Below are 112,494 nucleotides of genomic sequence, written 5' to 3'. Positions count from 1 at the left end.
CAGGCGGTGTTCCGCCATGAGCACCGTGGTGCCCAGGTCGTGCACCAGCCGCTGGAGCACCGCCAGGACCTCCTCGGCCGCCGCCGGGTCCAGCGCCGAGGTGGGTTCGTCCAGGACCAGCACGCGCGGGTGCGGGGTCAGCACGGAGCCGATCGCGACCCGCTGTCGCTGCCCGCCCGAGAGGGTGGCGATGGGGCGGTCGCGGAGTTCGTTGAGGCCCAGCAGGTCGAGGGTCTCCTCGACCCGGCGGCGCATCACCGCGGGCGGGAGCCCCAGCGACTCCATGCCGTAGGCCAGCTCGTCCTCCACCACGTCCGTCACGAAGTGGGCCATCGGATCCTGGCCGACCGTGCCCACCACGTCGGCGAGCTCGCGCGGCTTGTGCGTACGGGTGTCGCGTCCCGCGACCGTGACCCGGCCGCTCAGCCGGCCGCCCGTGAAGTGCGGGACCAGCCCGCAGACCGCCCCCAGGAGAGTCGACTTGCCGACACCGGACGGGCCGACCAGCAGGGTCAGCTCCCCTTCCGGCACGAGGAAGTCCGCGCCGCGCAGCGCCGGTCCGGCGGCTCCCTCGTAGGTCACCGACACCTGCTCGAAACGGATCACTGCGACGCCTCCTTCGGCGGAACGGGTGCCACGAAGGCGGGAAGCAGGCCGATGAGGATCGCGGCCGCCGGCCACAGCGGGAGCGTGGGCGCGACCAGGGGCACGACCCCCGGGCGCAACGCCTCCGGGTCCCGGGTGCCCGCGTAGATCAACAGGCCCGCGACCGCCGCCCCCGACCCGGCGACCAGCCAGGCCCGAAGGCCCCAGAGGTCGGGCCGGTACCGGGTGCGGACGCTGCGCCGGCCGCCCAGGCGCAGGCCCGCCAGGGCCAGTACCAGCCCGACGAGGAGCAGCGGCAGGCCGAACGCGGCGCCTTCCGCCGCGAGCAGCCCGTACGTGCCCGCGCACATGCCGAGGAGCCCGCCGAGGGTGAGCGCGTTGGTGGTGTGCCGGACGGCGGGCGGAACCTGCGCCGTGCGCCCGTACCCGCGCGCGTCCATCGAGGCTGCCACCGCCACCGAGCGTTCCAGCGCGCCCTCCAGGACCGGCAGACCGATCTGGAGGACGGCCTTGACCCCGCCGGTGGGGCGTCCGCGCAGCCGGCGGGCGGTCCGCAGCCGCACCACGTCCGCGACCATGTTCGGCGCGAACGTCATGGCGACGACCACGGCGACGCCCGCCTCGTACAGGGCGGCCGGCAGGGACTTCAGCAGCCGGGCCGGATTGGCGAGGGCGTTGGCGGCGCCCACGCAGATGAGGAGGGTGGCCAGCTTCGCGCCGTCGTAGAAGGCGAACACCAACTGCTCGGCGGTCACCCTGCCGCCGAAGCGGATGCCCTGCGCCCAGGCCGGCAGGGGAACCTCCGGCAGGGTGAAGAGGGTGTGCGAGCCGGGCAGCGGGGAGCCGAGCAGCATGGAGAAGACCAGGCGCAGGCCGATGACGAACAGGCCGAGCTTGACGAACGCCCCGTACGAACGCGCCCACGGGGCCGAGGTCCGGCGGGCGGCGACCACGTAGCCGGCGACGCCGACGATCAGGCCGAGGAGGAGGGGGTTGGTCGTCCGGGAGGCGGCCGTGGCCAGCCCGAGCGCCCACAGCCACCAGGCCCCCGCGTGCAGGGCGTTCCCGCGCCGCGCCTCGGGGGCCAGGTGCGGCCTCTTCTCGTACGAGGGCCCGTGCGGGTCGGTCTTCGCCGCCGCGAGCCGGCTTCGCCGGGGCGGTGTCACGCCGCCGACCGCCGCGCCGTGGGTGGTCTCGGACACGGCGGACCCCGCCCCGGTCACGGCGGCGGCAGCGGTGCCGGACGCGGACCCCGCCCCGGACGCGGACGCGGACGTGGCGCCGGATCCGGTGCCCGACGCCGTACCGGACAAGCGCGCCGGATCCGTCATCGGGCGCGGCGGCGGGACTGCCAGACGCCGGCCGCGGCCAGCGCGGCCACCGCCACGACGCCCACGACGAGCCCCGCCGAGGGCCCACCGGAACCGCCCGAGGACGACGCCGAGGACGGGGCGGACGCGGAGGAAGAGGACGTGGACGACGGCGCGGACGCCGACGGCTGCTGCCCGGCGTCGTCGGCGATCGGCTCGCCGCAGCCCTGGCGCGGGTAACCCGAGATCCCGCACAGCAGCGCGGCGCTGTTGTAGCGCAGCGGCTTCGCGACCGCCGCCAGCGCCTCCGCCGTGGTGGCGTCGGGGGCCACCCGTGCGCAGGCCGTGCGCGGCGCGTCCCCGGGCGGGGTCTCACCCGAAGGGGCCTCCGCGGGGAGGCCGAAGTCGATGACCAGGGCCACCCGCTTGCGGCCCTGCTCCGCGGGGGTCGCGGAGCAGACGGCGTCGAAGTCGGCGTCGGCGCGCGGCCGCCCGGACTGGTCCCCGGCGTCCTTGCTCACGCCGAAGCGGAACCCCTGTACCGAGCCGTCCGCCGGGCGCGCCGACGAGGGGCCCTGGGTGGCGTACGACCAGGAACCGTTCGCACCGCCGTCCCAGAACGACCAGTAGCGGTAGCTCGACGCCGTCGCGGGGGCGGAGGCGAGCAGCACGAGGAGGACGCCGAAGGCGAGGGCGAGGGCCGGGAACCGGCGAGCGGGCCGCCCGCGCATCAGAGTTGGTTCTTCTTCCGGCGGCCGCTCAGCAGGATGCCGATGCCGATGCCGGCCGCGGCGCCCGTGCCGATGATCCACCAGAGGCTCTGATCGCCGGATCCCTCGTCGTCCTTCTTCTTGTCGGCGTCCTCGGAGGCCCGCGCCTTCGGGGTCGCCGACAACGGCGCCGGGCCCGTCGCGTTCAGCGCGGCGACCAGGTCGGTGGACCCGAAGGCCTTCGGGTCGGTGCCCATGGCGTGCGCGGTGAGGATCAGGGTGCCCAGGGCCGCCGGGTTGCCCTTGGACCACTCGGCCGAGTTGGCCTTCAGCCACTCCAGCGCGCCGGCCGCCGACTGCTTGTGGCCGGCCGCGGCCAGGGCGATCACCGCGTCGGCGGTGTTGCCGGTGTCCGGGGTGGGCTGGTCGGAGCCGGGGGTGACGGCGGTGAGGTGGCCGTCCTTCTTCAGGGCCTCGGCGAGGTTCCCGGCGGCGCCCTGGGCGGCGGCCGTCGGGTCGCCGGCGGTCGCCGGGCAGGCGAGCGCGGTGGCCGGGGTGTCCGTACCGGCCGGGGTGACGACCGCGCCCTTGCCGAGCGCGGCCGGCGTCGCGGCGGCGGTCGCGTCGGCGTTCGCCGCGAGCTTGCCGTCGGCCGGCTGGTACCCGAAGGCGCCCCGGTCGGCGGCCGGCTCGGCGGAGCAGCCCAACTGGAAGGAGAGCAGACCGTCGTACGCGGACTTGCCCGCCTTCGACTTCACGTCGGCGGGCTTCTCGCCCGCCACGGCCAGCGCGCTGATGACGACCGAGGTGGAGCTGCCCTCGCTGGGGGAGCCGGGGGCGTAGGCCCAGCCGCCGTCCTCGTTCTGGACGGACTTCAGCCAGTCCACGCCCTTCTTGACCGCCGCGTCGTGGCCGCCGAGGGCCTTGAGGGCCTGCACGGCCACCGCGGTGGCGTTGGTGTCGAGCACGGTCTTCGCGTCACACGCCTTCGAGGCGTCGGCGCGGAAGGACGCGAACCCGCCGTCGGCGCACTGCTGGCCGACGAGCCAGTCCACGGCCTGCGCGGCGGGCTGTACGCCGACGGTCCGCTGGGCGAGCAGGGCGAACGACTGGCGCCACACGCCGTCGTACGTCGGGTCGGCCTTGCCGAACAGTCCCGAGGGGACGACCGGCGCCGGGGAGGGGGAGGGCGCGGCGAGGGCCGCGGGGGCGGCACCCGCGCAGAGCACGGCGGAGGCGGCGAGCGCGGCGGCGCTGCGTCGTACGTTCATGTGGGGCGGGTGCCTCTCGTGCTGGGGAACGGAGGCAGGCACGCGCGGGTACCGGGCTCCGGCTCCGTTTACCTCGACGGTGCCGGCCGCCGGAAGACCCGGCGGCACGAGCCGCGCACCTCCGGTACAGGGCATTCCGGCTCCCCGCCCCGATGTCGCGGGGGTGGGTCACGGTTGCGGGTCAGCGCCGGATTCGCACCGGCTTCCCCCCGTACGGAAGTGTGGACGACGGGCCCACTCTACCGGCCCGTAGGTTTCGGTGACCGGGGCGTGGGGCCCTGCGCCCCTTACCGCGCCCGGTCCACGGCGCCCGGCCCGCTGTCCGCGGCCCTCGGCGCACCGCCCCCGGAGTACCGCCCCCGGGGCCCCGTTCACGGCACCCGGTTCACAGGGCCCGGTACGTCACCGGGTCGCTGCCCGGTACCGGCTCCGCCCGGCCCTGCTTCACCAGCCGCCGCAGATGTGCCTCCGCTTCGGAGACGGCGATGTTCCGGGAGCCGTACGGGATCTGCTCCCAGGGGCGGTTCCACTCCATCCGCTCCGCCAGCTCCCACGGGGTCAGGGGGGTGGCGAGGAGCCCCCACAGCCCGGTCAGCCGTTCCTCGTGGTGGTCCAGGAGTTCGCGCACGCGGGCCGGGGCGTCGGTGAAGGGGTGCTGGTGGGCCGGGAGCACCTCGGCGGGCTCCAGCCGGCCGACGCGTTCGAGGGAGTCGAGGTAGTCGCCGAGGGGGTCGGTGACCCGGTGCTCGGAGGGGTCCTCGTACAGGCCGATGTGCGGGGAGATGCCGGGCAGCAGGTGGTCGCCCGAGAACAGTCGGCCGTTGCCGGGCAGGCCCGCGGGATGGGCCTCTTCCAGGTGGAGGCAGACGTGGCCGGGGGTGTGGCCCGGGGTCCAGACGGCGCGCAGTCGCCGGCCGGCGAGGGGCAGCAGTTCGCCGGGGACGATCTCCCGGTCGGGGACGGCAGCGTGCAGGCCGGGCAGGGTCCGCAGCCGGCCGCTCGCGCGGGCCGCCCGCAGGGGGGCGATGTGCTCCTCGGGGGCCCCGGCGACGGCCAGTTTCCCGCTCATGTAGTCGAACCAGACGCCCGGTTCGGCGGAGCGGGTCCGCACGACGACCTCGGTGTCGGCGGCGTGCATGGCGATCCAGGCGCCCGATGCCTCCCGGACCCGGCCGGACAGGCCGTGGTGGTCGGGGTGGTGGTGGGTGATGACCACGCCGTGGACGTCGGTGATCGCGATGCCCAGCGCGTCGAGGCCGGCGACGAGGGTGTCCCAGGACTCCGGGTCGTCCCAGCCGGTGTCGACGAGGACCGGGCCGCGGTCGGTGTCGAGGACGTGGACGAGGGTGTGTCCGAGGGGGTTGTCGGGGATGGGGACCTTGATGCCCCACACGCCTCCGCCGTGGTCGGTGACCTGAGGTGTCACGAGGGCTCCCTGTCTGCCGGCTGTCCGGGCGGTCGTGCGTCCACCCGGACACGATAAAGAGAACTTGTTCCAGTAGTCGCCCAAGTCGACCATCTCTTCGGGTTTCTGGCTACCCGTCGGATGTCCGTTGGATCTTCTCCGCCGTTCCGTCCAGACCGTGGACTCCTGGAACTAGAACTGGTATCAGTTCTGGAACGTCGCGCCGCAGGTAGCCGCAGGAGGCCTCAGCCATGACCGAGCTCGTGGAACACGGACAACTGTTCATCGGCGGGGAGTGGACGGACCCGCTGGGCACCGACACCATCAAGGTCGTCTCCCCGCATACCGGGCGGGTCATCGGCAGCGTCCCGCACGCCACCGCGGCGGACGTCGACCGCGCCGTCGCCGTCGCGCGCAAGGCGTTCGACGAGGGCCCCTGGCCCCGGATGTCCCTCGACGAGCGGATCGCGGTCGTCGCGCGCGTCAAGGACGCCATCGCGGTGCGGCACGAGGAGATCGCCCGGTCCATCAGCTCCCAGAACGGATCCCCGTACTCGTGGTCCGTCCTCGCCCAGGCGCTGGGCCCGATGATGGTCTACGACGCCGCGATCACGGTGGCGCGCGACTACGCGTACGAGGAGCACCGCCAGGGCGTGCTCGGTCCGATCCTGGTCCGCCGGGAGCCGGTCGGCGTGGTCGCCGCCGTCATCCCCTGGAACGTCCCGCAGTTCGTCGCCGCCGCCAAACTGGCACCCGCCCTGCTGACCGGTTCCGCGGTGATCCTCAAGCCCTCGCCGGAGTCCCCGCTGGACTCCTACATCCTGGCCGACATCGTGCGCGAGGCCGGGCTGCCCGAGGGCGTGCTGTCGATCCTGCCGGCGGACCGCGAGGTCAGCGAGTACCTCGTCGGGCACCCCGGCATCGACAAGGTCGCCTTCACCGGATCGGTGGCCGCGGGGCGGCGCGTCATGGAGGTCGCCTCCCGCAACCTCACCCGGGTCACCCTCGAACTCGGCGGCAAGTCGGCGGCCGTGATCCTGCCGGACGCCGACCTGGAGACCACCATCGCCGGCATCGTCCCGGCGGCCTGGATGAACAACGGTCAGGCCTGCGTCGCCCAGACCCGCGTCCTCGCCCCGCGCGCCCGGTACGCGGAGGTCGCCGAGGCCCTCGCCGCCGCCGCCGGCGCGCTGGTGGTCGGCGACCCGCTGGACCCGGCGACCCAGCTCGGACCGCTCGTGGCCCGCCGCCAGCAACAACGCTCGCTGGACTACATCCGGATCGGACAGGAGGAGGGCGCGAAGATCCTCGTCGGCGGTGGCCGTCCCGCCGGTCTGGATCAGGGCTGGTACGTCGAACCCACCCTGTTCGGCGACGTCGACAACTCCATGCGCATCGCCCGCGAGGAGATCTTCGGGCCCGTGGTCTGCCTGATCCCCTACGGCGACGAGGCCGAGGCTGCGCGGATCGCCAACGACTCCGAGTTCGGACTCAGCGGCAGCGTCTGGACGGGCGACGTGGAACACGGCATCGACTTCGCGCGCGCAGTGCGCACCGGCACCTTCAACGTCAACACCTTCAGCCTGGACATGCTCGGACCGTTCGGCGGCTACAAGAACAGCGGCGTCGGAAGGGAGTTCGGCCCCGAGGGACTGGGCGAGTACCTGGAACACAAGATGATCCACCTGCCCGCCGGGTACCGGCCGCCGGCCGCCCCCGAGACGGACGCGTGATGGGGGACCGCTGGCAGGTGGAGGTGGACCGGGGCGTCTGCATCGGCTCCGGCATGTGCGTGAACCACGCCCCGGCCGGCTTCTCCCTCGACTCGGCGCGCCAGTCCCACCCGGCGGCCCCCGAGACGGACGCGAACGAACCGGTCCTGACGGCGGCCGAGGGCTGCCCCGTCGAGGCGATCACGATCACCCTGCTGGGCAGCGGGGAGGCGGTGTTCCCGCCGGAGGAGTAGGGGAACCGGCCCCGCCCAAGGCACGGTTCGACGCCCCGGCAAGCCCTACGGCGGGATCAGGACTTTCCCGGGGCGCCGGACCGCGCCTTGGCCGGGGTCGGGGCCGGCGTCGTCAGGTCGATCAGGCGGCAGACCGTCTCTATGTCGATCTTCACCTGGGCGATCGAGGCACGGCCCGACAACCAGGTGATCAGCGCCGAGTGCCAGGTGTGCTCGATCACGCGCACCGCCGAGAGCTGTTCCGCCGTCGGCGGGGCGTCCAGGCCCATCGCGTCCAGGATGATCGCCGTGGTCAGCCGGGACACCGTGTCCACCTCGGGGCTCACGCTCCGGTCGGCGAACGTGAGGGCGCGCACCATCGCGTCGGCGAGGTGCGGTTCGCGCTGGAGGGCCCGGAAGGCGCCCATCAGGGTCTCCGAGACCCGGGCCGCCGGATCGTCGCCCGCCGGGGGGCGCTTGCGGAGCGTGGTGTGCATGTGCTGGAGCTGGTCCTGCATGGTGGCGACCAACAGGTGCACCTTGGACGGGAAGTACCGGTACAGGGTCCCCAGCGCCACGCCGGCCGCCTCGGCGACCTCCCGCATCTGGACCGCGTCGAAACCGCCCCGGCCGGCGAGTTGGGCGCTGGCGTGCAGGATGCGGCGCCGGCGCGCCTCCTGGCGTTCCGTCAGGGGCGGGGACGCCGGGGTGGTCACGGCCTTCACTTCCGCTGTCATCTGTCCCGTTCCAAGGCGTTCAGTGTCGTTGCGCCGGCCGTTCCGGGGCTGATCCGGGGCCGGTCCGGGGCCGGCGTGTCAGGCGTCGGGGTCGTGGCGTGAATCACCTGCTCCGCCTCTTACGGTGGGGTTTCCGGCCGGTAGATTCAATGCTCTCAGACGGATCAAGTCTGAAACTTGTTCTACATTATCCGAGCGGTTACGCTCCGGCGAAAGTGCAGGGAGAAGGGGGCCGAGAGTGACCGCAGAGGCCGTGGTGACGAGCCCTTTCGCGAGTTCCGCCACCGAAGGTGACCGCCCGTTGCGCATCGCACTCCTCACCTACAAGGGGAACCCGTTCTGCGGCGGCCAGGGCGTCTACGTCCGCCACCTTTCGCGGGAGCTCGTCCGGCTCGGCCACAGTGTCGAGGTCATCGGCGCCCAGCCCTACCCGGTGCTCGACACCGGGGCCACGCTGACCGAGCTGCCGAGCCTGGACCTCTACCGAAGCCCCGACCCGTTCCGTACGCCCAAACGGGCGGAATACCGGGACTGGATCGACGCCCTCGAAGTCGCCACGATGTGGACCGGCGGCTTCCCCGAACCGCTGACCTTCTCGCTGCGCGCGCGCCGGCACCTGGCCGCGCGCGCCGGTGAGTTCGACGTCATCCACGACAACCAGACGCTCGGGTACGGGCTGCTCGGGGACCTCGGCGCGCCGCTGGTGACGACGATCCACCACCCCATCACCGTGGACCGCGCGTTGGACCTGGCCGCCGCCAAGGACCGCAAGAAGCGGCTCTCGGTGCGCCGTTGGTACGGGTTCACGCGCATGCAGGGCCGGGTCGCCCGCCGGCTGCCGTCCGTACTGACCGTGTCGGGTTCCTCGCAGGTCGAGATCGCCGAGCACCTGGGCGTCCGCGGCGAGCGCATCCACGTGGTGCACATCGGCGCCGACACCGACCTGTGGTCGCCCGACGCGTCCGTGGCCGAGGTGCCCGGGCGGATCGTGACGACCTCCAGCGCCGACGTGCCGCTGAAGGGCCTCGTCCACCTGGTCGAGGCGCTCGCGAAGCTCCGCACGGAACAGCCCGACGCGCACCTCGTCGTCGTGGGCCGGCGCGCCGAGGAGGGGCCGGTCGCCCGCGCGATCGCCACGTACGGACTCCAGGACGCGGTCCGCTTCGTCAAGGGCATCACGGACGCCGAACTCGTCGACCTGGTGCGCAGCGCGCAGGTCGCCTGCGTGCCCTCGCTGTACGAGGGCTTCTCGCTCCCGGCGGCCGAGGCCATGGCCACCGGCACCCCGCTGGTCGCGACCACCGGCGGGGCGATCCCCGAGGTGACGGGGCCCGACGGGGAGAGCTGCCTGGCGGTGCCGCCCGGTGACGCGGGCGCGCTCGCCGCCGCGCTGGGCCGGCTGTTGGGTGACGCCCCGCTGCGCGAGCGGCTCGGCGCCGCCGGACGCGACAGAGTCCTGACCCGGTTCACCTGGGCCAAGGCCGCCGAGGGGACCGTGGTGCACTACCGGGCCGCCATCGAGCAGGCCGCCCGTGCGCGTCGTGCGCGCTGACCTCTCGCCGATGAGTCACCCCCGTTCCGAGTTCCACCCCGTAGACCCCCGCGACCGCGAAGGCAGGACCCCGTGCTGACCGTCGATTTCTCCCGGTTCCCGCTCGCCGCAGGCGACCGCGTGCTCGATCTGGGCTGCGGCGCAGGCCGGCACGCCTTCGAGTGCTACCGGCGCGGCGCGCAGGTGGTCGCCGTGGACCGCAACGGCGAGGAGATCCGCGAGGTCGCCAAGTGGTTCGCCGCGATGAAGGAGGCCGGCGAGGCGCCGGTCGGCGCCACCGCCACCGCCATGGAGGGCGACGCGCTGGCCCTGCCGTTCCCCGACGAGTCCTTCGACGTCGTGATCATCTCCGAGGTGATGGAGCACATCCCCGACGACAAGGGCGTGCTCGCCGAGATGGTGCGGGTGCTCAAGCCGGGCGGCCGGATCGCGATCACGGTGCCGCGGTACGGCCCGGAGAAGATCTGTTGGGCGCTCAGCGACGCCTACCACGAGGTCGAGGGCGGCCACATCCGCATCTACAAGGCGGACGAGCTGATCGGCAAGATGGAGGCCGCGGGCCTCAAGCCGTACGGCACGCACCACGCGCACGGGCTGCACTCCCCGTACTGGTGGCTGAAGTGCGCGTTCGGCGTCGACAACGACAAGGCGCTGCCGGTGAAGGCGTACCACAAGCTGCTGGTCTGGGACATCATGAAGAAGCCGCTGGCCACGCGCCTCGCGGAGCAGGCCCTGAACCCGGTGATCGGCAAGAGCTTCGTGGCGTACGCGACGAAGCCGCACCTGCCCGTGGACGCGGCGAAGTGACGTTCCCCGGTCGTACCGAACATCTGGTCCTGGACGGCGTGCTGACCGCCGAGGAGGCGGCCGGGACCGTCGCGGGCATCCTCGCGGCGCAGCGGGCGGACGGGGCGATCCCGTGGTTCCGCGGCCATCACCTCGATCCGTGGGACCACACCGAAGCCGCGATGGCGTTGGACGTGGCGGGCGAGCACGAGGCGGCGGAGCGGGCGTACGCGTGGCTGGCGCGGCACCAGAACGAGGACGGTTCCTGGTTCGCGGCCTACGCGGACCGGCCGGAGGGCGTGGACACGTCCGCCCCGCAGGACGCGAGCCGTGAGTCGAACTTCGTCGCGTACATCGCGGTGGGGGTGTGGCACCACTACCTGGCGACCGGCGACGATCCCTTCCTGGACCGGATGTGGCCGGCCGTGTACGCGGCGGTGGAGTTCGTGCTGGGACTCCAGCAGCCGGGCGGCGAGATCGGTTGGAAGCGGGAGGCGGACGGCGCGGCCGTCACCGACGCGCTGCTGACCGGGTCCTCGTCGATCCATCAGGCGCTGCGGTGCGCGCTCGCCATCGCGGAGCACCGCGAGGACCCGCAGCCGGACTGGGAGTTGGCGGCGGGCGCGCTGGGGCACGCGATCCGACGGCACCCGGAGCGGTTCCTGGACAAGTCCCGCTACTCGATGGACTGGTACTACCCGGTGCTGGGCGGTGCGTTGACCGGGCCGGAGGCCACGGCGCGCATCGAGGAGCGGTGGGCGGAGTTCGTCGTCCCGGACCTCGGGGTGCGGTGCGTGCTGCCGAACCCGTGGGTCACGGGCGGGGAGTCCTGTGAACTGGCCCTCGCGCTGTGGGCGTTGGGGGAGTCCGACCGGGCGTTGGAGATCCTGCGGTCGATCGGGCACCTGCGGGCCGACAACGGCATGTACTGGACGGGGTACGAGTTCGTGGACCGGGCGGTGTGGCCGGTCGAGCAGACCACGTGGACGGCCGGATCGTTGTTGTTGGCCGTCGCCGCGTTGGGCGGGGACGAGGCGACGGGCGAGATCTTCGGCGGGCTGAACCTGCCGCGGGGGCTTGAGCCGGACTGCTGCGGTTGAGCGTGTGGGGCCCGCGGGCCCCACACGCCCCGTGCGTCAGCGGCGGGAGAGTCGGCTCGCCAGGGCGTGGCCGATGAAGAGGTAGACGACGGCCGCGAGGCCGTAGCCGACGACGACCTGGACCCAGGCGCGGTCGAAGGTGAACAGGTCGTAGGACCAGCCGGCCAGCCAGGTCGCCGCGTCGTGGACGAGGTCGACGAAGGAGTTGCCCTGGTTGGCGTCGAGCAGGAACAGCAGGATCCACAGGCCGATCACGAAGGCTGCGACGTCCGCCACCAGGGCGACGGCCCGGCCCGCTGAACTGCTTCCTCGGGTGTGTACTCGGGTGTGTGTGGGCATGCACCCCGTGTTGCCGCGCAGGCGCGCCGCAAACCCCCGAACGGGTCCCCCAAGTGGCGGAGCCGCACGGCCCGGGTGAGGGTGCGGAGGACACCTCAGTCCCCGGAGGCAACTGTGTCCGTACCCAGAACCGTTCGATTCCGTCGTGCCGTCACGTCGGTGCTCCTGTCCTGTGCGCTGCTGGCCGGCGCCACCGCCTGTGGCTCCGACGGGGGCGGGAAATCCAAGAGCGAGGACGTCTCGCTGTCCGCGGCCACGGCGGCCGACCAGGCGGCCGCGGAGGCCTCGGCCGTCGAGGTGCTGGCCGCCGAGGAGGCCGCCGCCGCGACTCCCGCGCCGAGCACGTCCGCCGAGAAGCAGAAGTTCGCGAAGACCCGCTTCGTCGCGAACGCCGGTCTCGCGGCCGGCGCGACGTACCAGTGGATCGTCAAGCCGTACCAGGCGGGCAAGTTCAAGAAGGGCGCGAAGGGCCGTACCTTCGCGCTGATCAAGGCGGGTCTGGCGGGTGCCTTCGCCTACAACCGGTTGAAGGCGGCGACCGACAACGCCAAGGGCGATCCCCTGCTGTCCAAGGCGGTGGCCCCGCTGACGGCGAGCATCGCGTCCCTCAAGGGTCTCGCCACCAAGCTCCGCAAGGGGCAGGCGGGTGACGCCGACATCGGCGCCTTCGAGAGCGTCATCAACGGGGTCAAGGACGCCGGCAAGAGCGCGGGGGCCGTGGTGACCGACAAGGTTCCCAGCACCTCCCAGCTCGGCGGCTGACCGGCCGCGTCCCCGGGCGGGCCCGGGGTCGGGAGGCGTCGCGGCCCCTCGACCCCGGGCCCGCCGGCACGCGACGGCCGGCCGCGGCTGTTTCAATGGGGCGCGTGATCGAGTTCGTGGTGGCTGCCGCAGCGGTGGCCGGGGTCGGGTGGCTGGTGCGACGCAAGCACCGCGAGCGGCAGGCCGCCGAGGTGGTGCCCGGGCTGCCGGGCATGGCACGGCTGCCCGCCGGCGAGGGGCGCTGGCGCATGGGCCGGCTGTACGTGGACGGGGGCGCGCCCCGTTGGGAGCCGCAGCGGGGCCCCGTGGTGGAGCTGGCCGGCGCGCGGGCCACGGGGGTGCGGGCGCCGTCGGTGAAGGAGGGCATGAGCATCAACCCGGGCTCGCGGATCGTCACGTGCGCCCGCCCGGGGGGCGCCGACGTCGAGATCGCGGTGATGGCGCTGGACCTGAGGGAGTTCCTCGACGCGGTGCCGCGGGCGGAGCAGGTCTGAGCCGTCAGGCGTTCAGTTCCGCGAGGACCCGCAGGGTGTGCGGGTCGGGGGCGGTGAGGAGCAGGTCGGTGACGGGGCCCTTGCGCCACAGGTCGAGGCGTTCGGCGATCCGCTCCCGGGGTCCGATCAGGGAGATCTCGTCGGCGAACGCGTCGGGGACGGCCAGGACGGCCTCCTCCTTGCGGCCGGCGAGGAACAGTTCCTGGATCCGGCGCGCCTCGTCCTCGTAGCCCATCCTGGCCATCAGGTCGGCGTGGAAGTTGTGGGCCGCGTGGCCCATGCCGCCGATGTAGAAGCCGAGCATCGCCTTGACGGGCAGGAGCCCCTCGGCGACGTCCTCGCAGACGTGGGCCCGGGCCATCGGGGCGATCATGAAGCCTTCGGGGAGGTCGGCGAGGGAGGCCCGGTACACGTCGGTGCGGGACGGCGACCAGTACAGGGGGAGCCAGCCGTCGGCGATCCGGGTGGTCTGGGCGATGTTCCGGGGGCCCTCCGCGCCGAGCAGGATCGGGAGGTCCGCGCGCAGCGGGTGGGTGATCGGCTTGAGTGGTTTGCCGAGGCCGGTGCCGTCCTCGCCGCGGTACGGGTGGTGGTGGAAGCGGCCGTCCAGGGCGACGGGGGCCTCGCGGCGCAGGACCTGGCGGACGACGTCCACGTACTCGCGGGTCGCGGTGAGCGGGGAGGCGGGGAAGGGGCGCCCGTACCAGCCCTCGACGACCTGCGGCCCGGACAGGCCCAGGCCCAGTGTCATCCGGCCGCCGGAGAGGTGGTCCAGGGTGAGGGCGTGCATGGCGGTGGCGGTGGGGGTGCGGGCGGACATCTGGGCGATGGCGGTGCCCAGGCGGATCCGCGAGGTGTGCGCGGCGATCCAGGTCAGCGGGGTGAAGGCGTCGGAGCCCCAGGCCTCGGCGGTCCACACCGAGTGGTAGCCGAGGTTCTCGGCCTCGGTGGCGAGGTCGAGGTGGTTCGGGTTGGGGCCGCGCCCCCAGTAGCCGAGTGCCAGTCCGAGGCGCATGGGGGTTCCCTCCGCGAAGCCGCCGACAGCCACCGCCGTTCCTGACGATGCGTCAGGTGACTGTAGGGCACGACCACCGTCCCCGGAAGACCGACGACCCCCGCCCGGGAGGGCGGGGGTCGTCGGCCGTGCGGGCGAGGGGGCCTCAGCCGCGCTGGATGTCCGAGGTCTCGTTCAGCACGCCGCGTCGACCGTCCTGGGTCTGGGCGATCAGCGTGGACGGGCCGCGCTGGTCGACGGCCAGGTACCAGGTGCCCGGCGCGAGTTCCGCGATCGGGTTGTGCGAGCCGTCCTCGGCGAACAGGGACCGGGTCACCGGCACTGCGAACCAGAACGGGGTGAAGTCCGCCGCCGGGGCGGGCGTCGCGTCCTGCGGGGCCGGGGCGGGCGTGGGGTTCGGCTGCGGGGCGCCGCCGTAGGGCGGTACGGGCTGCGGGGTCTGCCCGTACGGCTGGGGCTGCTGGCCGCCGGGGTAGCCGTAGCCGGCGCCGGGCGGCTGCTGCTGGCCGAGCGGCTGGCCGCCGTACGGCGGGACGGCGGCGGGCCGGGCCTCGGGCACGAGCTTGCCGGCCAGCGCGGGGAGCTTGTCGCCGAACAGGGTCACGCCGGCCAGGGCCAGGGTGGCGAGGAAGGCGATGATGCTGCCGGCGCCCAGGTCGGCGCCGCTCGGGCAGGTGATCAGGGACCACAGGGCGGCCCAGGCCGCCGCCACGGCCAGTACGGTGCCCCACGCCTGCATGGGCAGCCCGGCGAGCTGGCGGCCCTGCGGCAGGAACCGGGCCGCGAGGACCAGACCCGCCGCGATGAACCCGAGCAGGAAGACCGTCGGGAGCACCAGGCGGTACACGTCGGTGTCCCAGGCGCTCGGCGTGTCGATGCCGGTCGCGGAGTAGAAATCGAGGAACGAGGCGATGAACAGCAGCACCGCTGCTCCGATCACCACGCCGTCGCCTCGAGTGAGGGAGCGGATGTTCACGTCTCAGGTGTCCTTCTCGGTCTCGGTCGTCTCGTGGTGCCGCGGTCGCAGATCAGGACTGGAGCGGGGCGGGCGGCACCATGGTACGGAGGTTTTCCGTGACCGAGCGGACCGGGGCGGCGGGCTGTCCCGGTGGGACTACCCGCCGAGGAACCCGACGATGCCGTCCGCGATGCCCTGCGCGGCCTTCTGGCGCCACTGCGGACTCGTCAGTTGAGCCGCGTCCTTGGCGTCACGCATGTTGCCGCATTCGATGAACACCTTGGGGCGAGTTGAGAGGTTCAGTCCGCCCAGATCGTCGCGGACCACCAAACCCGTGCCGGAACCCAGGTAGTTGGCGGGGCCGGAACCGGTCGTGCGGGCGAAGTTGGTCGCGATGCGTTCGCCCAGCAGTCGCGAGGGCTCGATGATCTTCGCGGTGTCCGCGCCACCGCCCTTGACCTTGGCGGGAAGGATGACGTGGTAGCCGCGGCTGCCCTCGGAGACCCCGTCGGCGTGGACCGAGACGACGGCGTCGGCCGTGGCCTCGTTGCCGATCCGGGCCCGCTCGTCGATGCAGGGACCCCAGGGGCGCTCGGTTCCGGCCTCGTGGGTGAGGAGCACCTTCAGGCCCTTGGACTCCAGGGCGGTGCGCAGCCGGCGGGACACGTCCATGGTGAACTCGGCCTCCATGTAGCCGGAGTTCGTGGTGGTGCCGGTGGTGTCGCACTCCTTGTGGTGGGTGCCGATGTCCACCTGGCGGTCGATCTCCTTGGTGTGCTTGAAGTTGCCCGTGTTGTGGCCGGGGTCGATGACCACCGTCCGGCCGGTGAGCGGGGCCTTGTCGGCGGTGGGGGCGCCGGACGTGCTGCCGTTCGGGGTGGGGCGCGCGGGCGTGGGCTCGGCGGCCGTGCTCGGTTTGGCGTCCGCGGCGGGCGTGTGGGACGCGGGCGGCGACGCCTGCGGTCGGTGGTCGTCCTGCCCGTTCCCGGTCAGGACCTGGGTCAGGACCCAGCCCGCCAGACAGGTCGGGGCGAGGGCGGCGGCCGCGACCGCGAGGGTGGAGCGGCGCGTGAACCAGTGCCGGTCCGGGGTGACCGAGGAGCCGGACTCGGGGGGCGGGGGGTTGTCGTCGTAGCGCACCCGGCGATGCTAGACCGGCCGCCCGCCGCCCGGACGGACCGTGCTCCATCCGGGGGCGTGGTGTGTTTGTATGCCTGGCGGTGTCCCGGTTATATGCCCTGGTCGGTGCGGCGCAGGACCCGCAGCGAGTCCGTGACAGAGATCTCCTCGAAGGCCCCGGAGGCCAGCGCGCGCAGGTAGATCCGGTACGGGGCCTGCCCGCCGTCGGCCGGGTCCGGGAACACGTCGTGGATCACCAGCGTGCCGCCCACCGCGAGGTGCGGGGCCCACCCCTCGTAGTCGCCGCTCGCGTGCTCGTCGGTGTGCCCGCCGTCGATGAAGACCAGGCCCAGCGGGCCGCCCCAGGCCGCGGCGACCTGCGGGGAGCGCCCCACGATCGCGATCACGTGGTCCTCCAGACCCGCCCGGTGCAGGGTGCGGCGGAAGGTCGGCAAGGTGTCCATCAGGCCGATCTCCGGGTCCACCACCGTCGGGTCGTGGTACTCCCAGCCCGGCTGCTGCTCCTCGCTGCCCCGGTGGTGATCGACGGTGATCGCGGACACCCCCGCCTCGCGGGCGGCGTCGGCGAGCAGGATCGTGGAACGCCCGCAGTACGTGCCGACCTCCAGCAGCGGCAGCCCGAGCGCCGCCGCGGACGTCGCGGCCGCGTGGAGGGCGAGGCCCTCGCCCACGGGCATGAAGCCCTTGGCCGCCTCGAAAGCGGCGAGGGTCTCCGGCTTGGGGCTGGCCATGTCATTCCTCCTGAGCTGCGGGTGAGTGGCCGCCCATGCTGCCCTACCGTCCGGTAGGACGCCACGGCCGGGGGCCCGTGACCCGCGGTCGCGCGCGATCAGCGGCCGAAGAGCCGGGACAGGCCACCGCCGAGGTCCGCGCGCCGGTCCTCCCACAGCATCCGCCGGAAGTCCGCGCGGACGTCGGTCACCTCGCGGGTCAGCCAGTGGGTGTTGCCGGCGGTGAGGTGCAGCCGGTGCAGCAGGGGCTTCAGGAGGGTCAGCGCACGGGCGGGATCACCGGCTTCGCCGATGCTTCGGGCCACCCGGTACGCCACCTCCGCGTGGCCGCGCTCGGCCGGCTCCTCGGGATCGGGGTACAGCCACAGGTACAGCCGGGCGGCGGTCGGGTGGTCGCCGAGCAGCCAGGCGGCGTGCGCCAGTCGGCGCCGTACGTCCAGCAGGACGGGGCTGTCGGCCGGCAGCCGGCGTTCGAGGTCGGGCAGCAGCGGGCCCAGCCACTCGCGCTCGCTCCGCGCCTGCTCCGGTGTGCGCGAACCCCACTCCCCGTCCGGGCCGCCGTCACCCCGCCGGCGGGCTCCGGCCAGGTGGTAGCGGGCGGTCAGCGTGACGGGATCGTCGGCGCCGAGGACCCGGGCCGCCTGTTCGATGATCTCGCGCAGTTCGTCCTCGTGGCGGCGGCCGTCGCCGGGCCCGTGGGCCGCGGCCTCACCGACGTACGCGGCGCGTGCGGCGATGGTGTCGGGGTGCTCCAGACCGAGCACCCGCATCATCCTCGGCAGGATGCGCTCCAGCTCCGTGGCCGACTGCCCCCGTACGGCCATGGCCCGGTGGTACGCGGCCCGCACGGTCAGCGCGTCGTGCGCCCCCAGCTCCTCCGTCAGGTCGGCGACCAGCATGCCCAGCCGCTCGGGGAGGTCGGTCGGCGCGTCCTCCAACAGCAGGTTCAGCCGCCGCCCGAACATCGCCCGGACCGGATCCCCGGCAGCGGTGTGCACGGTGGGGGAGTAGGCGGGCGGGGGCGGCCACGCGACGGCCGGGGCCGCCGGAGCGGCCGGTACGGGGGCGGGAGCGGGGGTGTGGGCGGGGTCGGCCGCCGCGCCCCGGGCGATCTCCGCGAGGCGCAGGCTCACCTCCCGCGCGGTCGCCGGACGCTGCCGGGGGTCCTTCGCGAGCAGGTCGAGCACGAGGGGGTCCAGCGCGGCCGGCAGCCCCTCGCGGAGCGAACCGGGCGCGGGCGGCTCCGTCGTGAGGTGCTGGGCGAGTAGCTCGTGCATCTCACGGGCGGGGAACGGGCGGCTGCCGGTGAGCAGCTCCATGAGCACGCAGCCGAGGGCGTACAGGTCGCAACGCCCGTCGACGGGAACCCCGTTCGCGCCACCGGTCCAGCGCTCCGGCGCCATGTACGGGAAGGACCCGATGATCATGCCGGTGGCCGTGAGTTCCGTACCGGGGCCGCCCTGGGCCTTGGCGATGCCGAAGTCGAGGACCCCCGTCACACCCTGCTCCGCCCGCTCGGCAGGAGCATTATCGCCGAGTGCGGGCGGGTCCCGAGTGGGGGCCGGGGACGGGTCGGAGCCTCACCCGTCGCACTCGAACCACACTGTCTTGCCGGTGGCATTCGGTTCGGCGCCCCACCGATCGGTGACGGCGTCGATCAGCAGCAGCCCCCGCCCGCCCTCGGCGAGTTCGCAGCCGGGCGGCTCCGCCACTCGGGGGAGCGCGGGGCAGTCGTCCGACACCTCGACCCGCAGACCGCCGGGCCGGCACAGGATGAGCACGGAGCAACCCCGGCCCGGCACGTGACGCACGACGTTCGCGATCAGCTCGGTGAGCGCCAGCTCGGCGGCATGGGTCAGCGAGGCCAGGCCCCAACTGGCGAGGTACATGCGCAGGATGCGCCGCAAGTGACGGGCGGAGTGCTCACCGACGGTGAACCCCATGCGATAGCTCTCATCAACTTCGCTATCTGAATACTCAGTTGTGCGGTTCATGAGACCAGCGTGGAGCGATCTGGTTACGCTCGGCTACGGACCGAACCGAACGCCGAACGGCGTGTACTTGGAGGTGACCGCTCCATGGTCAACATCCGTGATCTCGACCCCAGTGCCTCGGCCCTGGACTACTACGGTTCCGAACTGCGCCGCCTGCGGGAGGGGGCAGGACTCAAGCAGGGGCAGTTGGGAGGCATCCTCTACTGCGCGGGCTCACTGGTCGGGCAGATCGAGACGGCCCGGAAGGTCCCGACCAGGGGCTTCTCGGAACGGCTGGACGCGGCGCTCGACACGGGCGGGCTGTTCTCACGACTGGTGGGGCTGGTGCTGCGGAGCCAACTCCCGACGTGGTTCCAGCCGTACGCGGAGATGGAGGCGAAGGCGGCGTACATCTCCACCTTCCAGGCGCAGTTGGTGGATGGGTTGTTGCAGACCCCCGACTACGCGCGGGCGGTGCTGGGGGTGCGGACGGAAGGGGACCTCGACGCGAAGGTGGCCGCCCGCATGGAACGGCAGCGGATACTCGACCGCGAGAACCCGCCATTGATGTGGGTCGTGCTGAGCGAGGCCACGCTCCACCAGGAGATCGGCGGCCGGGAGGTCATGCGAAATCAACTGGCGCACCTGTTGGAGCTGCGGAGGCGCGAGTGGGTGAGGGTGCAGATCCTGCCGTTCGAGGCGGGTGCCCATGCGGGGTTGATGGGTTCCTTCAACCTGTTGCGGTTCGAGGGGGACCCGGACCTCGTGTACACCGAGGACTTCGTCCAGGGTCATATGACGGCCAATCCACAGGCACTCAGGGAAGGGTCGCTCCGTTACGATCACCTCCAGGCCGCCGCCCTCTCCCTGGAGGACTCGACGGCGCTGATCGCCCGCGTAATGGAGGAGCGTTATGGACAGCATCCAGAACCTGACGGGCGCGCGGTGGCGTAAGTCCTCGTACAGCGGCGACACCGGCGGTGACTGCGTCGAATGCGCCCCGATCGGTGGCGACTGGGTCAAGTCCAGCTACAGCGGCGACACCGGCGGTCAGTGCGTCGAGATCGCCGCCCGCCCGCACCTGGTCGCCGTCCGGGACTCCAAGGTCCCGGACGGCCCCGTCTTCACCGTCGCCCCCGAGGCCTTCGCAGAGTTCGTGCGCAGCGTCTGATCCGCTGTCCTCGGCTAGCCGGGGAGAGCGCAGGGGTCGACGCCCGTCAGGTCGCGGCTCGCCTCCCACAGGCGGGCCGCGACGACGGTGTCGGTGAGGTGGTCCCACAGCGGTTCGCGTCGGGGCTCGCCGCGCAGGCCGAAGTGGCGCGGCCCCCACACCTGCCCTCCGCGCACGGCCGGGTCGAGCACCGCCCGGACCGCCGGCCACGCGCCGGCGTGCTTGCCTTGGAGGAGGAGGGCCGCGGGCGCCGCGCCCAGCCGTGCGGCCGTGGTGCGCACGTGGACCGGTGGCCGTGACGGGGTGAGGGAGTCCAGCGCGCCGCCGGGATGGACGACCACGCTCGCCACCGTGCTGCCGGCGGCGCGCAGGCGGCGGTCGAGTTCGAGGCCGAAGTACATCTGCGCCAACTTGGAGCGCCCGTAGGTCCGCTTGGGCCGGTAGTCCCTCCGGGACTGGAGATCGTCCAGGTCGAGCCGCTCGGACTTCGCCGCGAAACTGCCCGTGCTGACCACGCGGGCCGCAGGGGCGGCCGACAGCAGCGGCATGAGCCGGGCGGTCAGGGCGAAGTGCCCGAGGTGGTTCGTGCCGAACATCAGCTCGTGACCGTCGCCGGTCTCCTCGCGCGGCGGGTCGTCCAGGGCGACGCCGGCGTTGTGGACCACCGCGTCGAGGCGTTCCACTCCCAGGGACTCCACCGACGCTTCGAGCGACGCGAGGTCCGCGAGATCCAGTCGTACGGCCCGCACCCGCGCACCGGGAACCCGCGCGCGGATCGAGGCCGCGGCGGCCTCGGCCCTGGCGTGATCGCGGCTGCCGAGCACGACGCCGGCCCCGGTCGTCGACAACTGTTCCGCGACGAAGTACCCGATGCCGGCGTTGCCGCCGGTCACCAGGACGGTACGGCCGGCGGCGCCGGGGAGCCGTCGGACGTTCCAGGGCGGGGTGGAGGACGGGGAGGATGCGGACGGCATGAGGGCGGGGCTCCCTTGGTGGTGAGGTCGGCTGCGGCTGCCCCTCGGGCAACCCGACCTCCACCCTCGCGCCGGCCACCGACACCTCGCGTGTGCGCCACCGACGGACCCGCCGGCCGCCCGACATCCCACCGACAGGCCGGGGCGGGTTCCGGCGCGAGACCGAGGCCGCGCGCCGGATCGTTCCTTCCCCGACGGTCACACGGAGCCGGTCACGCGGAACCGGTCACACGGAACCGGTCACACGGAGCCGGGTCACACGGAGGTGGCCACCGGAGCGGGCGGCGCCGGCCGGAGGGACATGCCGGCCGCGTGGTCCACGAGGTGCCGCAGGATCGCCAGGTGCCGCTCGTCGCCGCCCAGCGCGTCGAGGAGGCGGTGGGAGGCGTCGCGGAACCCGTCGAGGTCCGCGCGGTACCGGTCGAGCACGTCCGGCGCGAGGAGGAGACGTGTCAGCTCCGCGCGCCCCTCCTCGGAGTGCCGCGCGGCGGCGCACGCGTCCAGGAGGTGTTCCCGGGCCGGGAGGGCGGAAGCCCCGTCAAGGGCGCAGGTGAGCAGGTAGGTGACCGTCCCGTTGAGGAGATCCTCATTGCGACCGGACAGGATGTCCTCCTGGTCGTTGAATATCTGCCACAGAATGCCGAACACGTAGCCGAACTCCCGCCACAGTTCGACCTTCTCCTCACTCGCGTCGGCCAATATCGCCGCCATGGCCGTGATCATCGAGAAGGGCCCGCCGGATTTCCCGCGGTAGGCCTCGACCACCGAGGCCCGGGTGGCGTGCTGGACGTCCCCGTCGATGTCGACGAGCTGGCCCTCCGTGCCCACCACCCAGCCGGTGGCGACCTCGGCCGTCAGGGCGACCTGGGTCTCCGCCGACACCGGGAGCGCCCGGACGATCTGGAACGGGAGCACGGTTCCGCTGATCACCGAGGCCAGCAGCGCCTCGTTCTGGCTCAGGGTCTCGGAGGCGGTCGTGCCGCCGCCGTCGGCGAGGTCGTCGAGATAACAGGCCGAGGTCCACCACAGCACGTGCACGGCGGACAACGGTGCGGCCGGCCCGGGTTTCCCCGTCTCGATGGCGTGCACCAACATCGGCAGCACCGAGAGCGGATGCCTCAATTTCTGATGCCGGAGCAGTCTGACGACCGCACTCTTGGCGGCGCTCGTGCCCGAGGCGGGGGCGAGCCGTGCGAGGGCGGCCTCGATTTCGATGTCGATGTCCGAGGCGACTTGTTGGTGGAGGTCCACGTACGTCACGGAATTCACTGGTCATTTCCTTTCGGAAGTGAATTGAAGTCGGCGTTAACGTCCCAGATTCGATCATTTGGGATGGACCCGAGCTAGAGCGATTTCGGGCCATGGCCGATTCTCGTTGATCTTGGCGCCATCCGACACCTGACCTTCCGTCAGAATGGAACGTGTTCTACTCTGACCCGCGTTCAGGGGGACGACCGGCGCCGGCCGGAAGCGTCGGAGAGGCGGCAGGGAACCGTATGGGCATCGGAATCACGCGGGAACACCAGGAGTTGGCCGAGGCCGTGCGCGGCTGGGCGGCGCGCACCGTGCCCCCCGAGGAGGTGCGCAAACTGCTCGACGGCCCGCCCGGGACCGGGGCGCGGCCCGCGTACTGGGACGCGCTCGCCGACGCCGGACTGCTCGCACCCCACCTGGAGGGCGGCAACCTGCTCGACCTCGCCGTCGCCGTGGAGGAGGCCGCCCGGGCCGCCCTCCCCGGCCCTTACCTCGCCGGCGCCCTCGCCTCCGTCCTGTTGGACCGGGCGGGGGCCGGCGAACTGGCCGCGACCCTGGCCGACGGCACCCGCGTCGGGGCCGTCGCGCTGGGCCCCGGCAGCCTGACCGCCGTCGCCGTCGAGGGCGGCGGCCACCTCCTGGACGGCCTCGCGCCGCCCGTGCTCGGCGCCGGGGAAGCCGACCTCGTCCTGCTCGCCGCCGAGGCGGCCCACGGCACCCACTGGTTCGCCGTGGACGCCGCCGGCCTGGACATCCGCACCCACGACAGCGCCGACCCGACCCGGCCCACGGCCGAGGTGCGCGCACGCGCGATCACCGTGCCGCCCGGCCGCCTCCTCGCCCTCGACGCCGCCCTGGTCCGGGACCTGGCCTGCGCCCTGTTCGCCGCCGACGCCTGCGGCACCGCCGCCTGGGCGGTCCACACCGCCGCCGAGTACGCCAGGACGCGCGAGCAGTTCGGCCGGCCCATCGGTCGGTTCCAGGGCGTCAAACACCTGTGCGCCGACATGCTGGTACGCCTCGAACAGGCCCGCGCCCTGGTCTGGGACGCCGCCCGGGCGACGGACGAACCGGCCGAGGTGCGCTCCCTGGTGGCCGCGCTGACCGCCGCCACCGCCCTCGACGCCGCCTACTCCTGCGCCAAGGACTGCGTCCAGGTCCTCGGCGGCATCGGCTTCACCTGGGAACACGACGCGCACATCCACCTGCGCCGGGCCATCGTCGCCCGGCAACTGCTCGGCGCCGGCGACGGCCACCGGTTACGGGCCGTGCGCCTCGCGGCCGGCGGGGCACGCCGCGAACTGCGCCTCGAACTCCCCGCGCGGGCCGAGGGCCACCGCGCGAAGGCCCGCGCCGCCATCGAGGACGCGCACGGGCTCGACCCGGCCGCCGCCCGCCGGATCCTGGCACCCACCGGATACGCGGCCCCCCACCTCCCGCCCCCCTACGGACTCGGCGCCGGCCCCGTCGAACAGCTCGTCGTCCAACAGGAGATGGAGGCGGCCGGCGTCAAGGTCGCCGACCTCGGCATCGCCACCTGGGTCGTGCCCTCGCTGCTCGCCCACGGAACGCCGGCGCAGCAGGACGCCTACGTGCCGGCGACCCTGCGCGGGGACCTCACCTGGTGCCAGCTCTTCTCCGAACCGGGCGCCGGCTCCGACCTGGCCTCGCTGCGCACCAGGGCCGAACGGACCGCCGACGGCTCGTGGAGGGTCAACGGACAGAAGGTGTGGACGAGTTCCGCGCACACCGCGGACTTCGGCATCCTGCTCGCCCGCACCGACCCGACCGCGCCCAAGCACAAGGGGCTCGGCTACTTCGTCATCGACATGACCACCCCCGGCATCGACGTCCGGCCGCTCAGGGAGATCACCGGCGAGGCCCTCTTCAACGAGGTCTTCCTCGACGACGTGCTGCTGCCCGCCGACGCACTGGTCGGGGCGGTCGACGGAGGCTGGAAGGTGGCCCGCGACACCCTCGGCAACGAACGCGTCCACATGGCCGACCAGATGACCTTCGACACCGGCCTGGAGGCGCTGATCACGCACTCCGCCGCACTTGACGACTCCTACCGCGCCAGGATCGGCGCCCTCGCCGCCGAGGCCCACGCGCTCGCCTGCATCGGCCTGCGGACCACCCTCCAACAGGTCTCGGGAGCGCAACCGGGCGCGGGCGCGTCCGTACGCAAACTCGTACAGACCCCGCACCAGCAGAAGACCGCCGAACTCGCCCTGGAACTCATGGGCCCGGCGGGCGCGGTGTGCGAGGGGGCCGGCGAGCGGGCGGTGCACGGGATGCTCATGTCCCGCTGCCTGACCATCGCCGGAGGCACCACACAGGTCCAGCTCAACGTCGTCGCCGAGCGGATTCTCGGCCTTCCCAGGGACTGACCGAAGGGGCGGTAGGGCACATGAAGTCGTACATCGTGGGCGTCGGCATGACGAAGTTCGAGAAGCCGGAGTCGAGGGACTGGCAGTACTGGGACATGGTGCGCGAGGCCGGAACCGCGGCACTGGCCGACGCCGGCATCGGATACGACCTGGTGGAACAGGTGCCGGTCGGCTACTGCTTCCAGGCCTCCACCGCCGGCCAGCGCGCCGCGTACGAACTGGGGCTGAGTGGGGTCCCCGTCTACAACGTCAACAACAACTGCGCCACGGGCGCCACCGCACTCATGATGGCCCGGCAGTTCGTCGAGGGCGGCATCAACGACTGCGTGCTCGCGCTCGGCTTCGAGAAGATGAAGCGGGGCGCGCTCGGCGGCGGAGCCGACGGCGGCGACTTCAAGACCTCGCCCGTCGCCCGGCACTACGGGATCATGGCCGCCGGACACGGCTTCGAGATGTCCCCGCCCACCGCGCAGATCTTCGGGAACGCGGCCCGCGAACACATGGAGCGGTACGGCACCACGGCCGCGCAACTCGCGGCGGTCGGCGAGAAGAACCACCGGCACTCGGCGAACAACCCCCACGCCCAGTTCCAGGACGTGTACACGATCGAGGAGATCCTCGCGGCCAAGACCATCCACGAACCGCTGACGAAACTCCAGTGCTCGCCGACCTCCGACGGGGCCGCGGCCGCCCTGGTGGTGTCGGAACGCTTCGTCGTCGCCCACGGCCTCCACGACAAGGCGGTGGAGATCGTCGGCCAGTCGATGACCACGGACACCGCCGAATCCTTCGCCTCGGGATCCTGCATCGACGTCGTCGGCAAGCCGATGTCGGAGGCGGCCGGCCGGGCCGCCTTCGAGACCTCGGGACTCGGCATCGAGGACGTGGACGTCATCGAACTGCACGACTGCTTCTCGATCAACGAACTGCTGACCTACGAGGCGCTCGGCATGTGCGCGGAAGGCGCCTCGGGCAAGCTCGTGGAGAGCGGGGCCACCACCCACGGCGGCCGGTGGGTGGTCAACCCGTCCGGCGGCCTGATCTCCAAGGGGCACCCGCTCGGGGCGACGGGCCTCGCCCAGGCCGCGGAACTGGTGTGGCAACTGCGCGGCGAGGCGGGACCCCGGCAGGTCGCCGGAGCCCGCGTCGGCCTCGCCCACAACATCGGGCTGGGCGGCGCGGCGGTGGTGACCCTGCTGCGCCGCGACACCCCGCCGTCGAAGTAGCCCCGGGCGGGTCGGTGCACGGGCGGGCGGAGACCCGCGAGCTCTCGAGGGTCTACGGGCCCGCCAGGGCCGGGTCGACGACCGTCTCCCCCCGCGACGCGCGGCGGACGGACTCCGCCAGGTCGTCGATCGGGCCGTCCCGCAGGATCAGCCCCGCGGCCCCCGCGGCCAGGGCGGCGTCGCGCAGCCCCGGATGCGCCGACCCCGTCATCAGCAGGACGGCGCACTCCGGGTCTTCGGCCAGCAGGGTCGACACCGCGTCCAGTTCCTCGACCAGGGCCACCGCGGGGCGGCTCATCGTCGAGGCCACCACGTCGATGTCCGGTTCCAGGCCGAGCCGCAGCGCCAGGGCCGGGTTCGGCGGGTCCAGCAGCACCCGCAGGGATCGGGCGGGTCGGGAGGCAACGGGCATTTCGTCCACCCTGTCAGAGTAGGCCCCCCGCGCCGACGGGGCAGGACTTCCGTCCCGACGGGGCAGGACTTCCGGCCCGTCGAAGCGGATCTGACGTGAAGTCAGGAGTCTTCCCAAGTGCTGGGGCGTGCGTTATACATTCCTTCACCGACCCTAGAACGCGTTCTAGAACGAGTCGCGGAGTCGGTCCCGCATACGGCCTCGGTGCGACCGACGGTGCGGACGGCCGCACCGAGGTCTTCCACTCGGTGGAAGCACGAACGACACACAAGGAGCAGCGTCCTCAATGCCGATCGATGCCGCGAAGGCCCTCGCCGCCGCCCCCCGCCGGGGGGACATCGCCTGGGACCACAAGGACATCCAGCTCTACCACCTCGGCCTCGGCGCCGGCCGCCCGGCCACCGACCCCGACGAGCTGCGCTACACCCTCGAATCCAAACTCCACGTCCTCCCCAGCTTCGCGACCGTCGCCGGCGCCGGCATGGCGATGCTCGGCGGCCTCGCCGCCCCCGGGATCGACGTGAACCTCGCCGCCGTCCTGCACGGCGGACACTCCATCGAGCTGCACCGGCCGATCCCCGTCAAGGGGCAGGCCACTTCCGGCTCCCACGTCGCCGCCGTCTACGACAAGGGCAAGGCGGCCGTGATCGTCCTGCGCTCCGAGGTCGCCGACGCCGACGGCCCGTTGTGGACCAGCGACGCCCAGATCTTCGTCCGAGGCGAAGGCGGCTTCGGCGGGGAACGCGGACCCTCCGTCAAGGAGGAGGCACCCGACCGGGAGCCCGACCGGACCGTCGAACGACACATCCGCGAGGAGCAGGCCCTGCTCTACCGGCTGTCGGGCGACTGGAACCCGCTGCACGCGGACCCGGAGTTCGCGAAACCGGCCGGCTTCGACCGGCCGATCCTGCACGGCCTGTGCTCGTACGGGATGACCCTCAAGGCCGTCGTCGACACCGCGCTGGGCGGCGACGTCACCCGGGTCCGCGCCTATCGCACCCGCTTCGCCGGGATCGTCTTCCCCGGCGAGACCCTGCGCATCCGGATGTGGGAGGAGCCCGGCCGGGTGCGGGTGTCGGTGACCGCCGTCGAACGGGACGACGCGCCGGTCCTCGCCGACACCGTCGTCGAACACGCGTAAGCGCCGAGCACGCGCAAACCACACGACCCAAGGAGCCGCACCGTGCGCGCAGCACTGCAGAGCCAGATCGGTCAGGACAAACTCGAAGTCGTCGACGACATGGAAGCCGTGGGCTTCGGCCCCGGCAAGGTCAGGATCCGGATCAAGGCCACCGGCCTGTGCCACTCCGACCTCTCCGCGATGAGCGGCGTGCTGCCGCAGCCGGCCCCCTTCATCCCCGGCCACGAGGGCTCGGGCGTGATCACGGACGTCGGCGACGGGGTCGCCGACCACAAGATCGGCGACCGGGTCCTGGTCTGCTGGCTGCCGCCCTGCGGGCACTGTCCCTCCTGCAAGCGGGGCCAGGGCCACCTGTGCCTGGAGGCGTTCGGGAACGTCGCCACCCCCAACTTCCGGCGCGGGAGCGACGACATCTTCGGCTTCGCCGGCACCGGCACCTTCGCCGAGGAGATGGTCGTCCCCGCCGGGTGCGCCGTACCGATCCCCGACGACGTCCCCTTCGACATCGCCGCCCTGATCGGCTGCGGCGTCACCACCGGACTCGGCGCCGCCATCAACACGGCCAAGGTCGAGGCCGGCTCCTCGGTCGCCGTCATCGGCTGCGGAGGCGTCGGCATCTCCGTCATCCAAGGTGCGAAGGTGCAGGGCGCCGCCCAGATCGTCGCCGTCGACCCGGTCGCCTCACGGCGCGAGGCGGCGCTGCGCTTCGGGGCGACCGAGGCCGTCTCCCCGGAGGCCTTCGGCGACGCCAAGAACCGGATCACCGCGGGCGAGGGCTTCGACTACGTCTTCGAGGTCGTCGGCAAGTCCGCGACCACGCAGACCGCCTACGAGATGACCCGGCGCGGCGGCTCCGTCGTCGTGGTCGGCGCGGGTGCCCTCGACGACAACTACTCGATCAACATGTTCTCGCTGTTCTTCGACGAGAAGAAGATCCTGCCGTCGATGTACGGCGGCGGAGACGTCCTGCGTTCGTACGAGCGCACCATCGCCCTGTGGCGGGCCGGTCGGGTGGACCTCGCGGGCCTGATCACCCACCGGGTGCGGCTCGGCGAGATCAACGACGCCCTCGACCAGATGCGCACCGGCGTCGCCCTGCGCACCTGCATCGAACTCTGAGAGAGGAACCGTACGGATGTCACTGCCACTTGAGGGACTCTCCGCGATCGTCACGGGGGCGGGCCGGGGCCTGGGCCGGGCGGAGGCGATCGAACTCGCCCGGCTCGGCGCGAGCGTGGTCGTCAACGACTTCGGCCAACCCGGCCGCGACGGCTCCGGGGAGGCCTCGGCCGCCCCGGCGGAGGAGGTGGCCGCGGAGATCCGCGCGGCGGGCGGAGCGGCCGTCGCCCACCTCGGCGACGTCGCCGACTTCGAGCAGGCCCGGGACCTGGTCGACCTGGCCGTCGGCAGCTTCGGCAAGCTCGACGTCCTCGTCAACAACGCGGGCATCCTGCGGGACCGGATGGTCTTCTCGATGTCGGAGGCCGAATGGGACTCGGTGATCCGGGTCCACCTCAAGGGCCACTTCAACACCACGCACTTCGCCTCGGTGCACTGGCGGGAACGCTCCAAGGCGGCCGGCGGCCCGGTCTACGGCCGGATCGTCAACACCTCCTCCGAGGCCTTCCTCGGCGGCTCGGCGGGTCAGCCGAACTACGCGGCGGCCAAGGGCGGCATCGTGGGCCTCACCACCTCGACGGCCCTAGCCCTCGCCAAGTACGGGGTCACGGCCAACGCGATCTGCCCGCGCGCCCGCACCCGCATGACCGAGGACGTCTTCGCCGGCTTCCAGGTCCCGGAGGACGGAAAGCTCGACGCCCTCGCCCCCGAGCACGTCTCCCCGCTGGTCGGCTACCTGGCCTCGCCGGCCTCGGCGAAGGCCAACGGGCAACTGTTCGTGGTGCACGGCGGGATCGTCGTCGTGATGGAACGCCCCAGGGTGGCCGCGAAGTTCGACACCACCAAGGAGGCCTTCTCCTACGAGGAACTCGACGAGGTCCTCACCCCGCACTACGACGCCCGCCCCGCGAACGAGACCTTCGCGGCCACGGAGGTGCTCGGCCTCAAGCACGACTGACCCGAGCGGGGACCGGAGCCCGCAGGCTCGGGTCCCGCCCGGGCCCCGGTCCCGCCCGGGCCCCGGTCCCGCCCGGGTCACACCCGGGCGCCGGGCCCGGCGGGGCACGCGGGTCGGCGGGCTCCCGGTAGTGGACGCCCGTCCTGCCGCCGAGCCCCGTCGACGCCCGACGTACGGGCCTCAGCTCAGCGGTGCCTGTTGGAGCGGGACCGGGCGGGGCACCGCCGGCGGGGCGGGGTCCACGTGCACCGGCGTCACGTCGACCGGCGTCACGCCCACCGGCTCGGCGTCGACCGGCTCCGCCTCGACCGGGGCCACCTCCGCCGGGGCCACCCGCACCGGGGGCGGCGGGGCGATCGGCCGGCGCAGGGTGGCCACGCCGCACGGGACCTCCGACGTCGCGTACGGAAGGCGCAACCGGCCCTCCGCGTTCCACAGACCGCCGCCGAGCCAGCCCACCGGGGCCGCCAGGCGGAAGACGTGCCGGTCGGCGGGCCGCCACAACACGATCCCCTCGGGCACCCGCAGCGCCACCCCACAGGTCTCCGGCATCAGTGCCTGCCCCGGCTGCACCGCGAACGGCACCGCGTCCGCCGGCCGCAGGCACTCCGGGAAGCGGACCGGGCGGGAACTGCCCAGGACCCCCCAGCCGAGCCGGGGCTCGCCCGGCGCGTCCGAGCGGATCAGCAGCAGGCCGCTGTCCGGGGCCGCCGACAGCAACCGGTCGTCGCTGTCCTCCGAGATCTGCAGGAGCGGGGTGACGTCCCCGCCCCGGCACAGGTCCACGGCCACGGTCTTGGTACGGCCGTCGAGTTCACGGTCCAGCGCCAGCAGGCGGCCCGTCCGGTCCAGCCAGACGCCGCCCGAACAGCGGCCGGGCACCCGGGCCACGCGCTCCGGGCCGAACGCGCTCCCGGCCACCTGCCAGACGGTGGTCCCGTCCGCCCCCACCTCCAGGGCGAAGGCGGCGCCGCCGTCCGGACACGGCGGCAGCAGGCTCACCCGTACGTCCTCGGTCGCGGGCTGTACGGCGCCCAGCGGGCGCTCCCCGGTCCGGGGCCCCCCGGCGGCGCCGCCCGCCGCCCCGACGGGCCCCGTCGGGTACAGCAGCGCGAACGCGTGCCGCTCCGCGACGCGACGGTGGATCAGCACCCGCCCGTCGGCGAGCGGCGACACCTCGGTGTCCGCCTCCTCCGGCTGCGAGAGCGGCAGCGGGACCGCGTACGGCTCCGGTCCGGAGAGGGTCCAACGCTCGGGGTAGCGGGCCTCGCCGTCCCCGGCCAGGCGGGTCGCGTACGACCCGTCCGCGGCGATCGTGAACGGGGCCGTCGTCGTCATTTCGATGGCACAGACAGTCATCCGGGCCGTCACCTCCGGTGAGGAAGCTAGTTTTCGCGCCTCACGCCGAACAACACCAGCAACCGCGCTTCACACGTACGGGTGGCCCGATGCTCGTTCCTCCCTGACGGGAGCCGGCAGTGTGCTGTGCCATTTCGGGGGGTTTGGGATGAGGAGGGCGGGTCCCGCGTCACCCCCCGGGAGTTCCCGAAGGCGCCCCGGGACACCCGGCGACCGCCCGCGGGGACGGCCCGACGTCGAGCACGGGGCCGGTCCGGGCGGACGGTAGCCTTGGCCCGTGCCCCGTCTCTCTGAAGTCATCGCCGCGCTGGACGCTCTCTGGCCCCCCTCGCGGGCCGAGCAGTGGGACGCGGTCGGAACCGTCTGCGGCGACCCCGACGCCGAGATCTCCCGCGTCCTGTTCGCCGTCGACCCCGTCCAGGAGATCATCGACGAGGCCGTGAAGCTGGGCGCCGACCTGGTCGTCACCCACCACCCCCTCTACCTGCGGGGCACCACCACCGTCGAGGCGGGCACCTTCAAGGGCCGCGTCGTGCACACGCTGATCAAGAACGACATCGCCCTGCACGTCGCGCACACCAACGCCGACACCGCCGACCCCGGGGTCTCCGACGCCCTGGCCGGCGCCCTCGACCTGCGCATCACCGGCCCCCTGGTCCCGGACCCCACCGACCCCGAGGGCCGCCGCGGCCTCGGCCGGATCTGCGAACTGGACCACCCCGAGACCCTCCGCGAGTTCGCCGCCCGCGCCGCCGCCTGGCTGCCCCAGACCGCACAGGGCATCCGCGTGGCCGGCGACCCGGACACGCCGATCCGCACCGTCGCCGTCAGCGGCGGCTCCGGCGACAGCCTCTTCGAGCAGGTCCGCGCCGCCGGCGTGGACGTCTTCCTCACCTCGGACCTGCGCCACCACCCGGTGTCCGAGGCCCGCGGGCAGAGCCCGCTCGCCCTCGTCGACGCCGCCCACTGGGCCACCGAGTGGCCCTGGTGCGAGCAGGCCGCCGCGCAGCTCGACGCGATCTCCGAGCGCCACGGCTGGGGTCTGCGGACCCACGTCTCGCGCACGGTCACCGACCCGTGGACGGCGCACGCGCCGTCCGTGACCTCCCCTTCTAACCCTGGAGCCCCCAACTGAACGCCGAGCCCGCCGACCAGATCCGACTTCTCGACGTCCAGGCCCTGGACGTCCGGCTGTCTCAGCTCGCCCACAAGCGCAAGTCGCTCCCCGAGCACGCCGAGGTCGACTCCCTGACCAAGGACCTCACCCAGCAGCGCGACCTGCTCGTCGCCGCCCAGACCCAGGCCAAGGACGCCGCCCGCGAGCAGACCAAGGCGGAGCAGGACGTCGACCAGGTCCGTCAGCGCGCGGCCCGCGACCAGCAGCGGCTCGACTCGGGCGTCGGCGTCTCGGCCCGCGACCTGGAGAACCTCCAGCGCGAGGTCGTCCTGCTCGCCAAGCGCCAGGGCGACCTGGAGGACGTGGTCCTGGAGGTCATGGAGCGTCTGGAGGGCGCACAGGAGCGCGTCACCGAACTGACCGAGCGGGTCGCCTCGCTGGAGGTCAAGCTCGCGGACGCCACCGCGCGCCGTGACGCCGCCACCGGCGAGATCGACGCCGAGGTCGCCGGCATCGACAAGGACCGCGAGGTCATCGTCGGCTCCATGCCGGGGGCCCTGATGGCGCTGTACGAGAAGATCCGCGTCAAGCAGGGCGGCGTCGGCGCCGCGCGCCTCTACCAGCGCCGCTGCGAGGGCTGCCGCCTGGAGCTCGACATGGCCGAGGTCAACGAGATCAAGGCCGCGGCCCGCGACCAGGTCGTCCGCCACGACAACTGCGGCCGCATCCTCGTCCGTACGGCCGACTCGGGCATCTGATGCCGCGGTTTGTCGTGGAAGCGGACGGCGGCTCCCGGGGCAACCCGGGGCCCGCCGGCTACGGCGCGGTCGTCCTCGACCCGGCGACGGGGGAGACCCTCGCCGAGCGCGCCGAGTACATCGGCGTCGCGACGAACAACGTGGCGGAGTACAAGGGCCTGATCGCCGGACTGCGCGCCGCGCACGAACTGGCGCCGGACGCGGTGGTCCTCGTCCGCATGGACTCCAAGCTCGTCGTCGAGCAGATGTCGGGGCGCTGGAAGATCAAGCACCCGGACATGAAGCCGCTCGCGGCGGAGGCGGCGAAGATCCTGCCCCGCTCGCAGGTGACGTACGAGTGGATCCCGCGCGAGAAGAACAAGCACGCGGACCGGCTCGCCAACGAGGCCATGGACGCCGGCAAGCGCGGCAGGCAGTGGGAGCCGTCGGGCTCCACGGCCGTCTTCGACCGGAGCGCCGCGCGCGCCCTGGCGGCCCCGCCGGCCTCCGGGCCGCCCGGGGACGCGGCGGCAGGCGCCGCCGCCGTCCGGGCGGCGCTCGCCGCCTCCGCGGCCCCGACCGCCGACACCCTGTTCGCGGAGCCCACCGCCTCCGGTGAGCCCGCCGCCTTCGGTGAGCCCGCCGCCGAGGAGGCACCCGCCGGCGCGCCCGCGGCGGGCACCGGCTGGGGTCCCGACCTCGGCGCGCCCGCGACCCTCGTACTGCTGCGGCACGGCGAGACGGCCCTGACCCCGCAGAAGCGCTTCTCCGGCAGCGGCGGCACCGACCCGGAACTCTCCCCGGCCGGCCGTCGCCAGGCCGCCGCGGTCGCCGAGGCGCTGGCCGCGCGGGGCACCGTACAGGCCGTCGTCAGCTCCCCGCTGCGACGCTGCCGGGAGACCGCCCAGGCGGTCGCCGACCGGCTCGGCCTGCCGGTCGCGATCGAAGAGGGCCTGCGCGAGACGGACTTCGGCGCGTGGGAGGGCCTGACCTTCGCCGAGGTGCGCGCACGCTTCCCCGACGACCTCCAGGCATGGCTGGACTCCCCGAAGGCCGCCCCCACGGGCGGCGGCGAGAGCTTCGCGACCGTCACCCGCCGGGTCTCGGCCGCGCGCGACCGGTTGGTGTCCGCGCACGCGGGCCGGACGGTGCTGGTCGTCACGCACGTGACCCCGGTCAAGACGCTGGTGCGCCTCGCCCTGGGCGCCCCGCCCGAGTCCCTGTTCAAGATGGAGCTGTCCGCGGCCTCCCTCTCGGCCGTGGCCTACTACGCCGACGGCAACGCCTCGGTGCGGCTGCTGAACGACACCGGCCACCTGCGCTGACACCATCGCGCGCCCCACGCGGGGACGCCCGGACGCACAAAACCGCCCTGACCGGAGGAAACCCCTGGTCAGGGCGGTGGCGCAGAACGACACAAGCTGTACGCCGGGTTCTGTCGCCCGGTGACCTCGCGGTCGCCGGGGAGACGGCCATCCATCTAGGGCCGACGTTGCCGCCGGCCTCGTGCGGTCTACCCGCGGACTCGGGCGGGCAGCCCTCGATCGTCCGCGCAGAGCCGTCCGGAGACGACTCCTCTTGACCTTGCTCCGGGTGGGGTTTACCTAGCCGCCTGAGTCACCTCAGGCGCTGGTGGTCTCTTACACCACCGTTTCACCCTTACCGAGGACCGAGGTCCCCGGCGGTCTGTTTTCTGTGGCACTGTCCCGCGGGTCACCCCGGGTGGCCGTTAGCCACCACCCTGCCCTGTGGAGCCCGGACGTTCCTCGGCGGGATCCGAGGATCCCGACGCGGCCGCCCGCTTGTGTCGTTCTGCGTGACGACCATGCTACCGGCACCCCCGCGGCCGCTTGACCTTGACGTGACAGCAGGGTTTTCACTGGTCCCATGCGGATCGGAGAGATCGCCGCGCTCGTCGGGCTCACCACCCGGGCGATCCGGCACTACCACCATGTCGGGCTGCTCCCGGAACCGGAGCGGCGCCCCAACGGATACCGGGCCTACACCGTGCGCGACGCGATCGCGTTGGCCCGCGTACGCCGGCTCACCGAGCCGGTGCTGTGACCGGAAAGGTTCACCGTGTCGCGGCGCCCGGCACGGCACCTCGCCGCGTTGTCGGACCGCCCGAGTACGTCCAGTACACGAGGCGGTCCTCCGCCTTGCGATGCACCGCACCGGACACCGCGACCCGGCAACCCTTTCCGGCCACAGCACCGGGGCTGAGCCTCGACGAGGTCCGCGACGTCCTCGCCGACGACGCGGGCCGCGAACTGGCCGAGGTGCCGGCGGAACTGGACGCGGACCTGGCCCGGCAGCAGGCCGAACTGGCCGCCCGCCGGCAGCGGCTCGCCCTGCTCCTCGCCGCCCCGCCCGGGGAGGTCGAACCGCTGTCGCCGGCGCTCGCCGCCCTGCTCGCCAAGGCGCCGGCAACGGACTCGCCCAGCGCCACCCTGGACCGCGAACACCTCACACTGCTCGACGGCACGGGCGCCATCGGCGACGAGGTCTACGCCGTGCTCGGGACACTGGCCGCCGACCCGGCCGTCCTCGGCCTGTACGAGCGGCTCGACGAGCTGGTCGACGCACCCGTCGACGACCCGCGGATCGTCCCCCTCGGCGGGCCCGGGCGGGCCCGCACGATTCGCTTCCACGCCGACGAGCCGCGCGCGCTGGTCACCGCACTGCGCCGGCTCACACCCCCGTGACGAGCCGACGCGGTGCGGGGTCCCGCGCCGAGCGTGGCAAACCCGAGCGGCCCCTGTCTTGTCAAAAACGGCACGCGCGGCCGATTCACAGCAGCACGCTCGTGATCCGGCCCGGTGTCCGGTCCAGCGCCGAACCCGGGGGCAGCCCCCCGCGCAGCAGCGCGAAACGGGACGGCGGCAGCCCGGTCATCGCCTTCACCTCGCGGCTCAAGTGGGCCTGGTCGTGGTAGCCGCAGGCCGCCGCGACCCGGGCGGGCGGCTCCCCGGCCGCGAGCCGGCGCAGTGCGTGCTGGAGGCGGAACACCCGGGCGACGGCCTTCGGCGACAGCCCGACCTGCTCACGGAACCGGGCGCGCAGCGTACGGGCGCTCCAGCCGGATCCGGCCGTCGCCCGGGCCAGGGAGGTCCCGCTGTCGGCCCACAGCCGGGCCAGCGCCCCGCGCACCTCGGGCGCGACGGCGGGCCCCCGCTCCAGACGGGCGACGAACACCGAGTCGAGCAGGTCGAACCGCTCCCGCCAGCCGCCCAACGACGCGAGCCGGTCCGCCAGGTGCCGCCCGTCGGGGCCCAGGACCTCCGCCAGGTCCACCCGGGCCTCCTCGAAGTGCACCATCGGGATGCCGAACAGCCGGTAGGCGCCCAGCGGGCTCATGTTCACCTCCAGCCCGTGGACCCGGCCCGCGTGCACCCCTATCGCCGGACCGCTGCGGGGGCCGCTGATCAGGGCGTGGGAGGCGGGCATCTGCCGGGCCGTGTCGAGGCCGACGCCCGTGAGGACGGTGCCCCCGCCGTCGGCTCCCTCGATGTCGGCGCCCGCGCCGGTGCGGGCCACCCACAGACCCTCGGTGAAGGTGAAGACGAGCGTGACCAGGCCGGTGGGCAGCTCCAGCCGGCGCCTGGGGACCGCGAACCCGGTGCGGAAGCCGGTGTAGTTGACGATGTGGGGACGCAGTGGGGGAGCCGGTGGCCGGGTCAGGGGCCGGATCGGGGGAGGGCGGTGTGCCGGTGGGCGCGCGGGAAGGTCGACGGCACCCATCCGCTGTCCCTCCCCCGAGGCATCGCACGGCCCCGGTCCTGCGGCGCCGTGCGCAGATGATGACAGGAGCCGGGGCCGGTGGCCATGGCCGACGAGGGGCGGACGGGATCAGGCCGGGGCGAACAGGATCCGCGCGGCGCCCAGATCGGCTTCCGTGAGCCGGACCCGGATCCGTTCGCCGAGCGGCAACGCGCCGGCCGGGGACTCGACGCGGCCGACCACCGCGGGGTCCCGCAGGTGGACCGTTCCCACCGACGGCTCCCGCTCCTTGACGTCGATGACCACCGCGTCGAAGGTGTCGCCGACGTGGCCCGTCAGCAGGGCGGCCTCGACCAGGTTCACGGACTCCCGTTCCACGGTGTTGGCCAGCCGGTTGCCCGCCTCCATCTCGCGGGGGAGCCCGGCCAGCGCGTCGACCGCCCACGCGGGAGGTTCGACCCCGGCCGCCGCCGCGACGCACAGCTCGCCGGTGTACCGGTCGACGAGCCGGCGCAGGGGAGCGGTGCAGTGCGTGTACGGGGCGGCCACCGCCGCGTGCAGCAGCGGGTCCGGGGTCCGCCCGTCGGTGAAGACGGTGTACCCGGCGCCGCGGAGCAGCGTCGTGCACTCCTGGAGGAACGCCGCGTGGTTCGGGAGCCGCGGGTCGAGGGAGCGCACGAGTTCGGCGTACGGGACGTGGTGGGGCCACTCGATCCGCAGGGCCTTCGCCACCCGGTGCAGCCGGCCGACCGCGCCGTCGGGGGCGTTCGGGAGGGTGCGCAGGATGCCGGCGCCCGCGGCGAGCATCAGTTCGGCGGCGGCCATGCCGGTCATCAGCGACATCTGGGCGTTCCAGCCGTCCGCCGGCAGCGGGATCCGGTAGGCCGGGGTGTACGCGCCGTCGTGTTCGACGATCTCCTGGTCGGGCACGTCGAGGGAGATCCCGCCGCGTTCGGTCTCCAGGGCCTCGCGGCGCACGCCGATGTCCTTGAGCAGGGCCACGGTCTCCTCGGCCGTACCGGAGTCGATCGCCCGCTGTACGCCGGCGTAGTCGAGCCTGGCGCGGCTGCGCACCAGGGCGCGGCGCACCTCGGTGGTCTCGACGCGGCCGTCGGCGTCCAGGTCGAACCGCCACAGCAGCGCGGGGGCGTCCTGGTCGGGCAGCAGGCTCGCCGCGCCCTCCGAGAGCACCGCCGGGTGCAGGGGGACCTTCCCGTCGGGGAAGTACAGGGTGGTGACCCGGTGGTGGGCCTCGGTGTCGAGGGCGCCGCCGGGCGTGACGAAGGCGGCGACGTCCGCGATGGCGTAGTGCACGCGGTAGCCGCCGGCGGGCCGCCTCGCCAGGTGCATGGCCTGGTCGAGGTCGAGGGAGGTCGGCGGGTCGAGGGTGAAGAGGGGGAGGTCGGTGGCGTCGTACGCGGGAAGGCGCGGGTCCCGCGCGACCCGCTCCGCCTCGGCGAGCACCTCGGCGGGGAACTCGCGCGGCACGTCGAGCTTCGTCCGCAGGTCACGCAGTGCGGCCCGCAGGGCAGCCCCGTCTGCGCCGGTCATGTGCAGGTGACGGCGTGGCATGGACCGAGCCTATGGCCGGGCGGCCTCGCCGTCGCGTCGAGCCGTCTACCCTGGCTCGGGGGCCGCACCCCCTGCGCCGTGTCGTACCGAAGGAGAACCACCGTGCTCGTGCTGCTGCCGCCCTCCGAGGGAAAGGCCGCCGGCGGCTCCGGCGCACCGCTGAAGCCGGAGACGCTGTCGCTGCCGGGGCTGGCCGGGGCGCGGTCGGCGGTCCTGGAGGAACTGGTCGAGCTGTGCGTCGGCGACGAGTTCAAGGCGCGCGAGGTCCTGGGCCTCAGCGAGGGGCTGCGGGGCGAGGTCGCGAAGAACGCCGAGCTGCGGACGGCCGTCGCGCGACCGGCCGGCGAGATCTACACCGGGGTCCTGTACGACGCGCTCGGCCTGGCCACCCTGCCCGAGCCGGCCGTCGCGTCCGCCGAGCGGTCGCTGCTGGTCTTCTCCGGGCTGTGGGGCGCGGTACGGGTCACCGACCGCATCCCTTCGTACCGGTGCTCCATGGGCGTCAAGCTGCCGGGGCTGGGGGCGCTGGGCGCGTACTGGCGGGAGCCGATGGCGTCGGTGCTGCCGGAGGCCGCCGGGGAGGGGCTGGTGCTGGACCTGCGGTCCTCCGCATACGCCTCCGCGTGGAAGCCCAAGGGCGAGGTCGCGGGCCGGACCGCCACCGTGCGGGTGCTGCACTCGCAGAGGGTGGACGGCGTGGAGAAGCGGTCGGTGGTGAGCCACTTCAACAAGGCCACGAAGGGGCGGCTGGTCCGGGACCTGCTGCTCGCCGGGGCGGCCCCGGGATCGCCGGCGGAGCTGGTGACGGCCCTGCGGGACCTCGGCTACGCGGTGGAGGCCGAGGCTCCCGCGAAGCCGGCGAAGGCGTGGTCCCTCGACGTGGTCGTGACGCAGGTCCACTGAGGGGCCGGCGGTCCGTCGAGGGCTCCGGCTCCGGGGCGGGCGGGGCCGAGGGGCTTCAGCGGCCCAGGGGCTCAGCGGCCCAGGGGCCAGGCCACGGCCTCCGGGGTCCGGGCGGCGGAGCCCGCGTAGAGGGCGCAGGCGTCCGTGAGGGTCTCCAGCAGCGTCAGCGGGTCCGGGAGCGGGTGCTCCATGCCGCGCAGCCAGCCGACCGATAGATCACCGGGGAGGGTGGCCGGCGGGACCAGGACATAGCTGCCCCGGCAGTGCCAGCGCAGGCCCGGGTGCTCGTCCATGGTCTCGGGGTGGCAGTCCAGTTCGCACGGCCACCACTCGTCCTCGTCCTCCGGGGTGCCCCGGGTGGCGGTGAAGAAGAGCATCCGTGCCTGTTCGCCCGTACCGCCGGACTCGGCGACCGGGCCCACCTCGACGCCGGCGGCCAGCAGGCGGGTCAGCGCGTCGCGGCCGGCCTCCAGCGGTACGTCCAGGACGTCGTGGACCATGCCGGTCGCGGTGATGAAGTTGGCCTGGGGCTGGTTGCGCGCCCACCGTTCGATCTGCGCGCGGTCGGTGGTCGACTGGGTCTGCCAGGCGAAGGAGACGGGGTGCCGCGCGGGCGTGGGACAGCCGATGCGGTCGCACGAACACCGGTAGCCGGCGGGATGGGCGGCCGGGGCGATCGGGAGGCCCGCGGCGGCGACGGCCAACAGCAGGGCTTCGCGTTCCTCGCCGGGGTCCTCCGGAGTGGGTTTCGGCCGGCGGCGCAGCCACTGGGAAATCCTGCTCTGCTCGCCGCGTTGGACGCGGCCGGACTCAGACCCCATCAATCCCCTCACCTCACCGTTGCCCCCGGCGGACCCTCCCATGGTCCCACCATCCCGGGCCCCGGGTGACCGCACCCCCGAACTCGGGTGGCCCACATAACCACAGAAACCGGCCATATGTTCTCGGCCCCCGGTACGGCCCCGGTCGGCCGAGTGTCAGGCGGTGACTTTTCCCACCCCGCCGACGCCGCGCAGCACCGCGTCCACGAGGGCGTCCGCGTAGGCGTGCGTGAGCGGCGCCGTCCGCATCAGCCAGCGGTGCGTCAGCGGCCCCACCAGCAGTTCCACGGTCAGCCGCAGATCGGCGTCCGGCGCCAGTTGGCCCGCCGCCCGTGCCGTGCGCAACCGCGCCTCGTACAGGGCGAACTGGGGCTCCAGCAGTTGCTCGGTCATCCGTGCGCCCAGCTCCGCGTCGGTGGCGCCGGCGGCGGTCAGTGCGCGCGCGGCCGCCTCGTACTTCTCGTCGTTGAACTGGTCCACCGTCGCCCGCAGGACGTACTTCAGGTCGGCGGCCAGGTCCCCGGTGTCCGGGAAGCCGGTCCACTCGACGTCCTCCTCCGCCTCGCCGGCCAGCGCGAGGGAGGCCTCCAGCAGCACCGCCGCCTTGGACGGCCACCAGCGGTAGATGGTCTGCTTGCCGACCCCCGCGCGGGCGGCGATGGCCTCGATGGTGAGCCGGTTGTAGCCGACCTCCCCGACCAGGTCCAGGGCGGCGCCCAGGATGGCCCGCCGGGAGCGGTCGCTGCGGCGGGCGGTGTCCGGGGCCTTGGGGGTGCGGGCCTCGGTGTCTCGCGACCGCGCGGCAGGGGTGTCGTTCATCCGGCCAACGTATCAATGCGAGACGTTTCGTCTTGTGTTTCGGTCATTGAGCTGAACGACCCGGTCAGTTCACTGCGCGGTCGCCCCGGAGGAGAGACGATTCACTTCTCATCACCGTGAGGAGCCTTCATTGCGCAGAGACGCCACACCCCGGCGATACCTGATGTGCCCGCCCGCGCACTTCAAGGTCACGTACTCCATCAACCCGTGGATGGACCCCACGAAACCGGTGGACCTGCCCCTCGCACTGGCCCAGTGGGAGGACCTGAGGGACCGCTACCGCGCCCTCGGCCACACCGTCGAGACCCTCGTGCCCGACCCCGACCTGCCCGACATGGTGTTCGCCGCGAACGGCGCCCTGGTCGTCGACGGCCGGGTCCTCGGAGCCCGGTTCGCCTACCCGGAACGCACCGCCGAGGCGGAACTCCACCTCGACTGGTTCCGCACCCACGGCTTCACGGACATCCGCGAGCCGTCCCACGTCAACGAGGGCGAGGGCGACTTCGCCGTCACCGCCACCTACATCCTCGCCGGCCGGGGCTTCCGCTCCAGCCCGCTGTCCCACGACGAGGCCCAGGAGTTCTTCGGCCGCCCGGTCATCGGCCTCGACCTGGTGGACCCCCGCTACTACCACCTCGACACGGCCCTGTCCGTACTCGACGGGGACGAGGTCATGTACTACCCGCAGGCCTTCTCGCCGGGCAGCCGGGCCGTGCTCCGGCGCCTCTTCCCGGACGCCCTCCTCGTGGAGGACCGGGACGCGGCGGCCTTCGGGCTGAACTCCGTCTCCGACGGGCTGCACGTGCTGCTCCCGCAGGCCGCGACGGGCCTGCTGGCACCCCTGCGGGACCGGGGCTTCGAGCCGGTCCCGATGGACCTGGGCGAACTGCTCAAGGGCGGCGGCAGCGTGAAGTGCTGCACCCAGGAGCTGCGGATGTAACCGGCGCGGCCATGGCCGGGGCGGATGTGGCCGGGGCGGACGTCACCGGGCGGACGTCACCGGGCGGGCGGCGGCCACTCCTGTCCCCAGTCGGCGTCCCGCGCCGCCTTGTAGAGGTCACCGTGGCGCTTGGTCACGGTGGCCCGGGTCAGGCCCTCGCCCTCGCCCGTCCCCTGCGGACCGCACAGGTCCAGCAGGACGAGCCCCTTCCGGATCTGCGGCCTCCGCGTGATCCGGGAGGCGGCCGGCTCGACCGGGAAGCGGGTCGCGGCCACGTAGGCGAACTTCTCGTCCTCGTACGGCAGCGAGCCGCCCTTGACCTGACGGTGCAGGGAGGACCGGCTGACCCGGGTCGAGAAGTGGCACCAGTCCTTCCCGACCTCGATCGGGCAGGTGCCGTCGTGCGGGCAGGGCGCGGCCACCGTCAGGCCGGCCTCGATCAGTTGCTCGCGGGCCTCGCGCAGGCGCAGGTACCCGTCCGGGGTGCCCGGCTCGATCAGCACCACCGCCCGACCGGCGCGCCCGGCCTCCGCGACGACGGCCCGGCGGGCCTCCGGCGTCAACTCGCCCAGGACGTACGACACGGTCACCAGGTCCGCGTCGGGCAGGGCGATCCCGGACCCGATGACGGCCCGCCGCCACTCGGCCGCGCGGAGCACCGGGGAGGCGGAGGCGGCGGCCAGTTCCCGGCCCAGGACCAGCGCGGGTTCCGCCCAGTCCAGCACGGTGGTCTCGCGCGGCCCGTCCCAGGTGGCGTCCACGGCCCAGGTCGCGGCCCCGGTGCCGCCGCCCACGTCGACGTGCGAGGCCGGGACCCACTCCGGGGCCGCCTCGGCCAGCCCGTCCAGCGCGGACCGGACCGCCTCGAAGGTGGCCGGCATCCGGTACGCCGCGTACGCCGCCACGTCGGAGCGGTCGCGCAGTACGGGCGCGTCGGTCGGGGTGCTGCCCCGGTAGTTGGCGATGAGCCGCTCCACGGCGGCGGAGGCCTGCTTCGGGGGGAGCCCTTCGAGGAGCCCGCCCAGCGCGGACCTGAGGGTTTCGGCGGTGGTGGGTGCGGGGGCGGAGGCGGCGTTCACCCGCGAAGTTTACGGCGCCGAGCGGGGCCCGGTGACGCGACGGACGCGCCGCCCCGAGCCCCGGGGCTGAAGCGCCTCCCCGGGCCCCGGGAGGTAAGCGGGCCCCGGGGAGGCGCCCGCGTCCCGGACAGGACCTATGCGCGGGCCCGGGTGCCCGCCATCGGCTCCCGGCCGCGCCACGGCCGGCACAGGCCCAGGAAGCAGGCCACCGCGAGCAGTGAGCAGGACAACTGCACCACCGCCATCGGCACCGCCGTGTCCTCGCCCGCGATCCCGACCAGCGGGGAGGCGATCGCCCCGACGAGGAACGAGGAGGTGCCCAGCAGCGCGGAGGCCGACCCGGCGGCGTGCGGGGTGCGCATCAGCGCCTGCGCGTTGGTGTTCGGCAGCAGCAGGCCCATGGCCGACATCAGCACGAACAGCGCGGCGGCCATCGGGACCAGCCCGACCTTCCCGAAGACGCCGCCGGCCATCAGCAGCAGGGCCACCGAGGCGGTGGTGATGATCGCGAGGCCGACGCCGAGGGCCTTGTCGAGGCTGACCCGGCCCACCAGCAGCTTGCCGTTGATCTGCCCGACGACGATCAGGCCGACGGAGTTCAGGCCGAACAGCAGGCTGAACGCCTGCGGCGAGGCACCGTAGATCTCCTGCACCACGAAGGGCGAGGCGGAGATGTAGGAGAAGAGCACCGCGAACGAGAACCCGCCGGTGAGGGTGTACCCGGTGAACACCCGGTCGCCGAGCAGCCCGCGCATGGTGCGCAGCGCCGCGCCGACGCCACCGGTGTGGCGGCGCTCGGGCGGCAGGGTCTCGCCGAGTCCCCGCCAGACCACGAGGGTCAGCGCGGTGCCGACGGCGGTCAGGACGACGAAGACCCCGCGCCAGTCGGCGACGCGCAGGATCTGCCCGCCGATGAGCGGGGCGATGATCGGGGCGACTCCGGATATCAGCATCAGGGTGGAGAAGAACCGGGCCATCTCGACGCCGTCGTACAGGTCGCGGACGACGGCGCGCGCGATGACGATGGCGGCGGCGCCGGCCAGGCCCTGGAGGAGCCGGAAGGCGATCAGCAGCTCGGTGGTCGGGGCGAGGGCGCAGATCGCGGTGGCGAGCACGTAGACGATCATGCCGATGAGCAGCGGGCGCCTGCGGCCCCACTTGTCGCTCATCGGGCCGATGACCAGTTGGCCCAGCGCCATGCCGGCCAGGCAGGCGGTCAGGGTGAGCTGGACGGTGGCGGCCGGGCTGTGCAGGGCGTCGGTGACCTGCGGCAGCGCCGGCAGGTACATGTCCATGGACAGCGGGGGCAGGGCCGTCAGCCCGCCCAGGATGAAGGTGACGAGCAGGCCGGTGCGGCGCGCGGCCTTCAGCGGTGCGGCGTCGGCGGTCGCCGCCGCGCCGGCGACGGGGGCCGAGTCGTGCGGCGACTCTTCCGAGGGGGCCGTCGAGGGGCCTCTCTCCGACATGCGGAACTCCAGTCTTTTGTCTTCTTTTCGCACCCCTGAGCGATCCATGCTCTCAGTAGTCGGAACGCCCGTGGACCCGTGTCCCGTGTGACGTACCCTGCGGCCCCATGAACGCACGTGGAAACAAGATCGCCGTGGTGACCGGGGCGGGCTCGGGCATCGGCCGCTCCGTCGCCCTCGCCCTGGCCGGCGCCGGCTGGTCGGTGACCGTGGCCGGTCGCCGCCCGGAACCCCTGGAGGACACCGCGACGGCGGCCGGTGCCGACGCCGACGTGCTGTGCGTACCGGCGGACGTCAGCGACCCGGACGAGGTCGGGGCCCTGTTCGAGACGGTACGGGAGCGCCACGGGCGGCTCGACCTGCTCTTCAACAACGCCGGCACCTTCGGGCCGGCCGGCGTCGCGCTGGAGGACCTCACGTACGAGGCCTGGCGGTCCGTCGTCGACGTCAACCTCACCGGATCCTTCCTCTGCGCCCAGGCCGCCTTCCGGGTGATGAAGGCCCAGGACCCGCAGGGCGGCCGGATCATCAACAACGGCTCCATCTCCGCGCACGTCCCGCGCCCGAACTCGATCGCCTACACCGCGACCAAGCACGCCATGACCGGCCTGACGAAGTCGCTGTCGCTGGACGGCCGGCCGTACCGCATCGCGTGCGGCCAGATCGACATCGGCAACGCGGCCACCGAGATGACCGAACGGATGCGGACCGGCATCCTCCAGGCCAACGGGCGACTGGAGGTGGAACCCGTGATGGACGCCGCCGACGTGGCCCGCACGGTCCTGCACATGGCCGAACTGCCCCTGGAGGCGAACGTGCAGTTCGCGACCGTCATGGCGAGCGCCATGCCCTACATCGGACGCGGCTGACCCGCCGCCACGACCACCCCGGGGGGCGGACCCGCGACCACCCCGGGGCGGACCCGGGACAAGGCCGGGGGCGGACCCGCGACCGGGCCGGGGCGAACCCACGACCACCCCGGGCGCGGACCCGGGACAAGGCCGGCGCGGACCCGGGAATGCGCTCCCGGCCCCGGAAGTTGAGCCGATCATGACGACCGAAGTGCTGCGCTACACGGCTTTCTCCGGCGACCCGGCGGGCGGCAACCCCGCCGGGGTCGTCCTCGACGCGGCCGGCCTGGACGCACCCGCGATGCTGGCCATCGCCGCCGGGCTCGGCTACAGCGAGACGGCCTTCCTCACCGACCCGCCGCAGGATCTCGGCGGCGAACCCGGCCGCGCCTTCACCGTGCGGTACTTCAGCCCCAAGGCGGAAGTGCCGTTCTGCGGGCACGCCACCGTGGCCACCGCCGTCGCCCTGGCCGAGCGGATCGGACCCGGCGAGCTGCTGTTCGCGACCCCGGCCGGAACCGTCCCCGTCTCGGTCACCGCCGAGCCGGGCGAGGGCCTGCGCGCCACCCTGACCAGCGTCGAACCGCACGTCGAGGAGATCGCCGACGCCGACCTCGCCGAGGCCCTGGCCGCGCTCGACTGGCCGGCGACCGACCTGGACCCCGCACTCCTGCCCCGGATCGCCTACGCCGGCGCCCGCCACCTGGTGATCGGCGCCGGCACCCGCGCCCGACTCGCCGACCTCTCCTACGACTTCGCCCGCCTGGAAGCCCTGATGCGGCGCCTGGACCTCACCACGGTCCAGCTCGTTTATCGCGAGAGCCCGACCGTCTTCCACGTACGCGACCCCTTCCCGGTCGGCGGCGTCGTCGAGGACCCCGCCACCGGGGCCGCCGCGGCCGCCTTCGGCGCGTACGCCCGCGAGGCCGGCCTCGTCCCGGAGCAGGCGCTCCTGACCCTCCACCAGGGCGAGGACATGGGCCGCCCCGGGATCCTCACCGTCGAACTGCGCCCCGGCGACCCCCGGGTGCGGGTGGGCGGGGCCGGGGTGCGGATCGCGTAGGGCGTCGTGCTGCGCGTCGAGACGTACGAGACACCGCCCGACCCGCTCGCCGAGCAGGTCCGGGCCCTGGAGGAGCGGGCCTGGCCGGGCGCCGGCGCCGGCCACGACCCGGCCCTCGCGCCCCGCACGGTGCTGCTGCTCGACGGGAGCGGCACGGTGGCCGCCTCGCTGGCTCTGCTGCGCAAGGAGATCCACCTGCCCGGCCGGACCTGGCGGGCCGCCGGACTCAGCGGGGTGGTGACCCGGCCGGAGCTGCGCGGGCGGGGCATCGGCGGGCGCCTGGTCGCGGCGGCCCGGGCCGAACTGGCCGCCGACCCGACGGTGGACCTCGCCCTGTTCAGTTGCGACCGACCGCTCGGCGCGTTCTACGAGGCGGCCGGCTTCGAACGGCTCCCGGGCACTGTCCTGGTCGGCGGAACCCCCGCCGACCCCCTGGCCACCGACGCCCCCGGCTTCGACAAGATCGTCCTGGCGGCCTTCCTCGGACCCGACCCGGAGCCGGCCCGTACGGCCTTCACCGGGATCCGGGTCCCGCTGTACCCGGGGACGATCGACCGGCTCTGGTAGGCCGTTCGGCGTCAGTCCCGGGCCTGCCGGCCCGCGTCGTCGCCGTCCCGCCCCTTCGCCGCCGTCGCGGCGGCCGTCGTCGTTGCCGACGTCGTCGCGGGCGACCGACCGGACCCCACCGGGACCAGGAACAGGGTCAGGACGACCAGCAGGTACAGCGCCCACACGACGAGCTGGAACACCGTCGGGTCCGGCTGGAAGTTGAACGTCCCCTTCAGCAGGGTGCCGTACCAGCTGTCCGGCGGGATCGTCTCGCTGATGTCGAAGGCCTTGTTCGACAGTCCGGGCAGGAAGTCCGCCTCCTGGAGGTCGTGGACCCCGTACGCGAGCACGCCCGCCGCGACCACGACCAACAGACCGCCGGTCCACTTGAAGAACTTCGCGAGGTCGATGCGCAGCGCGCCCCGGTAGAACAGCCAGCCCAGCACGATCGACGTGGCGATGCCGAGCAGCACCCCGGTCAGCGGGCCCGCGCCGTCACCGGCGGCCTTCACCGAACGCCACACGAACAGCGAGGTCTCCAGCCCCTCCCGGCCGACGGCCAGGAACGCGGTGGCCACCAGCGCGCCCGTGCCCATCGCGAGGGCGGCGTCCAACTTCCCGTGCAGCTCGGTCTTCAGGTGCCGCGCGGTGCGCTTCATCCAGAAGACCATCCACGTCACCAGGCCCACGGCGACGATCGACAGGGAGCCGCCGATCGCCTCCTGCGCCTCGAACGTCAACTGGCGGGTGCCGAACTCCAGGCCCGCGCCGAAGGCCAGGCTCAGCCCGGCGGCCAGCCCCACGCCGAGCCACAGCGGCCCGAGCCTGTCCTTGTTCCCGGTCTTCACCAGGTAGGCGATGAGAATGCAGACGACGAGGCTGGCTTCCAGCCCCTCGCGCAGACCGATCAGATAATTGCTGAACACGCGGATCCTCCTACGCGCTACGGGAACTACGCGAACAGCGTCCGGCCCCACCAGTCGTCCTTGTCACGGACGCCCGGCGGGACGGCGAAGACGGCCGAACCCACGTGCTGGATGTATTCGTTGAGCGAGTCGTTCCGGGCCAGCTCCCGCTGGATCGGCACGAACCCCTTGCGGACGTCCCGCTGGTACGCCAGGAAGAACAGTCCGGCGTCGAGCCGGCCCAGCCCGTCCGTGCCGTCGGTGAAGGAGTAGCCGCGGCGCAGGATCGTCGCGCCGCCGTTGGTGTCCGGGTGCGCGAGACGGACGTGCGCGTCCGGCTTCATCGCCTTCAGGAACGGCTCGTCGCGCTCCTTGGACTTGCCGACGGGGGCGCCCTCGCCCTTGTCGCGGCCGATGATGTCCTCCTGCTCCCGCAGGGAGGTGCGGTCCCAGGTCTCGATGTGCATCCGGATGCGCCGGGCCACCAGGTACGAGCCGCCGGCCATCCAGTCGGAGCCGTCGGAGGCGCTCGCCCAGACGAACTTCTCCAGCGCCTCCCGGTCCGTGCCCGAGACGTTCCGGGTGCCGTCCTTGAAGCCCATCATGTTGCGCGGGGTCTGCGCGTCCGGGGTCGTCGAGGAGGTCTTGCCGAAGCCGAGCTGGGACCAGCGCATCGCGATCCTGCCGAAGCCGATCCGGGCGAGCTGGCGAATCGCGTGCACCGCCACCTGCGGATCGTCGGCGCACGCCTGGACGCACAGGTCGCCGCCGGAGCGGGCCGCGTCCAGGTTGTCGCCCGGGAACAGCTCCAGGTCCACCAGGGCGGCCGGGCGCCTGCCCTCCAGACCGAAGCGGTCCTTCGCGAAGAGACCCGGTCCGAAGCCGACGGTCAGGGTGAGCCGCGAGGCCTTCAGCCCCAGCGCCTCGCCCGTGTCGTCCGGCGGGGCCTCCGGCAGACCGCCGAAACCGCCCTCGCCGACCGGCAGCCCGGCCGTCATCAACCGGGCCGCCTGCGTCCACTCCTTGAGGAGCGCGACGAGTTCGGCCCGGTCCTTCGTCGTCACGTCGAAGGCGGCGAAGTGCAGACGGTCCTGGACCGCGGTCGCGATCCCGGCCTGGTGCTCGCCGTGGAAGGGCACGGCCGCCCCCGACGAGGCGGCCGGCACCACGTCCGTGCCACCGCCGAACACCGCGACCGCACCGCCGGTCGCGGCGGCGCCGAGCGCCAGCCCGGCGCCGCCCCAGCCGAGCACGGCGCGCCGCGACGGCGCGGCGGGGCCGCCACCGGTCGGGGCGCCGGCCTCCGGGCCGTCGCCGGGCTGCGGCTCCGGCATTTCCGCCGGCTGCGACGTGGACTCCGCCATCCTCGTACTCCCGTCCGCTCCGCTCTTCTTCCTGGCTACTTCGCGACCGAGGCGGCGAGCTTCGAGAGCGGCTCGGCCAGCGCGTTGACCGCGTCCGAGAGCTCCTTGCGCTCGGCCTCGCCGACCTTGTCGTACGAGACGAAGTCGTAGCCCGTCTTGTCGGCGCGGTACTTGTCCAGCAGCGTGTTCAGCGCGGCGAACCGGGTGTCCAGGGTCTTCGCGAGTTCCGGGTCGTTCTTCGCGGCGACCGGCTTCAGCAGCTGGTAGGCCTTCTCCGCGCCCTCGACGTTGGCCTTGAAGTCGACCAGGTCGGTGTGGCTGAAGAACTCCTCCTCGCCCGTCACCTTGCCGGTGGCGACCTCGTCGAGCAGCTCCTTGGCGCCGTTCGCCATCGAGGTCGGGGTGATCTCGGCCGTGCCGACCTTCTTCTGCCACACGGTGAGGTCGGCCATCAGGGTGTCCGCGAGCTTCTTCTCCGGCTCGCCGAGCTTGCCGTCCTTGAACACGGCCTTCTCCAGCGTGTGCCAGCCGGTCCACGCCTGGTTGGCCTCCAGGTCGGCCTCGCGGAGGTCCACCTTCGGGTCCAGGTCGCCGAAGGACTCGGCGACGGGCTCGGTGCGCTCCCAGCCGATGCGCGAGACGGCGTACGCCTTCTTCGCGGCCTCGACGTCGCCGGCCTTGACCGCGTCCGCGAAGGCCTGCGCCTTGGGGAGGGTCTCGTCGGCCTGCCCCTGTACGTACTTGCGGTACTCGGCGACCGCGGCGTCCATCTCCGGGCTGCGCTTGGCGACGGCGCCGCCGCCGGTGGCCTTGACCGCCTGGCGGATGCCGTCGCCCTTCATGCCGGGCTTGCAGGCGATCTCGTAGTCGCCCGCCTTGATCTCGGCGGTGATGGAGGCCTTGGTGCCGGGACCGATGTTCTCGCGCTCGGCGACGATCCGGTCGTCGGGGAAGAGGACGTAGACCTCGGTGACCTTGGAGCCCTTGTTCTCGACGTCGACCGTGATCTTGCCGGCGGGGAACTCCTTCTTGGAGACCTCACAGGCGCTGTCCGAGGCGGCGACCTTGATCGCGCCGTCGCCGCCGGCGTCACCCTTCTCCGCACAGCCCGTGACTGCGGTGAGCGTGGCCACGACGGCGGCCGCGGCGAGAACGGTGAGGCGAGCGGGTCGCATGGAGGCTCCTGGCGAGGTAAGGGCTGGTGAGGCGGACCTAACTTAACCGAGGCTTACCTGACTCATACCCGACAGTCCAGTGATACAGCTCTCACCTTTCACCGCCGGACACGAGGCCGTCACGACCCCTCCATGACGACCCCATGGCCGGGTCAAGCCGGGGTCAAGCGGGGAGCCTCGCGTCCCGCGTGACGGAGGGAGCCGGTCCGGTCGCCGCACGGCCCGTGATCATCACCGTCCGGCCGGGCCGGCCGGCTCAGCCGCGGATCGGAACCACGAGCGGCGCCCCGCCGCGCGGGTGCGGGAGCACCTCCACCGGCTGCCGGTAGACCCGGCTCAGCAGGCCGTCCTCGAACACCTCGGACGGCGGTCCTGCCACCGCGATCCGCCCGTCGTGCAGGACCGCCACCCGGTCGGCGTACGCCGCCGCCAGGCCCAGGTCGTGCAGGACGACGACCACGGCGTCCCCGGCCGCGGCCCGCTCCCGGCAGATCCGCAGCACCAGCTCCTGGTGGCGCAGGTCCAGGGCGGCGGTCGGCTCGTCGAGCAGCAGCAGCGGGGCCCGTTGGGCCAGCACGCGGGCGAGTGCGACCCGGGCGCGTTCGCCGCCGGACAGCGCGGAGAACGGGCGCGCCGCGAAGTCGGTCACCTCGGTCGCCGCCATGGCCCGGGCCACCGCCTCCTCGTCGTCCTCCTCCAGTGGGGTGCCGGCCCACGGAGCGCGGCCCATCCGTACGACGTCCTCCACCGGGAAGGGGAAGGACAGCGCGGCCGACTGGGGGAGCATCGAGCGGCGCAGTGCCAGGTCGGGGGCCGACCAGTCGCCCACCGGGCGCCCGTCGATCCGTACGGTCCCCGAGGCGGCCGGCAGGTCGGCGCAGAGCGCGGCCAGCAGGGTGGACTTGCCCGCGCCGTTCGGTCCGACCAGGGCCAGCACCTCGCCGGCCAGGGCGGTCAGGTCGATGCCGGCGAGCACCTCGCGCTGTCCGAGGCGCACGTGCAGGTCCACGGCCTCCGCGCACGGCGTGCCGGGTTCGGGCGGGACGGGGATGCTCCGGCGGGTCCGGCGGAAGAGGGTGATCACGCCCAGCCTCCCTGCTTGCGTCGGGTCCGGCGCAACAGCCAGAAGAAGAACGGGCTGCCGATGAGCGCGGTCAGCACGCCCAACGGCAGTTCGGCGGGCTGCGCGAGCGTCCGCGCGGCCAGGTCGCCGGCGACCAGGACCACGGCGCCGGCGAGGGCGCTGCCCGGGACCAGGAAGCGGTGACCGGGGCCGTTCGCCATCCGCAGCAGGTGCGGGACGAGCAGGCCGACGAAGGTGATGATGCCCGCCACCGCGACGGCCGCCGCGGTCAGCAGCGCGACGACCAGGATCAGGGCCAACCGCAGCCGTTCCACGTCCACGCCGAGATGCCGGGCCGGTCGCTCGCCCAGGGAGAGCAGGTCGAGCTTGCGGGCGTAGAGGGGGGCGACGAGCAGGCCGACGAGGGCGCAGGGCAGAACGGCGAGCACCTTGGGCCAGGTGGCCTGGGCGAGGGAGCCGAGCTGCCAGAAGGTGATCTGGTTGACCTGGCCGCTGTCCGCGAAGAAGACGAACAGGCCGATCAGGGCGCCCGCGAAGGCGTTGACGGCGATGCCGGTCAGGATCAGCGTGACGACCTCGGTCCTGCCGCCGTTGCGGGACAGCAGGTAGACGGAGCCGACCGTGACCAGACCCGCCACGAAGGCGCAGGCGGTGACGGTCCAGTTCCCGAAGAAGCTGAGCCCCAGTCCGATCGCGGCGACCGCACCGACGGCGGCGCCCGCCGAGATGCCGATGACGCCCGGCTCGGCGAGCGGGTTGCCGAACACCCCCTGCATCAGGGCGCCGGCGCAGCCGAGACTGGAGCCGACCAGCAGGGCGAGCACGACGCGGGGCAGCCGTACGTTCCACAGCACGCTCTCCCCGACCCGGTCGAGGGCGGCCCCGCCGAGGCCCACGCGGTGCTGCACGGAGGCGAGTACGTCCCCGACGGGGATCCGGTACGCGCCCACGCCCGCGGAGACCAGCGCCAGCACGGCCAGCGTCACGACCAGGGCGACGGTCAGGATCAGGGCGGTGGGCCGCCCGCGGGCAGGACCCTTCACGGAGGGCGCGGCGGGCGCGGCGGGCGTCGCGGACACGGCGGGCGTCGGGGGCGGGGGCGGGGTCGGAGCAGAGGAGCCGCCCGCGCGCGGGGGCTCGTGGGAGACGGTCACATCAGACCTTGCCGTAGAGCTGGGAGATCAGGGAGGTGAGGACCTGGTCGGTGCGGGGGCCGTAGTTGAGGAGCACCCCGTCGTCGACGGAGACCACGCGGCGGTCCATGCCGGCCGGCGTCTGGGCCACCCCGGGGATCTTCACCAGGCCGTCCACGCCGCCCACGGACTCCAGACCCTTGCGCATCACCAGGATCGCGTCGGGCGCCGCCGCCGCCAGCGCCTCGCTGGTGATCGGGGTGAAGTCCTTGCCGAGCCCGGACTCCTTGCCGGTGTCCACGGCGCCGGCCGCCTCCAGCAGCGAGGCCGCACCGGAGTCGGAGCCGCCCAGCAGGTAGACGGAGGCGGTGCCGCGCAGGTAAAGGAAGGCCACCCGGGGCCTCTTGCCGGCCGCGGAGGCGGGAATGCCCTCGCGGGCGGCGGCGATCCGGTCGGCGGTGCGCCCGTTGAGCCGGGTCCCGGCGTCCTTGACGCCGAGCGCGCCGGCGACGGTGTCGATCCGTTTCCGTACGTCGTCCAGCGTCTTGGCGGGGGCGACGACCAGCAGCGGGATGCCCGCGTCGCGGATCTGCCCGATCGCCTCGGCGGGGCCGGTGGTGGTCTCGGCGATCACCAGCGTGGGGCGCAGCGACAACACGCTCTCGGCCGACACGTCGTGTGCCCGTGTCACCACCGGCAGCTTGGCGGCCTGTTCGAAGGTGGCGGTGATGTCCCGGGCGACGACCCGGTCGCCGAGCCCCAGGGTGTGGACGATCTCGTTGAGGCTGCCGGTGAGCGGGACCACGCGGTCCGCCGAGGCGATGGTCACCGAGGTGCCGTCCGCCGAGGGCACGGTCACCGGGAGGGCGGGCGTCGGTGACGGGGTGAGGGGTTCCACCCGGTCGGGGGCGGCCGCCGCGGCGCCGGTGTGGGCGGGGGAGCCCGCGGGGGTGGCCGTACCTCCGCAGCCCGTCAGCGCGGTGAGTGCCAGGGCCAACGAGGCCGCGACGGACGCGAGACGGGGGATGCGGGATGACGCGGCGGGCGTAGGCACGAAGGCACCGTCCTGATCGTCCGACTGGAGTTCTTGAATGTCCTTCAAAGTTCTGGTGACCGGGGGGTTCCACCCCGGCAGCAGGTAGCTTAGGTTAGCCTAACCTTATTGACCAGACCCTGGAGGGGCCCGTCATGCCCGCGAGACCTGTCCGTGCGTTCGCAGTCGCCGTGTTGGCGGCCCTGCTGGGGGCCCTGCTCCCGGCCACCGTCGCCCAGGCGGCCGACCGCACCGTGCAGGGAGGGCGACTCGACTGGGGCATCAAATCGTCCTTCCAGAGTTATGTCACGGGCCCCGTCTCGAAAGGCGGATTCAAGCTGAAGAGCGGAGCCGCCACCGTCGGCGGCAGCCTGTTCCGCTTCCACTCCGCGACCGGCTCCTACGACCCCGACTCCGGCTCCTTCGGGGCCGCGTTCACCGGCGGGGTCACCTTCCAGGGCCACCAGAAGTCCGACGGGTCGTACGAACTCGACCTCACCGTCAGCCGCCCCACCGTCAAGATCTCCGGCGGCCGCGGCACCCTCTACGTGGACGTCGTCGGCAAGGCCAAGGACACCGGGGCCGTCAGCACGGCCTCCCAGGTCCCCTTCGCCACCCTCGGCCTCGCCGGCATCGACATGAAGGGCGGCGCAAGCCCGATCGCCCTCACGAACGTCCCGACCACCCTGACCGCGGAAGGCGCCACGTCCTTCGCCGGCTACTACACCGCCGGCACCCGACTCGACCCGATCTCGCTGTCCGTCGACGTCAAGGCCCCCGCCGAGCAGAGCGCGACGCCCGGTACGCAGCCCGGTGCCCCGGCCCAGAGCCCGCAGGCCCCGCAGGCCGCGGGCGCCTTCACCGACGCCGCCGTCGACTGGGGCGTCCGGCGCACCTTCCGCGAGTACGTCACCGGCTCCGTCGGGCAGGGCAAGTGGACCCTGGCCGAAGGCGCCCAGGACGGCGGCGCGTTGTTCCGCTTCCCGCAGGGCAAGGGCACGTACGACGGCGGAAAGGGCACCCTTGACGCGGCGTTCGCCGGCACCGTCCGGTTCACCGGCGCCCACCTCGACCTCACCCTCGGCAAGGTGAACGTCAAGGTCGACGGCGGCAAGGGCGTCCTCACCGCCGACGTCGTCACCCCCACCGGTACCAGGAACGCCGTCGCGCTCGTCGAGTTCGACGCCAAGGCACTCAAGACCGAGGGCGGCCTCGCCACCCTCACCGAAGCCCCGGCCACCCTCACCGAGGGCGGCTCCCAGGCCTTCAACGCCATGTACAAGGCCGGCACCGAGATGGACCCCGTCTCGCTCTCCGTGGCCCTCGACGCCAACGCCAGGCTTCCCGCCCTGCCCGACCTGGGCTCCACGGCCTCTCCGTCGCCCTCCCGGGCGCCCGAGGCCGCCGCCTCCCAGGCGCCCCCGAAGGCCGAGGCCGAGAAGGGCTCGTCCGTCGGACCGTACATCGCCCTCGCCGCGGCCCTGCTGGGCCTGGCCGCCGGCGCGATCCTCCTCGTCCTGCGCAAGCGCCGTACGGCCGCGTCCGGTTCGGAGCCCTCGGGCCCCGCCGACGCGCAGCCGTGACACCCCGCCCGCACCCCGCCACACCCCCCGCCACACACCCCCCCCGTCGCCCCCGTCGCCCTTTCAGGAGTACTCAGTCATGTCGTCCCACCGCCGACCGATCGCCATCGCGGCCGCCATCGCCACCGCCGCCGCCCTCGGCGCCACCGCCCTCGTCCTGCCCGCGACGGCGGCGGTCTCCGCCCCGGCCGCGGTCGCCGCGGCCCCCACGAAGCCGATGCCGATCGTCAGCGGCACGCTCGACTGGGGCGTGAAGGCGAGCTGGCGGAAGTACGTCACCACCATCGCCCAGGGTCAGATCACCGTCGCCGACGGCGCGACCACGAACGCGGACGGCACCTTCCGCTTCGGCTCGCCCACCGGCGAGTACGTCCCGAGCGGCAGCCACCCCGTGACCGCCGCCTTCAAGGGCAGCGTCAACTTCAAGTCGGCCGCGCACCACTTCGACATCACCCTGGGCAACCCGCGCTTCGACAGCGGCACGAAGAAGCTGCTCGTCGACGTCACGAAGAACGGCAAGGTCACCCCGGGCGTCCACTTCGCCGACGTGGCCTTCGCCGGTCCCCAGATGGAGAACCTGGGCACCACCCTCACCAAGGACGCCGCCACCCAGCTCGACTACCCGGACTACGCGAACCAGCCGGGCGACCCGCTGACCGCGCTCCTGAAGTTCGGTCCTCCCGTCGACCCGAGCCCCTCGACGTCCACGAGCCCCAAGCCCACGACATCGACGGGCCCCAAGCCCACCACGTCCACGGGTCCGAAGCCCACGACCTCGACGGGTCCGAAGCCGACCACGTCCACGGGTCCGAAGCCCACGACGTCGACGGGCCCCAAGCCCTCGACCTCCTCCGGTGCGCCGGCCGACGGCTCCCAGCGGATCCAGAGCGGCAGGCTCAAGTGGGGCGTCAAGGCGTCCTTCCGCAAGTACGTCCAGTCCGCGGGCTCCATCACCCCGGCGGGCGGCGCCGTCGCGAGCGACGGCACCTTCTCCTTCGCCGGCGGCAAGGGCACCCTCGACACGAAGAAGGGCAGGCTCAACGCCTCCTTCGAGGGCAACCTGCGCTTCCAGTACGCGGCCCACGGCATCGACATGACCTTCGGCAACGTCCGCATCGACACCCAGGGAGCCAAGGGCACCCTGGTCCTGGACGTGAAGACCGCCGCCGGCACGAAGACGAACGTCCCCTTCGCCACGCTCGACCTGGCCAAGGCCGACTACAAGACCAGCAAGGGCCTGCTCGCCCTGAACGGCGTCCGCACGGCACTGACCGAACAGGGCGCCGCGGCGTTCCTGCGGGAGCCGTCCACCACCCCGGTCTACCAGGACGGCTACGCGCCCGGTGACCGGATCGACGACGTCAACCTCACCGTGTCCGTGGACAAGGACGTCACCGCCCCCGACGCCACCGGCGGTTCCACCACCGGCGGTTCGACCGCGGGCGGCGCCGGCACCACCGGCGGTACGGGCACGGTCGGCGGCGGCACGGTCGGCGGCGGCAGCGTCGGCGGGAGCGTGGGCGGCAACCTCGCCTCCACCGGCGCCGAGGTCCCGGCCGGAGCCCTGCTCGGAGCCTCCGGCGCGGTCATCGCGGCCGGCGCAGGCGCCGTCCTCATCGCCCGCAGGCGGCGCGTGACCCAGGGCTGAGCCGTGCTTGAATGCCCGCGTGAATGATCTCGACGTGCTCAGGGTCTTCTGCGCGGGCGACGGCCGGTACGGCAACCTGCTCGGAGTCGTCCGCGACGGCCGCACCTGCCCCGACGACGCGTCCCGGCAGGCGCTGGCCGCCGAACTCGGCTACGGCGAGACGGTGTTCGTCGACGACCCCGAACGCGGGGTCGTCGACATCCGTACCCCCGGCGCGCGGCTCGCCTTCGCCGGGCACCCCCTGGTCGGCGTCGCCTGGCTGCTCGACATCGAGGAACTCCAGCCCCCGGCCGGCTCCGTCTGGGCCCGCGACGACGGCGAGTTCACCTGGATCACCGCCCGCCCCGAATGGGTCGAGGGCAAGCGCACCGAGCAGTACGCCTCCGCCGCCGAGGTCGAGGAGCTGCCCGCCCCGCCGTCGGGCGAGGGCTGGGTGTACGCCTGGGCGTGGGAGGACGAGAGCGCGGGCCGGGTCCGGGCCCGCGGCTTTCCGCGCCGCCCCGACGGCGCCGTCGTCGAGGACGAGGCCACCGGCTCGGCGGCGATCCTGCTCACGGCCCAACTGAACCGCGCCCTGAACATCACCCAGGGCGCCGGCTCCCAACTCCTCACCGCACCCGGCCCGGACGGCACGGTCGAGATCGGCGGACGCGTGCGCTTCGCCCCCGCCGGGAACCGGCCCCCCGGCCGGAACTGAGTATCCCGACCGGCCCGGTTGAGTACGCGCACCCTGCGGCGCACCCCCCGTCGGGCGGTGTGATGGGGGCATGCAGACGCCCCCGCTCGCCCACCGCCCCGCCGCCGTCGCCCCCTGGCTCCTGGTGCCCGCCCTGTTCTCGGCGCTGACACTGCTCGCCGCGGGCTTCGGGTACCGGTCCTCGTACCTGCCGGACGCCCCGCTGTGGCTCTCGTTGCCCTACCTGCTCCCGCTGGGCCTCGCGGCGTCGCTCTGGCGCCGCCCCCACACCCCGGAACAGCGCCGCGACCGCGTCGTGCTGGGCACCGCCGCCTGCGCGGCCGCCCTGCTCTACGCCCGGGCCGCCGAGGGCGTGCTCTTCTGCGTCGCCATCGTCGTCTGGCTCGTCCAGGGCGACTGAGGCGCGACCGACGGGCGGCGGCGACGCGACCCCCGGGCAAGGGGAAGGGGCGGACCCGGCGGGCCCGCCCCTGCTTCGTACGCCGATCAGCCCGGCACGCCGGTCACGCGCTGAGCGGGAACTCCCGGCCCAGCTCGCGGAAGACGGCCCCGTTGAAGTCGAAGGCGCGCTTGCACTCGTCGATGATCCGCTGCTTCTCCAGGTCGTCCGCGGAGATCGCGTCCAGCAGCTCGCGGTAGGTGCGCTTGAAGGCGGCCGGGTTGGAGATGTCCGCGAACACGTAGAAGCGCACGCCGTCGCCCTTGCGCTCGAAGCCCCAGGTGCGCTCGGCCTTGTCCCGGATGATCTGCCCGCCGGACAGGTCGCCCAGGTAGCGGGTGTAGTGGTGGGCCACGTAACCGCCCGGCCATCCGGCCGCGCACTCGGCCACCCGGGCCGCGTACGCCTCGGTCGCCGGCAGCGCCACCAGCGACTCGCGCCACTCGGGGCCGCGCAGGTGCGCGAGGTCCCGTTCGATCTCCGCCAGGCGCATCAGCTCGGGCCGGATGAACGGCCCGGCGACCGCGTCGTCCTTGAGGGACTCGGCCGCGTCCTCCAGCGCCCGGTACACGAACCACAGCTGCTCGGTGTAGCGGGCGTAGGCGTCGACGCCCAGCCGGCCGCCGAGCAGATCGCTCATGAACGTCGAGGTCTCGGCCTCTGTGTGCTGCTCGTGCGAGGCGACACGGATGACCGTGGAGAAGGCGTCCAAGGCGGACCTCCGAGTGATCGGGGGATGAGAAAGGCGTGGCGGCATCGCCGCCACACCTCGATCCTCGTACTTAGGCTTGCCTAAGTCAATGTGTTCCCGACGTCCTGTCGGTAAAAAATCGCCCGGCCCGCAGGCCCGCACGGCCTAGGGCAGCGTGAGGATCTCCGCTCCCGTGTCGGTCACGACCAGCGTGTGCTCGAACTGCGCCGTTCGCTTGCGGTCCTTCGTGACGACCGTCCAGCCGTCGTCCCACATGTCGTACTCGTGGGTGCCCAGCGTGAGCATCGGCTCGATCGTGAAGGTCATGCCGGGCTCGATGATCGTGGTGGCGTGCGGGCTGTCGTAGTGCGGGACGATCAGGCCGGAGTGGAAGGACGTGCTGATGCCGTGCCCGGTGAAGTCCCGGACCACCCCGTAGCCGAAACGCTTCGCGTACGACTCGATGACCCGACCGATGATGTTGATCTGCCGGCCGGGCTTGACCGCCTTGATGGCACGGTTCAAGGACTCGCGGGTCCGCTCCACCAGCAGGCGCGACTCCTCGTCCACCTCCCCGCACAGGTAGGTGGCGTTGTTGTCGCCGTGGACCCCGCCGATGTACGCGGTCACGTCGAGGTTCACGATGTCGCCGTCGCGCAGGACGGTCGAGTCGGGGATGCCGTGACAGATGACCTCGTTGACGGAGGAGCACAGGGACTTGGGGAAGCCCCGGTAGCCGAGCGTCGAGGGATAGGCCCCGTGGTCGCACATGTACGCGTGGGCGACCTCGTCGAGCAGGTCGGTGGTCACCCCCGGCGCGATGTGCTTGGCGGCCTCCTCCATCGCCTGGGCGGCGATCCGGCCGGCGATGCGCATGGCCTCGATGGTCTCGGCGGTCTGCACCTCCGGTCCGGTGTACGGAGTGGGCGCGGGCTTGCCCACGTACTCGGGCCGGCGGATGTTTCCGGGAACGGAACGGACGGGAGAGAGCTCGCCTGGTACGAGCAGCGACTGGCCAGACATGCAGGCGAGTGTATCCAGCGGTGATGGGGCAAGCTGGCGACAGAGAGCGGTACGAGAGGAGCCCGAGGACGATGGCCCTGTTCAAGAAGCGCCAGGTCGGCAAGCCCGGCGAGTGGTACTACTGCCTGGTCCACAAGAAGGTCGAAGAGGGCCCCGACTGCCCGGCGAAGGACCGTTTCGGCCCCTACGCCACGCCCGAGGAGGCGAACCACGCCATGGAGACGGCGCAGGAACGCAACCTCGAATGGCAGAACGACCCGAAATGGAACGACAAGACCCGCGAGGCGGGCGAGGAAGCCCCCTGAGAAAGGGCCCTGAGGCAGGACCCCTGAGGCAGGACCCCTGAGGCAGGACCCCTGAGACGGGGCCCCTGAGACGGGGCCCCTGAGGCAGGACCTCTGAGGCAGGACCCCTGAGGCAGGGGGCGAGGCGGGCCGGCGGGGCGGCACCCCCTCGGGCGGTGCCCCTCACCAGCGGCCGGCCGGCGGCGCGGTGAGCTGATCGGCCAGCCGCGCCAGCCGGTCCCGGAACCGCCGCGAGCCACGCCGGTCCGGCGGACCGTTCTCCCCGGCCGCCGCGCTGACCAGATGCTGCACCGTGTCCAGGTCCAGCTCGGCCGCGGCGCCCGGCACCGACAGCGTCTCGTGCGCCAACGTACCCAGATCGCGATCGCCGCCGTCCAGCGCCAGCACGGTCGCCCCGGCCCGCCGCGCGTCGTGCACCCGCTCCAGCAGCCCCGCGCCCGGCTCCTGCGGGGCCACCACCAGCACCGTGTGCCCGCGCCGAGCCGCCTCCAGCCGACTCAGCCCCACCGACAGGTGCGGCGGCTCGCCCGGCAGGACACGGTGCCGCACGAGCGTCGGCGCCAGCTCCGGAAGCCCCGACCACGCCGCCTCGTCCACCAGGTGCGCGGCCATGTGCCACGGCTCGTACTGCTCCGTCCCCACCAGCAGCAGGCCCCCGCCGGACGGAACCACCGCGCGCCGCAACGAGCCGGCGAAACCCCGGGCGGCACCCGGCCACCGCGTCCCGGCGAGAACCTCGCGCAGCAACGCCACCCTCACGGCATCCATGGCGGGCATCCTGTACCAAGGAAAGTGCGCGCGGGTGCGATACCGGCGGTTCCCGCCCGTTCGACTGACACGTACTCGGCAGTACTCTCGCCCCCATGACTTCCTCAGACAGCACGCAGAAGCCGCCGGCCAAGGACCCCCGGGACCTGCCCGACGTCTCCGGCCTCGTGGTCGGCGTCCTCGGCGGCACCGGCGACCAGGGCCGCGGCCTCGCCTACCGGTTCGCCCGCGCCGGCCAGAAGGTGATCATCGGCTCGCGCGCCGCGGACCGCGCGCAGGCCGCGGCCGAGGAGCTCGGCCTGGGCGTCGAGGGCGCCGACAACGCCGACTGTGCCCGGCGCAGCGACATCGTGATCATCGCGGTGCCGTGGGAGGGCCACGCCAAGACCCTCGAAGCACTGCGCGAGGACCTCGCCGGCAAGCTCGTCGTGGACTGCGTCAACCCGCTCGGCTTCGACAAGCAGGGCGCCTACGCCCTGCCGGTCGAGGAGGGGAGCGCGGCCCAGCAGGCCGCGGCCCTGCTCCCCGACTCCCGGGTCACGGCCGCCTTCCACCACCTCTCGGCGGTGCTGCTCCAGGACGAGACGGTCGAGGAGATCGACACCGATGTGATGGTCCTCGGCGAGTCCCGCGCCGACACCGACCTCGTCCAGGCCCTCGCCGCCCGCATCCCGGGCATGCGAGGCGTCTTCGCCGGCCGCCTGCGCAACGCCCACCAGGTCGAAGCCCTGGTCGCGAACCTCATCTCCACCAACCGCCGCTACAAGGCCCACGCGGGCCTGCGCGTCACGGACGTCTGAGACGACCGCGCCCCGTCCGGGCGCCGACCGGCACGGCCGACCCACAGCACCAGCGACACCGCTCGTACGGTCAGCCGCGCCGGCCGGCCCGCACCTCCAGCGGGCCCAGCCGCGCCACGACGCCCTGGTGGAACCGCGCCACGGCGTCGTCGACGCTGCGGATGAAACCCGACTCCGTGTTGCCCCGGGTATTGCCCATTCCCTTGATGAGCGTCAGTCGGAATCCGGACAGCGGCGCCCCGTCCCTGGGCAGCAGGTTCCCCGGCTCAGGCCGCAACCGCTCCAGGGTGCCGCGCGCCCCGCTCCCGCCCTCGACCAGGCTCTCCACATGGAGATCCGCCGGTGCCTCGGCCAGGATCCGGACCAGCTTCTTCACCGACACCAGTGCGGAGGCCCCCTCCGGGGCGGGGACGTCCGTCGAGGTCCGCACCTTGCCCGTCCGCAGATCGGCGGTCACCGCGATGACACCGTTCGTGCCGTCGATCCGCAACTCGGCCGAGAGCCGGCCGTCCGCGCACAGGGTCTCGGCCGCGGCGAGCCGCCGCTCCCGAGGGTCGCTGCCCCGCCGGGCCCGCTGCACCGGGAGGGCCTTTTGGCCCAGCTCACCGCCCAGGCGCAGGCAGACCTGGCGGATCAGCCGTTCCCAGCTCTCCACCACGTCCACGGCCCGCTCGTCGCCCATGTTGAGGGTCTCGTCCTCGATGCCCTTGCGGACGGGTACCCAGGAAGGCCCCATGTTCTGGAATCCGTGGCAGCCGGAGTTCTCGTGCCGGAGGTACTCCAGCAGTTCCTGGAGCAGCCAGGCGTGTGCGGGGTTGCCCACGCCCTCGTGCCGGATCAGGAGCTGGGCCTGGTGGGCCACCTCCGCCCACGACAGGTGCCAGAGGTCGACCTTGTGCTTGCGGCGCCCGTCGATCTTGACGTCGACCACGGGAGCGCCGTCGAGGGCCACGTCGTTGGAGAGCGTGATGACGGCCTCGTAGCCGCGCCGCGCGGCGATGTCCGTGTACGCCTGCACCTGCTCGGCCCGGAGCGGGTTCCCGTTGGTCTTCGTCTCCACGAGCGCGGTCCAGAGCTTGCCGGCGCGCTCGATCCGGATGACACCGTCCGGCCGGCGGGGCGCGTCGCCGTGGGGCAACGACACCTCCGTGAAGGTCTGCGTCCGTCCGGCGGGAGCACCGAAGGCGGCCGTGAGCCGGCGACCCAGCTCGGGCACCTGCGTCATGACGGAGAGCAGCACCGAGGTCGCGCGCACCTCCCGCTCCCGGTCGCTCTTGAGGGTCGGTACGGGAAAGAGCCGGGCCGGCTGCCAGGAGTCGTTCTCGGCCAGGGACCTCCTGGCCACCCTGGGCAACGTGACCTTCTTCCTGGTCGTCGGGGCGCCCCTGGTGACGGACCCGTCCCGGCCGCGGGACTGCGCGGGGACGCCGGCGACCGCGGGGCCGCCGTCGCCCCGAGTGCCTTCGGCCGGTCCGGCGTGCGCGGCGCGCTCGATCGGGGCGGGAGCAGCGCCGGGCGTCGTGGTCACGGGGCCGGCGGGGACCGGGCCCGGCGCGGGCGTCTTCGTCCCCCGCGCCGTTTCCCCCGCAGTGCTCGGGGCCGGGGTCGTGTCCGGGTTCGTGTCCGGGGTCGTGGGGGACTCCTCGCCGTCCTCGCCCTCGTCGACGGAGATGCCGAATTCCGTGGCGAGGCCGGCCAGGCCGGTCTCGTAGCCCTGCCCCACGGCCCGGAACTTCCACTCCCCGCCCCGCCGGTACAGCTCGCCGAAGACGAAGGCGCTCTCCACGCTCGCGTCGTCGATGGAGAACCCGACCAGTGGCTCACCGGAGCGGTCCGCGACGGTCATCCGCAGGTCGTCGAGGTCCCCGAAGCGGGCGTCACCGTACTGGCTCGCCGCCACCACGATCCGCGCGACGTCCGCCGGGACGGCCGTCAGGTCCAGTCCGATGCGGTCCTCGTCGCCGCTGCCGGTCGGCGTCTTCCCGAGCAACTGGACGCTGCCGTCCTCGGCCGCGGGACGGTTGTAGAAGTAGAAGTCGTCGTCCGAGCGGACCTTGCCGTTCGCGCCGAGCAGCAACACGGACACGTCGGCGTCGCCGGCGCCCGACGCGCTCGTCCAACCCAGACTCACGACCACGGCCCCGGCGTCCTGGCCGAGGGCGGTCAGACTGACGTTCGCACCCTTTGTCATCTCCCGCATGGCTTCCCCCCGGTCGTCCGGCTTCGTCCGCTCGGACGGAGCTTCGCGCACCGTATCCAGCCGGCGGACCGGCGCTCAGGCGAAGGGGGAAATGGGCGGGATGTCCCGAGGGGGTGGCGGCGACCGGCGGCGCGGCGCGATGGGGGACACTGGAGGAGCCTGACCCCGTTCCGTGTCGCCGAGGAGCCGTGCCGCATGCCCCGCCTTGCCGTGTTCGCCGTTGTCGTCTGTGCCCTGTCCGTGGCCGCGGCCGTGGTCGCCTTCGTGGAGGGCAGCTTCCTCGGCATCATCTGGGTGCTGCTGGCCGGGCTGACGTCCAACATGGCCTGGTACTACGTGCGCAAGGCCAAGGCCGACAAGGCCGCCCGCGCGAACGGCTGACGGCCTAGGCCGGGGCGCAGTAGCCGTCGGCGTCCTGCCAGAAGCGGTAGAGGTCGCGGCCGCAGTACGTCTCGAACTCCGACACGCCGAGCGCGTCGAGGATGCCGCTGACCGCGCCGAAGAAGAACGCGTTGACCTCCGGGATCCACAGCAGCGCGAACACGCCGAGCAGGGCGAACGGCGCCAGCGGGGCCACCTGGCGGCGCACCCCGTGCGACAGCCACGGCTCGATGACCCCGTACCCGTCCAGGCCCGGCACCGGCAGGAAGTTCAGGATCGCCGCCGAGACCTGGAGCAGCGCCAGGAACGCCAGCGCGAAGCGGAACGGCATCGGCACCCCGTCGAGGGCGTTCAGCCAGAACGGGGCGGTGCACACGATCGCGAAGGCCACGTTCGTGAGCGGGCCCGCGGCCGAGATCAGACTGTGCTTCCAGCGGCCGCTGATCCGGTCGCGTTCGATGTACACGGCGCCACCGGGCAGACCCAGACCACCCAGGATCACGAAGATCACCGGCAGCACGATGCTGAGCATCGCGTGCGTGTACTTCAGCGGGTTCAGCGTCAGGTAGCCCTTGGCGCCGACCGTGATGTCGCCGCCGTGCAGGGCGGTCCGGGCGTGCGCGTACTCGTGCAGGCACAGCGAGACCACCCACGCCGCCGTGACGAACAGGAACACCGCGAGGCCGGTGCTCGTCGAGTACCCCGTCCACACGGCCCACCCGGTCACCGCCATGACGGCGACGATCCCGAGGAAGACGGAACTGATCTGCCGCTCGCCGCGGCTGCCCTGGTGACCCATGCGGCGAAACCTATCCCGGGTGCGGCGTCGGCCGTCCCCCGGGTCCGGCGACAATGGGCCGGTGCGTTACGTGATTCTCGGCACCGCCCAGGCCCTCACCGACGACGGCGACCCCGTCGCCGTGGGCGGGGCGCGCCTGCGCGCCCTCCTGACCGCCCTCGCCCTGCGGCCGGGCCGCACCGTGCCGGTCGAGCTGTTGGTCGCCGAGGTGTGGGACGGGGACCGGCCGGCCGACGCGCCGGCCGCGCTCCAGGCCCTGGTGGCGCGGCTGCGCCGGACGATCGGGCACACCGCCGTGCGCTCCGGGGAGGGCGGCTACCGCCTGGCCGCCGCCCGCGAGGACGTGGACCTGTACCGCTTCGAACGGCTGGCGCGGGCCGCCGCCACCGAGCGGGACCCGGCCGCCGCCGCGGCCCTGTACGACGAGGCCCTCGCCCTGTGGCGCGGCCCCGCGCTGGCCTCGCTGCCGGACCCGGCCGGGGAGTCCGCGCGCTGGGAGGCCGTACGGGCCGACGCGCGCCGCGGGCGGATCGCCGCGGCCCTCGCCCTGGGCGAGGCGCGGCGGATCCTGCCCGAGCTGACCGCCCTGTGCGCGGAACACCCGCTGGACGAGCCGCTGCAGGCCCTGCGGATCCGCGCCCTCGACGCGACGGGCCGCCCGGCGGAGGCGCTGGCCGCCTACGAGGAACTCCGCCGGGTCCTCGCCGACCGCCTCGGCGCCGACCCGGGCCCGGAACTGCGCGGCCTCCATGCCGCCCTGCTGGCCCCGCCGGAACCCCCGTACGCACCGCGGCCGCCACACCCGACAGCAGCCACCCCGACCACCGCCCCCGCCGCGACCCCCGCCCCCGAGGCGCGGCCCGACACCGCGTCCGCCCGGAACCCCGCCGCCCCCGGCCAGGGCACCGGTACGCCCGTCCCGCCGCCCGGCCGGGGCACCGGCCCCGACACCGGGGGCAACCTGCGGGCCCGCCTCACCACCTTCGTGGGCCGCGAGGACGACATCCGCGCCATCGGCGCCGACCTGGCCCGCTCCCGACTCGTCACCCTGCTCGGGCCCGGCGGCGCCGGCAAGACCCGGCTGTCGCAGGAGGCCGCCGAGGCCCACGCCGCCGCCGGCCGCCCCGACGGAATGTGGCCCGACGGGGTGTGGCTCGCCGAACTGGCCCCCGTGGACGATCCCGAGGACGTCCCCGAAGCGGTCCTGGCCGCCCTCGGGGCCCGCCAGACCAAGCTGCGCGGCGCCGCCGAGGAACTGCGCGCGCTGACCGAGCGGGGCGGGGACGACCCGCTCGCCCGACTCGTCGAACACTGCGGCCGGCGCGACCTCCTGCTGCTCCTCGACAACTGCGAGCACGTCGTCGAGGCCGCCGCCGTCCTCGCCGAACGGCTCCTCACGCACTGCCCCGGCGTACAGATCCTCGCCACCAGCCGGGAGCCCCTCGGCGTGCCCGGGGAATCGCTTCGCCCGGTGGAACCGCTGCCCGACCCCGTCGCGCTGCGGCTGCTCGCCGACCGCGGCGCCGCCGCCCGACCCGGCTTCCGCGTCGAGGACGACCCGGCCGCCGCCGCGGAGATCTGCCGCCGCCTCGACGGCCTGCCCCTCGCCATCGAGCTGGCCGCCGCCCGACTGCGCCTGCTCACCCCCCGCCGGATCGCCGACCGGCTCGACGACCGGTTCCGCCTCCTCACCAGCGGCTCCCGTACCGTCCTGCCCCGCCAACAGACCCTGAGGGCCGTCGTCGACTGGTCCTGGGACCTCCTCGACACGCCCGAACGGGCCGTCCTGCGACGGCTCTCCGTCTTCGCCGGCGGCTGCGACCTCGCCGCCGCCGAGGCCGTCTGCGCCGGCCCCGACGCGGACGCGGTCGTCGACGCGCTCGGCTCCCTCGTCGACAAGTCCCTCGTCGTCGCGGCCCCCGGCCCCGACGGCGACATGCGCTACCGGCTGCTGGAGACCGTCGCCGAGTACGCCGCCGAACGCCTGGCCGAGGCGGCCCAGGACCGCGCCGACACCGAGCGGCGCCACCTCACCCACTACCGCGAACTCGCCCGCACCACCGAGCCCCTGCTGCGCGGCCACGGCCAGCGCGCGGCCGCCGAGCGGCTCGCCACCGAATACGAGAACCTCCGTACCGCGCTGCGCCGCGCCGTCTCCGCCAAAGACGTCGGCGAGGTGCTCTGCCTGCTGCACTCCCTCGTCTGGTACTGGCACATGCACGACCTGCGCACCGAGTCCCGCCACTGGTCCGAAGCCGCCATCGCCCTCGGTCCGGACCCTTTCGCCCCGCCGATCGTCCCCGCCGAACCGGTGTACGAGCGGGTCGTCGACTCGCCCCCGCCCTACACCGGCGAACTGCTCACCGAGGCCTGGCGCGGCGCCCGGATGATCCAGCTCACCGCCCGCGACCAGGCGAGCGGCTCCTGGAACTCCCCGGAGACCCGCGTCCAGGTCGAGGGCATGATCGCGGCCTACCGGCCGGGCCTGCCCCAGACCTGCCGGTTCCCCACCGCCCTGTGGATCTACGCCGTGATGATCGCCGGCGATCCGGAACTGCTGCGGCGCATCATCGACGAGACCGTCGAGACCACCCGCGCCCTCGGCTACCGCTGGGAGCTGGGCTCCGCGCTCCAACTGCGCGCCAACATCCGGGCGAACCGAGCCGCGTGGTTCGGCGACGCCGCCCGCGACGCCGAGGAGAGCCTCGCGCTCTTCCGCGAGCTCGGCGACGACTGGGGCTGCGCCGAGGCGCTGTCCGCCCGCGCCGAAGCCCTGGAGAAACGCGGCGAGTACGCGTTGGCCGCCGCCGACTTCCGGGCCGCGATCGAGCACGCCCAGCGGCTCGGCGCCACGGCCCAGATCACGGTCCTGCGGGTGCGGATGGCCGGCACCCTCGTCGAGGAGGGCCGGCTGGAAGAGGCGGAGGAGCTCCTGACCGGCCTCCTCGCCGTCAACCGGCAGTACCGCGACGAGGCCATGCCGGCCGCCCGGATGTTCCTCGCCAACCTCTACGGCCGCACCGGCCGCCTCGTCGAGGCCCGCGCCGAACTCAACTCCCTGCGCGAGGAGTTCAAGCTCGGCGCGTACGCGATCTTCGACGGTTTCCTGCTCGGGATCCTGGCCTGGCTCGACAACAAGGACGGCAGGCACGAGGAGGCGCTGGCGCTGATCCGGGAGGCCACGACGACCATCCAGGACCCGATGGCGCTGATGGTGGCCCCGCACCAGCCGGCCGTGCACCTGCTGATCGCGGCCGTGTCCCTCATGGGGCTCGGCGGTCCGCGTCGGGAGCGCGACGCCGCCCGGCTCCTCGGCGCCTACCGGTCCTTGGTGCCGCCCGACCACTTCCCCGTCACCACCGAACGCGAGGACGCCGCCCTCGTCGAGGAGTCGGCGAGGGCGGCGCTGGGGGACACCGCGTACGAGGCGGCGTACGCCGAAGGCGGCGGCCTCACCCTGGAGCAGGCCACCGCCCTCGTCTGAACCACCCGCCTCCGCGAGAGCCTGCCGGGGAACCGTCCCGGCGCCCGGCTCCGAAGGTCAGGTCTTGCTGCGGAACTTGCGGACCGCGAGCGGCATGGTGATCGCGGTGATGGCGACCGACCAGATCAAGGTCATCATCGCCGAGTGGCCGACCGGGCCGCCGTTGATCAGCCCACGCGCCGCGTCGGCCAGGTTGGACAGCGGGTTGTAGTCGGTGAAGGCCTGCAACCAACCCGGCATGGTCGTCGGGCTGGCGAAGATCGAGCTGCCGAACTGCAGCGGCATCAGCACCATCATGGCCACGCCCTGCACGGCCTGGGCCGTCTTCATGGTCAGACCCAGCAGGATGAAGATCCACATCAGCGAGGCGCCGAAGACGGTCGACAGGCCGATGGCGAGGAACAGGTCCAGCACCGAGGTCTTGATCGACAGCCCCAGGATGAATCCCATGGCGAGCAGGATCGTGATGGCGACCAGCATCCGGCCGATTTCCACCACGATCTTCGCGATGAGCACCGACGAGCGGGCGATCGGCATGGACCGGAACCGGTCCATCACGCCCTTCTTGAAGTCGTCGTTGACCCCGGTGCCGACCGCCATGGCGATGTTCATGCCCATCATCGCCATCAGGCCGGGCACCAGGTAGTTCACGTACTCGCCCTGGTTCCCCTTGCCGGAGATCGCGCCGCCGAAGACGAACACGAACAGCAGCACGAAGATGATCGGCATGAACAGGACGTCGAACATCGACTCGGGGTCCTGCTTGATCTGCAGGGCGTTGCGGCGCACCAGGGCGCCGATGTGCCGCAGGTTGGCCCGCAGGCCGATCCGGCCCTCGTCGGGCAGGTCGCGCGGCGCGGCGTCCGGGGCGGTCGCGGTGCTGCCGGGCTTGGACGTGGTGACGCTGCTCATGCCGCGACCTCCTCGGTCTGCTGGGCGGGAACGGGCGCCTCGGCGGAGGGCTTCTGGCCGGTGATGGACAGGAAGACCTCGTCGAGGCTGGGCAGGTGGGTGCCGAGGTCGGCGATCGCGTAGCCCCGGCCGGACAGCAGCCCGATCGCCGCCGTCAACTGCTCGTCGCTCAGGATCGGGACCAGCAGGACGCCCTCGTCGGGTACGGCCTGGGAACCGGCCACGCCGTCGAGACCGGCCTCCGCCAGCGCACGGGCCATGCCCGGCAGATCGGAGGAGGCGACGGGACGGATCCTCAGGGTGCGGCCGCCGACCCGGGCCTTCAGCTCGTCGACCTTGCCGTTGGCGATGACCTTGCCCTTGTCGATGACCGTCAGCTCGCTCGCGAGCTGCTCGGCCTCCTCCATGTACTGCGTCGTCAGCAGGACGGTGGCGCCCTCGGCGACCATCCGCTGCACCTCGTCCCACACCTCGTTGCGGGTGCGGGGGTCCAGACCAGTGGTCGGCTCGTCCAGGTACAGCACGGCCGGCCGGCCGATCATGGAGGCGGCCAGGTCGAGCCGGCGGCGCATGCCGCCGGAGTAGTTCATGACCGCCTTCTTGGCGGCCTCCGTCAGCGAGAACCGCTCCAGCAGCTCGTCGGCGCGGGACCGGGCCTCCTTGCGGGGCAGGTCCAGCAGCCGGCCGATCATGTAGAGGTTCTCCCAGCCGGAGAGCTTCTCGTCGACCGAGGCGTACTGACCGGTGAGGCCGATGGTGCGGCGCAGTTGCCGGGGCTGGCGGACCACGTCGAAGCCCGCCACCGTCGCCGTCCCGGCGTCCGGGGTGATCAGGGTGGAGAGGACGCGGACCAAAGTGGTCTTTCCCGCGCCGTTGGGCCCGAGCACCCCGAGCACGGTGCCCTCACGAACATCGAGGTCCACGCCGTCGAGGGCCTTGGTCTCGCCGTAGTGCTTGACCAAACCCCGGACCTGTACGGCGTGCGAGCCGCTCGGGGAAGTCTTGTCGTTTCGCGTCATGGACATCATGGGACCAGCCGCCGCTGACAAAGCACCGACAGTCCACCGACAGGAGCCGAGGGCCACCGACAGGAGCCCGGGGCCCACCGACAGGAGCCGAGGGCCGCCGACGAGGACGTCGGCGGCCCTCGGCACCGGCTCTAGTGGAAGGCGTGCTCGGCCTGCGGGAACGTTCCGCCGACCACGTCCTGCGCGAACGCCTTCGCCGCGTCGCCCATGGTCTGCCGCAGGTTCGCGTACTGCTTGACGAACTTCGGCATCTTCCCGCCCGTCAGGCCCATCATGTCCGTCCACACCAGCACCTGGGCGTCGCACTCCGACCCGGCGCCGATGCCCACCGTCGGGATGTGCAGCGACCGGGTGACCTCGGCGGCCAGCTCGGCCGGCACCAGCTCCAGCACCACCGCGAAGGCGCCCGCGTCCTGCGCCGCCTTCGCGTCCCGCAGCAACTGGTGCGCGGCCTCGTCGCTGCGGCCCTGCACCCGGTAGCCCATGGCGTTCACGGACTGCGGGGTCAGACCCAGGTGGGACATGACCGGGATGCCGGACTGCACGATCAGCTCGGTCTGGGCCAGCGAACGCTCGCCGCCCTCCAGCTTCACCGCGCCGACCCCGGCCTCCTTGACCAGCCGCGTCGCACTGCGCAGCGCCTGCACGGCGCCTTCCTGGTAGGAACCGAACGGCAGGTCGCCGACGATCAGGGCGCGGCTCGTGCCGCGCACGACGGCCGCCGACAGCAGGGTCATCTCGTCCATCGTCACGGGGACGGTGGTCTCGTAGCCGAGGTGACAGTTGCCCATCGAGTCACCGACGAGCATGACCGGAATCCCGGCCTCGTCGAACACGGACGCGGTCATCGCGTCGTAGGCGGTGAGCATCGGCCACTTCTCGCCGCGCTCCTTGGCCAGGGCCAGGTCGCGGACGGTGATGCGGCGCGTTCCCGTGCCCCCGTACAGGGTGGGGCCGGAGGTCTCGCGGGCAGGCGAAACGACATGCGTCATGGCTACTGCTCCTTGTGTCATCTCGAGGCGCCCTCACGGCGTCCCCGGACTCACCCCCCATGGTGGCACTCGCGGCCCCCGGCACGGAAGTGGCGCGATGACCGGTCCGTCACACTCACGGCCCCTCCCGGGCCGCGCCGCGCCCAATGTGCGCGTTTCGTGACAAGCGGAACCCCCACCGCACGGCCGTTCGTCCTCACGGAGGTACGGCCGGCAAGGACGGCACGGATCTGCTTCGAACATCGCCTAGGGTCAAGGGGCGGGGACGGAGCGCGAGCACGGCAGCGAGGGCAGTGGAATGGCACAGGCGTACATGACGGAGACGGGAAACGGCGGCTCGGAGCCCGAGCCCTCCCGATCCGGTCTCCGACGCCGACTGGCCGACCTGCGCCGAGACCGGGGAATCTGGCGCCGGGGTCTCGTCACCGCGGGCCTCGCCGCACTGATCTCGCTCGTGATGATCTTCCACGCCGACCTGCCGAACGACGTGGGCAACCTCGGCAGTCTCACCGAGACGTTCCTGCCCTGGCTGGGTCTGGCCGTGCCGGCCCTGCTCGTCACCGCCGTGATCCGCAAGTCGGCCACCGCCCTGCTGTCGATACTGTTGACCGCCGTGGTCTGGGCGAACCTGTTCGGCGGCCTGGTCACCGACAAGTCCGGCGGCGGCGGCAACCTGATGGTCGTCACCCACAACGTGGACGCCGACAACACCGACCCGCGCGGCACCGCCGAATCCGTCGCCCGCTCCGGCGCCGACGTGCTGGCGCTGACGGAGCTCAAGGCCGGCGTCGTCCCCGTCTACGAAAAGGCCCTGGCCGGCGTGTACAAGTACCACGCCGTCGAGGGCACGGTCGGCGTGTGGAGCAAGTACCCGCTGTCCTCCAGCGCCCCCGTCGACATCAAGATGGGCTGGACCCGGGCCATGCGCACCACCGTGGACACCGCCCACGGCCAGGTCGCGGTGTTCGTCGCCCACCTCCCCTCGGTCCGGGTCAAGCTCAACGCCGGATTCACGGCCAACCAGCGGGACAACAGCGCCGACGCGCTCGGCGCCGCCCTGGCCTCCGAACCGCTGAAGAAGGTCGTCCTGCTCGGCGACCTCAACGGCACCATGAACGACCGGGCCCTGTCCGAGGTCACGTCCCAGATGCGCTCCACGCAGGGCGCGGCGGGCGACGGCTTCGGCTTCAGTTGGCCCGCCCAGTTCCCGATGGCCCGCATCGACCAGATCATGGTGCGCGGGATCATCCCCGACGCCTCCTGGACCCTGTCCCGCACCGGCAGCGACCACCTCCCGGTCGCGGCGCGGATGACCGTCAAGGACTGAGTCGTCCCGTTCGGATCCCGCCGGGGTCGCGGCGCCCGGTGCCGCGGCCCCGGGACGAGGGTTCCGAGTGACGGCCCGGTCCCGCTCGTTGGCTTGGCATTCTGGCCATACCGCTTACAGATCCTCTCCGAAACGGCAGACTGCACAGCACGTTGACGCCTCCGGGGGTTCCCGTGAGCCGCGCCGTCATGCCCACCGGCCATCGGTGTGCCGAGCGCGGCATGTGTGACACGGGTGTGCGGGGCCCGGCCGATGCCGAGGTCCCGTAAGGCGTCACCGACACCTACCACCACGGGATCGCGGCGCCATGACCTCTGCGACAGTCGACTTCTTCATCAGCTACACCGGCGTCAACGCCGATTGGGCGGCGTGGATCAACGACGCTCTCGAAGAAGCCGGATACCGAACCGTCGTCCAGTTGCTGGACTTCACCGCCGGCGGAAACTTCGTCGCCGACATGGACTCGGCCCTGCACCGGGCCGAGCGCATCATCCTGGTTCTCACCCCCGCGTTCCTGAAGTCCGGGATGACGGCGGCCGAATGGACCGCCGTCTTCAGGAAGGATCCCGACGGGTCGCGCCGCCTGATCGTCCCGGTGATGGTGGAGCCCACTTCGGTGGAGGGTCTCCTCGGCCCCCGCACGCGCATCTCGCTCGTCGGACTGGACTCGGACACCGCCCGCCGCACGCTCCTGGACGGTTTGCGCCCCGCGCGTTCCCGCCCGCGCACCCGCGCCCCGTTTCCGGGTGCTCGATGACGGTCGACTTCTTCATCTCCTACGCCGACGAGGACCTCACCTGGGCCGAATGGATCGGCTGGCAACTGGAGAACGACGGGTACACCGTCAGCCTGGGGGCCTGGGACCACGAGACCCCCGGCGGCAACAGTGTGCTGTCGCGCAGTCGGGGCCTCGAGGTGGCGGAACGGCTGATCGCCGTGGTCTCGCCTTCCTACCGCCTCTCGCCGCAGACCGGCGCCGAGTGGTCGTCGTTCGTGCGTGACGATCCGGCCGGTGAAGGTCTCACGGTCGTTCCGGTGGAGGTCGAGCCCGTCTCACGCGGCGCGTTGCTGGGCAACCTCACCCCCGTGGTCCTGCACGGTCTGTCGGAGGCGCAGGCCGCGACGGCACTCCGGGATGCCGTCACCCGAACCCGTTTGAAGCCCTCCCGGGAACCGGGGTTCCCGGGGCGCGGAGCACCGCGCTTCCCCCGACGCGCCAACCCCACCGGTGTGCGCGCCGACACGAAGTTCCTGCTGGTCCTGCTGATGTTCGACGGCGCATTCTTCCTGTACGGCGCGACGAGCTACAGCGGTGACGGGGGAAGCGCCGACCTCAAGCGGGCGCTCTTCGCCATCCTGGCGCTCGTCTTCACCGTCGGCACCGTCAAACGATGGTTCAAGCGCCGCTTCTGATTTCCGCGCGACCCTCCACGGCGGGTGGGCCCCCGGACGCACCGGGAGCCCGCTGCCGGCCCTCTACTCCGCGGAGGGCAGGACCCGAACCAGCGCACCGTCCTTCGAGTAGTAGGAGTACTCGCCGAGCGAAACGCCACAGTCGCTGCGTTCGTCGGTGTAGGAGATCTGCTTGCCGGTCCGCGGGTCGATGACCACCAACTGACCGTTGGCCACGACGGCGACGCCCGCGGCGTTCGCCGCGCACACATCGATGCCGGGGAGGCTCCACAGCTTCTTCCCGTCGGCCATCGAGACGCCCAGGTCCTTCTGCACGTCGGGAGCGACCTCCCCCTTGACGGCCGCCAGATCGGGGATCACCACGACACCGGCCTTCTCGACGAGCGTGACCTTGCGACTGGCCGGCCCGGTGTACGAGGTCCCCGTGATCTCCCAGTTCACCTTTCCGGTGGTCAGCGACCGTGACTGCAGCGCATAGGACATCGGGTCGCCGGAGATGCGGCGGGCAAGGAACAGAGTGGATCCGTCGGAGGAGGTGGCGAAGTCACCCGGTACGTCGGAGAGAGAGCCGATGATGTCGTGTTCCGGGGATGAGAACAGTTCTCGCCCGGTTGCCGGGTCGGTGAACGGAACCGAGTCCATTCCGTTCAGACAGTTGGCGCACACCCCGTCGTACACCGCGATGGTGTTTCCCACGGCGCGCGGGCGAATTCCGTATCCGAGCGCTCGCGAGGTGCCGTCGGTGAGGCTGATGACCCATTCTCCGTAAGCCAGCCACTTCTCGTTCTTGGTCACCGTCGTTTCTTGCGCGTACTGGCAGCCGGCGAATTCGTCCGTATCGGCGACCAGCGGTTTGCGCCATCGCTCTTTGTGCGTCTTGGAGTCGGTGGCGACGATCGACAGCGACCTGCTCGCCGGTTCCAGCCCGGCTGCCGGCTTGTCCGTGACCTGGGCCCAGATCAGGGAGCCCGTATCGGGCGACGATCCGATGACGGCGAGGATGCAGCCACCCGCGAACCCCGCGAGGCCCGACCGTGCGACCTCTTTGCCGTTCGCCGCTCGGGTGACCACGCCGTCTTTGCCGACAGACACGAAGAAATCGCGTCCCGCATATAATTTGTCGACGTCGTCGAGCGTGGCGGATTTCGTGAAGAGCGCTTCGCCTTTCGAGCCCGGATTGCCCGATTCCCCGGGACGCGCGGACGCGCCCGGGAGGCGTCGTCGAAGGGGCTGAATTCGGAGAGGGGGGATTCTTGTCCCCTTCTCCCTGAGAGCCACAAGAAATCACCAGAAAGAGTACTGCCACAGCGGCAGGAAGGAATCTTTTGTGTGCCACTTTTTCACACTAGCAGCGCGATCCGGCGGACGGCCGGGAAGTTCCGAAACAGGTGACTTCTCGCGGGCACTCGGCTGCCGGAGCGACCCCTCTCGTGATCGGAGAGGGGCCGCTCGCCGAAAGTCCGTGCGGCCTGCGTCAGGCACCCGGCCGCACCTCCCGCCGGCTACGTCCGCTCGCGCCAGCCGTTGGTGATCGGCAGCCGGCGGTCCTTGCCGAAGCCCTTCGCGGAGATCTTGGTGCCCGGCGGGTACTGGCGACGCTTGTACTCCGCCGTGTCCACCATCCGCAGCGTCCGGGCGACCAGCTCGGCGTCGAAGCCGGCGGCGACGATCGACTCCATGCCCTGGTCGCGGTCCACGTACATCGCCAGGATCGCGTCGAGCACCGGATAGTCCGGCAGCGAGTCCGTGTCCACCTGGCCCGGGCGCAGCTCGGCGCTCGGCGGCTTCACGATCGAGTTCTCCGGGATCGGCGGGGTCTCGCCCCGCTCGGCGGCGGCCCGGTTGCGGTACCGCGCGAGGCGGAAGACGTCGGACTTGTAGACGTCCTTGATCGGGCCGTAGGCACCGACCGAGTCGCCGTACAGGGTGGAGTAACCAACGGCCAGCTCCGACTTGTTGCCCGGGGCCAGCACGATGTGACCCTCCTGGTTGGAGAGCGCCATCAGCAGCGTGCCGCGCAGGCGCGACTGGAGGTTCTCCTCGGCCAGGCCGGTGAGGCCCAGGGATCCCATGTAGGCGTCGAACATCGGCTCGATCGACACCGTCCGGAAGTTCAGGCCGGTCCGTTCCGCGAGGTCGGCCGCATCGCCCCTGGAATGGTCCGAGGAGTACTTGGAGGGCATCGACACGCCGTACACGTTCTGGGCGCCGATCGCGTCGCAGGCGACGGCGGCCACGAGCGCCGAGTCGATGCCGCCCGAGAGCCCGATCAGGACCGAGCGGAACCCGTTCTTCAGGACGTACGCGCGCAGTCCCACGACCAGCGCGTCGTAGACCTCCTCGTCGTCGTCGAGGCGTTCGGCGCAGCCGCCGGGCACGACCGGCTCGTACGCCTCCACCGGTTCCTCGGACAGGATCACGCGGTCGATCCGCAGCCCGTCGTCGACGACGCCCTCGGGGGCGTCGGCACGGGCTGCCGGCAGGTCCAGGTCGACCAGCACGCAGCCCTCCGAGAACTGCGGGGCGCGGGCGACGACCTCGCCCGCGGCGTCCACGACGATGGAGTCGCCGTCGAAGACCAGCTCGTCCTGGCCGCCGATCATCGCCAGGTAGGCGAGGGTGCACCCGGCCTCCCGGGCCCGCTCACGGACCAGTTCGAGGCGCTGGTCGTCCTTGTCGCGCTCGTAGGGGGAGGCGTTGATCGACACCAGCAGACCGGCCGCCGCGGAGCGGGTGGCGGGGACCCGGCCACCGTCCTGCCAGAGGTCCTCGCAGATCGCCAGGGCCACGTCCACGCCACGCACCCGGATCACCGGCTGGGTGTCGCCCGGCACGAAGTACCGGAACTCGTCGAAGACCCCGTAGTTGGGCAGGTGGTGTTTGGCGAAGCGGAGGACGACCCGCCCGCCGTACAGCACGGCGGCGGCGTTCTCCGGGGAACCCGCCGGACGGCCGAGCCGCGGCGTGGCCTTCTCCGTGCGGTCCAGGTAGCCGACGATCACGGGCAGCTCGCCGAGGCCCTCGGCGGCCAGCCGCTCGGCGAGTTCGCGCAGCGCCGTGCGGGAGGCCTCGACGAAGGAGCCGCGCAGGGCGAGGTCCTCGACGGGGTACCCGGTGAGCATCATCTCGGGGAACGCCACCAGGTGGGCCCCCTGCTCCGCGGAGTGCCGCGTCCAGTGGACGACGGAGTCGGCGTTCGCGGTGATCTCGCCGACGTGCGAGTCGATCTGATTCAGGGCCAGGCGAAGTTGAGGCACGGACCCAGTGTAATCGTCTTTCTGACGCGATGTCCTGGAGCCCGGCCCCTCTTCCGTTCCCGGAGGCGGGTCAGCCGATCGGCCCGGCGAACTTCACGGGGTCGAGCAGCAGTGCGGGGGAGATCTCCGCACGGAGGGTCTTGGTGCCCTTCGGCACCTCGTAGGCGGAGCTCCCGGTGGCGGTCGCGCCCGGTGCCACGGTCTGCGAGATCGCCTTGGGCATGTACCCGTCGAAGACGGTCTCGGCGGAGCGGCCCCGCTCGTCCGTGACGTCGGGCTGGAGGTAGATCACCGTGATGGGCTTCTTCGATGTGTTGGTGATCGTGATGTCGAACTTCACCGCGTTGTCGATGTCCGCGTGGCTCTTGGAGACGTACTCGACGGGTGTGGACAGGGACACCTTCAGGCCGTTCGCGTACGTGTGGCTCTCGCCGAAGGCCAGCGGGGTGCTGAACCCCGGGCCGGTGGTCGGCTCGTCGCCGGGCAGGCCGTACGGGGAGGAGAAGGACGGCGTGGGGTACGGCTCGTCCCACGAGCGGCCCGGCCGGCTGTCCACGGCCCTGTCGACCTTGTCGGCGACCTTGACGGTGAAGTAGAACCCGGCCACCGAGGCGAACAGGCTGAGCACGCCGAGGACGGTGCCCCACCACGACATCGCCTTGCGCGGGGCGCCCCGGGAGGCGCTGACCACGGCCGCGATGCCGAGACCGAGGCCGGTCAGACCGATGAGCGTGCCGAGCCAGAAGAAGAACGGGATGAGGGCCACCAGGACGGCGATGAGGCCGAGCACCAGCGAGGCGACGGCCAGACCGTTGCTCTTCTCCGGGACGGCCCCGGGGTATCCGGGGTAGCCCGGGTACCCGGGGTGACCCGGGTAGCCCGGAGGGCCGGGAGGGACCCCGTATCCGGGGGGACCCGTGTATCCGCCCGGCCCTGCGGACGGCGGCCCGGCGAAGCCCTGGTCGGCGGGTGCGCTCCAGGGGTTGGCGGGGTCGGCGGGGGCCTGCGGCCCGGGCGCGGGTGCGCCGAAGGCGCCGGCCGGCGGGCCGGGCGTGAGCGGTGCGAAGCCCGACGGCGCCGGTGGAGCGGTGACCGGCGGGGTGGTGACCGGTGGGGTGGTGACCGGCGGGGCGGCCGGGGCGGGCGCCGGCGGGGCGTCGACGGGCTCGGGCGCCGGGGCCTCGGCGGGCGTGGGTTCCTTCGTGAGGGACGGGCCCGGCGTGGGCGTGGCCTCCTTCGTGAGGGACGGACCCGGCGTGGGCGTGGGCGTGGGCTCCTTCGTGAGGGACGGGCCCGGTTCGGGCGTCTCGCTCGGCGACGGGCCCGGCGAGGGCGCCGCCTCGGGTATGGACGTTCCCGCGGGCTCCGTCGGCGGACCGGCGGGGCTGCTGGGCGGGTTCGGGGGCGTGCTCATGCCTGGGGGCGTCCTTCGGGGCGTGGCGGCGATGACCCCTCACCCTGCCACGCGCCCCGACCCCCTCCAACCCGATTCCGTCTCCCGGCCGGTGGGTCGGGAGACGGAACGGCGTTCACCCCGGGCGCTCTTGTCGCATCCCGCCGCCCGGACCGTCAGCGGCGGTAGCCCAGCACCGTCATCATCCCGGCCTCCGCGTGGTACACGTTGTGGCAATGCACCATCCACAGACCGGGGTTGTCGGCGTCGAACTCCGCCGTGAGGGTCCCGTTCGGCAGGATGACCGCGGTGTCCTTGCGCGCCCCGCCCGGCCTCGCGCCGAGGGCGAAGGTGTGCCCGTGCAGGTGCAGCGGATGCCACATCGTCGTGGAGTTGGTGAACTCCAGCCGGACCCGTTCGCCCGCCTTCACCGGATGGCGCCGGTCCGGCGCGTACGGCTTGCCGTCGAAGGCCCAGTCGTACGCCGCCATCCCGCCCGTGAGCCGGATCCTGATCGTGCGGTCCGCCGCCCGGGAGGCCATCACGGCCGGTTCGGCGGCCCGCAGCGCGTCCGCCGTCAACGGCCGACCGGCCAGTTCCGCGGGCCGGGTCGCGGCGGTCGGCGGCGCCCCCGCGCCGGTGCGGAGCACGGCGAGCGCCGAGGCGCCGTCGCCCTTGCCCTCGGCGAGCGCGGTCAGCGGGAAGACCCCGTCGCCGGCGGTGACCAGGACGTCGTACCGCTCGCCCATGCCCAACAGCAGCGAGCGGGCCGTGGCGTGCTCCACCGGGAAGCCGTCGGTGTGGGTGACCGTCAGTTCGTGCCCGCCGAGGGCGATCCGGTAGGCCGTGTCCCCGCCCGCGTTGACGATCCGCAGCCGGATCCGGTCCCCGGGCCGGGCGGTGAAGACCGACGGGTCCTGCGCCACCCGGCCGTTGACCAGGTGGTACGGGTACGCGACGTCGCCCGCGTCCTTGCCGAGGACGTCACTGTCCCCGCCCATCAGGACCCGGGACGGGCCGGCGCCCGCGTCGGGGGTCGGCATCGGGGCGGAGCCGTGCCCGGCATGACCGCCCGCACCGGCGCCGCCGCCCATGCCCTTGCGGAGTTCGGCGAGCACACCGTCCGGGGTCGACCCGTCCACACCGTCGAGCCAGTCGTCCAGGACGACCACCCACTCCTTGTCGTACGCGAGGGGCTCCCTGGGGTCCTCGACGATCAACGGGGCGTACAGGCCGCGGTCCTGCTGGACCCCCGAATGCGGGTGGAACCAGTACGTCCCCGGGTGCGGGACGGCGAACTCGTAGCGGAACGAGCCGCCCGGGGCGATGTCCCGCTGCGTCAGCCCGGGAACCCCGTCCATGTCGTTGCGCAGGGCCAGACCGTGCCAGTGCAGGGACGTGGCCCGCGGGAGGTTGTTGGCCAGGGTCAGGGCGAGGGTGCCGCCCGCGGTGACCCGGACCTCTTGGCCCGGCAGCCGGTCGCCGTACGCCCAGGAGCGCACGGTGCGCCCGCCGCCCAGGTCGAGCGGGGCGGCGGTGGCGGTGACGCGGACCTCGGTGCGCGGGCCGGCCGCCGCCCGGGCGGCCTCCGCGGCCCGGACCTCCGGACCGGCCGGGTCGACGTAGCCGTCGGGGGAGCCGGCGGAGGCGCCGCCGGGGTTGGTCGCGTCGTGGTTCATGGAGCCGTGGTCCGTGGCCGGGGCGCCGCCGGAGCAGGCGGCGAGCAGACCCGAGCCGGCGACGGCGAGTCCCGTGCCGAGCACGGCACGACGGGTGGGGAGGGAACGCATGGGTGCACCTCGCGGTGTGGCGATACGAGTGGATGGGCGCCGAGCGCCGCCGCCCCCACCGCCGTTCGGGCAGGCGGGGGCGCGGCGGGGCCCGCCCTATACGCGCAGTACCGCCAGCCGGAGCAGGAGTTCCCGGGGCGCCGGCGGATCCGGCCCCGCCGGGGCGCGCGCCGCCGTGCCGGGGCCGGCCTCGGCACGCACGGTGCGGCGCGTCGCCGAGCGGCCGAGCGCGAGGAGCACCAGCCCGGCCAGGACGGCCAGGCACACGGACATCGGGTCCATGGCGGGTCTGGGCGCCGGTCGGGCCTGCGGCCGGCCGGCCGCAGGAAGGTCCGAAGCGGTCGGAGGGTCCGAGGCCGCCCGAAGGTCCGAAGCGGTCGGATGGCCCGAAGCGGTCGGGAGGTCCGAAGCGGTCGGGAGGTCCGAGGTCGTCGGGGCCCGCGGCGCCGCCGCCGGTCCGGCGTGCGGCGACCCGGGGTGATGCGCCACACCCGGGTCCACCCGGGCAACGGAGTGGCCGACGGTCGCGTCCTCCCCGGTGTGGGAATCGGCCGGATGGCCCCACGTGTGCATCGTGACGATTCCCAGCAGCAGCACGGCGAGCAGCGGCAACCGGGGCCACCGGGCGGCTCGTCGGGCGCTGCGCGTCATGAACGGAACCCTACCCGGGGTGGGTATCCGACCGTCGGACCGGCCTCGTACCGATGAGGACCTCATACCCGATGAGGGCCCCGTACCTGCTTAGGATCAGTCGCACCATGTCCAGACAAGACTCGTCCGTGCGGAGCACCCTGCCGGTCGCCGTCCTCATCGGACTCGGCGCCACCGCCTACACCGCGTGGGTGCTCGAAGTCGTGCTCTCGACCGGCCTCAACCCCATCGAGACGTACGTCAGCGAACTCGCCGCACAGGACCAGCCCCTCGGCGGCCTCTTCCGCGCCACCGACTTCACCGCCGGTCTGCTCGTCTTCGCCGGGGGCCTGCTCGCCCTCCTGCGCCTCGCGCGGTACGCGGACTCCCGTCGGCCCTGGTCCGTCATCGGCTGGGCCGGCGTGACCCTCTTCGGCGCGGCCACCGCCGCCGACGCCTGGCTGCCGCTGAGCTGCCAACCCACCGTGGACCCCGAATGCGCCGCCCGGGAGACCGCCGGACTGGTACCGGCCACCCACCAGGCCCACGCCGTCAGCAGCAGCCTCGCCATGACCGGCGCCCTCGTCGGGATCGTGGCCCTGACCGTCGCCGCCCGCCGCTACGACCGGCTCGCGCCGCTCGCCCGGTACGGGCCCGCGCTCGTCGCCCTGGAACTGCTCGCCACCGCCTGGACCCTGACCGCCATCGCCATGTTCACCGCCGGGCGAGGCACGTGGGCGCTCGGAGCCGGCCAGCGGCTCCAGGTGCTGATCGTCGCGGTCTGGCTCGCACTGCTGGCGTACTCCGTGCACAAGGAGCGCCGTACTTGAGCCCGACCCACGAGGAGCGCCGTACTCGATGAGCCCGTCCACGAGCCCGTACACCCCGTTCACGAGCCCGTCCACGCCGTCCACGCCGTCCACGAGCGCGCGCGTGGGTCCCCGAGGTCTGTTCGTCCGCCCGGCGGGCGGTGACGGCGTCGTCCTGCACACCGTCGTCGAGGGCAGCGGGCCCGTCGTCGTCCTCAGCGCCGGACTCGCCATGGCCTGGTTCGACTGGGACCCCGTCGCGGAACTGCTCGCCGCGCAGGGCCGGACCGTCGTCACCTTCGACCGCCCCGGACACGGACTGAGCGGCCCGGCCCTCGCACCGGCCACCGCCGCCGGGGAGGCCCACCGGATCGCCGGGCTGCTGGACGCGCTCGGCCCACACCTCCCGGGTGCCGGGGCGGGTGCCGGGGCCGGTCCTTCGGGCGAAGGCGACCCGCGTACCGGGATCGGGCCGGTCACCGTCGTCGGGCACTCCATCGCCGGGTTCCACGTCGAGGCCTTCGCCCGCCTGTACCCGGAGCGGACCGCCGCCGTGGTCCTCGTCGACGCCAGCGTGGAGGAGGACCCCCGTACGGCCCTGCCCGCAGCGTGGCGCCACGGCGCCGCCCGCGCGCTCGGCCGCGCCGTGACCGCCGTCGGACTGCCGGCCGCGCTCGGCCCGGCCGCCCGCCGGAGCGTCGTGCGGGCGTCGCGGGTCGTCGGAGGCGACCCGGCGGCGCGGGACCTCGTACGCCGCTGCTACCGCACGGGCCGGGTCTGGCGCGGGGCCCTGCTGGAGAACGCCGGTTACCTCGACGCGGCCGCGGAGGTGCTCGCGCTGGGGGTGACGCACCCGCTGACCGTGCCCGCCACCGTGCTCGCCGGACACGACGGCACCGACGGGCGCGGGGCCCTGCGGTGGCTCGACCGGCAGGCGGGCCTGGCCGAGCGGCTCGGAGCCCGCCTCGACGTCGCGGAACCGGCCGGGCACCTCGTCATGATGGATCGCCCGCACCAGGTGACACGGGCGATCCTCGACGCGACGGATCCGGACCGGCGGACGGGCAGGGACACGGGCCGGGAGACCGGCAGGGACACGGGCCGGTAGACGGGCAGGGACATGGGCCGGGCCCCCTCCGGGGACTCCTGACCCGCGCCGGTCGGCCGGCAGCCCCGGCCCGGCGGGCGGCCTACGCCTTGGGGGCCTGCGAGATCCGCACCATGTTCCCCGACGGGTCCCGGAAGGCGCAGTCGCGCGGACCCCAGGGCTGGTCGATGGGCTCCTGGAGCACCTCGGCGCCGGACGCCCGCAGCTTCTCGAAGGTCGCGTCGAGATCCCCGGCACGGAAGACGGTCATCGGCAGGAGCCCCTTGGTGAGCAGCTCCTGCAGGGCGTCCCCGTCGGCCTGCGAGCGGCCCGCGTGCGGTTCCGAGAGCACGATCTCCAGGTCCGGCTGGTCATCGCTGCCGAGGGTGACCCAGCGGAACCCGCCCGAGGCGACGTCGTTGCGCGACCTCAGGCCGAGGGCGTCGCGGTAGAACGCGAGCGCCTCGTCCACGTCGTTGACGGTGATGTGGCAGTACTGAAGTGAGATGGTCATGCGATCCACGCTAGGGCGCCGGGTCGCGGACCGCTTCTCCGTTCCTGCTCGGCAGGTCCCGGGTCGGCCTGGTCGTCAGTTTCGCCACGCACGCGGGCATCGCCGCGACGGCCTCGTGGTCCCGGGCGCGGTACGCGCTCGGCGTCTCTCCCACCAGCTCGGTGAACCGCGAACTGAACGAGCCGAGCGAGGTACAGCCGACCTCCATGCACGCGTCCGTGACGCTCGCCCCCGCGCGCAGCAGGGCCATGGCGCGCTCGATGCGGCGGGTCATCAGGTAGCTGTAGGGCGTTTCGCCGTACGCCGCGCGGAACCGGCGCGAGAAGTGCGCCGGCGACATGAGCGCGTGCCGGGCCATCGTCGGCACGTCGAGGGGACGCGCGTACTCCCGGTCGATCAGATCCCGTGCCCGGCGCAGGTGCGCGAGGTTGGCGAGATCCTGGGAATCCATGGGAACGACGGTACACCGGGCCCCCGGGCAACGTTCCTGACCTGCGGGGACGGACCGCGGGTACGGTCGTCGGAGGGCGGCCATCGGAGGGCGGCCATCGGAGAGCGGTCGTCGAAGGGGGCGTCGGAGGCGGTTGTCGGAGGGGCGCGGGCGGAGTGTCCGGGCGGCTACCGGCCGGCGTAGACCTGCTCGGCCCAGGTCGCGATCTGCTCGTCGGAGAGGTGCTTCGCCAGATCGGCCTCGCTGATCATGCCGACCAGCTTCTTCTCCCGGATCACGGGAAGCCGCTTGATCTGGTGGCTCTGCATCTCCTCCAGCACCTCGGAGACGTCCGCGCCCGCGTCGATCCAGCGCGGAGTGCCCTGGGCCAGGTCGCCGCACGTGATCTTCGAAGGGTCGCGGCCCTTGGCGACGCATCCCACCACGATGTCCCGGTCGGTCAGGATGCCGCAGAGCCGTTCCTCGGTGTCACTGATGGGGAGAGCGCCCACGTTGAGCCGTGCCATCAGTTGGGCGGCCCGGTCCAGGGTCTCGGTGGCGGGGATCCACTGGGCCCCGGGGTGCATGATCTCGCCGGCGGTGGTCATCGCGTCAACCTCCTGAGCGCGTCGTGACGAGGCGGGCACGGGAGCGTCCGCCCCGGGCGTCCTCGTCCTCGTGCGGCTGTTCGCACCACCCGGTGCGGGCACGCCCGTACGGGTGAGAGGTCGCCTCCCACCACCGTACGAGCGTGTCCCGTCAGCCGCGCGGCGCGGCCCCGCGCCGCTTCAACATGTCCGCCATCAGCGTGAGCTCCGACTGCTGCGCCTCGACCATGCCCTCGGCCAGCTTCCGCTCCGCCGGGGTCTCGCACAGTGCGGCGCAGCCCCGGGCCATGGCGACCCCGCCCTTGTGGTGATCGGTCATCAGCCGGAGGTACAGCACCTCCGCGTCACGGCCCTGGAGCGTCCCGAGCTTCGTCAGTTCCTCCTTGGTGGCCATGCCGGGCATCAGCGCGCCGGGCTTGGCCGCGCCCATGTCGTGACCGCCCATGTCGTGACCCTCCATGCCGGCCGCACCGCCGTGGCCGGCATGTCCGTCGCCCGATCCTCCGGTGCCCATCCAGGACATCGGCGGCTCGTCCGCGAGCACCTTCGGCAGCCCCCACAGGTCCAACCAACCCAGCATCATCCCGCGCTGGTTGGCCTGCGTGTTGGCGATGTCGTAGGCGAGGCTGCGCACCGCCTCGTCCTCGGTGCGGTCGCGGACGATGAAGGACATCTCCACCGCCTGCTGGTGGTGCACCGACATGTCCCGGGCGAAGCCCGCGTCCGGCGAGTACAGTGCCGGCGCGCGGGAGGACGTACCGCGCTCGCGGTCGCCGTCGCCGCCGCTCGCGGTGGCCACCGTGGCGCCCACCGCGAACAGCACGGCGAGGACGACGGCCGCACCGGACACCCAGTACGTCCGGTGCGCGCCGCTCGCGCGGGTCACTTGTCGGCCAGTCCGTTGGTGCAGGCCGCGCCCGGTTCGGGGGTCTGCGGACCCTGCACGTACTTGGTGAAGAACTGAGCGACCCGCGGGTCGTCCGCCTTCTCCACCGTCAGTTGCTTGCCCCACGCGCTGAGCATGATCGCGCCGGCCTGCTCCTTGACCGGGCTCATCATCGTGTACGGGGTCTTGCCGACCTTCGCGGCGAGCGTGTCCACGTCCGCCTTGGCGGCCTTCTCGTTGTACGTCACCCAGACGGCGCCGTGCTCCAGCGAGTGGACGGCGTTCACCTGCGGCAACGGGTTCGCGTAGACGTCGCCGTCGCAGTTCGTCCAGCGGGGGTGGTGGTCGCCGCCGACCGGCGGGTTCATCTCGTACTTCACGACCGTCTCGACGTGGTTGCGACCCAGCTTCTTCGCGTCCCAGGTCTGCTCGCCGCTCACCGGCGCCTTGCGGGCCGCCTCGTCGTTCTTCTCCTTCTGCTTCTGGCTGAGCAGCACCCACGAGCCGAAGCCCACGAGCGCCGCCACGACGGCCGTGGAGGCCGTGATCGCGATGATCTTGTTGCGCCGGTCGCGCGCCTTGTCCGCCCGGCGCATCTCGGCTATGCGCGCCTGGCGGTCGTTCTGGTCCGGGGAGGTCCTGCTGGCCATGTGCCCTGGTTCCTTCTGCTGAGGGGGGTGGAGGGGGTGTCCGTCGCGCCTCGATGCCGGGCGCGGGACAGAGTGCCGCGTTGCCCGGCGCCGCACACGGGTGCCGCGCTCGGCGTCGGACCCGTCAGGTCCGCAGTACCTGGAGAACGTGCAGGTCGGGGGCGCGAGCCAGCGTCCCGGGCGGGCGGATCGGCCCGGTGCGCGCAAGCTCCGCGACGGCCGCGGACCCCGCCTGCGACACGGTCACGGCGGGCGGCGGGGCGGGCAGTACCGCCGGGGTCACATGGGAGTGCGGGGCGCAGCCCAGAAGCTCGTACGGGGCCACGCAGACGGCGTGCGGCGCGCCCGGCACGCCCGGCGTGCCGTGGGCCGCGAGCCGGGCGTGTCCCACACCGGGCTCGGCGTGTCCCACACCGACCCGCCCGCAGAGGAACACGGCGCCGCACAGCACCCCGAACGCGAGCAGCAGCACGGCACGCCGAGCGGCGGGGGCGCCGTGGCCCCCGCGTTTCCCGTGCTTCCAGCCCCCCATGGGCGCAGATGGTAATGCTCACGACCGCCCCGAGGTCAGTGCGGGGGTGCCACGAGCTTTCCGGGGTGCGTAATGTGGCGGAAACCACGGGTGGTGATACTGGACCGGCCCGACTGTGCTCCCCCCTCCGGGGGAGGTGGTGCACAGGCCGTCTGAACTGCGAGGATGAAGGCATGGACAAGCAGCAGGAATTCGTCCTCCGGACGCTCGAGGAGCGCGACATCCGCTTCGTGCGCCTGTGGTTCACCGACGTACTGGGCTTCCTCAAGTCCGTCGCGGTCGCGCCGGCGGAACTGGAGCAGGCCTTCGACGAGGGCATCGGCTTCGACGGCTCCGCGATCGAGGGCTTCGCCCGGGTCTACGAGTCCGACATGATCGCCAAGCCGGACCCGAGCACGTTCCAGATACTGCCGTGGCGCGCCGAGGCACCCGGGACCGCGAGGATGTTCTGCGACATCCTCATGCCGGACGGGTCCCCGTCGTACGCCGACCCCCGCTACGTCCTCAAGCGCATCCTGAACAAGACCTCCGACCTGGGTTTCACCTTCTACACCCACCCCGAGATCGAGTTCTTCCTGCTGAAGGACAAGCCGCTGGACGGCACCCGCCCCGTCCCCGCGGACAACTCCGGCTACTTCGACCACACCCCGCAGAACGTCGGCATGGACTTCCGCCGGCAGGCCATCACCATGCTCGAATCGATGGGCATCTCCGTCGAGTTCAGCCACCACGAGGGCGCCCCCGGCCAGCAGGAGATCGACCTCCGCTACGCCGACGCGCTCTCCACGGCCGACAACATCATGACGTTCCGTCTGGTCATGAAGCAGGTCGCGCTGGAACAGGGCGTCCAGGCCACCTTCATGCCCAAGCCCTTCTCGGAGTACCCGGGCTCGGGCATGCACACCCACCTCTCCCTCTTCGAGGGCGACCGCAACGCCTTCTACGAGTCGGGCGCCGAATACCAACTCTCCAAGGTCGGCCGCTCCTTCATCGCGGGCCTGCTGCGCCACGCGGCCGAGACCGCCGCCGTCACCAACCAGTGGGTGAACTCCTACAAGCGCATCTGGGGCGGCTCCTCCCGCACCGCGGGTTCCGGCGGCGAGGCCCCCTCGTACATCTGCTGGGGCCACAACAACCGCTCCGCCCTGATCCGCGTCCCGATGTACAAGCCGGGCAAGACGGGCTCCTCGCGCGTCGAGGTCCGCTCGATCGACTCCGGCGCCAACCCGTACCTGACGTACGCCGTACTCCTCGCGGCCGGCCTCAAGGGCATCGAGGAGGGCTACGAACTCCCGGCGGGCGCCGACGACGACGTCTGGGCCCTCTCCGACGCCGAACGCCGCGCCATGGGCATCGAGCCCCTCCCGCAGAACCTCGGCGAGGCGATCTCCCTGATGGAGCGCAGCGAACTGGTCGCGGAAACCCTGGGCGAGCACGTCTTCGACTTCTTCCTGCGCAACAAGAAGCAGGAGTGGGAGGAGTACCGCTCGGAGGTCACGGCCTTCGAACTCCGCAAGATGATGCCGGTGCTGTAACCGCAGGTCAGAGCCCCATGCAGGGGCATGCGTGACACTTCGGGCCGGTGGTCGATGACCACCGGCCCGAAGCCGTCTCGGGACCCCTGGGCCGTCCGCGGGTGGTGTGCCCGGGGGCCCGCACACAGACAACGGGGGCTGACCGGCTGCCGCCGGCTCAAACCATCGCTACGAACGCCGCCCCCGCAACTGCCTCGGACTCGGATGCGCCGGAAGCCGTGCCGGCCCTGTGGTTGTCCGCCGCCCACGGGGACTTCTCTCGGAGTTCCATGACGGACATGGAAGCGGAGGCGCGTGGGACCCCGCCGACGAACGCGGCGATTCAGTCCCGGCCGCCCCCCCCGGCCGCCCCCCGGCCGCCCCCCCCGGCCGTCTCTCGGCCGTCTCGGAGTTGAGGTGGCACCGGGGTTCCGTAGGGTGTTTCGGGAGCGGACGCGGCGGTGAGAGGCCCGGTCGCGTGTCCGTCAATCGCATGCGGAGTTGGGGCGAGACATGGCAGTAGCGGATCCGGTGGCGCCCGGTGCGTTCTGGTACGCAGTCCGCTGTGTGTTCCAGTGGGCGGACGACGTGGGTGCCCCGTACGAGGAACGCCTCACCTTGTGGCGGGCCGGGTCGATGGAAGAGGCCATCTCCAGGGCCGAGGCCGAAGCGTGGCGGTACGCCGAGGAGAACGACCACCGGTACCTGGAACTGGCACAGTGTCACCGTCTGGACGTCGACGGGCGGCCCGGCGACGGGGACGAGGTCTTCTCGCTGCTGCGCGACAGTCTCCTCGACGCACGGTCCTACCTGGACCGTCACTTCGACACCGGCGGGGAACACCAGGGCTCCACCGAGACGACCGAGACCGCCGAGACGACCGAGACCGCCGAGACCGCCGAGACGACCGCCGCGACCGGCGAGGGCTGAGCCTTGGGTCGGTCGGGCGCGGGGTTGCGGCCGGTGTGGGGGAGGATGGGGGCGTGAGTGTGCACGCCGTGGTTCCGCTCGGGGTGGGGACGGGTGCTCCCGTACGGGTCTGGTACGCGTCCTACGGCTCCAACATGCACATGGACCGCCTCGGCGCCTACCTCGCCGGGGGTCGGCCGCCCGGGGCGACGCGGACCTATCCGGGCTGTCGGGACCACCGTGCCCCGGAACGGTCGATCGCGGTGGAACTCCCCGGGTGCCTGTACTTCGCGACCGAGTCCGCGGTGTGGACGGGCGGGCGGGGCTTCCACGATCCGACGGCGCCCGGCCGGACGCGGGCCCGCGCGCACCTGATCACGGTGGGCCAACTGTCCGACATCGCGGCCCAGGAGATGTACGGGACGCCCGGAGTCGACCTGGACCTGGCGCCGGTGTTGCGTGCGGGGCGGCACGCGGTGGGACCGGGGCGGTACGAGACGCTGATCTGTCCCGGCGCCGTCGACGGTATCCCCGTCCTGACGTTCACCGCGCCGTGGGCCCTCGCCGACGTCGAACACCTGCCGCCCTCGGCCGCCTACCTGCGGTACCTGGCCGGCGGGCTCCTGGAGTCGGGGCCGTGGCAGGAGCAGGACATCGCCGACTACCTGGCGGCCTGTCCGGGAGCGGCCGGCCACTGGACCCCGGCGCGCATCCTGGAACTGCTGACGGACGGATGACGCGGCACTCCCTGCCGTCACCTCACTGTCGCATCACCGCCCATCACCGCCGCATCACCGCCGCGTCACGTCAGCGGGCCCTCGGGCGGGGAGAGCAGCGGGGAGGCGGCGGCGTGCTTCGCGCACGCCGCCCACCAACTGTCGCCGCCCGCGTCGGTGACCCGCACGCTCCACTCCACGCGGCCGGCGCAGGGGGCGCCCCACGTGCACTCGCCGCGCGCGGAAGCCGTGCCGGCCCGATGGTTGCCGGCCGCCCACGCGAGTTTCTCTCGAAGTTCCATGACGCCCAGTCAAGCGGACGAATGGGCGGGCCCGCCGGCGAAGCCGAACATCGGGCCGGCCGGCTCACGCGGGCCGGGGGACCGCGCGGTGCCAGAGCGGGTGGGCGGTGCCGGCGGCCGGGGTCGTGGTGACGTGGAGGTCGGCGTCCAGGCCCAGGACCGCCGTCGTCGTGGTGCCCGACGGGTCGAGGACACCCGACGGGGCGCCCGCGTAGAGCATCCTGGACTCCGTCCACGCCGGCGGCCCGCCCGCGGAGGTGGTGCTGATGGTGCCGGTGTCCGCGCGGCCCGACAGGAACCGGCCCGCGACACCGACCGCGCCGTACCCGGCCCGGCCGCCCACCTCGGTGAGGCTGGACACCACCGGCTTGCCGGGGCCCGCCGTGACCAGGGCGCTGCGGACCACGCCCGAGTCGGGGCGGCGGAAGTAGAGGCGTGCGCCCGCCGCTTCGGGGACCGCGGTGAGGGGAACCGTGGTGGCCGGCAGGTGCGTCGGGAACGGGCCCCGGAGCGGGGCGTCCGGGGTGGGCTGCGTCCACGCCAGGACGGTGCGCGAGGTCGTCGCGTACACGTGGTGGCGCCCCGCCGAGTCCACCACCGTGACCGGGTCGCTCTGGAGGTCCTGGCCACCGAGCCGCTGCCAGGCGGTGAAGCCGCCCGACGGCTGCTCCGTACGGGCCCGCAGGGTGCGGCGCGCGTCGCGGACGTACACCGTCAGGCGGCCGTCCCGCCCGAAGGCCGCCGCGGGTGCGCTGATCGCCGACGTGCCGTGCTCGTCCTCCGCCTCGGGGGTGCCGAGCGAGCGCCAGTCCCCCAACGGGCCACCCGGCGCGGCCTGGACGGCGTACACGATCTCGCGCCGGTAGTCCGCCGCGGCGGGACCGACGACGGTGCGGGTGGCGAGGACGGCGACGCGGCCGTCGGGGTGCCGGGCGGTGCTCGCGCCCGGGTCGATGCCGGTGCCGGGGAGGAGCGTGGGGCCCGCCCAGACGCCGGCCGGGTCGCGGGTCCAGACGGCCATCCGACCGTCCAGCGGGGCGAAGGCGTACAGGCTGCCCGGCGCGCCCTCGACCAGCCAGGAGGTGCTGTCGGCGCGGGCGTAGCGCAGCGACTGGGCCCAGTTGCGGCCGGTGGGGCTGCCCGCCACCTTGCGGTCGCCGCAGCCCGAGGGGCTGCCGCAGTAGTTCTCCATGTCCTGCCAGGCGTACGTCTTCAGGTAGCCGACCTTCGTGGCGACCGTCTGAGGATCGAGCGCGTGCGGGAGGGTGCCGTTGTGGTAGCCGAGGTAGTTCTGTACCGAGAAGTGCGGGCGGTCGCTCACCTGGAGGGCGTACGCGGCGGTGGCGGCCTGCGCGAACCGCGCGGTGTACATGTGGTCCTGGTGGTCGGTGTACTTGCCGGTCGTCTCGTAGCGGCCCGGTGTCGGGTCCTGCATGCGTATCGTCGTCGGCTTGTACCGGGCCAGCACCCCGGCCAACGTCCGTATCAGTTGGTCTTTGGTGAACGTGTACGGCTGCTTGATCGGGCTGCCCGAGGCCAGTTGGGAGCCGAGCGCGGATATCTTCCCGTTCCACAGGCCGCGCAGGCTGACCGGATTGTCCGCCGCCGGGTTGCGGGCCTCGCGCAACTGGAGCCAGATCAGGTTGATGTGGGGCATGGCCACGAGGACGTCGAGTTCGACGTGACCGCCGCCCGCGGTGGGCAGGACCGTGCGCTTCCACGGACTCGCGCGGTCTCCGGTGGCCATCTGCGCGTACGTGCAGCGGATGCCGTTCTGTCGGGCCTCGGCGTAGTGCGCGCGGTCGGCGGGCTGCGCGGGGTCCCTGGCGGCGCCGCCGCGCGCCTGGTTGCGCCCGTCGGCCTCGCCCGAGGTGAGGTAGAGGGTGGTGAGCGGGGTGCCGGCCAGCAGGGACCGGCTGAGGTCCGGGTTCATGAAGAACAGGTCGTCGTCGGGGTGGGCGACGATCTGGACGACCGAACCGGCCGTGGTGCTCGCGGGGACGACCGGGGTCGGGTCCTTCTCCTGGCCTGCGCCGGGGCCGGTGCCGGCCCCGGCGGAGGTCTGCCGTTCGGTGGCGACGGCGATCACTCCCGTGGCGCCGACGGTCAGCACGGGGAGCAGCGCGGCGAAGAGGAATCGGCGACGGGTCGTCGGCATCGGTCACGCCTTGGGTTCGTTCCGGGCGGGAAAACCGCTGAGCAGGTGGGTCGATCAGTGAGAGGTCAATACGGCGAACTTGGTTCACCGAAGTGACCGACCACTCCTGCTTTCCGGAAGTGACCGGAGCTGATTGCGCCTTGTGTGATTTTGATCCGCTTTTGCGCTCAAAATCCGGAGTCGATTCGTCCGGATTTCGGGTGGGCATGTGCTCCCGTGTGGGTCGTTGGCGGGAGTTCGGGCGAATCGCCCGATGGGGCGCCCGCTACGGGCGGGTCTCGGGCGGCCCGACCGGCGTCCACGGCGCCAGGTACGCCTTCGGGTCGTCCGTCGAGGAGGTCACGTACAGTCGCGCGTCGAGCCCGACCACCGCGAGGCTGACCATGTTCCGCCCGATCGTGGTGCTGGACGGGGCGTCCACGAACATCAGCGGCGACCGCTGCCACTCCTGCTCCGGACCGAGGTCCGAGCTCAACCGTCCACCCGAGGAACGGCCCGCCAGCAGGTGCCCGCTGGCCGTCACCGAGCCGAAGCCCTGGAGCCCGCCGAGGTCGGTGAGGTTGTTGACCTTGAGACCGCCGTCGCCCGTCAACAGGGCCGTGCGGACGTTGCCCGACCCCGGCTTGCGGAACCACAGTCGTACGCCGCCCTCGCGGCTCTCCGCCGTGATCGGGAGCGTGGTGGCCGGCAACCCGGTCGGGGTGACGCGGCCCAGCGGGGCGCCCGGCTTCGGCTGCACCCAACCCACCACCGTCTTCGCCGTGGTGGCCAGGACCATCCGCCGACCGGCGCCGTCGATCGCGGTGACCGGCGTGCCGTGCAGGTCGGAGCCGCCGTACCGCTCCCAGGGGCCCCAACTGCCGTTTGCCGCCCGCACCCGCCCGCGCAGGGTGTACGCGCCGTCGCGGACGTACGCCGCCAAGTGGCCCGCGCCGTCGAGGGAGACGGCGGGCGCGCTGATGTCGGAGGTGCCGTTCACATCGCCCGCCTCGGGCGTACCCAGCGACTCCCACTCCCCGAACAGCTCTGAGCCTGGCGCCTGTTGGGTCGAGAACACGACCTCGCGCCGGTAGTCCGCGGGCTTGGGGCCGAAGGTCGTGCGGGTGGCGAAGGCGGCGATCCGCCCGTCGGCCAGCGTAACGGTGGAGACGCCCGGGTCGATGCCCGTGCCGGCGAGCAGGCGCGGACCGGTCCAGGGGCCTATCAGACCGTTCCGGTGCCAGACGGCGACCTGGCCGTCGAGCGCCTTGAAGGCCCACAGGCCGTGATCCTTGTCGGAGGTCAGCCAGGAAGTGCCGGTGCCTCCGGCGTAGTTGATGGACTGGGTCCAACGGTTGCTCGACGCGTGTTCGGTGATCTTGAGGTCGCCGCAGCCGGCCTCGCTGCCGCAGTGGTTGTCCTTGTCGGCCCAGGCGTAGGCGTGCAGGATGTCCAGCTTCGCCTGGGCCTCGTTCGGGTCGAGGGTGCTGGGAAGCGATCCGTTGAAGTACCCGAGGTAGTTCTGCACCCCGAAGTGCGGGCGGTCCTTGACGTCCTTCGCGTACGCGGCGGCGGCCATCTGGACGAAACGGGCGCCGTAGAAGTGGTCCTGGTGGTCCGCGTACTTCTTGTTGGCGATCAGCCGGCCGGGGGTGGGGTCCTGCGAGCGGATGGTGGTCGGCTTGTACCGCTCCAGGACGCCCACGAGGGTCTGGACGACCTGGTCCTTGGTGTACGCGAAACCCTGTTTGACCGGAGAGCCGGAGGCGAGCACCGACCCCAGTCGCGGGGCCTTGCCGTCCCACAGTGCGTGCAGGCTCTCGGGAACGTCGGCGTAGACGTTGTTGGACTCGCGCATCTGCAACCAGACCAGGTTGACCTCGGGCTTGGCCACGAGGATGTCGACCTCGGCGTGGCCGCCGCCCTTGGTCGGGACGACGGTGCGTTTCCACGCGCTGCCGAGGTCGCCGGTGGCCATCTTCGCGTAGGCGGACCGGATGCCGTTCTGGCGGGCCTCGGCGTAAGCGGGCTTGTTCGGCCGGGTCGTGGCCACCTTGCCGGCGCGGCCGTTGACCCCGTCGGCCTCGCCGGAGGTGAGGTACACGGTGGTCACGGGGTGACCGGCGGCTATGGAGTACTGGAGGTCCGGGTTCATGAAGTACAGGTCGTCGTCGGGGTGGGCGACCACCTGGAGCACCCGGCCCGGGTCGGGCAGGTCCGCGGCGCCGACGGTGGCGCCGACGCCGGCGGGCCGGGAGTCGGGGGAGCCGTCTGCGCCGAGGGCGGTGAGGGCTTCGCCGCCCCGGAGCGCGAGCATGCCGCCGGCGGCGGTCGCCGCGCAGAGGGCGACGACCTTGACGAGGGTGGCGACGCGGCGATGGGCGGCGGTCACCGGTCCGGCCGAGAACTCCGCGTCCGGCTCGCCCGAGCGGGCGGCGCGATCGAGCGGGGTCCCCGCGGAACGGGACTCCGGCCGCTCCAAGTCGGCGTCGGCCGCCGCGGCGCGTCGGGCCGTGGGCACGGACGGTGCGGAGGGTGCGGAGGGTGCGGAGGGTGCGGACGGTGCGGAGGGCGCGGAGGGCGCGGAGGGCGCGGAGGGCACGGAGGGTACGGACGGTACGGAGGGCGCGGAGGGCGCGGACTGTGCGGAGGGCACGGACGGTGCGGGCCGGCCGGGAGCCGCCTCCGCCGGTCGGGGGGAACGCCGGGGGGCGGGGAAGGCCACCCGGGCCGGGACCTCGCCCTCGGCGGGCCGGTACGCGGACTGCCCGGGCCGGTGAGCGGTCTGCCCCGGCCCCGGCCGAGCGGGTGCCCGGTCCGCGGGGTGCGCGGTGTGGCCGAGCCGGCGGGCGGGCGGGGGCTGGTGGCCGATGTCCGCGGAACACGCGGGACAGGAGGGGCCGGTGGGACGCACGGAACCCGTGGGACGCACAGAACCCGCAGGGCGCACAGAACCCGCGGGACGCACAGAACCCGTGGAGACCGCAGAGTCCGTGGGGCCTGTGGTTCCCGCGGAGCCCACGGTGCCCCCGGAGCCCGCGGGTCCGGCGGTGCCGCCGAGATCACTGGTATCACCAAGGCTGGAGAGGCACATGGGGCAGGTGGGGCTCAGGGGTCTGGTGTTACTGGTGGGGCCCGTGGGGTCTGTGTGATCAAGGAGGTGGCGTCCGTCGGACATGGGGCTCCTCGTAGCCGATCGGGCGGGGAGCGGGCCCCTGGACGTAGATGATCGCGCGACGGCGGCAGGCGCGCGGATCTCTATAGGTATTCAGATAAACAGACAATCCTCCCCATGATATGTGCCACCATGCCGCCCCCCGCCCGCCCCCGCCCCCCGCGTCCCGGTGAGCCGAACGCCCGCTCCGGCTAGGCTCGCCCCCAGAGCCGGCCGGGCCACCGGCGGCGACGCACGCGGGAGGCGGCGGGATGACAGTCCCGGGACGCAGGAGCAGCACCTTCATCCGGCTGCTCCGCAGCGGGTTCACCGACCCCTCGGGCGCCGCCCGACTCCTCGACGCGGACGCCCTGTCGGCCGTTCGGGCCGACCCCGTGCTCCTCGACGCTCTCGGGGCCACCGCCGACCCCGACCTCGCCCTCCTCGGGCTCGTCCGGCTCGCGGAGGCGCAACGGCCCGAGGAACTCCGTGTGCTCCTCGACACACTCGTCAGCGCCAAACCGCTGCGCGACCGACTGCTCGGCGTACTCGGCGCCTCAGAGGCCCTCGGCGACCACCTCGCCCGCCACCCTCAGGACTGGCAGGCTCTGGTCACCTACGAGGCGGCCGACCTCCACCCGGGACTCGCCGAGTTCGAGCGGGGGCTCGCCGACGCCCACGACCCCGTGCAACTGCGCGTCTCCTACCGCCGCTGCCTGCTCTCCATCGCCGCCCGCGACGTCTGCGGCACCACCGACGTCCAGCAGGTCGCCGCCGAACTCGCCGACCTCGCCACCGCCACGCTGCGCGCGGCCCTGCGCATCGCCTCCGCCGCCGCCCCCGAGGACGCGGCCCGCTGCAGACTCGCCGTCATCGCGATGGGCAAGTGCGGAGGCAACGAACTCAACTACGTGTCCGACGTGGACGTGATCTTCGTCGGGGACAGCCCCGACGGCGAGGACGAGGGCCGGGCCCTCCAGGCCGCCACCCGCCTCGCCTCCCACCTGATGCGGATCTGCTCCGAGACCACCGTCGAGGGCGCCATCTGGCCCGTCGACGCGAACCTCCGCCCCGAGGGAAGAAACGGTCCGCTGGTCCGCACCCTCGCCTCCCACCTCGCCTACTACCAGCGCTGGGCCAAGACCTGGGAGTTCCAGGCCCTCCTCAAGGCCCGGGCCGTCGCCGGCGACGAGACCCTCGGCGCCGAGTACATCGACGCCATAAGCCCCCTCGTCTGGCAGGCCGCCGAACGCGAGAACTTCGTGCCCGACGTCCAGAAGATGCGCCGCCGCGTCGTCGACAACATCCCCGCCGCCCAGGTCGACCGCGAACTCAAACTCGGCCCGGGCGGCCTGCGCGACGTCGAGTTCGCCGTGCAACTGCTCCAACTCGTCCACGGACGCACCGACGCCACCCTGCACTCCGGCACCACCCTCGACGCCCTGCACGCCCTCGCCGCCGGCGGCTACGTCGGCCGGGCCGACGCCGCCCAGCTCCACGACGCGTACCGCTTCCTGCGCGCCATGGAACACCGCATCCAGCTCTACCGGCTGCGCCGCACCCACCTCGTCCCCGAGGACGAGAACGACCTGCGCCGCCTCGGCCGCTCCATGGGCCTGCGCACCGAACCCGTCGCCGAACTCAACAAGGCCTGGCGCCGACACGCCTCCGTGGTCCGACGCCTGCACGAGAAGATCTTCTACCGGCCGCTCCTCGACGCCGTCGCCCAGCTCGCGCCCGGCGAGGCCAGGCTCTCCCCGCGCGCCGCCGGCCAGCGCCTCGAAGCCCTCGGCTACGCCGACCCCGCCGCCGCCCTGCGCCACCTCGAAGCCCTCGCGTCCGGAGTCAGCCGCAAGGCCGCCATCCAACGCACCCTGCTCCCGGTCATGCTCGGCTGGTTCGCCGACTCGGCCGACCCCGACGCGGGCCTGCTGAACTTCCGCAAGGTCTCCGACGCCCTCGGCAAGACCCCCTGGTACCTGCGTCTGCTCCGCGACGAGGGCGCCGCCGCCGAGAACCTCGCCCGCGTCCTGTCCGCCGGCCGGCTCGCCCCCGACCTGCTGATGCGCGCCCCCGAGGCGGTCGCCCTGCTCGGCGACCCCGAAGGCCTCCAGCCCCGTACCCACGAGGCCCTGGAACAGGAGGTGCTGGCCGCCGTCAACCGCGCCGAGAACGCCGAAGCCGCCGTCGCCGCGGCGCGCGGCGTGCGCCGCCGCGAACTGTTCCGCACCACCGCCGGCGACATCATCGGCTCCTACGGCACCGAGGACAACCCGGCCGAGGAGGACCACGGGGCTCTCGTCGACCGGGTCGGCTCCGCCGTCTCCGACCTCACCGCCGCCACCATCGCGGGCGCCCTGCGCGCCGCCGTGCGCGAGCAGTGGGGCGACACCCTGCCCACCCGGTTCGCCGTGATCGGCGTCGGCCGCTTCGGCGGTCACGAACTCGCCTACGGCTCCGACGCCGACGTCCTGTTCGTCCACGAACCCCGCGAGGGCGTCGACGAACAGGACGCCGCGAAGGCCGCCCAGGCCGTCGTGTCCGAGATGCGCAGACTCCTCCAGTTGCCGTCCGCCGACCCGCCGCTGCTCATCGACGCCGACCTGCGCCCCGAAGGCCGCTCCGGTCCACTGGTGCGCACCCTGCCCTCGTACGCCGCCTACTACCGCCGCTGGTCCCTGACCTGGGAGTCCCAGGCCCTGCTGCGGGCCGCGACGGTCGCCGGCGACCAGGAACTCGGCTCGCGCTTCATCGACCTGATCGACCCCCTGCGCTACCCCGTGGAGGGCCTCGGCGACGACGCCGTACGGGAGATCCGCCGACTCAAGGCCCGCATGGAGTCCGAGCGGCTGCCGCGCGGCGCCGACCCCACCCTGCACACCAAACTCGGCCGGGGCGGCCTCAGCGACGTCGAGTGGACCGTCCAACTGATGCAGATGCGGCACGCCTGGGCCGAACCCGGCCTGCGCACCACCCGCACCCGCGAAGCCCTCGCCGCCTCCCACGCGGCCGGGCTGATCCCCACCGAGGAGGCGCAGATCCTCGACGAGGCATGGGTGCTCGCCACCCGGGTCCGCAACGCCGTGATGCTGGTCCGCGGCCGGGCGGGCGACACCTTCCCGTCCGAGGCGCGCGAACTGGCCGCCGTCGGCCGCTACCTCGGCTACGCCGAGGGCACCGCCGGCGACATGCTGGAGGACTACCGCCGCATCACCCGCCGGGCCCGCGCGGTGGTGGACGAACTCTTCTACGGCTCCTGACCCCGGCCCCCGGTCCCGTTCGCAGGCCCCGGTCCCGCCCCCGCCGGTCAGGCGGGCGGGGCCGCCAGGAGACCCCGGGCGTACGCCGGGAACGCGGGCCCCGAACGCCGGAACCGCCGCCCCCGGCGACCACCCCGGTCCCGCGCCGCGCCACCCTCGGCACCGCCGACATCTCCTTCCTCGTCGTGTCGGCCGCCGCCCCGCTCACCGCGATGGCCGGCGTCGCCCCGCCGCCATCCTGCTCGGCGGCATCGGAGCCCCCGCCGGATACCTCCCCGTGGCCGTCGTCCCCGCCCTCGTGCCCGCCGTCCTCCTCGGCGGCCCCGGCCTCGCCCGGCGCCTCAGGACGCGCCGCCCCGACATCCACGCCCGCTTCGCCGAAGAGCCCGCCACCCGCGCACACCCCGAAGGAGAAGAGCCGTGCCCGCTGCCGACACCGTCCTCACCGGAGCCCGCGTCCGCACCCTCGACCCCGACCGCCCCGAGGCCCAGGCGGTAGCCGTCCGCGACGGCGAGATCCTCGCCGTCGGCGACGCGAGCGACGTACGGGACTGGCGTGGACCCGCCACCGAGGTCATCGACCTCGGCGGCGCCACCCTCACCCCCGGCCTCACCGACGCCCACAGTCACCCCGTCTGGGGCATCGAGATGGCCACCGGCACCGACCTCTCCACCGTCCGGGACCTCGACCAACTCCGCGCCGCCCTGCGCGCCGCCGACCGAGGCCCCGGAGGCTGGATCGTCGGCCACGGCCTCGACCACAACGCCTTCGGCGGCCGGCCCGTCGACCGCTCCCTCGTCGAGGACGCCCTCGCCGGCGCCCCCGCCTTCCTGCGCCTGTACGACGGCCACTCCGCCCTCGCCTCCGAAGCGGCCCTGCGGGCCGCGGGCATCACCGGGCCGCGCACCTTCGCCCAACGCTCCGAGATCGTCTGCGACCCGCAGGGCCGACCCACCGGCCACCTCGTCGAACACGCCGCGATGGACCTCGTCGGCGCCCTCGTCCCCAAGCCCTCCTCCACCGAACGCCGCGACCGCCTCCTGGCCCTCCTCACGGAGATGGCCGCCGGCGGACTCACCGGCGCCCACGTGATGGACCTCGGCGACGGGGACGTACCGGCCCTGCTCTCCACCGTCGAGTACGAGGGCGACCTGCCGCTGCGCCTGCGCCTGTCCCCCTGGTGCATGCCGGGCGCCGGCCCCGACGAACTGGAGGAACTCGTCGCACTCCAACTCCTGCGGGGCCGCCACTGGCAGGTCGGCGGGGTGAAGTTCTTCATGGACGGCACCGTCGAGGGCGGAACGGCCTGGCTGGAGCACGCCGACTGCCACGGCCAGGGCACGGACGCCTTCTGGCCCGACCCGCGCGCCTACTCCCGCGCGGTACACACCCTCGACGCCGCCGGCATCGGCACCGCCACCCACGCCATCGGGGACGCCGCCGTCCGACACGTCCTGGACACGGTGGCGGACCTGGGCCCGGGGGCCCGGGCACGACACCGGATCGAGCACATCGAGACCGTCCCCGACGACCAACTGAAGCGGTTCGCGGAACTCGGGGTGATCGCCTCGATGCAGCCGCCGCACACCGCGTACACCCGGGCCGACCACAGCGACGAATGGTCCAAACGGCTCGGCGACGACCGCGCGGGCCGCGCCTGGCGCTGCCGCGACCTGCGCGACGCGGGGGCGGTGCTCGCCCTCGGCTCGGACTGGCCCATCGCCCACCACGACGCCCGTCAGGTCCTGGTGACCGCCCGCAGCCCCCTCGGCGCGGCCTCGACGGGAGCCGCCCTCACCGGGCTGATGGCACTGGAGGGCATGACCTCGCACGCCGCACTCGCGGCCGGCGAGGAGAAGGTGGCGGGCCGCGTCGCGGCCGGATTCCGGGCGGACCTGACGGCCTTCACCCTCGACCCCGTGGACTCGACACCGGACGAGGTGGCCGAGGCACCGATCCGACTCACGATGTCGGGCGGCCGGATCACGCACAGCACGGTCTGAGAAGAGAAGCAGGATGAGAAGAGACGAGCAGAGAAGAGACGAGCAGAGGGGAACGGTCAGCGCGTGAAGCGGTTCGCCAGCGCCGCCGCCACCGGATGCCGATCCACGGCCCGAGGGTGGCGGGGCAGCCGGTGCGGGAGCGCTCCGTACCAGGCGCGCGAGACCGTGTAACCGAAGGCCAGGCACAGCATGCCGCCCACGGCGTCGAGCCAGAAGTGGTTCGCGGTGGCCACGATGACGACCAGCGTCGCCGTCGGGTAGAGCAGGCCCAGGATCCGCGCCCAGGGCGCGGAGGCGATCGCGAAGATCGTCAGCCCGCACCAGAGCGACCACCCTATGTGCATCGACGGCATGGCCGCGTACTGGTTCGACATGTGCTTGAGGTTGCCCGAGGCCATGGAACCCCAGGTGTGGTGAACCAGCACCGTGTCGATGAAGTCCTGCCCGTTCATCAGCCGGGGCGGCGCGAGCGGGTAGAAGAAGTAGCCGACCAGGGCGACGCCGGTGGTGGCGAAGAGCACCATGCGGGTGGCCGCGTAACGCCCCGGGTGAAAGCGGTAGATCCACACCAGCACGCCGATGGTCACGACGAAGTGCAGCGTGGCGTAGTAGTAGTTCATGCCGACGATCAACCACGTCACCGAGTTGACGGCGTGGTTGATCGACTGCTCCACGGCGATGCCCAGGGTGCGCTCGACGCTCCAGATCCAGTCGGCGTTCGACAGCGCGACCGCCTTCTGCTCCGGGACGGCGTTGCGGATCAGCGAGTAGGTCCAGTAGCTGATCGCGATCAGCAGGACCTCGAACCAGATCCGGGGCCGCCGGGGCGTGCGGAGCCGGGTGAGAAGAGAACGTTCGGAGGCCGGGCGGGCCTCGTTCTCGGTCACGGTGGGTGACGAGACGTCCGTCCGGGTTTCCAGTGTCTTCACGCTCGCTTCACCCATGAGGAAAGAGTCTGCCAGATACGTTCTCGCCTTCGATCATCCCGTGGGACGGTCTTGGGACCGTCCGCTCAACCCCGGGGATGACGGGATCCCCCTCAGGGCGTACGCCGCTGCCTCGGCCCGGACGCGGTGGAACCGCGGACCACCAACTCGGGGAGGAAGACGAACTCGCTGTGCGGGGCCGGCGTACCGCCGATCTCCTCCAGCAGCGTGCGGACCGCCGCCTGCCCCATGGCCTGTACCGGCTGCCTGATCGTGGTCAACGGCGGATCCGTGAACGCTATGAGAGGGGAGTCGTCGAAGCCCACCACCGACACGTCCTGCGGAACCCTCAGACCCCGCTGCCGCGCGGCCCGGATCGCACCGAGCGCCATCATGTCGCTCGCGCACACCACCGCCGTGCAGCCCCGCGCGATCAACGCGGTCGCCGCGGCCTGCCCACCTTCCAGCGTGTACAGGGAATGCTGGATCAACTCCTCGACCTCGGCCTCGCCGAGCCCGAGCCGTTCCTTCATGCCGAGCCGGAAGCCCTCGATCTTGCGCAACACCGGCACGAACCGCTTCGGTCCGACCGCGAGGCCGATCCGCGTGTGACCGAGCGCCGTCAGATGCGTCACCGCGAGCTGCATGGCCGCCCGGTCGTCGGGAGAGACGAAGGGAGCCCGGACCTTGTCGGAGAACCCGTTGATGAGGACGTACGGAACACCCTGCCCGCGGAGCTGGTCGTAGCGCCCCATGTCCGCCGTGGTGTCGGCGTGCAGACCGGACACGAAGATGATCCCGGAGACCCCGCGGTCCACGAGCATCTCCGTCAGCTCGTCCTCGGTGGACCCGCCGGGCGTCTGCGTGGCCAGCACCGGGGTGTACCCCTGCCGGGTCAGCGCCTGGCCGATGACCTGCGCCAGCGCCGGAAAGATGGGGTTGTCGAGTTCGGGGGTTATCAGACCGACGAGTCCGGCGCTGCGTTGGCGCAGCTTCACGGGCCGCTCGTAACCGAGAACGTCGAGCGCGGCCAGCACGGATTCGCGGGTGCCTGCGGCCACACCGGGCTTGCCGTTGAGCACGCGGCTGACTGTGGCTTCGCTGACCCCCGCCTGGGCTGCGATGTCGGCTAGCCGTGCGGTCACGGGATTGGACTGTACCGGTCACGCGTCACAATGCCCACCACGTCGCGTCACAATGCCCACCACGTGGAGGAGTCCGGGGGCAACAGGACACTGCGACCGTCCGTCTCCACGGGCGCGCTGGAGAGCACGGGCCTCCCCGGCGACGGGAGTTGAAGCGCCCGCGCCCGGGTGTTGACGGTGCAGGCGAAGCCGGGGCGGGTGAACAGCAGCACCCCCTCCGGAGCGGGCAGCCACGTCAGGCCCCCCGCCTCCGGGGAGCCCAGCCCGGGCAGCGCGCGCCGCAGCTCCAGAGCCGCCCGGTACAGCTCCAGCGTGGAATGCGGGTCACCGGTCTGCGCGGCGACGCTCAGCCCCGCCCAGTCGGCGGGCTGCGGCAGCCAGCTCCCGCCCGGACCGAAGTCGTACGGGGGTGCCTCCCCGGACCAGGGGAGCGGGATCCGGCACCCGTCACGCATCCCGTCCTGCCCCGAGCCGCGATGGAAGGCGGGGTCCTGACGGACGGCGTCGGGGAGGTCGGTGACCTCGGGCAGTCCGAGTTCCTCGCCCTGGTAGACGTACGCGGATCCGGGCAGCGCCAGCATCAGCAGCGCGGCGGCCCGCGCCCGGGCCAACCCCTGGGCGCCGCCCCCGTACCGGGTCACGTGCCGCACCACGTCGTGGTTGGACAGCACCCACGTCGTCGGCGCACCCACGGAAGCCGTCGCGGCCAGCGACTCGTCGATGACGGTGCGCATCGCGACGGCGTCCCACGGACAGTTCAGGAATCGGAAGTTGAAGGCCTGGTGCATCTCGTCGGGCCGCACGTACAGCGCGAGCCGCTCCGAGGTCGGGGCCCAGGCCTCCGCCACCCCGATCGCGGGCCCCGGCCGCGGGCCCTCGTGCGCGTCGAGGAGCCGCCGCCAGGAACGGTGGATGGCGTGGACCCCGTCCTGGTCGAAGAAGGGGAGCGGCTCCGTGCCGATCAGGGTGGCCTGGGCGGCGCGGCCGATGTCCGGCAGCCCGGGCGCCTTGACCATGCCGTGCGCCACGTCCACCCGGAACCCGTCCACGCCGAGGTCCAGCCAGAACCGCAGCACGTCCGCGAACTCCGCCGCCACCTCGGGATGGTCCCAGTCGAGGTCGGGCTGCTCGGGCGCGAACAGGTGCAGGTACCACTGTCCGTCCTCGACGCGGGTCCAGGCGGGACCCCCGAAGATCGACTCCCAGTCGTTGGGCGGCAGCTCGCCGGCCGCGCCCCGTCCCGCCCGGAAGTGGTACCGCTCCCGGGCGGCGGGGTCCCTCAGGGCCGCCCGGAACCACGGGTGCTCGTCGGAGGTGTGGTTCGGCACCACGTCCACGATGACCCGCAGCCCCTGGGCGTGCGCGGCCCGCAGCAGCTCGGCCGCGTCGGAGAGGTCGCCGAAGAGCGGATCCACGGCCCGGTAGTCGGCGACGTCGTAGCCGCCGTCCGCCTGCGGGGATACGTAGAAGGGGGTCAGCCACACGGCGTCCACCCCCAGACGGGCCAGGTGGGGGAGCCGCTCGCGCACCCCGTTCAGGTCGCCGACGCCGTCGCCGTCGCTGTCGGCGAAGGACCGCACGTACACCTGATAGATGACGGCATCGCGCCACCAGCCGTCGCCCGCGCCGGTGTTGCTGGAAGCGCTTGCAAGCCGGGGTGCGGTCAGCTCATGGGTCATGTGGGGGTCAACGCGGGGACACACCCCCTGGTTGCGGGCCCGTGGACTCGAAGGCGACTCGAACTAACAGCAAGCTGCGGCAACCGTACGGACACACGGATGTAACGATCACCATCGCTTGCAGAAAATTGCCGCAAGCTCTTTCGGTCGGCTTTCAGTCTTGTTACGTTCCTGGCAACTCGGGACCGCGAGGAAGCGGCCGGGATCATCGAAGGAGTTCATATGCGGCGTGGCATAGCGGCCACCGCGCTGGTCGCGGCCCTGGCGCTCGCGGCGACGGCTTGCAGCGGTGACAGCGGGAACGACAACGGCGACACCAAGGCCGGCGGTGAGCTGACCGGCACGGTGACGTGGTGGGACACCTCCAACGACGCCGAGAAGGCCAGCTTCCAGAAGATCGCCGAGGCGTTCACCGCGAAGCACCCGAAGGTCACCGTCAAGTACGTCAACATCCCGTACGGCGACGCGCAGAACAAGGCCAAGAACGCCTTCACCAGCGGCTCCGAGGCCCCTGACGTGATCCGCGCCGACGTCGGCTGGGTCGCCGACTTCGCCTCCCTCGGATACCTCGACGAGGTGCCCGCCGAGACCGCCAAGAAGGTCGACGCGGAGTTCCTCCCGCAGGCCGCGGCCAGCGGCAAGTACGAGGGCAAGACCTACGCCGTCCCGCAGGTCATCGACACCCTCGGCCTCTTCTACAACAAGAAGATGCTCGCCGACGCCGGCGTCAAGCCCCCCACCACCCTGGAGGAGCTGAAGACCGCCTCCGCCGCCATCAAGGCGAAGACCGGCAAGGCCGGCCTGTACCTGCGCGGCGACGACTCCTACTGGTTCCTCCCGCTGATCTACGGCGAGGGCGGCGACCTCGTCGACGCGAAGACCAAGACGGTCACCGTCGACAACCCCGCGGGCGTCAAGGCCTTCAAGGCCGCCCGCGACCTGGTCACCTCCGGCGCGGCGATCACCAACGCCACCGACGGCTGGGTCAACATGCAGACCGCCTTCAAGTCGGGCGAGGTCGCCATGATGATCAACGGTCCCTGGGCCGTCGCCGACAGCTACGCCGGCGACCAGTTCAAGGACAAGGCCAACCTCGGCGTCGCCGCCGTCCCGGCCGGCTCCGCCAAGGCCGGCGCCCCCCAGGGCGGCCACGACCTCGCCGTCTACGCCGGCTCCAAGAATCGCGCCGCCGCACACGCCTTCGTCGAGTACATGACCTCCCAGGAAGTCCAGGTCCAGTCCGCCAAGGACCTCAGCCTGCTCCCGACCCGCACGGCCGCCTACGAGCAGCCGGACGTCAAGTCCAGCGAGATGGTCCAGTTCTTCAAGCCGGCCGTCGACAAGGCCGTCGAGCGCGCCTGGATCCCGGAGAACGGCTCCCTCTTCGAGCCGCTGAAGGTCGAATACACCAAGGCGGTCACCGGGGCGGCAAGCCCCGAGGACGCGGCCAAGGCGGCCGGCGTCGAGTTCCGCAAGATCCTCAAGGGCTGGAATTGACGTGGTCCCCGGCCTGAGGGCCGGGGATTCCCGCGGTGGCCGTCAGGCCACCGCAGGAGCTTCCTGTTTCATCGCGTCGTGCCGGGATCGCTCCCGGTCCTACCGGCGCTCCGCAGGCGTTTAGCCTGTCCGCCCGCCCGGCGGCCAGGGTGTTGTGAGAGGCGTTCTCGTCGCGGTCGTGGACGGTCGCGCAGTTCGTGCAGGTCCACATTCGGATGTGAAGGGGTTTGGGGCCATCATGATGACCACATGCGCTGCACATCTGGGACGTCGGCACGAACCTGCCGATCTTCCCGAAGTACCGGCCGTGCTTGACGGCCTTGTAGGCCAGCATGTTCAGGAACGCGGTCCAACCCGCATCGTGAACGGACTTGCCCAGCCTGGTGCGTGCGAGTGCGGACACCGCGAGGTCTTCCACGTACACCGCTTGGTTGTCGCGGATGATGCGTGTGGACGTCTTGTGGTGCCAGTCCCGGCGGCGGTCGGCGACTCTGGCGTACTGCCGGGCAAGCCTGCCGCGTGCCTTGGCCCGGTTCTTGGAATCCTTCGTCTTGCGCGACAGATCCCGGTGCAAGCGCTTGAGCTTCTTCTCCGCCCGGCGCAGGAATCTCGGCGAGGAGATCCTGGTGCCGTCGGAGAGCACGGCGAAGGTGGTCAGGCCGAGGTCGATCCCGACTTCCGCCTCTGTTTCGGGCAGAGTCTCGGGTGCGGTGTTCACGACAAAGCTGACGAAGTAGCGGCCCGCGGAGTCCTTGACCACCGTCAGGGAGCTGGGCGCGGCGGGCAGCGGCCGGGACCAGCGCATCGCGAGGTTTCCCACCTTCGCCACGTACACCCGACCGTCGGCCAAGAGCGCGAAGGCATTGCTGGTCAGGCGGATCGAATGCCGCGAGTCCTTCTTCGACTTGTACCGCGGGGGCGAGACCTTCCGGCCGTTGCGCCCGCCTCTGTTCGAATCGAAGAAGTTCTTGAACGCGGTATCCAGATCCCGCAGGGACTGCTGGAGCACGACCGCCGACACGTCGGCCAGCCAGGCCCGTTCAGGGGTCCGTTTGGCCCGCGTGATCAGGCGCTTGGAGAGCTCCGCGGACTTCACGTACGGCAGGCCGGCCTCCCGCGCCGCCCGGCGGGCGCTGAGGCAGTCGTTCCACACCACTCGGGCACAGCCGAACGCCCGGGCCAAAGCCAGGCGTTGCGGTCCGTTCGGATAGACCCGGTAGCTGCAGCGGAGCATCACGGGCGTGACCGTAGTCCCGGGCCACCTCGGACAGTTGCACGGTTCCGAAAAAGTACTGAATCAGCCGATGTTGCCACCTCCAAGACAAAACAGGGATGCAGGGTGTTCGTTCCGAAGCTGACACGCCGCACGGACCTCACGTGCCGCATGCGTCAGGACAGCGCCTCAGAAAGGCGGGCCGGCTGAGATGGCTGCTCACACCAGCCAGTCGGTGGCGAAGGCCGCGGGCAACGATGACGGCGCCAAGAGCGACGACATCGAGGCCCGCGGCCTGAGCCGCAGGACTGACAGCGGGAACCGCGGTGGCTTCAAGCGCGCGCTGGCCACCCACTGGTACGCCTGGACGATGATCACCCCCGTGGTGCTCGTCCTCGGCGTCATCATCGGCTGGCCCCTCGTACGAGGCGTCTACCTGTCGCTGACCGACGCCAACGAGCGCAACGTCGGCCGCACCATCGGCGCCAACCACATCGAGGCCACCTACGAGTTCGTCGGCCTCGACAACTACGCGGCCGTCCTCTCCGACCCCGTGTTCCTGCAACGGCTGGTGTGGACGGTCAGTTGGACCGTCCTGTGCGTGTCGATCACCTTCGCGCTCGGACTGGCCCTGGCCACCATGCTCAACCGCGACTTCAAGGGCCGCGCCGCCTACCGGATGGCACTCATCCTGCCCTGGGCCGTCCCCGGCTTCGTCTCCGTCTTCGCCTGGCGGTTCCTCTTCAACCGCGACAACGGCATCCTCAACAAGCTGCTCGACGGCGGCGGCATCTCCGCCATCCCGTGGCTCGACGACCCGACGTGGGCCAAGGTCTCCGTCATCACCGTCAACGTCTGGCTCGGCGTCCCCTTCATGATGGTCGCCCTCCTCGGCGGCCTCCAGTCCATCCCCGGCGAACTCTACGAAGCCGCCGAGATGGACGGCGCCACCCCCTGGCAGCGGTTCCGGCACATCACCCTGCCCGGCCTGCGGGCCGTCAGCATGACGGTGATCCTGCTCTCCACCATCTGGACCTTCAACATGTTCCCGGTGATCTTCCTGCTCACGCGGGGCGGACCCGGCGACTCCACCGAGATCCTGGTGACCCAGGCCTTCCGCCAGGCCTTCGTGGCCAGCCCCCGCGACTTCGCGGGCTCCGCCACCTGGGGCGTACTCATCCTCGCCCTGCTCATGATCTTCGCGCTGGTCTACCGGCGCTCGCTGCGCAAGCAGGGAGAGGTGTGGTGACCGTGTCGACCGCCACCAACAAGGAACAGGCGACCGGACCCCGCCGGGGACGCCGCTCCCCGACCGCCTCCGTCGGACTGCACGCCACCCTCGCCATCGCGTCCGTCATCGCCGTCTTCCCGGTCCTGTGGGTCCTGCTGACCTCCATCAAGCCCGCGAAGCACGCCATCAGCACCGACTTCGTGAAGGAACCCACCCTCGACAACTACCGCTACCTGGTGGAGTCGACCTCCTTCTTCTCCTGGTTCGCCAACTCCGTCCTCGTCGCCGGCGTCACCACGATCCTCGGCGTGTTCATCGCGGCCACCACCGGCTACGCCGTCAGCCGGTTCAAGTTCCCCGGCATGAAACCCCTCATGTGGACCCTGCTCATCACGCAGATGTTCCCCATGGCCATCCTCATCGTCCCGCTCTACAACCTCATGGGACAGCTCGGCCTGCTCAACCAGCCCGTCGGCCTGATCATCACGTACCTCACCATCGCCGTGCCCTTCTGCGCCTGGATGATGAAGGGCTTCTTCGACACCATCCCGGTCGAGATCGACGAATCCGGCCGCGTCGACGGACTCAACCCCTTCGGCACCTTCTGGCGACTGATCCTGCCCCTGGCCAAACCCGGCCTCGCCGTGACCGGCTTCTACGCCTTCATCACCGCCTGGGGCGAAGTCGCCTACGCCTCCGCCTTCATGGTCGGCGACGAGAACCTCACCCTGGCCGGCGGACTGCAGACCTTCGTCACGCAGTACACCTCCAACTGGGGAGCGATGACCGCCGCCTCGGTCCTCATCGCCATCCCCGCCGCCGTCTTCTTCCTCTTCGCCCAGCGTCACCTCGTCGCCGGGATGACCGCAGGCGCGACCAAGGGCTGACCACCCCTGCCTGCTCCCGCATCACCGGCCCGATCTCTTCAAGGACGACATGACCCAGCACCTCGCCGACGCCCTCCCCACCACGACCGGTACCCAGCCCGGCTGGTGGAGAGAAGCGGTGATCTACCAGGTCTATCCACGCAGCTTCGCCGACTCCAACGGGGACGGCATGGGGGACCTCGAAGGCATCCGGAGCCGACTGCCCCACCTCAAGGAACTGGGCGTCGACGCCGTCTGGCTCAGCCCCTTCTACGCCTCCCCGCAGGCCGACGCCGGATACGACGTCGCCGACTACCGCGCCATCGACCCCATGTTCGGCACCCTGCACGACGCCGACGCCGTGATCCGCGAAGCCCACGCCCTGGGCCTGCGCATCATCGTGGACCTCGTCCCCAACCACTGCTCCGACCAGCACGAATGGTTCAAGCAGGCACTCCGCGAAGGCCCCGGAACCCCCCTGCGCGAACGCTTCCACTTCCGGCCCGGCCAGGGCGCCGACGGCGAGCTGCCCCCCAACGACTGGGAATCGATCTTCGGCGGGCCCGCCTGGACCCGCGTCGAGGACGGCGAGTGGTACCTGCACCTCTTCGCACCCGAGCAGCCCGACTTCAACTGGGAACACCCTGCCGTCCAGGACGAGTTCCGCTCCATCCTGCGGTTCTGGCTCGACCTCGGCGCCGACGGCTTCCGCATCGACGTCGCCCACGGCCTCGTCAAGGCCCCCGGCCTGCCCGACCTCGGCCGCGACGAACAACTCAAGCTCCTCGGCAACCAGGTCCTCCCCTTCTTCGACCAGGACGGCGTCCACGAGATCTACCGCTCCTGGCGCACCGTCCTCGACGAGTACGCCGGCGACCGCATCGGCGTCGCCGAGGCCTGGACCCCCAGCGCCGACCGCACCGCGCTGTACCTGCGCCCCGACGAACTCCACCAGGCCTTCAACTTCCACTACCTGAACACCGGTTGGGACGCCGACGCGCTACGCTCCGCCATCGACGAGTCCCTCGACGCCATGCGCCCCGTGGGTGCGCCGACGACGTGGGTGCTGTCCAACCACGACGTGGTACGGCACGTGACCCGGTACGGGGGCGGCGCCCAGGGGTTGGCCCGGGCGCGGGCCGCCGCGCTGCTGATGCTGGCGTTGCCGGGGTCGGCGTACGTCTACCAGGGCGAGGAACTCGGACTGCCCGAGGTCACCGACCTCCCCGACGCCGTCCGCCAGGACCCGTCCTTCTTCAAGGAGAACGGCCAGGACGGGCTCCGCGACGGCTGCCGCGTACCGATCCCGTGGTCCGGCGAGGAAGCCCCGTACGGCTTCGGCAGCGGCGGCAGCTGGCTGCCGCAGCCCGCCGACTGGGCCGGCCTCAGCGTCGAGGCCCAGACCGGCGACCCGCACTCCACGCTGGAGCTGTACCGGGCCGCGCTGCGCATTCGCCGCGAGCGCGACGACCTGGGCGCGGGTGACTCCGTGCACTGGCTGGACGCTCCCGAAGGCGTACTGGCCTTCCGCCGGGGCGCGTTCACCTGCACGGTCAACACCACCGGGGAGCCCGTACGCATGCCGCTGCCCGGCACGGCACTGCTGGCCAGTGCCGAGCTGACCGAAGCGGGCGTACTGCCCGGCGACACGGCGGTGTGGTGGCAGGGGTGACCAACCCCCTCAGGTTGACGGACATCGCCGCGCAGGCCCAGGTCAGCGAGGCGACCGTCAGCCGCGTCCTCAACGGGAAAGCGGGCGTCGCGGCCGGCACCCGGCACAAGGTGCTGGCCGCGCTCGACCTGCTGGGCTACGAACGCCCGGTGCGGCTCAAACGCCGCAGCAACGGCCTCGTCGGCCTGCTCATCCCGGAACTCACCAATCCCATCTTCCCGGCGTTCGCCCAGGTCATAGAGCAGGCGCTGGCGGGGCACGGGTACACGCCGGTGCTCTGTACCCAGACGCCGGGCGGGGCCACCGAGGACGAGCTGGTCGAACAACTGGAGGAGCGGGGGGTCACCGGCATCGTCTTCCTGTCCGGCCTGCACGCGGACTCCTCCACCGACCCGTCGCGCTACCAGCGGCTAGCCTCCCGGGGCGTGCCGTTCGTCCTGATCAACGGCTTCAACGAGCACGTCAACGCGCCCTTCATCTCCCCGGACGACCGGGCGGCCGCCGACATGGCCGTCCGGCACCTCGAAGACCTCGGGCACCGCCGCATCGGCCTGGCCATCGGGCCGACGCGCTACGTCCCGTCGGCGCGCAAGGAGGCCGGCTTCACCGCCGCCCTGCCCTCGGCGGCCGCCGAAGGGCTCATCCAACGCACCCTGTTCACCGTCGAGGGCGGCCACGCGGCGGGCGGAGCCCTGCTCGACCGCGGGTGCACCGGCATCGTGTGCGGCAGCGACCCGATGGCGCTCGGTGTCATCCGCGCGGCCCGAGAGCGGGGACTGCGCGTACCGGAGGACGTGTCGGTCGTCGGCTTCGACGACTCCCCGCTGATCGCCTTCACCGACCCCCCGCTGACCACGGTCCGCCAACCGGTCCGCGCGATGGCGACGGCCGCGGTGGGCGCCCTGCTCGAAGCGGTGTCGGGAACACCCGTCCAGCGCACGGAGTACGTCTTCCAACCGGAACTGGTGGTGAGGGGCTCGACGGGCCAGGGGCCGGGGGGCTGAGGGGGCTTTGGTGGGGCGGGGGTTTGAGTGAGTGGGGCGGGGTCGGGGGTGGGCGGGGTCCGCTCGGGCGGGGGTGTGAAGGGGTTGGGGGCGTCCCGTCAGTCCACTGTCCTTCCGGTTCGGCCCGGTCCCTCAAGGGCGCTCGCTGCGCTCGCGTCGCTTCGCGATGGCCTGCGGCCACCCTTGACCGACCGGCCCGAACCGAAATGCCAAGACTGTCGGGAAGCCCCCGAAGGATGGCCGGGGGGGGGTAGGGGGAGGGAGAACGGGGCGGTCAGAGAGGTACGAGGACGCTCCGCTCGCCGGGCCCCTCAGTCCCGAGTCTCATGATGTCGCCGACACGCACCTCGGGGCAGGCGCCAGATCGCTACACACTTGCTCCCGACTCAGCGTCCGCAACTCGTCGTGCGCTGGACATAAGCCGCGCCAGATCGCTACACACTTGCTCTCGGCTCGGCGTCCGCAGGTCGTCTCAGGCTGGGCATAAGCGGCGACAGATCGCTACGCACTTGCTCTCGGCTCGGCGTCCGCAGGTTGTCTCAGGCTGGGCATAAGCGGCGATCTGGGTGATGGGTGCGCGTGGGAGAGGCGCCTGCGGGCGATCAGGGGCGCACTCGTGGATCGTTGGGCGCCTGACGTCAATCGGGGATGACTCGACCGTCTTCTGTTGCCGTTCAGGCTCTTCACGGCAAGCAGGCAGAGCATCATGGGGAGTTGGTGGAGCGAAAGGACATCTCCTTCAACCACAGACTCCGTCAGACCGCCCGCCACTCCCCGCAAGCCCCCATCAGGGATGTACAAGGCATCCGCCGATCACGGCCATCACGCCATGACCTCGGGCTGCTTAGGTCCAGCCCACGACGGGTTGCAGACGCTGAGTCGAGAGCAACCGCCCACGTTCTGTCGCGGCTTGTGTCCAGCGCACGACGGGTTGCAGACGCTGAGTCGAGAGCAACCGCCCACGTTCTGTCGCGGCTTGTGTCCAGCGCACGACGGGTTGCAGACGCTGAGTCGAGAGCA

At 72.6% G+C, this 112,494-nt stretch carries 99 protein-coding genes, 1 other RNA gene, 3 pseudogenes and 1 riboswitch (1 of these 104 running past the window's edge); of the genes and pseudogenes, 47 read left to right on the top strand and 56 right to left on the bottom strand.

The features are described from left to right. From ACFYW3_RS06825 to ACFYW3_RS06805, 5 genes are all read right to left on the bottom strand, one after another. Window positions 1-606 carry the beginning of an ABC transporter ATP-binding protein gene (locus ACFYW3_RS06825; protein ID WP_389385742.1) on the bottom strand. It extends 1,215 nt beyond the left edge of the window, so only the first 606 of its 1,821 coding nucleotides appear in the window; the start codon lies at window positions 604-606; the stop codon falls past the left edge of the window. Further along, window positions 603-1,808, bottom strand: coding sequence for an energy-coupling factor transporter transmembrane component T (locus ACFYW3_RS06820; protein WP_389385741.1), 1,206 nt, complete (start codon window positions 1,806-1,808; stop codon window positions 603-605). Before ACFYW3_RS06820 ends, ACFYW3_RS06825 begins: the two co-directional genes overlap by 4 nt. Before the next feature lie 125 nt (window positions 1,809-1,933). After that, window positions 1,934-2,647 carry an SCO2322 family protein gene (locus tag ACFYW3_RS06815; RefSeq protein ID WP_351751537.1) on the bottom strand — a complete coding sequence of 238 codons (714 nt, stop codon included), beginning with the start codon at window positions 2,645-2,647 and terminating at the stop codon, window positions 1,934-1,936. Further along, entirely contained in the window at window positions 2,647-3,897 is a 1,251-nt protein-coding gene (locus tag ACFYW3_RS06810; RefSeq protein WP_389385740.1) for a prenyltransferase/squalene oxidase repeat-containing protein, read from the bottom strand. Before ACFYW3_RS06810 ends, ACFYW3_RS06815 begins: the two co-directional genes overlap by 1 nt. Before the next feature lie 129 nt (window positions 3,898-4,026). Continuing rightward, a riboswitch (cobalamin riboswitch) is annotated at window positions 4,027-4,106 on the bottom strand. A gap of 176 nt (window positions 4,107-4,282) precedes the next feature. Further along, on the bottom strand, window positions 4,283-5,323 hold the full coding sequence (locus ACFYW3_RS06805; protein ID WP_389385739.1) for an MBL fold metallo-hydrolase: 1,041 nt from the start codon (window positions 5,321-5,323) through the stop codon (window positions 4,283-4,285). Window positions 5,324-5,553: 230 nt separating this feature from the next. Between ACFYW3_RS06805 and ACFYW3_RS06800 the strand changes: the two genes are divergently transcribed. Both ACFYW3_RS06800 and ACFYW3_RS06795 read left to right on the top strand, forming a co-directional pair. Further along, window positions 5,554-7,035 (top strand): aldehyde dehydrogenase, encoded by a 1,482-nt coding sequence (locus ACFYW3_RS06800; protein WP_351751532.1) that lies wholly within the window; start codon window positions 5,554-5,556, stop codon window positions 7,033-7,035. Then, the gene (locus ACFYW3_RS06795; RefSeq protein WP_266947351.1) at window positions 7,035-7,268 is read left to right on the top strand and encodes a ferredoxin; all 234 of its coding nucleotides are present in this window, start codon (window positions 7,035-7,037) and stop codon (window positions 7,266-7,268) included. Before ACFYW3_RS06800 ends, ACFYW3_RS06795 begins: the two co-directional genes overlap by 1 nt. 56 nt (window positions 7,269-7,324) lie before the next feature. Here the strand turns inward: ACFYW3_RS06795 and ACFYW3_RS06790 are convergent, their stop codons facing one another. Continuing rightward, on the bottom strand, window positions 7,325-7,984 hold the full coding sequence (locus tag ACFYW3_RS06790; protein ID WP_351751528.1) for a TetR family transcriptional regulator: 660 nt from the start codon (window positions 7,982-7,984) through the stop codon (window positions 7,325-7,327). A 238-nt stretch (window positions 7,985-8,222) separates the two neighbouring features. Between ACFYW3_RS06790 and ACFYW3_RS06785 the strand changes: the two genes are divergently transcribed. The 3 genes from ACFYW3_RS06785 to ACFYW3_RS06775 all read left to right on the top strand — a co-directional run bounded on the left by ACFYW3_RS06785 (window position 8,223) and on the right by ACFYW3_RS06775 (window position 11,422). Then, a complete protein-coding gene (locus ACFYW3_RS06785) occupies window positions 8,223-9,536 on the top strand; it encodes a glycosyltransferase family 4 protein (RefSeq protein WP_351751527.1) in 1,314 nt (437 codons plus the stop codon). A 72-nt stretch (window positions 9,537-9,608) separates the two neighbouring features. Then, on the top strand, window positions 9,609-10,343 hold the full coding sequence (locus ACFYW3_RS06780) for a class I SAM-dependent methyltransferase (RefSeq protein WP_053679060.1): 735 nt from the start codon (window positions 9,609-9,611) through the stop codon (window positions 10,341-10,343). Beyond that, the gene (locus ACFYW3_RS06775; protein ID WP_351751526.1) at window positions 10,340-11,422 is read left to right on the top strand and encodes a prenyltransferase; all 1,083 of its coding nucleotides are present in this window, start codon (window positions 10,340-10,342) and stop codon (window positions 11,420-11,422) included. Before ACFYW3_RS06780 ends, ACFYW3_RS06775 begins: the two co-directional genes overlap by 4 nt. A 36-nt stretch (window positions 11,423-11,458) precedes the next feature. On the opposite strand, the gene ACFYW3_RS06770 is transcribed toward ACFYW3_RS06775, so the two are convergent. Then, window positions 11,459-11,761 (bottom strand): hypothetical protein, encoded by a 303-nt coding sequence (locus ACFYW3_RS06770; RefSeq protein ID WP_351751525.1) that lies wholly within the window; start codon window positions 11,759-11,761, stop codon window positions 11,459-11,461. 159 nt (window positions 11,762-11,920) lie between these two features. Between ACFYW3_RS06770 and ACFYW3_RS06765 the strand changes: the two genes are divergently transcribed. Further along, window positions 11,921-12,523, top strand: a complete 603-nt coding sequence (locus ACFYW3_RS06765; RefSeq protein ID WP_351382193.1) for a hypothetical protein — start codon at window positions 11,921-11,923, stop codon at window positions 12,521-12,523. 104 nt (window positions 12,524-12,627) lie between these two features. After that, window positions 12,628-13,017: a hypothetical protein gene (locus tag ACFYW3_RS06760; RefSeq protein WP_389385738.1), complete on the top strand. Its 390-nt coding sequence runs from the start codon at window positions 12,628-12,630 to the stop codon at window positions 13,015-13,017. A gap of 4 nt (window positions 13,018-13,021) precedes the next feature. On the opposite strand, the gene ACFYW3_RS06755 is transcribed toward ACFYW3_RS06760, so the two are convergent. The 6 genes from ACFYW3_RS06755 to ACFYW3_RS06730 form a co-directional block, all read right to left on the bottom strand. Next, complete coding sequence (locus ACFYW3_RS06755) at window positions 13,022-14,032, bottom strand: LLM class F420-dependent oxidoreductase (protein ID WP_389385737.1); 1,011 nt, start codon at window positions 14,030-14,032, stop codon at window positions 13,022-13,024. 145 nt (window positions 14,033-14,177) lie between these two features. Beyond that, window positions 14,178-15,008, bottom strand: a complete 831-nt coding sequence (locus ACFYW3_RS06750; RefSeq protein WP_351751521.1) for a hypothetical protein — start codon at window positions 15,006-15,008, stop codon at window positions 14,178-14,180. Window positions 15,009-15,146: 138 nt separating this feature from the next. Beyond that, window positions 15,147-16,130 carry an N-acetylmuramoyl-L-alanine amidase gene (locus ACFYW3_RS06745; protein ID WP_389385736.1) on the bottom strand — a complete coding sequence of 328 codons (984 nt, stop codon included), beginning with the start codon at window positions 16,128-16,130 and terminating at the stop codon, window positions 15,147-15,149. 89 nt (window positions 16,131-16,219) lie between these two features. Further along, window positions 16,220-16,861, bottom strand: coding sequence for a class I SAM-dependent methyltransferase (locus ACFYW3_RS06740; RefSeq protein ID WP_351751517.1), 642 nt, complete (start codon window positions 16,859-16,861; stop codon window positions 16,220-16,222). Window positions 16,862-16,959: 98 nt separating this feature from the next. Then, complete coding sequence (locus tag ACFYW3_RS06735) at window positions 16,960-18,360, bottom strand: serine/threonine-protein kinase (protein WP_389385735.1); 1,401 nt, start codon at window positions 18,358-18,360, stop codon at window positions 16,960-16,962. Between the two features lie 81 nt (window positions 18,361-18,441). Next, on the bottom strand, window positions 18,442-18,804 hold the full coding sequence (locus ACFYW3_RS06730; protein ID WP_351751515.1) for an ATP-binding protein: 363 nt from the start codon (window positions 18,802-18,804) through the stop codon (window positions 18,442-18,444). Window positions 18,805-18,939: 135 nt separating this feature from the next. On the opposite strand from ACFYW3_RS06730, the gene ACFYW3_RS06725 reads away from it, so the two are divergent. Both ACFYW3_RS06725 and ACFYW3_RS06720 read left to right on the top strand, forming a co-directional pair. Next, window positions 18,940-19,788, top strand: a complete 849-nt coding sequence (locus ACFYW3_RS06725) for a helix-turn-helix domain-containing protein (protein WP_389385734.1) — start codon at window positions 18,940-18,942, stop codon at window positions 19,786-19,788. Continuing rightward, window positions 19,748-20,005, top strand: a complete 258-nt coding sequence (locus tag ACFYW3_RS06720) for a DUF397 domain-containing protein (protein WP_389385733.1) — start codon at window positions 19,748-19,750, stop codon at window positions 20,003-20,005. The genes ACFYW3_RS06725 and ACFYW3_RS06720 overlap by 41 nt, the downstream gene beginning before the upstream one ends. Before the next feature lie 14 nt (window positions 20,006-20,019). Here the strand turns inward: ACFYW3_RS06720 and ACFYW3_RS06715 are convergent, their stop codons facing one another. Both ACFYW3_RS06715 and ACFYW3_RS06710 read right to left on the bottom strand, forming a co-directional pair. Further along, on the bottom strand, window positions 20,020-20,979 hold the full coding sequence (locus ACFYW3_RS06715) for an SDR family NAD(P)-dependent oxidoreductase (RefSeq protein ID WP_389385732.1): 960 nt from the start codon (window positions 20,977-20,979) through the stop codon (window positions 20,020-20,022). A 255-nt stretch (window positions 20,980-21,234) separates the two neighbouring features. Next, the gene (locus ACFYW3_RS06710; RefSeq protein ID WP_389385731.1) at window positions 21,235-22,248 is read right to left on the bottom strand and encodes a polyprenyl synthetase family protein; all 1,014 of its coding nucleotides are present in this window, start codon (window positions 22,246-22,248) and stop codon (window positions 21,235-21,237) included. Between the two features lie 227 nt (window positions 22,249-22,475). Between ACFYW3_RS06710 and ACFYW3_RS06705 the strand changes: the two genes are divergently transcribed. Both ACFYW3_RS06705 and ACFYW3_RS06700 read left to right on the top strand, forming a co-directional pair. Next, a complete protein-coding gene (locus ACFYW3_RS06705) occupies window positions 22,476-24,623 on the top strand; it encodes an acyl-CoA dehydrogenase (protein ID WP_389385730.1) in 2,148 nt (715 codons plus the stop codon). A gap of 20 nt (window positions 24,624-24,643) precedes the next feature. After that, window positions 24,644-25,849 (top strand): lipid-transfer protein, encoded by a 1,206-nt coding sequence (locus tag ACFYW3_RS06700; protein ID WP_351751506.1) that lies wholly within the window; start codon window positions 24,644-24,646, stop codon window positions 25,847-25,849. Window positions 25,850-25,901: 52 nt separating this feature from the next. Here ACFYW3_RS06700 and ACFYW3_RS06695 read toward each other — a convergent pair whose 3' ends face one another. Beyond that, a complete protein-coding gene (locus ACFYW3_RS06695; RefSeq protein WP_351751505.1) occupies window positions 25,902-26,261 on the bottom strand; it encodes a DNA-binding response regulator in 360 nt (119 codons plus the stop codon). 286 nt (window positions 26,262-26,547) lie between these two features. Here ACFYW3_RS06695 and ACFYW3_RS06690 point away from each other — a divergent pair, with 286 nt between their 5' ends. Genes ACFYW3_RS06690 through ACFYW3_RS06680 form a run of 3 tightly spaced genes read left to right on the top strand, consistent with a single transcriptional unit; the run spans window position 26,548 to window position 29,479 of the window. Next, a complete protein-coding gene (locus ACFYW3_RS06690) occupies window positions 26,548-27,402 on the top strand; it encodes a MaoC/PaaZ C-terminal domain-containing protein (protein WP_351751503.1) in 855 nt (284 codons plus the stop codon). 42 nt (window positions 27,403-27,444) lie between these two features. Further along, window positions 27,445-28,521, top strand: coding sequence for a Zn-dependent alcohol dehydrogenase (locus tag ACFYW3_RS06685; RefSeq protein WP_389385729.1), 1,077 nt, complete (start codon window positions 27,445-27,447; stop codon window positions 28,519-28,521). Between the two features lie 16 nt (window positions 28,522-28,537). Next, on the top strand, window positions 28,538-29,479 hold the full coding sequence (locus tag ACFYW3_RS06680) for a 3-oxoacyl-ACP reductase (protein WP_351751500.1): 942 nt from the start codon (window positions 28,538-28,540) through the stop codon (window positions 29,477-29,479). Between the two features lie 180 nt (window positions 29,480-29,659). On the opposite strand, the gene ACFYW3_RS06675 is transcribed toward ACFYW3_RS06680, so the two are convergent. Further along, window positions 29,660-30,838: a hypothetical protein gene (locus ACFYW3_RS06675; RefSeq protein ID WP_389385728.1), complete on the bottom strand. Its 1,179-nt coding sequence runs from the start codon at window positions 30,836-30,838 to the stop codon at window positions 29,660-29,662. 277 nt (window positions 30,839-31,115) lie between these two features. Between ACFYW3_RS06675 and ACFYW3_RS06670 the strand changes: the two genes are divergently transcribed. The 3 genes from ACFYW3_RS06670 (at window position 31,116) to ACFYW3_RS06660 (ending at window position 34,017) form a co-directional block, all read left to right on the top strand. Beyond that, window positions 31,116-31,973, top strand: coding sequence for a Nif3-like dinuclear metal center hexameric protein (locus tag ACFYW3_RS06670; protein ID WP_053679100.1), 858 nt, complete (start codon window positions 31,116-31,118; stop codon window positions 31,971-31,973). 359 nt (window positions 31,974-32,332) lie between these two features. Further along, complete coding sequence (locus ACFYW3_RS06665) at window positions 32,333-32,713, top strand: zinc ribbon domain-containing protein (protein ID WP_389385727.1); 381 nt, start codon at window positions 32,333-32,335, stop codon at window positions 32,711-32,713. After that, the gene (locus tag ACFYW3_RS06660) at window positions 32,713-34,017 is read left to right on the top strand and encodes a bifunctional RNase H/acid phosphatase (RefSeq protein WP_389385726.1); all 1,305 of its coding nucleotides are present in this window, start codon (window positions 32,713-32,715) and stop codon (window positions 34,015-34,017) included. Before ACFYW3_RS06665 ends, ACFYW3_RS06660 begins: the two co-directional genes overlap by 1 nt. A gap of 83 nt (window positions 34,018-34,100) precedes the next feature. Here ACFYW3_RS06660 and rnpB read toward each other — a convergent pair. Then, an RNA gene (gene rnpB / locus ACFYW3_RS06655) (RNase P RNA component class A) lies at window positions 34,101-34,502 on the bottom strand. A 77-nt stretch (window positions 34,503-34,579) separates the two neighbouring features. Here rnpB and ACFYW3_RS06650 point away from each other — a divergent pair. Beyond that, a pseudogene (locus ACFYW3_RS06650) lies at window positions 34,580-34,746 on the top strand (MerR family transcriptional regulator); the annotation flags it as partial. A 162-nt stretch (window positions 34,747-34,908) separates the two neighbouring features. Beyond that, window positions 34,909-35,397 (top strand): annotated as a pseudogene (locus tag ACFYW3_RS06645) (MerR family transcriptional regulator); the annotation flags it as partial. Between the two features lie 85 nt (window positions 35,398-35,482). Here the strand turns inward: ACFYW3_RS06645 and ACFYW3_RS06640 are convergent. Further along, a complete protein-coding gene (locus ACFYW3_RS06640; RefSeq protein ID WP_389385725.1) occupies window positions 35,483-36,433 on the bottom strand; it encodes a helix-turn-helix domain-containing protein in 951 nt (316 codons plus the stop codon). A 108-nt stretch (window positions 36,434-36,541) separates the two neighbouring features. Further along, window positions 36,542-37,984 (bottom strand): RNB domain-containing ribonuclease, encoded by a 1,443-nt coding sequence (locus ACFYW3_RS06635; protein WP_351751492.1) that lies wholly within the window; start codon window positions 37,982-37,984, stop codon window positions 36,542-36,544. A gap of 102 nt (window positions 37,985-38,086) precedes the next feature. On the opposite strand from ACFYW3_RS06635, the gene yaaA reads away from it, so the two are divergent. Continuing rightward, window positions 38,087-38,887 carry a peroxide stress protein YaaA gene (gene yaaA / locus ACFYW3_RS06630; RefSeq protein ID WP_389385724.1) on the top strand — a complete coding sequence of 267 codons (801 nt, stop codon included), beginning with the start codon at window positions 38,087-38,089 and terminating at the stop codon, window positions 38,885-38,887. Window positions 38,888-38,958: 71 nt separating this feature from the next. On the opposite strand, the gene ACFYW3_RS06625 is transcribed toward yaaA, so the two are convergent. Both ACFYW3_RS06625 and ACFYW3_RS06620 read right to left on the bottom strand, forming a co-directional pair. Further along, on the bottom strand, window positions 38,959-39,708 hold the full coding sequence (locus tag ACFYW3_RS06625; RefSeq protein ID WP_351751489.1) for a bifunctional DNA primase/polymerase: 750 nt from the start codon (window positions 39,706-39,708) through the stop codon (window positions 38,959-38,961). Window positions 39,709-39,864: 156 nt separating this feature from the next. Next, window positions 39,865-40,527 carry a TetR/AcrR family transcriptional regulator gene (locus ACFYW3_RS06620; protein WP_351751487.1) on the bottom strand — a complete coding sequence of 221 codons (663 nt, stop codon included), beginning with the start codon at window positions 40,525-40,527 and terminating at the stop codon, window positions 39,865-39,867. 121 nt (window positions 40,528-40,648) lie between these two features. Here ACFYW3_RS06620 and ddaH point away from each other — a divergent pair. Beyond that, a pseudogene (gene ddaH, locus ACFYW3_RS06615) lies at window positions 40,649-41,467 on the top strand (dimethylargininase); the annotation flags it as partial. Window positions 41,468-41,523: 56 nt separating this feature from the next. On the opposite strand, the gene ACFYW3_RS06610 reads toward ddaH, so the two are convergent. Then, complete coding sequence (locus ACFYW3_RS06610) at window positions 41,524-42,546, bottom strand: small ribosomal subunit Rsm22 family protein (RefSeq protein WP_389385723.1); 1,023 nt, start codon at window positions 42,544-42,546, stop codon at window positions 41,524-41,526. Between the two features lie 134 nt (window positions 42,547-42,680). Then, complete coding sequence (locus ACFYW3_RS06605) at window positions 42,681-44,012, bottom strand: Bcr/CflA family multidrug efflux MFS transporter (RefSeq protein ID WP_351751485.1); 1,332 nt, start codon at window positions 44,010-44,012, stop codon at window positions 42,681-42,683. Between the two features lie 107 nt (window positions 44,013-44,119). Here ACFYW3_RS06605 and ACFYW3_RS06600 point away from each other — a divergent pair, with 107 nt between their 5' ends. The 3 genes from ACFYW3_RS06600 (at window position 44,120) to ACFYW3_RS06590 (ending at window position 46,493) form a co-directional block, all read left to right on the top strand. Then, window positions 44,120-44,881 carry an SDR family oxidoreductase gene (locus ACFYW3_RS06600; protein ID WP_389385722.1) on the top strand — a complete coding sequence of 254 codons (762 nt, stop codon included), beginning with the start codon at window positions 44,120-44,122 and terminating at the stop codon, window positions 44,879-44,881. 181 nt (window positions 44,882-45,062) lie between these two features. Further along, on the top strand, window positions 45,063-45,926 hold the full coding sequence (locus ACFYW3_RS06595; protein WP_351382283.1) for a PhzF family phenazine biosynthesis isomerase: 864 nt from the start codon (window positions 45,063-45,065) through the stop codon (window positions 45,924-45,926). A gap of 6 nt (window positions 45,927-45,932) precedes the next feature. Next, window positions 45,933-46,493 carry a GNAT family N-acetyltransferase gene (locus ACFYW3_RS06590; protein ID WP_389385721.1) on the top strand — a complete coding sequence of 187 codons (561 nt, stop codon included), beginning with the start codon at window positions 45,933-45,935 and terminating at the stop codon, window positions 46,491-46,493. Window positions 46,494-46,504: 11 nt separating this feature from the next. Here ACFYW3_RS06590 and efeU read toward each other — a convergent pair whose 3' ends face one another. The 6 genes from efeU to ACFYW3_RS06560 form a co-directional block, all read right to left on the bottom strand. Then, entirely contained in the window at window positions 46,505-47,401 is an 897-nt protein-coding gene (gene efeU, locus ACFYW3_RS06585) for an iron uptake transporter permease EfeU (protein ID WP_389385720.1), read from the bottom strand. A gap of 26 nt (window positions 47,402-47,427) precedes the next feature. Next, entirely contained in the window at window positions 47,428-48,714 is a 1,287-nt protein-coding gene (efeB, locus tag ACFYW3_RS06580) for an iron uptake transporter deferrochelatase/peroxidase subunit (protein ID WP_389385970.1), read from the bottom strand. 65 nt (window positions 48,715-48,779) lie between these two features. Continuing rightward, entirely contained in the window at window positions 48,780-49,919 is a 1,140-nt protein-coding gene (efeO, locus tag ACFYW3_RS06575) for an iron uptake system protein EfeO (RefSeq protein WP_351756822.1), read from the bottom strand. A 256-nt stretch (window positions 49,920-50,175) separates the two neighbouring features. After that, window positions 50,176-51,003: a heme ABC transporter ATP-binding protein gene (locus ACFYW3_RS06570; RefSeq protein WP_389385719.1), complete on the bottom strand. Its 828-nt coding sequence runs from the start codon at window positions 51,001-51,003 to the stop codon at window positions 50,176-50,178. Next, a complete protein-coding gene (locus ACFYW3_RS06565) occupies window positions 51,000-52,082 on the bottom strand; it encodes a FecCD family ABC transporter permease (RefSeq protein ID WP_389385969.1) in 1,083 nt (360 codons plus the stop codon). Before ACFYW3_RS06565 ends, ACFYW3_RS06570 begins: the two co-directional genes overlap by 4 nt. Before the next feature lie 76 nt (window positions 52,083-52,158). Beyond that, a complete protein-coding gene (locus ACFYW3_RS06560; protein ID WP_389385718.1) occupies window positions 52,159-53,190 on the bottom strand; it encodes a hemin ABC transporter substrate-binding protein in 1,032 nt (343 codons plus the stop codon). 134 nt (window positions 53,191-53,324) lie between these two features. On the opposite strand from ACFYW3_RS06560, the gene ACFYW3_RS06555 reads away from it, so the two are divergent. The 4 genes from ACFYW3_RS06555 (at window position 53,325) to ACFYW3_RS06540 (ending at window position 57,497) form a co-directional block, all read left to right on the top strand. Then, entirely contained in the window at window positions 53,325-54,752 is a 1,428-nt protein-coding gene (locus tag ACFYW3_RS06555; protein WP_389385717.1) for an HtaA domain-containing protein, read from the top strand. 79 nt (window positions 54,753-54,831) lie between these two features. Beyond that, window positions 54,832-56,400, top strand: coding sequence for an HtaA domain-containing protein (locus ACFYW3_RS06550; protein ID WP_389385716.1), 1,569 nt, complete (start codon window positions 54,832-54,834; stop codon window positions 56,398-56,400). A 19-nt stretch (window positions 56,401-56,419) separates the two neighbouring features. Continuing rightward, window positions 56,420-57,097, top strand: coding sequence for a PhzF family phenazine biosynthesis protein (locus ACFYW3_RS06545; protein ID WP_389385715.1), 678 nt, complete (start codon window positions 56,420-56,422; stop codon window positions 57,095-57,097). Between the two features lie 70 nt (window positions 57,098-57,167). Further along, window positions 57,168-57,497, top strand: coding sequence for a hypothetical protein (locus ACFYW3_RS06540; RefSeq protein WP_351756840.1), 330 nt, complete (start codon window positions 57,168-57,170; stop codon window positions 57,495-57,497). Between the two features lie 103 nt (window positions 57,498-57,600). On the opposite strand, the gene ACFYW3_RS06535 is transcribed toward ACFYW3_RS06540, so the two are convergent. Further along, window positions 57,601-58,248 (bottom strand): heme oxygenase (biliverdin-producing), encoded by a 648-nt coding sequence (locus tag ACFYW3_RS06535; RefSeq protein WP_389385714.1) that lies wholly within the window; start codon window positions 58,246-58,248, stop codon window positions 57,601-57,603. Window positions 58,249-58,392: 144 nt separating this feature from the next. Then, entirely contained in the window at window positions 58,393-59,250 is an 858-nt protein-coding gene (gene map, locus ACFYW3_RS06530; protein ID WP_351756845.1) for a type I methionyl aminopeptidase, read from the bottom strand. 71 nt (window positions 59,251-59,321) lie between these two features. Between map and ACFYW3_RS06525 the strand changes: the two genes are divergently transcribed. Then, window positions 59,322-59,555, top strand: a complete 234-nt coding sequence (locus ACFYW3_RS06525; protein WP_351382310.1) for a hypothetical protein — start codon at window positions 59,322-59,324, stop codon at window positions 59,553-59,555. 162 nt (window positions 59,556-59,717) lie between these two features. On the opposite strand, the gene ACFYW3_RS06520 is transcribed toward ACFYW3_RS06525, so the two are convergent. Further along, window positions 59,718-60,323: a hypothetical protein gene (locus ACFYW3_RS06520; protein ID WP_351756847.1), complete on the bottom strand. Its 606-nt coding sequence runs from the start codon at window positions 60,321-60,323 to the stop codon at window positions 59,718-59,720. Between the two features lie 95 nt (window positions 60,324-60,418). On the opposite strand from ACFYW3_RS06520, the gene npdG reads away from it, so the two are divergent. After that, window positions 60,419-61,123 carry an NADPH-dependent F420 reductase gene (gene npdG / locus ACFYW3_RS06515; protein ID WP_385259024.1) on the top strand — a complete coding sequence of 235 codons (705 nt, stop codon included), beginning with the start codon at window positions 60,419-60,421 and terminating at the stop codon, window positions 61,121-61,123. 70 nt (window positions 61,124-61,193) lie between these two features. Here the strand turns inward: npdG and ACFYW3_RS06510 are convergent, their stop codons facing one another. Continuing rightward, window positions 61,194-63,314, bottom strand: a complete 2,121-nt coding sequence (locus tag ACFYW3_RS06510; RefSeq protein ID WP_351756951.1) for a TerD family protein — start codon at window positions 63,312-63,314, stop codon at window positions 61,194-61,196. A gap of 204 nt (window positions 63,315-63,518) precedes the next feature. Here ACFYW3_RS06510 and ACFYW3_RS06505 point away from each other — a divergent pair, with 204 nt between their 5' ends. Further along, window positions 63,519-63,704, top strand: a complete 186-nt coding sequence (locus ACFYW3_RS06505; RefSeq protein WP_053676194.1) for a hypothetical protein — start codon at window positions 63,519-63,521, stop codon at window positions 63,702-63,704. 4 nt (window positions 63,705-63,708) lie between these two features. Here ACFYW3_RS06505 and ACFYW3_RS06500 read toward each other — a convergent pair whose 3' ends face one another. Then, window positions 63,709-64,503, bottom strand: coding sequence for a site-2 protease family protein (locus ACFYW3_RS06500; protein ID WP_351756851.1), 795 nt, complete (start codon window positions 64,501-64,503; stop codon window positions 63,709-63,711). Here ACFYW3_RS06500 and ACFYW3_RS06495 point away from each other — a divergent pair. Further along, window positions 64,502-67,987 carry a BTAD domain-containing putative transcriptional regulator gene (locus ACFYW3_RS06495; RefSeq protein ID WP_389385713.1) on the top strand — a complete coding sequence of 1,162 codons (3,486 nt, stop codon included), beginning with the start codon at window positions 64,502-64,504 and terminating at the stop codon, window positions 67,985-67,987. The genes ACFYW3_RS06500 and ACFYW3_RS06495 overlap by 2 nt on opposite strands. 57 nt (window positions 67,988-68,044) lie before the next feature. Here ACFYW3_RS06495 and ACFYW3_RS06490 read toward each other — a convergent pair whose 3' ends face one another. From ACFYW3_RS06490 to panB, 3 genes are all read right to left on the bottom strand, one after another. Next, the gene (locus tag ACFYW3_RS06490; RefSeq protein ID WP_389385712.1) at window positions 68,045-68,899 is read right to left on the bottom strand and encodes an ABC transporter permease; all 855 of its coding nucleotides are present in this window, start codon (window positions 68,897-68,899) and stop codon (window positions 68,045-68,047) included. Then, complete coding sequence (locus tag ACFYW3_RS06485; RefSeq protein WP_389385711.1) at window positions 68,896-69,927, bottom strand: ATP-binding cassette domain-containing protein; 1,032 nt, start codon at window positions 69,925-69,927, stop codon at window positions 68,896-68,898. The genes ACFYW3_RS06490 and ACFYW3_RS06485 overlap by 4 nt, the downstream gene beginning before the upstream one ends. A gap of 131 nt (window positions 69,928-70,058) precedes the next feature. Next, the gene (gene panB, locus ACFYW3_RS06480; protein WP_351756859.1) at window positions 70,059-70,919 is read right to left on the bottom strand and encodes a 3-methyl-2-oxobutanoate hydroxymethyltransferase; all 861 of its coding nucleotides are present in this window, start codon (window positions 70,917-70,919) and stop codon (window positions 70,059-70,061) included. A gap of 298 nt (window positions 70,920-71,217) precedes the next feature. On the opposite strand from panB, the gene ACFYW3_RS06475 reads away from it, so the two are divergent. The 3 genes from ACFYW3_RS06475 to ACFYW3_RS06465 all read left to right on the top strand — a co-directional run bounded on the left by ACFYW3_RS06475 (window position 71,218) and on the right by ACFYW3_RS06465 (window position 73,659). Further along, window positions 71,218-72,246, top strand: a complete 1,029-nt coding sequence (locus ACFYW3_RS06475; RefSeq protein ID WP_351756862.1) for an endonuclease/exonuclease/phosphatase family protein — start codon at window positions 71,218-71,220, stop codon at window positions 72,244-72,246. 307 nt (window positions 72,247-72,553) lie between these two features. Next, entirely contained in the window at window positions 72,554-73,003 is a 450-nt protein-coding gene (locus tag ACFYW3_RS06470) for a toll/interleukin-1 receptor domain-containing protein (protein ID WP_351756865.1), read from the top strand. Continuing rightward, entirely contained in the window at window positions 73,000-73,659 is a 660-nt protein-coding gene (locus tag ACFYW3_RS06465; RefSeq protein ID WP_389385710.1) for a toll/interleukin-1 receptor domain-containing protein, read from the top strand. The genes ACFYW3_RS06470 and ACFYW3_RS06465 overlap by 4 nt, the downstream gene beginning before the upstream one ends. A 63-nt stretch (window positions 73,660-73,722) precedes the next feature. Here ACFYW3_RS06465 and ACFYW3_RS06460 read toward each other — a convergent pair whose 3' ends face one another. The 5 genes from ACFYW3_RS06460 to ACFYW3_RS06440 form a co-directional block, all read right to left on the bottom strand. Then, the gene (locus tag ACFYW3_RS06460; RefSeq protein WP_389385709.1) at window positions 73,723-74,937 is read right to left on the bottom strand and encodes a hypothetical protein; all 1,215 of its coding nucleotides are present in this window, start codon (window positions 74,935-74,937) and stop codon (window positions 73,723-73,725) included. A 224-nt stretch (window positions 74,938-75,161) separates the two neighbouring features. Continuing rightward, window positions 75,162-76,916: an NAD+ synthase gene (locus ACFYW3_RS06455; protein ID WP_389385708.1), complete on the bottom strand. Its 1,755-nt coding sequence runs from the start codon at window positions 76,914-76,916 to the stop codon at window positions 75,162-75,164. Between the two features lie 70 nt (window positions 76,917-76,986). Beyond that, window positions 76,987-78,330, bottom strand: a complete 1,344-nt coding sequence (locus ACFYW3_RS06450; protein WP_389385707.1) for a DUF4352 domain-containing protein — start codon at window positions 78,328-78,330, stop codon at window positions 76,987-76,989. A 155-nt stretch (window positions 78,331-78,485) separates the two neighbouring features. Continuing rightward, a complete protein-coding gene (locus ACFYW3_RS06445; protein ID WP_351756880.1) occupies window positions 78,486-80,099 on the bottom strand; it encodes a multicopper oxidase family protein in 1,614 nt (537 codons plus the stop codon). Window positions 80,100-80,195: 96 nt separating this feature from the next. After that, window positions 80,196-80,750 (bottom strand): hypothetical protein, encoded by a 555-nt coding sequence (locus ACFYW3_RS06440; protein WP_389385706.1) that lies wholly within the window; start codon window positions 80,748-80,750, stop codon window positions 80,196-80,198. 107 nt (window positions 80,751-80,857) lie between these two features. Here ACFYW3_RS06440 and ACFYW3_RS06435 point away from each other — a divergent pair, with 107 nt between their 5' ends. Next, window positions 80,858-81,559: a DUF998 domain-containing protein gene (locus ACFYW3_RS06435; RefSeq protein ID WP_389385705.1), complete on the top strand. Its 702-nt coding sequence runs from the start codon at window positions 80,858-80,860 to the stop codon at window positions 81,557-81,559. 28 nt (window positions 81,560-81,587) lie between these two features. Further along, complete coding sequence (locus ACFYW3_RS06430) at window positions 81,588-82,646, top strand: alpha/beta fold hydrolase (RefSeq protein WP_389385704.1); 1,059 nt, start codon at window positions 81,588-81,590, stop codon at window positions 82,644-82,646. A gap of 82 nt (window positions 82,647-82,728) precedes the next feature. Here ACFYW3_RS06430 and ACFYW3_RS06425 read toward each other — a convergent pair whose 3' ends face one another. The 6 genes from ACFYW3_RS06425 to ACFYW3_RS06400 form a co-directional block, all read right to left on the bottom strand. Next, the gene (locus ACFYW3_RS06425) at window positions 82,729-83,139 is read right to left on the bottom strand and encodes a VOC family protein (RefSeq protein ID WP_351756891.1); all 411 of its coding nucleotides are present in this window, start codon (window positions 83,137-83,139) and stop codon (window positions 82,729-82,731) included. A gap of 10 nt (window positions 83,140-83,149) precedes the next feature. After that, window positions 83,150-83,590 (bottom strand): helix-turn-helix transcriptional regulator, encoded by a 441-nt coding sequence (locus tag ACFYW3_RS06420; RefSeq protein WP_351756893.1) that lies wholly within the window; start codon window positions 83,588-83,590, stop codon window positions 83,150-83,152. Window positions 83,591-83,757: 167 nt separating this feature from the next. Further along, window positions 83,758-84,177, bottom strand: a complete 420-nt coding sequence (locus ACFYW3_RS06415) for a CBS domain-containing protein (RefSeq protein ID WP_351756896.1) — start codon at window positions 84,175-84,177, stop codon at window positions 83,758-83,760. A gap of 151 nt (window positions 84,178-84,328) precedes the next feature. Continuing rightward, complete coding sequence (locus ACFYW3_RS06410) at window positions 84,329-85,063, bottom strand: DUF305 domain-containing protein (RefSeq protein WP_389385703.1); 735 nt, start codon at window positions 85,061-85,063, stop codon at window positions 84,329-84,331. Then, window positions 85,060-85,713 carry a DUF3105 domain-containing protein gene (locus tag ACFYW3_RS06405; RefSeq protein WP_351756899.1) on the bottom strand — a complete coding sequence of 218 codons (654 nt, stop codon included), beginning with the start codon at window positions 85,711-85,713 and terminating at the stop codon, window positions 85,060-85,062. Before ACFYW3_RS06405 ends, ACFYW3_RS06410 begins: the two co-directional genes overlap by 4 nt. 124 nt (window positions 85,714-85,837) lie before the next feature. Next, the gene (locus tag ACFYW3_RS06400; RefSeq protein ID WP_389385702.1) at window positions 85,838-86,245 is read right to left on the bottom strand and encodes a hypothetical protein; all 408 of its coding nucleotides are present in this window, start codon (window positions 86,243-86,245) and stop codon (window positions 85,838-85,840) included. A gap of 173 nt (window positions 86,246-86,418) precedes the next feature. Between ACFYW3_RS06400 and glnA the strand changes: the two genes are divergently transcribed. The 3 genes from glnA (at window position 86,419) to ACFYW3_RS06385 (ending at window position 89,405) form a co-directional block, all read left to right on the top strand. Beyond that, window positions 86,419-87,780 (top strand): type I glutamate--ammonia ligase, encoded by a 1,362-nt coding sequence (gene glnA, locus ACFYW3_RS06395; RefSeq protein WP_053682889.1) that lies wholly within the window; start codon window positions 86,419-86,421, stop codon window positions 87,778-87,780. A gap of 492 nt (window positions 87,781-88,272) precedes the next feature. Then, on the top strand, window positions 88,273-88,689 hold the full coding sequence (locus ACFYW3_RS06390; protein WP_389385701.1) for a hypothetical protein: 417 nt from the start codon (window positions 88,273-88,275) through the stop codon (window positions 88,687-88,689). A gap of 134 nt (window positions 88,690-88,823) precedes the next feature. Beyond that, complete coding sequence (locus ACFYW3_RS06385; RefSeq protein ID WP_389385968.1) at window positions 88,824-89,405, top strand: histone deacetylase; 582 nt, start codon at window positions 88,824-88,826, stop codon at window positions 89,403-89,405. Window positions 89,406-89,470: 65 nt separating this feature from the next. On the opposite strand, the gene ACFYW3_RS06380 is transcribed toward ACFYW3_RS06385, so the two are convergent. The 3 genes from ACFYW3_RS06380 to ACFYW3_RS06370 all read right to left on the bottom strand — a co-directional run bounded on the left by ACFYW3_RS06380 (window position 89,471) and on the right by ACFYW3_RS06370 (window position 94,344). Beyond that, window positions 89,471-89,686: a hypothetical protein gene (locus ACFYW3_RS06380; RefSeq protein WP_351756909.1), complete on the bottom strand. Its 216-nt coding sequence runs from the start codon at window positions 89,684-89,686 to the stop codon at window positions 89,471-89,473. A gap of 64 nt (window positions 89,687-89,750) precedes the next feature. Next, complete coding sequence (locus tag ACFYW3_RS06375) at window positions 89,751-91,844, bottom strand: PIG-L family deacetylase (protein WP_389385700.1); 2,094 nt, start codon at window positions 91,842-91,844, stop codon at window positions 89,751-89,753. 265 nt (window positions 91,845-92,109) lie between these two features. Beyond that, window positions 92,110-94,344 carry a PIG-L family deacetylase gene (locus tag ACFYW3_RS06370; protein WP_389385699.1) on the bottom strand — a complete coding sequence of 745 codons (2,235 nt, stop codon included), beginning with the start codon at window positions 94,342-94,344 and terminating at the stop codon, window positions 92,110-92,112. A 905-nt stretch (window positions 94,345-95,249) separates the two neighbouring features. Between ACFYW3_RS06370 and ACFYW3_RS06365 the strand changes: the two genes are divergently transcribed. Then, window positions 95,250-98,237 carry a bifunctional [glutamine synthetase] adenylyltransferase/[glutamine synthetase]-adenylyl-L-tyrosine phosphorylase gene (locus tag ACFYW3_RS06365; RefSeq protein ID WP_389385698.1) on the top strand — a complete coding sequence of 996 codons (2,988 nt, stop codon included), beginning with the start codon at window positions 95,250-95,252 and terminating at the stop codon, window positions 98,235-98,237. Between the two features lie 420 nt (window positions 98,238-98,657). Beyond that, the gene (locus ACFYW3_RS06360) at window positions 98,658-100,241 is read left to right on the top strand and encodes an amidohydrolase (RefSeq protein WP_389385697.1); all 1,584 of its coding nucleotides are present in this window, start codon (window positions 98,658-98,660) and stop codon (window positions 100,239-100,241) included. Window positions 100,242-100,297: 56 nt separating this feature from the next. Here the strand turns inward: ACFYW3_RS06360 and ACFYW3_RS06355 are convergent, their stop codons facing one another. The 3 genes from ACFYW3_RS06355 to ACFYW3_RS06345 all read right to left on the bottom strand — a co-directional run bounded on the left by ACFYW3_RS06355 (window position 100,298) and on the right by ACFYW3_RS06345 (window position 103,991). Next, a complete protein-coding gene (locus tag ACFYW3_RS06355; RefSeq protein WP_389385696.1) occupies window positions 100,298-101,185 on the bottom strand; it encodes a phosphatase PAP2 family protein in 888 nt (295 codons plus the stop codon). Between the two features lie 95 nt (window positions 101,186-101,280). Then, window positions 101,281-102,312: a LacI family DNA-binding transcriptional regulator gene (locus ACFYW3_RS06350; RefSeq protein ID WP_351756926.1), complete on the bottom strand. Its 1,032-nt coding sequence runs from the start codon at window positions 102,310-102,312 to the stop codon at window positions 101,281-101,283. Window positions 102,313-102,359: 47 nt separating this feature from the next. Then, window positions 102,360-103,991, bottom strand: a complete 1,632-nt coding sequence (locus ACFYW3_RS06345; protein ID WP_389385695.1) for an alpha-amylase family glycosyl hydrolase — start codon at window positions 103,989-103,991, stop codon at window positions 102,360-102,362. 222 nt (window positions 103,992-104,213) lie between these two features. On the opposite strand from ACFYW3_RS06345, the gene ACFYW3_RS06340 reads away from it, so the two are divergent. Then, entirely contained in the window at window positions 104,214-105,488 is a 1,275-nt protein-coding gene (locus ACFYW3_RS06340; protein ID WP_351756932.1) for an extracellular solute-binding protein, read from the top strand. Here ACFYW3_RS06340 and ACFYW3_RS06335 read toward each other — a convergent pair. Continuing rightward, a complete protein-coding gene (locus ACFYW3_RS06335) occupies window positions 105,472-106,725 on the bottom strand; it encodes an RNA-guided endonuclease InsQ/TnpB family protein (RefSeq protein WP_389385694.1) in 1,254 nt (417 codons plus the stop codon). The two genes, ACFYW3_RS06340 and ACFYW3_RS06335, sit on opposite strands and share 17 nt — an antisense overlap. A 187-nt stretch (window positions 106,726-106,912) precedes the next feature. On the opposite strand from ACFYW3_RS06335, the gene ACFYW3_RS06330 reads away from it, so the two are divergent. Genes ACFYW3_RS06330 through ACFYW3_RS06315 form a run of 4 tightly spaced genes read left to right on the top strand, consistent with a single transcriptional unit; the run spans window position 106,913 to window position 111,474 of the window. Continuing rightward, window positions 106,913-107,950 carry a sugar ABC transporter permease gene (locus ACFYW3_RS06330; protein ID WP_351756938.1) on the top strand — a complete coding sequence of 346 codons (1,038 nt, stop codon included), beginning with the start codon at window positions 106,913-106,915 and terminating at the stop codon, window positions 107,948-107,950. Further along, window positions 107,947-108,819, top strand: a complete 873-nt coding sequence (locus tag ACFYW3_RS06325) for a sugar ABC transporter permease (RefSeq protein WP_389385693.1) — start codon at window positions 107,947-107,949, stop codon at window positions 108,817-108,819. The genes ACFYW3_RS06330 and ACFYW3_RS06325 overlap by 4 nt, the downstream gene beginning before the upstream one ends. A 49-nt stretch (window positions 108,820-108,868) precedes the next feature. Beyond that, entirely contained in the window at window positions 108,869-110,470 is a 1,602-nt protein-coding gene (locus ACFYW3_RS06320) for a glycoside hydrolase family 13 protein (RefSeq protein WP_351756943.1), read from the top strand. Then, on the top strand, window positions 110,458-111,474 hold the full coding sequence (locus ACFYW3_RS06315) for a LacI family DNA-binding transcriptional regulator (protein WP_351756946.1): 1,017 nt from the start codon (window positions 110,458-110,460) through the stop codon (window positions 111,472-111,474). The genes ACFYW3_RS06320 and ACFYW3_RS06315 overlap by 13 nt, the downstream gene beginning before the upstream one ends. The last annotated feature ends 1,020 nt before the right edge of the window (window positions 111,475-112,494 follow it).

It is taken from the genome of Streptomyces sp. NPDC002602 (genome assembly GCF_042889445.1).
GTDB lineage: Bacteria > Actinomycetota > Actinomycetes > Streptomycetales > Streptomycetaceae > Streptomyces.
Note: the sequence above shows the minus strand (reverse complement) of the source record. Positions and strands in the feature narration are given on the sequence as shown.

What these genes read in the sequence shown, in the direction of transcription:
- ACFYW3_RS06485 (WP_389385711.1), bottom strand. Translation starts at nt 69,927, where the DNA reads ATGATGTCCATGACGCGAAACGACAAGACTTCCCCGAGCGGCTCGCAC.
- ACFYW3_RS06505 (WP_053676194.1), top strand. Translation starts at nt 63,519, where the DNA reads ATGCCCCGCCTTGCCGTGTTCGCCGTTGTCGTCTGTGCCCTGTCCGTG.
- ACFYW3_RS06595 (WP_351382283.1), top strand. Translation starts at nt 45,063, where the DNA reads ATGACGACCGAAGTGCTGCGCTACACGGCTTTCTCCGGCGACCCGGCG.
- ACFYW3_RS06440 (WP_389385706.1), bottom strand. Translation starts at nt 80,750, where the DNA reads ATGACGCGCAGCGCCCGACGAGCCGCCCGGTGGCCCCGGTTGCCGCTG.
- ACFYW3_RS06475 (WP_351756862.1), top strand. Translation starts at nt 71,218, where the DNA reads ATGGCACAGGCGTACATGACGGAGACGGGAAACGGCGGCTCGGAGCCC.
- ACFYW3_RS06425 (WP_351756891.1), bottom strand. Translation starts at nt 83,139, where the DNA reads ATGACCATCTCACTTCAGTACTGCCACATCACCGTCAACGACGTGGAC.
- panB (WP_351756859.1), bottom strand. Translation starts at nt 70,919, where the DNA reads ATGACGCATGTCGTTTCGCCTGCCCGCGAGACCTCCGGCCCCACCCTG.
- ACFYW3_RS06695 (WP_351751505.1), bottom strand. Translation starts at nt 26,261, where the DNA reads ATGCCCGTTGCCTCCCGACCCGCCCGATCCCTGCGGGTGCTGCTGGAC.
- ACFYW3_RS06540 (WP_351756840.1), top strand. Translation starts at nt 57,168, where the DNA reads ATGCAGACGCCCCCGCTCGCCCACCGCCCCGCCGCCGTCGCCCCCTGG.
- ACFYW3_RS06740 (WP_351751517.1), bottom strand. Translation starts at nt 16,861, where the DNA reads ATGGCCAGCCCCAAGCCGGAGACCCTCGCCGCTTTCGAGGCGGCCAAG.
- ACFYW3_RS06815 (WP_351751537.1), bottom strand. Translation starts at nt 2,647, where the DNA reads ATGCGCGGGCGGCCCGCTCGCCGGTTCCCGGCCCTCGCCCTCGCCTTC.
- ACFYW3_RS06550 (WP_389385716.1), top strand. Translation starts at nt 54,832, where the DNA reads ATGTCGTCCCACCGCCGACCGATCGCCATCGCGGCCGCCATCGCCACC.
- ACFYW3_RS06450 (WP_389385707.1), bottom strand. Translation starts at nt 78,330, where the DNA reads ATGAGCACGCCCCCGAACCCGCCCAGCAGCCCCGCCGGTCCGCCGACG.
- ACFYW3_RS06730 (WP_351751515.1), bottom strand. Translation starts at nt 18,804, where the DNA reads ATGGGGTTCACCGTCGGTGAGCACTCCGCCCGTCACTTGCGGCGCATC.
- ACFYW3_RS06755 (WP_389385737.1), bottom strand. Translation starts at nt 14,032, where the DNA reads ATGCGCCTCGGACTGGCACTCGGCTACTGGGGGCGCGGCCCCAACCCG.
- ACFYW3_RS06520 (WP_351756847.1), bottom strand. Translation starts at nt 60,323, where the DNA reads ATGGATGCCGTGAGGGTGGCGTTGCTGCGCGAGGTTCTCGCCGGGACG.
- ACFYW3_RS06715 (WP_389385732.1), bottom strand. Translation starts at nt 20,979, where the DNA reads ATGCCGTCCGCATCCTCCCCGTCCTCCACCCCGCCCTGGAACGTCCGA.
- ACFYW3_RS06790 (WP_351751528.1), bottom strand. Translation starts at nt 7,984, where the DNA reads ATGACAGCGGAAGTGAAGGCCGTGACCACCCCGGCGTCCCCGCCCCTG.
- ACFYW3_RS06430 (WP_389385704.1), top strand. Translation starts at nt 81,588, where the DNA reads ATGAGCCCGTCCACGAGCCCGTACACCCCGTTCACGAGCCCGTCCACG.
- ACFYW3_RS06500 (WP_351756851.1), bottom strand. Translation starts at nt 64,503, where the DNA reads ATGGGTCACCAGGGCAGCCGCGGCGAGCGGCAGATCAGTTCCGTCTTC.
- ACFYW3_RS06385 (WP_389385968.1), top strand. Translation starts at nt 88,824, where the DNA reads ATGCACATGGACCGCCTCGGCGCCTACCTCGCCGGGGGTCGGCCGCCC.
- ACFYW3_RS06525 (WP_351382310.1), top strand. Translation starts at nt 59,322, where the DNA reads ATGGCCCTGTTCAAGAAGCGCCAGGTCGGCAAGCCCGGCGAGTGGTAC.
- efeO (WP_351756822.1), bottom strand. Translation starts at nt 49,919, where the DNA reads ATGCGACCCGCTCGCCTCACCGTTCTCGCCGCGGCCGCCGTCGTGGCC.
- ACFYW3_RS06625 (WP_351751489.1), bottom strand. Translation starts at nt 39,708, where the DNA reads ATGGGGTCTGAGTCCGGCCGCGTCCAACGCGGCGAGCAGAGCAGGATT.
- map (WP_351756845.1), bottom strand. Translation starts at nt 59,250, where the DNA reads ATGTCTGGCCAGTCGCTGCTCGTACCAGGCGAGCTCTCTCCCGTCCGT.
- ACFYW3_RS06340 (WP_351756932.1), top strand. Translation starts at nt 104,214, where the DNA reads ATGCGGCGTGGCATAGCGGCCACCGCGCTGGTCGCGGCCCTGGCGCTC.
- ACFYW3_RS06555 (WP_389385717.1), top strand. Translation starts at nt 53,325, where the DNA reads ATGCCCGCGAGACCTGTCCGTGCGTTCGCAGTCGCCGTGTTGGCGGCC.
- ACFYW3_RS06675 (WP_389385728.1), bottom strand. Translation starts at nt 30,838, where the DNA reads ATGACTGTCTGTGCCATCGAAATGACGACGACGGCCCCGTTCACGATC.
- ACFYW3_RS06345 (WP_389385695.1), bottom strand. Translation starts at nt 103,991, where the DNA reads ATGACCCATGAGCTGACCGCACCCCGGCTTGCAAGCGCTTCCAGCAAC.
- ACFYW3_RS06490 (WP_389385712.1), bottom strand. Translation starts at nt 68,899, where the DNA reads ATGAGCAGCGTCACCACGTCCAAGCCCGGCAGCACCGCGACCGCCCCG.
- ACFYW3_RS06665 (WP_389385727.1), top strand. Translation starts at nt 32,333, where the DNA reads ATGGAGCGTCTGGAGGGCGCACAGGAGCGCGTCACCGAACTGACCGAG.
- ACFYW3_RS06605 (WP_351751485.1), bottom strand. Translation starts at nt 44,012, where the DNA reads ATGTCGGAGAGAGGCCCCTCGACGGCCCCCTCGGAAGAGTCGCCGCAC.
- ACFYW3_RS06725 (WP_389385734.1), top strand. Translation starts at nt 18,940, where the DNA reads ATGGTCAACATCCGTGATCTCGACCCCAGTGCCTCGGCCCTGGACTAC.
- ACFYW3_RS06705 (WP_389385730.1), top strand. Translation starts at nt 22,476, where the DNA reads ATGGGCATCGGAATCACGCGGGAACACCAGGAGTTGGCCGAGGCCGTG.
- ACFYW3_RS06810 (WP_389385740.1), bottom strand. Translation starts at nt 3,897, where the DNA reads ATGAACGTACGACGCAGCGCCGCCGCGCTCGCCGCCTCCGCCGTGCTC.
- glnA (WP_053682889.1), top strand. Translation starts at nt 86,419, where the DNA reads ATGGACAAGCAGCAGGAATTCGTCCTCCGGACGCTCGAGGAGCGCGAC.
- ACFYW3_RS06320 (WP_351756943.1), top strand. Translation starts at nt 108,869, where the DNA reads ATGACCCAGCACCTCGCCGACGCCCTCCCCACCACGACCGGTACCCAG.
- ACFYW3_RS06800 (WP_351751532.1), top strand. Translation starts at nt 5,554, where the DNA reads ATGACCGAGCTCGTGGAACACGGACAACTGTTCATCGGCGGGGAGTGG.
- ACFYW3_RS06635 (WP_351751492.1), bottom strand. Translation starts at nt 37,984, where the DNA reads ATGCCACGCCGTCACCTGCACATGACCGGCGCAGACGGGGCTGCCCTG.
- ACFYW3_RS06465 (WP_389385710.1), top strand. Translation starts at nt 73,000, where the DNA reads ATGACGGTCGACTTCTTCATCTCCTACGCCGACGAGGACCTCACCTGG.
- ACFYW3_RS06380 (WP_351756909.1), bottom strand. Translation starts at nt 89,686, where the DNA reads ATGGAACTTCGAGAGAAACTCGCGTGGGCGGCCGGCAACCATCGGGCC.
- ACFYW3_RS06690 (WP_351751503.1), top strand. Translation starts at nt 26,548, where the DNA reads ATGCCGATCGATGCCGCGAAGGCCCTCGCCGCCGCCCCCCGCCGGGGG.
- ACFYW3_RS06400 (WP_389385702.1), bottom strand. Translation starts at nt 86,245, where the DNA reads ATGGGGGGCTGGAAGCACGGGAAACGCGGGGGCCACGGCGCCCCCGCC.
- efeB (WP_389385970.1), bottom strand. Translation starts at nt 48,714, where the DNA reads ATGCCGGAGCCGCAGCCCGGCGACGGCCCGGAGGCCGGCGCCCCGACC.
- ACFYW3_RS06660 (WP_389385726.1), top strand. Translation starts at nt 32,713, where the DNA reads ATGCCGCGGTTTGTCGTGGAAGCGGACGGCGGCTCCCGGGGCAACCCG.
- ACFYW3_RS06445 (WP_351756880.1), bottom strand. Translation starts at nt 80,099, where the DNA reads ATGCGTTCCCTCCCCACCCGTCGTGCCGTGCTCGGCACGGGACTCGCC.
- ACFYW3_RS06700 (WP_351751506.1), top strand. Translation starts at nt 24,644, where the DNA reads ATGAAGTCGTACATCGTGGGCGTCGGCATGACGAAGTTCGAGAAGCCG.
- ACFYW3_RS06435 (WP_389385705.1), top strand. Translation starts at nt 80,858, where the DNA reads ATGTCCAGACAAGACTCGTCCGTGCGGAGCACCCTGCCGGTCGCCGTC.
- npdG (WP_385259024.1), top strand. Translation starts at nt 60,419, where the DNA reads ATGACTTCCTCAGACAGCACGCAGAAGCCGCCGGCCAAGGACCCCCGG.
- ACFYW3_RS06620 (WP_351751487.1), bottom strand. Translation starts at nt 40,527, where the DNA reads ATGAACGACACCCCTGCCGCGCGGTCGCGAGACACCGAGGCCCGCACC.
- ACFYW3_RS06420 (WP_351756893.1), bottom strand. Translation starts at nt 83,590, where the DNA reads ATGGATTCCCAGGATCTCGCCAACCTCGCGCACCTGCGCCGGGCACGG.
- ACFYW3_RS06415 (WP_351756896.1), bottom strand. Translation starts at nt 84,177, where the DNA reads ATGACCACCGCCGGCGAGATCATGCACCCCGGGGCCCAGTGGATCCCC.
- ACFYW3_RS06355 (WP_389385696.1), bottom strand. Translation starts at nt 101,185, where the DNA reads ATGGGTGAAGCGAGCGTGAAGACACTGGAAACCCGGACGGACGTCTCG.
- ACFYW3_RS06390 (WP_389385701.1), top strand. Translation starts at nt 88,273, where the DNA reads ATGGCAGTAGCGGATCCGGTGGCGCCCGGTGCGTTCTGGTACGCAGTC.
- ACFYW3_RS06330 (WP_351756938.1), top strand. Translation starts at nt 106,913, where the DNA reads ATGGCTGCTCACACCAGCCAGTCGGTGGCGAAGGCCGCGGGCAACGAT.
- ACFYW3_RS06640 (WP_389385725.1), bottom strand. Translation starts at nt 36,433, where the DNA reads ATGGGTGCCGTCGACCTTCCCGCGCGCCCACCGGCACACCGCCCTCCC.
- ACFYW3_RS06795 (WP_266947351.1), top strand. Translation starts at nt 7,035, where the DNA reads ATGGGGGACCGCTGGCAGGTGGAGGTGGACCGGGGCGTCTGCATCGGC.
- ACFYW3_RS06470 (WP_351756865.1), top strand. Translation starts at nt 72,554, where the DNA reads ATGACCTCTGCGACAGTCGACTTCTTCATCAGCTACACCGGCGTCAAC.
- ACFYW3_RS06510 (WP_351756951.1), bottom strand. Translation starts at nt 63,314, where the DNA reads ATGACAAAGGGTGCGAACGTCAGTCTGACCGCCCTCGGCCAGGACGCC.
- ACFYW3_RS06600 (WP_389385722.1), top strand. Translation starts at nt 44,120, where the DNA reads ATGAACGCACGTGGAAACAAGATCGCCGTGGTGACCGGGGCGGGCTCG.
- ACFYW3_RS06770 (WP_351751525.1), bottom strand. Translation starts at nt 11,761, where the DNA reads ATGCCCACACACACCCGAGTACACACCCGAGGAAGCAGTTCAGCGGGC.
- ACFYW3_RS06365 (WP_389385698.1), top strand. Translation starts at nt 95,250, where the DNA reads ATGACAGTCCCGGGACGCAGGAGCAGCACCTTCATCCGGCTGCTCCGC.
- ACFYW3_RS06375 (WP_389385700.1), bottom strand. Translation starts at nt 91,844, where the DNA reads ATGCCGACGACCCGTCGCCGATTCCTCTTCGCCGCGCTGCTCCCCGTG.
- ACFYW3_RS06720 (WP_389385733.1), top strand. Translation starts at nt 19,748, where the DNA reads ATGGACAGCATCCAGAACCTGACGGGCGCGCGGTGGCGTAAGTCCTCG.
- ACFYW3_RS06680 (WP_351751500.1), top strand. Translation starts at nt 28,538, where the DNA reads ATGTCACTGCCACTTGAGGGACTCTCCGCGATCGTCACGGGGGCGGGC.
- ACFYW3_RS06495 (WP_389385713.1), top strand. Translation starts at nt 64,502, where the DNA reads ATGCGGCGAAACCTATCCCGGGTGCGGCGTCGGCCGTCCCCCGGGTCC.
- ACFYW3_RS06405 (WP_351756899.1), bottom strand. Translation starts at nt 85,713, where the DNA reads ATGGCCAGCAGGACCTCCCCGGACCAGAACGACCGCCAGGCGCGCATA.